The sequence below is a fragment of the Paenarthrobacter sp. JL.01a genome (genome assembly GCF_025452095.1).
Taxonomy (GTDB): domain Bacteria; phylum Actinomycetota; class Actinomycetes; order Actinomycetales; family Micrococcaceae; genus Arthrobacter.
This window is the reverse complement of record NZ_CP104877.1, coordinates 1074423-1189765: the sequence shown is the minus strand read 5'-3', so window position 1 is coordinate 1189765 and position 115343 is coordinate 1074423. Positions and strand designations below refer to the sequence as shown.

Annotated in this window: 105 protein-coding genes, 1 pseudogene and 1 riboswitch (2 of these 107 cut by a window edge); of the genes and pseudogenes, 42 read left to right on the top strand and 64 right to left on the bottom strand. The window is 63.6% G+C overall.

What is annotated here, in order from left to right:
• Positions 1 to 87: the 3' end of a hypothetical protein gene (locus tag N5P29_RS05805; protein ID WP_262277691.1), read on the top strand. 330 nt of this gene lie to the left of the window's left edge; 87 of the gene's 417 nt are visible here — the last part of the coding sequence; the start codon falls outside the window, past its left edge; the stop codon is at positions 85 to 87.
• 53 nt (positions 88 to 140) lie between these two features.
• Entirely contained in the window at positions 141 to 650 is a 510-nt protein-coding gene (locus N5P29_RS05800) for a GNAT family N-acetyltransferase (RefSeq protein ID WP_262277690.1), read from the top strand.
• An 8-nt stretch (positions 651 to 658) separates the two neighbouring features.
• Here N5P29_RS05800 and N5P29_RS05795 read toward each other — a convergent pair whose 3' ends face one another.
• Positions 659 to 1348 carry a hypothetical protein gene (locus N5P29_RS05795; protein ID WP_262277689.1) on the bottom strand — a complete coding sequence of 230 codons (690 nt, stop codon included), beginning with the start codon at positions 1346 to 1348 and terminating at the stop codon, positions 659 to 661.
• A 140-nt stretch (positions 1349 to 1488) separates the two neighbouring features.
• Between N5P29_RS05795 and N5P29_RS05790 the strand changes: the two genes are divergently transcribed.
• From N5P29_RS05790 to N5P29_RS05780, 3 genes are read left to right on the top strand one after another with little or no spacing between them, the layout of a single operon-like run.
• Positions 1489 to 2298 carry an SDR family oxidoreductase gene (locus tag N5P29_RS05790; RefSeq protein ID WP_262277688.1) on the top strand — a complete coding sequence of 270 codons (810 nt, stop codon included), beginning with the start codon at positions 1489 to 1491 and terminating at the stop codon, positions 2296 to 2298.
• A 35-nt stretch (positions 2299 to 2333) separates the two neighbouring features.
• The gene (locus N5P29_RS05785; protein ID WP_262277687.1) at positions 2334 to 2765 is read left to right on the top strand and encodes a VOC family protein; all 432 of its coding nucleotides are present in this window, start codon (positions 2334 to 2336) and stop codon (positions 2763 to 2765) included.
• Entirely contained in the window at positions 2762 to 3247 is a 486-nt protein-coding gene (locus N5P29_RS05780; protein WP_262277686.1) for a DinB family protein, read from the top strand. Before N5P29_RS05785 ends, N5P29_RS05780 begins: the two co-directional genes overlap by 4 nt.
• Positions 3248 to 3270: 23 nt before the next feature.
• Here N5P29_RS05780 and N5P29_RS05775 read toward each other — a convergent pair whose 3' ends face one another.
• Positions 3271 to 3711: a hypothetical protein gene (locus tag N5P29_RS05775; protein WP_262277685.1), complete on the bottom strand. Its 441-nt coding sequence runs from the start codon at positions 3709 to 3711 to the stop codon at positions 3271 to 3273.
• A 480-nt stretch (positions 3712 to 4191) separates the two neighbouring features.
• On the opposite strand from N5P29_RS05775, the gene N5P29_RS05770 reads away from it, so the two are divergent.
• Positions 4192 to 4944, top strand: coding sequence for an ArsR/SmtB family transcription factor (locus tag N5P29_RS05770; protein WP_262277684.1), 753 nt, complete (start codon positions 4192 to 4194; stop codon positions 4942 to 4944).
• 76 nt (positions 4945 to 5020) lie between these two features.
• On the opposite strand, the gene N5P29_RS05765 is transcribed toward N5P29_RS05770, so the two are convergent.
• Entirely contained in the window at positions 5021 to 6013 is a 993-nt protein-coding gene (locus N5P29_RS05765; protein ID WP_262277683.1) for a nucleoside hydrolase, read from the bottom strand.
• 76 nt (positions 6014 to 6089) lie between these two features.
• On the bottom strand, positions 6090 to 7535 hold the full coding sequence (locus N5P29_RS05760) for an MFS transporter (protein WP_262277682.1): 1446 nt from the start codon (positions 7533 to 7535) through the stop codon (positions 6090 to 6092).
• A gap of 135 nt (positions 7536 to 7670) precedes the next feature.
• On the opposite strand from N5P29_RS05760, the gene N5P29_RS05755 reads away from it, so the two are divergent.
• Entirely contained in the window at positions 7671 to 8444 is a 774-nt protein-coding gene (locus N5P29_RS05755) for a GntR family transcriptional regulator (RefSeq protein ID WP_262277681.1), read from the top strand.
• A gap of 37 nt (positions 8445 to 8481) precedes the next feature.
• On the top strand, positions 8482 to 9390 hold the full coding sequence (locus N5P29_RS05750; RefSeq protein WP_262277680.1) for a ribokinase: 909 nt from the start codon (positions 8482 to 8484) through the stop codon (positions 9388 to 9390).
• On the opposite strand, the gene N5P29_RS05745 is transcribed toward N5P29_RS05750, so the two are convergent.
• Both N5P29_RS05745 and N5P29_RS05740 read right to left on the bottom strand, forming a co-directional pair.
• Positions 9336 to 10397, bottom strand: coding sequence for an SDR family oxidoreductase (locus tag N5P29_RS05745; protein ID WP_262277679.1), 1062 nt, complete (start codon positions 10395 to 10397; stop codon positions 9336 to 9338). The genes N5P29_RS05750 and N5P29_RS05745 overlap by 55 nt on opposite strands.
• Positions 10394 to 10996: a TetR/AcrR family transcriptional regulator gene (locus N5P29_RS05740; protein WP_262277678.1), complete on the bottom strand. Its 603-nt coding sequence runs from the start codon at positions 10994 to 10996 to the stop codon at positions 10394 to 10396. Before N5P29_RS05740 ends, N5P29_RS05745 begins: the two co-directional genes overlap by 4 nt.
• Positions 10997 to 11079: 83 nt before the next feature.
• On the opposite strand from N5P29_RS05740, the gene N5P29_RS05735 reads away from it, so the two are divergent.
• Together N5P29_RS05735 and N5P29_RS05730 are read left to right on the top strand one after the other, a co-directional pair.
• Positions 11080 to 11346, top strand: a complete 267-nt coding sequence (locus N5P29_RS05735; protein ID WP_144662461.1) for a type II toxin-antitoxin system Phd/YefM family antitoxin — start codon at positions 11080 to 11082, stop codon at positions 11344 to 11346.
• A complete protein-coding gene (locus N5P29_RS05730; protein WP_262277677.1) occupies positions 11343 to 11753 on the top strand; it encodes a type II toxin-antitoxin system VapC family toxin in 411 nt (136 codons plus the stop codon). The genes N5P29_RS05735 and N5P29_RS05730 overlap by 4 nt, the downstream gene beginning before the upstream one ends.
• On the opposite strand, the gene N5P29_RS05725 is transcribed toward N5P29_RS05730, so the two are convergent.
• From N5P29_RS05725 to N5P29_RS05715, 3 genes are all read right to left on the bottom strand, one after another.
• Positions 11750 to 12034 (bottom strand): acylphosphatase, encoded by a 285-nt coding sequence (locus N5P29_RS05725; protein WP_262277676.1) that lies wholly within the window; start codon positions 12032 to 12034, stop codon positions 11750 to 11752. The two genes, N5P29_RS05730 and N5P29_RS05725, sit on opposite strands and share 4 nt — an antisense overlap.
• A 107-nt stretch (positions 12035 to 12141) precedes the next feature.
• Complete coding sequence (locus tag N5P29_RS05720; RefSeq protein ID WP_262277675.1) at positions 12142 to 13020, bottom strand: pullulanase X25 domain-containing protein; 879 nt, start codon at positions 13018 to 13020, stop codon at positions 12142 to 12144.
• A 145-nt stretch (positions 13021 to 13165) separates the two neighbouring features.
• The gene (locus N5P29_RS05715) at positions 13166 to 14197 is read right to left on the bottom strand and encodes an adenosine deaminase (protein ID WP_262277674.1); all 1032 of its coding nucleotides are present in this window, start codon (positions 14195 to 14197) and stop codon (positions 13166 to 13168) included.
• An 83-nt stretch (positions 14198 to 14280) separates the two neighbouring features.
• On the opposite strand from N5P29_RS05715, the gene N5P29_RS05710 reads away from it, so the two are divergent.
• The 3 genes from N5P29_RS05710 to N5P29_RS05700 are packed head-to-tail and all read left to right on the top strand — an operon-like array spanning position 14281 to position 16624.
• A complete protein-coding gene (locus N5P29_RS05710) occupies positions 14281 to 15195 on the top strand; it encodes an MSMEG_6728 family protein (RefSeq protein ID WP_262277673.1) in 915 nt (304 codons plus the stop codon).
• A 29-nt stretch (positions 15196 to 15224) separates the two neighbouring features.
• Positions 15225 to 15617, top strand: coding sequence for a DUF1622 domain-containing protein (locus N5P29_RS05705; protein WP_262277672.1), 393 nt, complete (start codon positions 15225 to 15227; stop codon positions 15615 to 15617).
• Positions 15614 to 16624 (top strand): alpha/beta hydrolase, encoded by a 1011-nt coding sequence (locus N5P29_RS05700; protein ID WP_262277671.1) that lies wholly within the window; start codon positions 15614 to 15616, stop codon positions 16622 to 16624. Before N5P29_RS05705 ends, N5P29_RS05700 begins: the two co-directional genes overlap by 4 nt.
• Positions 16625 to 16659: 35 nt before the next feature.
• Here the strand turns inward: N5P29_RS05700 and N5P29_RS05695 are convergent, their stop codons facing one another.
• The 3 genes from N5P29_RS05695 to N5P29_RS05685 form a co-directional block, all read right to left on the bottom strand.
• Positions 16660 to 19059 carry a Tex family protein gene (locus N5P29_RS05695; RefSeq protein WP_262277670.1) on the bottom strand — a complete coding sequence of 800 codons (2400 nt, stop codon included), beginning with the start codon at positions 19057 to 19059 and terminating at the stop codon, positions 16660 to 16662.
• 132 nt (positions 19060 to 19191) lie between these two features.
• The gene (locus N5P29_RS05690; RefSeq protein ID WP_262277669.1) at positions 19192 to 19623 is read right to left on the bottom strand and encodes a CBS domain-containing protein; all 432 of its coding nucleotides are present in this window, start codon (positions 19621 to 19623) and stop codon (positions 19192 to 19194) included.
• Positions 19624 to 19758: 135 nt separating this feature from the next.
• Positions 19759 to 20214: a nucleoside deaminase gene (locus tag N5P29_RS05685; RefSeq protein WP_262277668.1), complete on the bottom strand. Its 456-nt coding sequence runs from the start codon at positions 20212 to 20214 to the stop codon at positions 19759 to 19761.
• A 96-nt stretch (positions 20215 to 20310) separates the two neighbouring features.
• Here N5P29_RS05685 and N5P29_RS05680 point away from each other — a divergent pair, with 96 nt between their 5' ends.
• Positions 20311 to 23889 (top strand): TM0106 family RecB-like putative nuclease, encoded by a 3579-nt coding sequence (locus tag N5P29_RS05680; RefSeq protein WP_262277667.1) that lies wholly within the window; start codon positions 20311 to 20313, stop codon positions 23887 to 23889.
• A 37-nt stretch (positions 23890 to 23926) separates the two neighbouring features.
• Here the strand turns inward: N5P29_RS05680 and N5P29_RS05675 are convergent, their stop codons facing one another.
• The 13 genes from N5P29_RS05675 to N5P29_RS05615 form a co-directional block, all read right to left on the bottom strand.
• The gene (locus tag N5P29_RS05675) at positions 23927 to 24670 is read right to left on the bottom strand and encodes a triose-phosphate isomerase family protein (RefSeq protein ID WP_262278512.1); all 744 of its coding nucleotides are present in this window, start codon (positions 24668 to 24670) and stop codon (positions 23927 to 23929) included.
• Positions 24671 to 24714: 44 nt separating this feature from the next.
• Positions 24715 to 26064: an MFS transporter gene (locus N5P29_RS05670; RefSeq protein WP_262277666.1), complete on the bottom strand. Its 1350-nt coding sequence runs from the start codon at positions 26062 to 26064 to the stop codon at positions 24715 to 24717.
• 154 nt (positions 26065 to 26218) lie between these two features.
• On the bottom strand, positions 26219 to 26983 hold the full coding sequence (locus N5P29_RS05665; RefSeq protein ID WP_262277665.1) for an SDR family NAD(P)-dependent oxidoreductase: 765 nt from the start codon (positions 26981 to 26983) through the stop codon (positions 26219 to 26221).
• 12 nt (positions 26984 to 26995) lie between these two features.
• Positions 26996 to 27964: a 3-hydroxyacyl-CoA dehydrogenase family protein gene (locus N5P29_RS05660; protein ID WP_262277664.1), complete on the bottom strand. Its 969-nt coding sequence runs from the start codon at positions 27962 to 27964 to the stop codon at positions 26996 to 26998.
• A gap of 2 nt (positions 27965 to 27966) precedes the next feature.
• Positions 27967 to 28449 (bottom strand): ribose-5-phosphate isomerase, encoded by a 483-nt coding sequence (locus N5P29_RS05655; protein WP_144662477.1) that lies wholly within the window; start codon positions 28447 to 28449, stop codon positions 27967 to 27969.
• Entirely contained in the window at positions 28446 to 30200 is a 1755-nt protein-coding gene (gene dhaL / locus N5P29_RS05650) for a dihydroxyacetone kinase subunit DhaL (protein ID WP_262277663.1), read from the bottom strand. The genes N5P29_RS05655 and dhaL overlap by 4 nt, the downstream gene beginning before the upstream one ends.
• The gene (locus N5P29_RS05645) at positions 30197 to 31204 is read right to left on the bottom strand and encodes a sugar phosphate isomerase/epimerase family protein (RefSeq protein WP_262277662.1); all 1008 of its coding nucleotides are present in this window, start codon (positions 31202 to 31204) and stop codon (positions 30197 to 30199) included. The genes dhaL and N5P29_RS05645 overlap by 4 nt, the downstream gene beginning before the upstream one ends.
• 168 nt (positions 31205 to 31372) lie before the next feature.
• The gene (locus N5P29_RS05640) at positions 31373 to 32071 is read right to left on the bottom strand and encodes a GntR family transcriptional regulator (RefSeq protein WP_262277661.1); all 699 of its coding nucleotides are present in this window, start codon (positions 32069 to 32071) and stop codon (positions 31373 to 31375) included.
• Between the two features lie 135 nt (positions 32072 to 32206).
• On the bottom strand, positions 32207 to 33277 hold the full coding sequence (locus tag N5P29_RS05635) for an alkene reductase (RefSeq protein WP_262277660.1): 1071 nt from the start codon (positions 33275 to 33277) through the stop codon (positions 32207 to 32209).
• A gap of 79 nt (positions 33278 to 33356) precedes the next feature.
• The gene (locus tag N5P29_RS05630; RefSeq protein ID WP_262277659.1) at positions 33357 to 34031 is read right to left on the bottom strand and encodes an SRPBCC family protein; all 675 of its coding nucleotides are present in this window, start codon (positions 34029 to 34031) and stop codon (positions 33357 to 33359) included.
• A 55-nt stretch (positions 34032 to 34086) separates the two neighbouring features.
• Entirely contained in the window at positions 34087 to 34704 is a 618-nt protein-coding gene (locus tag N5P29_RS05625) for an SIS domain-containing protein (RefSeq protein ID WP_410007897.1), read from the bottom strand.
• A gap of 26 nt (positions 34705 to 34730) precedes the next feature.
• Complete coding sequence (locus N5P29_RS05620) at positions 34731 to 35234, bottom strand: hypothetical protein (RefSeq protein ID WP_262277657.1); 504 nt, start codon at positions 35232 to 35234, stop codon at positions 34731 to 34733.
• A 156-nt stretch (positions 35235 to 35390) separates the two neighbouring features.
• Positions 35391 to 35594, bottom strand: coding sequence for a hypothetical protein (locus tag N5P29_RS05615; protein ID WP_262277656.1), 204 nt, complete (start codon positions 35592 to 35594; stop codon positions 35391 to 35393).
• Positions 35595 to 35728: 134 nt separating this feature from the next.
• Between N5P29_RS05615 and N5P29_RS05610 the strand changes: the two are divergent.
• Positions 35729 to 36906 (top strand): annotated as a pseudogene (locus tag N5P29_RS05610) (zinc-dependent alcohol dehydrogenase).
• An 81-nt stretch (positions 36907 to 36987) separates the two neighbouring features.
• Positions 36988 to 37173: a CsbD family protein gene (locus N5P29_RS05605; RefSeq protein WP_018777112.1), complete on the top strand. Its 186-nt coding sequence runs from the start codon at positions 36988 to 36990 to the stop codon at positions 37171 to 37173.
• Between the two features lie 163 nt (positions 37174 to 37336).
• Here N5P29_RS05605 and N5P29_RS05600 read toward each other — a convergent pair whose 3' ends face one another.
• A complete protein-coding gene (locus N5P29_RS05600) occupies positions 37337 to 39064 on the bottom strand; it encodes a purine-cytosine permease family protein (RefSeq protein WP_262278511.1) in 1728 nt (575 codons plus the stop codon).
• 196 nt (positions 39065 to 39260) lie between these two features.
• Here N5P29_RS05600 and bioB point away from each other — a divergent pair, with 196 nt between their 5' ends.
• On the top strand, positions 39261 to 40283 hold the full coding sequence (bioB, locus tag N5P29_RS05595; protein WP_262277655.1) for a biotin synthase BioB: 1023 nt from the start codon (positions 39261 to 39263) through the stop codon (positions 40281 to 40283).
• 256 nt (positions 40284 to 40539) lie between these two features.
• The gene (locus N5P29_RS05590) at positions 40540 to 41019 is read left to right on the top strand and encodes a very short patch repair endonuclease (protein WP_262277654.1); all 480 of its coding nucleotides are present in this window, start codon (positions 40540 to 40542) and stop codon (positions 41017 to 41019) included.
• Here N5P29_RS05590 and N5P29_RS05585 read toward each other — a convergent pair.
• On the bottom strand, positions 40977 to 41150 hold the full coding sequence (locus tag N5P29_RS05585) for a hypothetical protein (RefSeq protein WP_262277653.1): 174 nt from the start codon (positions 41148 to 41150) through the stop codon (positions 40977 to 40979). The genes N5P29_RS05590 and N5P29_RS05585 overlap by 43 nt on opposite strands.
• A gap of 204 nt (positions 41151 to 41354) precedes the next feature.
• Between N5P29_RS05585 and N5P29_RS05580 the strand changes: the two genes are divergently transcribed.
• From N5P29_RS05580 to fdxA, 10 genes are all read left to right on the top strand, one after another.
• A complete protein-coding gene (locus tag N5P29_RS05580) occupies positions 41355 to 41735 on the top strand; it encodes an Hpt domain-containing protein (protein ID WP_262277652.1) in 381 nt (126 codons plus the stop codon).
• An 89-nt stretch (positions 41736 to 41824) separates the two neighbouring features.
• On the top strand, positions 41825 to 42424 hold the full coding sequence (locus N5P29_RS05575; RefSeq protein WP_262277651.1) for a helix-turn-helix domain-containing protein: 600 nt from the start codon (positions 41825 to 41827) through the stop codon (positions 42422 to 42424).
• 165 nt (positions 42425 to 42589) lie between these two features.
• Positions 42590 to 43921: an MFS transporter gene (locus tag N5P29_RS05570; protein WP_262277650.1), complete on the top strand. Its 1332-nt coding sequence runs from the start codon at positions 42590 to 42592 to the stop codon at positions 43919 to 43921.
• Between the two features lie 10 nt (positions 43922 to 43931).
• On the top strand, positions 43932 to 45296 hold the full coding sequence (locus N5P29_RS05565) for an FAD-dependent oxidoreductase (RefSeq protein WP_262277649.1): 1365 nt from the start codon (positions 43932 to 43934) through the stop codon (positions 45294 to 45296).
• Between the two features lie 5 nt (positions 45297 to 45301).
• Positions 45302 to 46543, top strand: a complete 1242-nt coding sequence (locus N5P29_RS05560; RefSeq protein WP_262277648.1) for a CaiB/BaiF CoA transferase family protein — start codon at positions 45302 to 45304, stop codon at positions 46541 to 46543.
• Positions 46540 to 47343, top strand: a complete 804-nt coding sequence (locus tag N5P29_RS05555) for an enoyl-CoA hydratase-related protein (RefSeq protein ID WP_262277647.1) — start codon at positions 46540 to 46542, stop codon at positions 47341 to 47343. Before N5P29_RS05560 ends, N5P29_RS05555 begins: the two co-directional genes overlap by 4 nt.
• A 54-nt stretch (positions 47344 to 47397) precedes the next feature.
• Entirely contained in the window at positions 47398 to 48339 is a 942-nt protein-coding gene (locus tag N5P29_RS05550) for a dihydrodipicolinate synthase family protein (protein ID WP_262277646.1), read from the top strand.
• Positions 48339 to 49166, top strand: a complete 828-nt coding sequence (locus N5P29_RS05545; protein WP_262277645.1) for an SDR family oxidoreductase — start codon at positions 48339 to 48341, stop codon at positions 49164 to 49166. Before N5P29_RS05550 ends, N5P29_RS05545 begins: the two co-directional genes overlap by 1 nt.
• Positions 49167 to 49183: 17 nt before the next feature.
• Entirely contained in the window at positions 49184 to 50650 is a 1467-nt protein-coding gene (locus tag N5P29_RS05540) for an aldehyde dehydrogenase family protein (RefSeq protein ID WP_262277644.1), read from the top strand.
• 6 nt (positions 50651 to 50656) lie between these two features.
• Positions 50657 to 50968: a ferredoxin gene (fdxA, locus tag N5P29_RS05535; protein ID WP_262277643.1), complete on the top strand. Its 312-nt coding sequence runs from the start codon at positions 50657 to 50659 to the stop codon at positions 50966 to 50968.
• A gap of 88 nt (positions 50969 to 51056) precedes the next feature.
• Here the strand turns inward: fdxA and N5P29_RS05530 are convergent, their stop codons facing one another.
• Together N5P29_RS05530 and N5P29_RS05525 are read right to left on the bottom strand one after the other, a co-directional pair.
• Entirely contained in the window at positions 51057 to 52343 is a 1287-nt protein-coding gene (locus tag N5P29_RS05530; protein WP_262277642.1) for a DDE-type integrase/transposase/recombinase, read from the bottom strand.
• Between the two features lie 152 nt (positions 52344 to 52495).
• On the bottom strand, positions 52496 to 53239 hold the full coding sequence (locus N5P29_RS05525; protein ID WP_262277641.1) for a response regulator transcription factor: 744 nt from the start codon (positions 53237 to 53239) through the stop codon (positions 52496 to 52498).
• 99 nt (positions 53240 to 53338) lie between these two features.
• Between N5P29_RS05525 and N5P29_RS05520 the strand changes: the two genes are divergently transcribed.
• The gene (locus tag N5P29_RS05520) at positions 53339 to 55009 is read left to right on the top strand and encodes a sensor histidine kinase (RefSeq protein WP_262277640.1); all 1671 of its coding nucleotides are present in this window, start codon (positions 53339 to 53341) and stop codon (positions 55007 to 55009) included.
• A gap of 2 nt (positions 55010 to 55011) precedes the next feature.
• Here N5P29_RS05520 and N5P29_RS05515 read toward each other — a convergent pair whose 3' ends face one another.
• From N5P29_RS05515 to N5P29_RS05460, 12 genes are all read right to left on the bottom strand, one after another.
• Positions 55012 to 55266, bottom strand: a complete 255-nt coding sequence (locus tag N5P29_RS05515; protein ID WP_144663263.1) for a PLDc N-terminal domain-containing protein — start codon at positions 55264 to 55266, stop codon at positions 55012 to 55014.
• 35 nt (positions 55267 to 55301) lie between these two features.
• Positions 55302 to 56510 carry a 5-methylcytosine restriction system specificity protein McrC gene (locus N5P29_RS05510; protein ID WP_262277639.1) on the bottom strand — a complete coding sequence of 403 codons (1209 nt, stop codon included), beginning with the start codon at positions 56508 to 56510 and terminating at the stop codon, positions 55302 to 55304.
• A 73-nt stretch (positions 56511 to 56583) separates the two neighbouring features.
• Positions 56584 to 58815 (bottom strand): McrB family protein, encoded by a 2232-nt coding sequence (locus tag N5P29_RS05505; RefSeq protein ID WP_262277638.1) that lies wholly within the window; start codon positions 58813 to 58815, stop codon positions 56584 to 56586.
• Between the two features lie 59 nt (positions 58816 to 58874).
• Complete coding sequence (locus tag N5P29_RS05500; RefSeq protein ID WP_262277637.1) at positions 58875 to 60812, bottom strand: DUF5107 domain-containing protein; 1938 nt, start codon at positions 60810 to 60812, stop codon at positions 58875 to 58877.
• A gap of 1 nt (position 60813) precedes the next feature.
• Complete coding sequence (locus N5P29_RS05495; RefSeq protein WP_262277636.1) at positions 60814 to 63780, bottom strand: glycoside hydrolase domain-containing protein; 2967 nt, start codon at positions 63778 to 63780, stop codon at positions 60814 to 60816.
• A 246-nt stretch (positions 63781 to 64026) separates the two neighbouring features.
• A complete protein-coding gene (locus tag N5P29_RS05490; protein WP_262277635.1) occupies positions 64027 to 64794 on the bottom strand; it encodes a copper homeostasis protein CutC in 768 nt (255 codons plus the stop codon).
• A gap of 25 nt (positions 64795 to 64819) precedes the next feature.
• A complete protein-coding gene (locus tag N5P29_RS05485) occupies positions 64820 to 65236 on the bottom strand; it encodes an acyl-CoA thioesterase (protein WP_262278510.1) in 417 nt (138 codons plus the stop codon).
• Between the two features lie 56 nt (positions 65237 to 65292).
• Positions 65293 to 67371: an ABC transporter ATP-binding protein gene (locus N5P29_RS05480; protein WP_315973377.1), complete on the bottom strand. Its 2079-nt coding sequence runs from the start codon at positions 67369 to 67371 to the stop codon at positions 65293 to 65295.
• Positions 67368 to 69101 carry an ABC transporter ATP-binding protein gene (locus N5P29_RS05475; RefSeq protein ID WP_262277634.1) on the bottom strand — a complete coding sequence of 578 codons (1734 nt, stop codon included), beginning with the start codon at positions 69099 to 69101 and terminating at the stop codon, positions 67368 to 67370. The genes N5P29_RS05480 and N5P29_RS05475 overlap by 4 nt, the downstream gene beginning before the upstream one ends.
• 245 nt (positions 69102 to 69346) lie before the next feature.
• Positions 69347 to 71341 carry an MDR family MFS transporter gene (locus N5P29_RS05470; RefSeq protein ID WP_410007912.1) on the bottom strand — a complete coding sequence of 665 codons (1995 nt, stop codon included), beginning with the start codon at positions 71339 to 71341 and terminating at the stop codon, positions 69347 to 69349.
• A 64-nt stretch (positions 71342 to 71405) separates the two neighbouring features.
• A complete protein-coding gene (locus N5P29_RS05465; protein WP_262277632.1) occupies positions 71406 to 71906 on the bottom strand; it encodes a MarR family winged helix-turn-helix transcriptional regulator in 501 nt (166 codons plus the stop codon).
• Between the two features lie 81 nt (positions 71907 to 71987).
• Complete coding sequence (locus N5P29_RS05460) at positions 71988 to 72893, bottom strand: LysR family transcriptional regulator (RefSeq protein WP_262277631.1); 906 nt, start codon at positions 72891 to 72893, stop codon at positions 71988 to 71990.
• Between the two features lie 93 nt (positions 72894 to 72986).
• Between N5P29_RS05460 and N5P29_RS05455 the strand changes: the two genes are divergently transcribed.
• Both N5P29_RS05455 and N5P29_RS05450 read left to right on the top strand, forming a co-directional pair.
• Positions 72987 to 74015 (top strand): MBL fold metallo-hydrolase, encoded by a 1029-nt coding sequence (locus N5P29_RS05455; protein ID WP_262277630.1) that lies wholly within the window; start codon positions 72987 to 72989, stop codon positions 74013 to 74015.
• Positions 74016 to 74044: 29 nt separating this feature from the next.
• Positions 74045 to 75373, top strand: a complete 1329-nt coding sequence (locus tag N5P29_RS05450; protein ID WP_262277629.1) for an MFS transporter — start codon at positions 74045 to 74047, stop codon at positions 75371 to 75373.
• Between the two features lie 49 nt (positions 75374 to 75422).
• On the opposite strand, the gene N5P29_RS05445 is transcribed toward N5P29_RS05450, so the two are convergent.
• Together N5P29_RS05445 and speB are read right to left on the bottom strand one after the other, a co-directional pair.
• Positions 75423 to 77126, bottom strand: a complete 1704-nt coding sequence (locus N5P29_RS05445) for a thiamine pyrophosphate-binding protein (RefSeq protein ID WP_262277628.1) — start codon at positions 77124 to 77126, stop codon at positions 75423 to 75425.
• Positions 77123 to 78178, bottom strand: coding sequence for an agmatinase (gene speB, locus N5P29_RS05440; protein ID WP_262277627.1), 1056 nt, complete (start codon positions 78176 to 78178; stop codon positions 77123 to 77125). The genes N5P29_RS05445 and speB overlap by 4 nt, the downstream gene beginning before the upstream one ends.
• Before the next feature lie 218 nt (positions 78179 to 78396).
• On the opposite strand from speB, the gene N5P29_RS05435 reads away from it, so the two are divergent.
• Entirely contained in the window at positions 78397 to 80370 is a 1974-nt protein-coding gene (locus N5P29_RS05435) for an APC family permease (RefSeq protein WP_262277626.1), read from the top strand.
• A 4-nt stretch (positions 80371 to 80374) separates the two neighbouring features.
• On the opposite strand, the gene N5P29_RS05430 is transcribed toward N5P29_RS05435, so the two are convergent.
• Positions 80375 to 80950: a helix-turn-helix domain-containing protein gene (locus tag N5P29_RS05430; protein ID WP_262277625.1), complete on the bottom strand. Its 576-nt coding sequence runs from the start codon at positions 80948 to 80950 to the stop codon at positions 80375 to 80377.
• 279 nt (positions 80951 to 81229) lie between these two features.
• Between N5P29_RS05430 and N5P29_RS05425 the strand changes: the two genes are divergently transcribed.
• Both N5P29_RS05425 and N5P29_RS05420 read left to right on the top strand, forming a co-directional pair.
• Positions 81230 to 82765, top strand: coding sequence for a sodium:solute symporter family protein (locus N5P29_RS05425; RefSeq protein ID WP_262277624.1), 1536 nt, complete (start codon positions 81230 to 81232; stop codon positions 82763 to 82765).
• Between the two features lie 121 nt (positions 82766 to 82886).
• Positions 82887 to 83006: riboswitch (SAM riboswitch) on the top strand.
• A gap of 16 nt (positions 83007 to 83022) precedes the next feature.
• Complete coding sequence (locus N5P29_RS05420; RefSeq protein WP_262277623.1) at positions 83023 to 83355, top strand: hypothetical protein; 333 nt, start codon at positions 83023 to 83025, stop codon at positions 83353 to 83355.
• On the opposite strand, the gene N5P29_RS05415 is transcribed toward N5P29_RS05420, so the two are convergent.
• The gene (locus N5P29_RS05415; protein WP_262277622.1) at positions 83352 to 83543 is read right to left on the bottom strand and encodes a hypothetical protein; all 192 of its coding nucleotides are present in this window, start codon (positions 83541 to 83543) and stop codon (positions 83352 to 83354) included. The genes N5P29_RS05420 and N5P29_RS05415 overlap by 4 nt on opposite strands.
• Before the next feature lie 264 nt (positions 83544 to 83807).
• Between N5P29_RS05415 and N5P29_RS05410 the strand changes: the two genes are divergently transcribed.
• The 3 genes from N5P29_RS05410 (at position 83808) to N5P29_RS05400 (ending at position 86996) form a co-directional block, all read left to right on the top strand.
• The gene (locus N5P29_RS05410; RefSeq protein ID WP_262278508.1) at positions 83808 to 84962 is read left to right on the top strand and encodes a VIT1/CCC1 transporter family protein; all 1155 of its coding nucleotides are present in this window, start codon (positions 83808 to 83810) and stop codon (positions 84960 to 84962) included.
• A gap of 86 nt (positions 84963 to 85048) precedes the next feature.
• A complete protein-coding gene (locus N5P29_RS05405; RefSeq protein ID WP_262277621.1) occupies positions 85049 to 85942 on the top strand; it encodes a matrixin family metalloprotease in 894 nt (297 codons plus the stop codon).
• Between the two features lie 118 nt (positions 85943 to 86060).
• The gene (locus N5P29_RS05400; protein WP_262277620.1) at positions 86061 to 86996 is read left to right on the top strand and encodes a matrixin family metalloprotease; all 936 of its coding nucleotides are present in this window, start codon (positions 86061 to 86063) and stop codon (positions 86994 to 86996) included.
• 24 nt (positions 86997 to 87020) lie between these two features.
• Here the strand turns inward: N5P29_RS05400 and N5P29_RS05395 are convergent, their stop codons facing one another.
• Complete coding sequence (locus N5P29_RS05395; protein WP_262277619.1) at positions 87021 to 88154, bottom strand: LOG family protein; 1134 nt, start codon at positions 88152 to 88154, stop codon at positions 87021 to 87023.
• Between the two features lie 285 nt (positions 88155 to 88439).
• Here N5P29_RS05395 and N5P29_RS05390 point away from each other — a divergent pair, with 285 nt between their 5' ends.
• Both N5P29_RS05390 and N5P29_RS05385 read left to right on the top strand, forming a co-directional pair.
• Positions 88440 to 91271, top strand: coding sequence for a chitobiase/beta-hexosaminidase C-terminal domain-containing protein (locus N5P29_RS05390; protein WP_262277618.1), 2832 nt, complete (start codon positions 88440 to 88442; stop codon positions 91269 to 91271).
• Between the two features lie 462 nt (positions 91272 to 91733).
• Positions 91734 to 93443, top strand: coding sequence for an HNH endonuclease signature motif containing protein (locus N5P29_RS05385; RefSeq protein WP_262277617.1), 1710 nt, complete (start codon positions 91734 to 91736; stop codon positions 93441 to 93443).
• A gap of 26 nt (positions 93444 to 93469) precedes the next feature.
• Here N5P29_RS05385 and N5P29_RS05380 read toward each other — a convergent pair whose 3' ends face one another.
• The 3 genes from N5P29_RS05380 to N5P29_RS05370 all read right to left on the bottom strand — a co-directional run bounded on the left by N5P29_RS05380 (position 93470) and on the right by N5P29_RS05370 (position 96779).
• Complete coding sequence (locus tag N5P29_RS05380) at positions 93470 to 94495, bottom strand: Gfo/Idh/MocA family oxidoreductase (protein ID WP_262277616.1); 1026 nt, start codon at positions 94493 to 94495, stop codon at positions 93470 to 93472.
• Positions 94496 to 94575: 80 nt separating this feature from the next.
• Positions 94576 to 95595 (bottom strand): sugar phosphate isomerase/epimerase family protein, encoded by a 1020-nt coding sequence (locus N5P29_RS05375; RefSeq protein ID WP_262277615.1) that lies wholly within the window; start codon positions 95593 to 95595, stop codon positions 94576 to 94578.
• Complete coding sequence (locus tag N5P29_RS05370) at positions 95592 to 96779, bottom strand: Gfo/Idh/MocA family protein (RefSeq protein ID WP_262277614.1); 1188 nt, start codon at positions 96777 to 96779, stop codon at positions 95592 to 95594. The genes N5P29_RS05375 and N5P29_RS05370 overlap by 4 nt, the downstream gene beginning before the upstream one ends.
• Before the next feature lie 157 nt (positions 96780 to 96936).
• On the opposite strand from N5P29_RS05370, the gene N5P29_RS05365 reads away from it, so the two are divergent.
• Positions 96937 to 97956, top strand: coding sequence for a LacI family DNA-binding transcriptional regulator (locus tag N5P29_RS05365; protein ID WP_262277613.1), 1020 nt, complete (start codon positions 96937 to 96939; stop codon positions 97954 to 97956).
• 69 nt (positions 97957 to 98025) lie between these two features.
• Here the strand turns inward: N5P29_RS05365 and N5P29_RS05360 are convergent, their stop codons facing one another.
• From N5P29_RS05360 to N5P29_RS05350, 3 genes are all read right to left on the bottom strand, one after another.
• A complete protein-coding gene (locus tag N5P29_RS05360; RefSeq protein WP_144662641.1) occupies positions 98026 to 98952 on the bottom strand; it encodes an ATP-binding cassette domain-containing protein in 927 nt (308 codons plus the stop codon).
• A gap of 12 nt (positions 98953 to 98964) precedes the next feature.
• Entirely contained in the window at positions 98965 to 100017 is a 1053-nt protein-coding gene (locus tag N5P29_RS05355; protein ID WP_144662642.1) for an ABC transporter permease, read from the bottom strand.
• A 64-nt stretch (positions 100018 to 100081) separates the two neighbouring features.
• Positions 100082 to 101077, bottom strand: coding sequence for a substrate-binding domain-containing protein (locus N5P29_RS05350; protein WP_262277612.1), 996 nt, complete (start codon positions 101075 to 101077; stop codon positions 100082 to 100084).
• 318 nt (positions 101078 to 101395) lie between these two features.
• Between N5P29_RS05350 and N5P29_RS05345 the strand changes: the two genes are divergently transcribed.
• Positions 101396 to 102136, top strand: a complete 741-nt coding sequence (locus N5P29_RS05345) for a GntR family transcriptional regulator (RefSeq protein ID WP_262277611.1) — start codon at positions 101396 to 101398, stop codon at positions 102134 to 102136.
• Positions 102137 to 102152: 16 nt separating this feature from the next.
• Positions 102153 to 103046, top strand: coding sequence for a 5-deoxy-glucuronate isomerase (iolB, locus tag N5P29_RS05340; RefSeq protein ID WP_262277610.1), 894 nt, complete (start codon positions 102153 to 102155; stop codon positions 103044 to 103046).
• Positions 103047 to 103114: 68 nt separating this feature from the next.
• On the opposite strand, the gene N5P29_RS05335 is transcribed toward iolB, so the two are convergent.
• The 12 genes from N5P29_RS05335 to pcrA all read right to left on the bottom strand — a co-directional run.
• Positions 103115 to 103984, bottom strand: a complete 870-nt coding sequence (locus tag N5P29_RS05335) for a sugar phosphate isomerase/epimerase family protein (RefSeq protein ID WP_262277609.1) — start codon at positions 103982 to 103984, stop codon at positions 103115 to 103117.
• A gap of 10 nt (positions 103985 to 103994) precedes the next feature.
• On the bottom strand, positions 103995 to 105008 hold the full coding sequence (locus N5P29_RS05330) for a Gfo/Idh/MocA family protein (protein WP_262277608.1): 1014 nt from the start codon (positions 105006 to 105008) through the stop codon (positions 103995 to 103997).
• Between the two features lie 35 nt (positions 105009 to 105043).
• Positions 105044 to 105961 carry a sugar phosphate isomerase/epimerase family protein gene (locus N5P29_RS05325; RefSeq protein ID WP_262277607.1) on the bottom strand — a complete coding sequence of 306 codons (918 nt, stop codon included), beginning with the start codon at positions 105959 to 105961 and terminating at the stop codon, positions 105044 to 105046.
• Between the two features lie 27 nt (positions 105962 to 105988).
• Positions 105989 to 107500 carry a CoA-acylating methylmalonate-semialdehyde dehydrogenase gene (locus tag N5P29_RS05320; protein WP_262277606.1) on the bottom strand — a complete coding sequence of 504 codons (1512 nt, stop codon included), beginning with the start codon at positions 107498 to 107500 and terminating at the stop codon, positions 105989 to 105991.
• Positions 107501 to 107545: 45 nt separating this feature from the next.
• Positions 107546 to 109471 carry a 3D-(3,5/4)-trihydroxycyclohexane-1,2-dione acylhydrolase (decyclizing) gene (iolD, locus tag N5P29_RS05315; RefSeq protein WP_262277605.1) on the bottom strand — a complete coding sequence of 642 codons (1926 nt, stop codon included), beginning with the start codon at positions 109469 to 109471 and terminating at the stop codon, positions 107546 to 107548.
• Positions 109472 to 109495: 24 nt separating this feature from the next.
• The gene (locus N5P29_RS05310) at positions 109496 to 110458 is read right to left on the bottom strand and encodes a Cgl0159 family (beta/alpha)8-fold protein (protein ID WP_262277604.1); all 963 of its coding nucleotides are present in this window, start codon (positions 110456 to 110458) and stop codon (positions 109496 to 109498) included.
• On the bottom strand, positions 110455 to 111474 hold the full coding sequence (gene iolC, locus N5P29_RS05305; protein WP_262277603.1) for a 5-dehydro-2-deoxygluconokinase: 1020 nt from the start codon (positions 111472 to 111474) through the stop codon (positions 110455 to 110457). The genes N5P29_RS05310 and iolC overlap by 4 nt, the downstream gene beginning before the upstream one ends.
• Before the next feature lie 156 nt (positions 111475 to 111630).
• The gene (locus tag N5P29_RS05300) at positions 111631 to 112035 is read right to left on the bottom strand and encodes a tautomerase family protein (protein WP_262277602.1); all 405 of its coding nucleotides are present in this window, start codon (positions 112033 to 112035) and stop codon (positions 111631 to 111633) included.
• A 211-nt stretch (positions 112036 to 112246) separates the two neighbouring features.
• Entirely contained in the window at positions 112247 to 113149 is a 903-nt protein-coding gene (sucD, locus tag N5P29_RS05295) for a succinate--CoA ligase subunit alpha (RefSeq protein ID WP_144662653.1), read from the bottom strand.
• An 11-nt stretch (positions 113150 to 113160) separates the two neighbouring features.
• Positions 113161 to 114330 carry an ADP-forming succinate--CoA ligase subunit beta gene (sucC, locus tag N5P29_RS05290; RefSeq protein WP_144662654.1) on the bottom strand — a complete coding sequence of 390 codons (1170 nt, stop codon included), beginning with the start codon at positions 114328 to 114330 and terminating at the stop codon, positions 113161 to 113163.
• Between the two features lie 264 nt (positions 114331 to 114594).
• Positions 114595 to 115284 (bottom strand): hypothetical protein, encoded by a 690-nt coding sequence (locus N5P29_RS05285; RefSeq protein WP_262277601.1) that lies wholly within the window; start codon positions 115282 to 115284, stop codon positions 114595 to 114597.
• Positions 115285 to 115307: 23 nt separating this feature from the next.
• Positions 115308 to 115343, bottom strand: the 3' portion of a protein-coding gene (gene pcrA, locus N5P29_RS05280) for a DNA helicase PcrA (RefSeq protein WP_262277600.1). It continues 2484 nt past the right edge of the window; only the last 36 of its 2520 coding nucleotides appear in the window; its start codon lies off the right edge, out of view; its stop codon occupies positions 115308 to 115310.

The following is a 115343-nucleotide window of genomic DNA, read 5'->3' as shown; positions in this document are numbered from 1 at the left end:
GGGCTTCCCAGCGGTGATCCCGACGACCTCCGGGCCGATCCGTCAGAGGGTGGCGGCGACCCCTCGACGAGCATGGGCCGGGGCTGATGGTCGCCGGCGGCGGGCCAATGGTCGGGAGCGCCACTCTGTAGGCTGTGGGGGTGCTCCCCCATCCGACCTCCCGATTGCTTTTTCGCGAGATGACGCCTGCGGATCTTGACGCCATGGCTTCGATGCTCGGCGACCCCAAGGTTATGACGTTCTACCCGGCACCCAAATCCCGCGACGAAGCAGCGGCTTGGATCGCCTGGAACCAGGGGAACTATGCCCGCCACGGATACGGGTTGTGGCTCGTCGAGACGCACGACGGCGAATTCGTGGGAGACTGCGGGCTAACGTGGCAGAACGTCAATGACCGGTTGGAGCTGGAGGTCGGATATCACGTACGCGTGGAGCTTCAGGGTCGCGGATATGCCACGGAAGCGGCTTTGGCCTGCCTGGAGTACGCCCGGGACGTGGTGGGCGTCAGCCTGCTAGTTGCGATCATCCACCCCGACAACATGGCTTCGCGGTGCGTAGCAGAGCATCTGGGGATGAGGCACCTGGAGGATGACCTTGAAGGTTCCACGGTGCGGACGGTGATGGGCGTGGAGTTAGGTTCGTCCATCTAGCGCACCTGTTATGCCAACCGGGCGTCCGTGTCGGGGTCTCTTCGTTCGTCCAGCATCCCCGCGATTTTGCCTTCCAATGCGGCAACCGTCGCCTCGGGCAGGACGATCAATCCATCGAGTTCCTTCCGGGCCCGCTTGTACGCCGTTTGACGTTCGGCCGGGGTGGCGGCTGTGTCCTCGGCGATGCGCAGCAGCTTCCGTGCCGTCGCCAGCCGTTGCCGCTCGGGGCCTGAGAAGTTCCCGTCCTTGATACGCCGGGCTTCCCGCTCGGCAACGTCGAATGCCAGTTCGTAGCTGTGGACTGCCGCGCGGTACTCGGCGAGCCGGGCCGGCGTCGAAATTTCTTCCGGCACTCCGGGACGCAAGCCGTCGGCTTCCTTCTTGGCGCGCAGGAAAGCGACGGTCAGTGGCTCACGAACGTCTGTCATGAGGGGGAAATCGATGAGGTTCCCGACGTCGAGCTCGTAGTCCAGCCACCTGTGATTCACGGAATCGTGCGCGGCCATCAGGGAAACCACCTCAGCCTGGTTCGCTTCCTCGTGAACGGCCAACTGGTTTCGCAGCTTCAACAGTTCCACCTTGCGGCGATGCCGCTCTTCGCTGGCTTTGGACCATGACCTGGCCCATCCGCCGGCCATCCCGCCGATGGGAAAGATGAGCCACCAGTAACTGCCAAGGAAGTCGAAGAGGGGTTCCACTGCTCCATCCTCCCACCGCCGCTGACTACCCCTCAACAGTCCCATTTCAAGGAGCGCCACCCGCCAGCGGCCTAACGGCATTGGGCACCGCAGAAGCATTAGACTTTCTTGCCCTAACGCCTATAAAACATTAGTTCCACTTGTTGAGTGGATATGCTCCTTCCAACCCTCAACACCCTATGGAAGGACACACCTTGCCGACTACGAATGGCCACAACGACGTGGCATCCACCCCGGGCCCGAATGTCGTGGTGGCAGGATCCACGAGCGCCGCCGGGCAGGCGGTTGTCGCCGCGCTTCTCGCTGCAGGCGCCCGCGTTGCCGCCGTCGACCTCGACGCCGCCCGCCTGGAAGAGCTCGCCCGGAACCACGACGGCGTCCTCCCCTACACGTGCAACCTGGCGAACCTTGAGTCGGTGGAGAAGCTGGCGGCCGCAGTTCGAAGCGACCTGGGACCAGTGGACGGCCTCATCCACCTGGTCGGCGGTTGGCGCGGAGGCGACGGAATCACGGGTCAGAAGGATGACGATTGGGACGTCCTGCACACCAGCATCATGACCACGCTCCGGAACACCTCCCGCGTCTTCTACCCGGATTTGGAGGCATCACCGCGGGGTCGCTTGGCTATTGTTTCCGCCACGGCAGCAGCGAACCCGACCGCCGGTGGTGCGAGCTACTCGGCCATCAAGGCTGCCTCCGAAGCTTGGGTCCTCGGCGTCGCGGACGGCTTCAAAGCAGCACAGTCAGACCACAAGACTGAGCCCAAGGAACAGACCTCGGCCGCGGTGGTTTTCGTTGTGAAAGCCCTCTTGGACGACGCCATGAAGGAGGCCGCCCCGCACCGCAAGTTCCCCGGCTACACGCACGTCAAGGAACTTGCCGAACACATCGCCGCGCTCTTCGACGCCCAGGCTTCCCACCTGAACGGTACCCGTCAGCACCTTGCCTAAGTCCCGGCGTCGTACCCGGTCGCTAGCATGTCCGTATGGACCAGCGACTGCACTTCATCACGTTCGCCACGCCTGATCTCGACCGGGCCCGAGCCTTTTACAAGGACGGGCTCGGTTGGGACCCGCTAATGGACGTGCCCGGCGAAATCCTCTTCTTCCAGGTTGCGCCGGGTTTGATGCTCGGCCTGTTCGACGCCGAAAAGTTCGACCAGGATCTGGCCAGCGGCAGGCAAACCGTTGGTGTCAGCGGCGTGACACTCTCGCACAACGTCGGCAGCGCAGCAGAGGTTTCCAACACTATCGACGCACTTGTGGTTGCCGGCGCCACGCTGGTCAAACCCGCACAGCCAGGCGCTTTCGGCGGCATCTTCCACGGGCACGTCAAGGATCCCAACGGCATCGTCTGGGAGATCGCGCACAACCCGGGCTGGCAGATCGACGAGGACGGTACGGTGGTTTTCGCATGAGCGCCTCCACGCAGGACGTCACCCACGAGGACATCCGGACGCAATTCGAGGCGTTCCTGGATGAGCACCGCCGGGCCTTGGAAGCATGTTTGGACGGACTCACCGAAGAACAAGCACGACGGCGGCTGGTCCCCTCGCGTACGACGCTTCTGGGCCTCGTGAAGCACGCGACTTTCGTGGAAAAAGTGTGGTTCGATGAAGCCATAACCTGCAGGTCTCGGGCCGAGATTGGCATCCCGGCCACACCGGATGAGTCCTTCATCCTCGGTGACTACGACACGATCGCCAGCATCCGAGCGGACTACTCGGCCGCCTGCGAAGCTTCGCGGAAGGCTACGTCCGGCCTTGAGCTGGACGATCTTCTCCACGGCAACCGCCGCGGACCGCTGCCCCTTCGCTGGGTCTATCTGCACATGCTGCGTGAACTGGCCCAGCATTGCGGGCACGCGGATATCTTGCGGGAACAGATCACAGAAGATTGAGGGGGCTGCCACGTTTTGACGACCTAGGAACCCTTCACCGCTGCGATGAAGTCTTCCAGGGTACCCTCAAACTTTGTTCCCTCAGCGTCGAAAGGTGTGACCCTTCCGTTGATGACTTCAAAGCGCCCTGACGGTCCACCGATTACATAAAATAGGCCAGGCTCCGGCTCTTTGAGGAACAGGACGGCATTTTCAGAAATCTTGAACAACGGGTCGTCTGAGATCTGATGAAGAACCCCGTCAACAGACCCGCCAGTCTGTCGCACGGTTATGCGGGTTCCCTCTTTCAGGGTGCCCGCGGGATCATTGATTACTTCGTCAACGGTGAACTCAAAATCCGTGATAGGGACAGTTTTGATTTTGGATTCGTCTATGATTCGCGTGAAGCTTCCCTCGACAGCCAGTGCGCTGTGCGCTTTTAGATCAGTCAAATTGTCGTAACTCTCCGCCCAACTGGCGTCCATGCCTACGGTATTGGCGGAGCTACTGGAATTAGCCGCATCGGGCGAACCTGCGCATCCCGAGAGACCCGCGGTAGTTACCAGGGCGATTATCGTTGAAGCCACATGTGGAGCGCAGTCGCGAGCGTTCTGCACCCAGTTGAATCTTGGCCTGCGAATCCAAGGCTCCCTGCTCATAGCTCCCCCTCAGTTGCCCAGAGGACCCCCATTGCACCCCCTGCTCTTTCTGTGGGCCCGCCCGCTGGAACGTGACGCAGATCTCTTCAGGAGCGACGAGTGTGGTTGGTTGGTTGGGCACACCGGCAACACGGGAAATTGCGACAGCTCCTGCACCCGAACTCGTGGGAAGACTGCCAACACCCCCGCAAAAAACCAGCGATCTCGCTGCTTTCCAGCGATTTGGCGGAACTCCGCGGAGCCTCCTCGCGGAGCAACCACCGAAATCCGTTGACACGTGACCAAACAGTCACCTATTCTGAAGCCATGGACGCCGTGTTCAAGGCTCTGGCAGACCCCACTCGCAGGGAACTCCTGGATGAGTTGTTCCTTAAGGACGGCCAGTCAGCCACCGCCCTCGGAGCCAGGTTCGAGATGACCCGTTTCGGCATCGCAAAGCACCTCAAGCTGCTGGAAGATGCAGGACTGGTGGTGGTCCGGCGTCGTGGGCGTGAAAAGCTGCACTTCCTGAACCCGGTCCCCATCCGCCTCATCCACGACCGTTGGGTGAGCAAATACGCAGAACCATGGACCGCTGCCCTCAGCGACCTCAAATCCAGATTGGAAAGTCCCATGGAAAAGATCTTCGAAATTTACATCAAGACCACGCCGGAACTGCTCTGGGAAGCCATCACCAACAGCGAGATCCGGAGCAAGTACCAGTTCGGCAACACGTTGACCTCCGACTGGACGCCGGGCAGCCGCTTCGAAATGCGCAACCCCAAGGCGGACGCTCTGCTGGGCGAGGGCGAGAACATCGAGGTCGATCCCCCACGCCGGCTGGTCCAGACCATGACCGCTTTGTGGGGCGAGGACGTGAAGGCCGAAGGGACGTCCCGGATCACATGGGAGATCGAGCCGGTGGGAGATTCCTGCCATCTCACCGTGACCCACGACCAGCTCCGTGAAGGCGCCAACGACCAGCTCTACGGCGGTTGGCCCATGATCCTCTCGGGCTTGAAGACCTGGCTCGAAACCGGCGAGAAGCTCACGACGCCGGGCTCACTTATGTACGCCTAACCCAAGTAGGGGACAGATAACGTCGCTCCCGAGTGCCAGAGCAACGTTATCTGTCCCCTAGTTGGGTGGGGGAGGGTTAGGCGACGGGCGCGGCCATCTGGTCTTCGCTAAGCCACCCCGCCTGCATGGTACCCAGCAGGTGCGGCGCAAATTCTTCCCCAATGGAGAGCACGACCCGGCACCGCGCGCCACGCTGATCCGGGAAGCCAACGTACTGACCACGGAGGTCGCATACCGTCTGGCCGCGGCCCGGGCCATCAGTGGTGTCCACCTTCACGCGAACCTTCGGGGCCACATCCAGCTCCACTCCCCTGACGGCAATGGCTGCCGCGAGGGGGTCGTGCATCGCCGAGCATGCACGGCCAAAGATATCCACGTAGAAGCCGAAGTAGTACCCCAGCATTTCGCCCAGCGCCTGTGAAACGGGGTGCTCGTTTGCCAGCAGTTCCTGGCGGTGGGATTCCTCCAGGACGTTGGTCATGGTGACATCGAGCGGCACCAGGGTGATATCCCAGTCGGCCGCGAGGACCTCCGCCGCGGCCTCGGGATCATTGGCAATGTTGGCCTCCGCAACGGGTGTGATGTTCCCGGGCGCCAGCGCCGCCCCGCCCATGATGGTCACCTCGGCGATGAGTTCCGGCAGCTTCGGTTCCAGCCGCAAGGCCTGGGCGATGTTGGTCAGCGGGCCGATGGCCACCAAACGCAGCTCGCCGGCATGCTGATGTGCCAGCTGGACAAGGAGTTCCGCGGCTGTGGCTTCCAAGGGTTCACGGTCGGATGGAGCCAGGTCGACGCCGCCGATCCCGTTGTCGCCGTGAACATGCGGGGCACCGCCGTGGAAAGCGCCCACCTGGGGATCGTGGGCGCCCACTGCGACGGGGATGTCCGGATGCCCGGCCAACTTCAGCAGGTCCAGGGTGTTCCGGGCACCCCCGGCCGCGCTGACGTTGCCACTCACGGTGCCGATGCCCACGAGTTCGGCCCTCGGGGAGGCCAGGAGGTAGGCAAGGGCAAGGGCGTCATCGATGCCGGTATCGCAGTCGAGGAAGAAGGGGGCAGGCTGTGTCATGGTCTCTCGTTTCAGGTGGAGCGGCGGTGAGGGTAAGGGTGAGGTGCGCGCGAAACCGGCGGACCGGCGTCGTGCTTTAGATCTTTTCGCCCTTCGGCGCGGCGATGAACAGGCTCACGATGAACGCGACGGCGGTGATCGACACCGAAATCCAGAGGGCAGCGGAGTACCCGGCTGCGGTCCCCTGGCCGGCGAACGGCGCAACCACCACGACGCCGAGACTCGCCCCGATGCCGAAGGAGGCACCGTTGATTCCCGGCAGGGCGGCGGGTGCTTCCTTGGGCGAGAGCAGCACGGACAGTCCGTTAATGGCGGTAAGGAAGAAGCCGTTGTAGAAGATGCCCAGTGCGGCAATGGCGATGAGCACCGCGATCTGGTTGTTGGCGAACAAAGCCGCGACCATGGCACAGGCAAGGCTGCTGGCGGTACCGACACGTACGGTCTTGATCCAGCCGCGGCGGTCGGCGATCCAACCTGCCAACGGAGCGGCGAAGACTCCGATCAGCGCGGCCGGCGTAAGGAACAGCAGCGCCGCCACCGAGGCCGGCAGGCCGAAACCGTTCACCTTGTCCTGGCTGAGGAGCACCACGGTGAAGTTTATGATGGCGAAGATTCCGGCGAGGGTCAGCACGGTGGTCGCGATGACCGGCCAAACCTGGCGGGAGCGGAGGTGGTGCACGGCTACCAAGGGAGTTTCGCGCTTCTTTTCGATGAGCCAGAAAGCAGTGAAGGATGCGATGCTGCCGGCGAGCAGACCGAGGGCCGACGGTGAGGTCCAGCCGGCGGAGGATCCCGTGGACACGAAGTAGGTAACGAAGACCAGGAACACGGACAGCGAACCCGCTCCCCACCAGTCCATGCGGCCCGGAGCCGCCGCCGACTTACCGCCCGGCACCACTTTGATGACGCAGACGACGGCGATCGCGGCCAGTACCAGCACGGCGACGAAGATCGACTGGAATCCCAAGGCCTCGGCCATGAGTCCGCCGAAGTAGCCATCCACGCCGCCGACGCCTCCATTGATGGCTGCGATGATCCCGATGGACGTACCGAAGAGCCGCGCCGGAAGGTACTCATTCAGCACAATGTAGGACAGCGCAAAGATGGCACTGGAGACACCCTGCATGAAGCGGCCGGTGACCAGCAGTGGCAGCGTCGGGGCGAAAATGCAGAGCACTGTTCCGGCTCCCATGATCACCAATACCAGGAGCAGCGCATTGCGGCGCCCGATGAAGTCGCTCCAGCGGCCGATCACAGGCCCTGAGATGGCGCCGGCCAGGAAGAACATCGACTGCACCTGGGCGACGGCTTCCGGGGTTTCACCAAAGAAGGAACCGATGTGCGGGAGTGCAGGCGTGATCATGCTGGCGTTGAGCTGGAATGCCAGCACAGCCAGCACCAGCGTCGAGATGAGCGTGGCTGCGGCCTTGCCATGGATCCGGCCTTCATCCGTAGTGGTGCTGGTGTCTTCCGGGGATGGGGCCTGCGGGCCTGCAGTTTGCTGGCCGGTGGGGATGTTCACATCAAACTCCTTTGTCCGGGGGCGCAGGGCGGCGCCACGAGATGTGAGTTGTTATACAAGCATGTATTACGAGCTTGTGCAACCTGTCACACTCTTCGGGTACAGTGTCGGTAACCCATTCCAAGTGAGGCACCCTTGACCGACAACGCCGTCCAGTTCCTGTCCCGACCTATCGCAACCCAGCCGGGTCAGCCCCTTCGCGTCGCCGCGTACTCCCGCATCGCCGAAGCCATCAGGACCAAGATCCTGCCGCCGGGTTCCCTGCTCCCCACGGAGACCGAACTCGGCACCATGATGGACGTCAGCCGCACCGTGATCCGGGAAGCGCTGATGCTGCTGGAAGAAGACGGGCTCACCCGGGCACGCCGGGGTGTTGGCAGGTTCGTGGCCGATTCGCTCCCCCGCATTGGCATTGAACACATCCGGCCCTTCGACCAGCTCCTCGGTGGTCCCGACCAGGACATCCAGGTCAAACGCGTCGCCGCCATCAAGCAACCGGCCTCCGAATTCGTGGCGCCGGGTATCGGCGTCGAACCCGACAAGGACGTGTGGTTCTGGGAAAGCGTGCTCATTCGCGACGGCGAACCCGTGGCACACCTGCAGGAAAACGTCGCCCAGGACATCCCCGAGGCGTCAGCCCTTCAAGAAGCCGCCGAAGCACCCACCCTTTCGGCAGCTACGCTCCTTGAGGTTCTCAGCGGACTGCCGGGCTCGCCCTTGGGTCCGGGTGAGTGCGAAATCAGCCTCAGCACCGCTGGCCCCAGCCGCGCCAAGCTGCTCGGATTGCGTCCGTCCGATCCCGTTCTGGTCCTCACCCAGTACGTCCGGCGGAAGGGCTCACCGTTCTACCTGGCTAAATGCCTCGTTGCCGCCAAGGCCGGACACCTCTCCGTCATCCAGTCCTCCTGAAGCTCACCCCCAGCTGACCCACCACAAAGGATTTCCCATGAGCAACACCGTTCATTCTGCCGCGCCCGCTTCGCCGTCGAGCCTCACGGTCGTGGGCAGCATCAACCTCGACATCACGGCCACAGCCAGCCGCCTCCCCTCCCCCGGTGAAACGGTGGGTGGCGCCGTCCTCCGCCAGCAGCCCGGCGGCAAAGGCGCCAACCAAGCCGTTGCCGCGGCCCGACTCGCGGGCAGCTCGCGCATGGTGGGGGCCGTAGGCCAGGACGACGCCGGGCGGTCACTTCTGGACGCAATGGCCGCCGCCGGCGTCGACATCAGCAGCGTCGCACGGGTGGACGAGGCAACCGGGACGGCGCTGGTACTGGTGGACAGCGACGGCGAAAACCAGATCGTGGTGTGCCCGGGTGCCAACGCCGCGGTGTCGCTGGACGGTGTCACGTTCGAGGAGCACGAGGCCGTTCTGTGCCAGCTGGAGGTGGACCAGCACGTGGTGCTGGAAGCAGCACGGGCCAGCAAGGGCTTCTTCGCGCTGAACGCAGCCCCCGCCGCGCCGATCATTCCGGAACTGCTGGAACGCTGCGACCTGGTGATCGTGAACGAGACGGAATACGAACTCATCCCGGCACTGAAGAGCGCTCCGCTGGTGGCCGTGACGTACGGTGGCGAGGGTTCGGCGATCTTCGTGGACGGCGAACGGGTGGCAGAAGCCCCCGCAGTCCGCGTCACGGACATCGCCAACACCATTGGGGCCGGCGATGCCTTCTGCGCAGCCTTGGTACTGGCCTTGCAAGGTGGACTTGAGCGCGTACACGCCCTGGCTGTAGCGAACGCCGTTGGCGCAGATGCGGTCCGCGACTCTTCGTCCCAGCCGGCACTTCGGGCACTTGAGCACTACATCGAGGCGACGCGGCCTTCCCTCGCGGCGGGTTCGGCCGCCACCAGGTAGTCGGCCCAGCGTTTCAGGGCAACTTCCACCGGCGGGTGGTGCAATCCGGACGCCTCCGCCAAGGCGAGCGCCGCCGTCGTCGGATAGCGGTCCTCAGACAAGAACGTCAACGTTTCCGGATCTGCTCCGGTGAGTTTGGCGGGCAGTTTCCTCAGCAGGCCGCTGGGGATCCTCAGCCGCGGAACCTTGACGTTGAGGTGCTGCCCGAGCATTGCCAGAAGCTGTGGAAGCGGCGGCGTGGCCTCATCGAGCACCCAGTACGAGGCGTTTTCGGCCTCGGGCCTGGTGGGAATCAGCGCCATAAAGGAGGCCAAATAGTCGGCGGTGACCACCGGGAGGAACGTGCGGTCGTTTCCGGGCAGCGCCGGCAGCTGCCCATGGAAAAGGTCCAAGACGGTGGTGGCGAGGCCCACTACCTGCCCGGATTCGCCGTTGACGGAGTCCCCAATGACCGTAGCCGGGTTGACCATGGTGAACGGTATGCCCAGGGACGCCGCTGTAGCTTGCACGACGGCGTCGGCTTCCACTTTCGACCCCTCATACGCGCCTAAACGATGGTAGAGCTTGGCGCGACGGGATTCGCTCCACGGCACCCCGGACGGGTCCTGGCCACCCACCCGGTAACCCGAAAGGTGCACCAGCCTGGTCAACGCCGGAAGTTTCGCGGCGAAGCGGACCACACCCTCTGCACTGCTGACGTTCGCGGCGTAGGCCGTTTCGGCGGTCATGCCAAAGGCGAACGCCCCTGCGAGGTTGTGGACTTCGGTCACCGTACTGAAGACGCTCGACGCCGGATCCTGGCCCAGGTTTTCGCGGCTGAAGTCAACCAGGACGTGCGTCAGGCTTCCGTCCGCGCCGTGTTCCGCCAGCCAATCGGCCAACGTTTGGAAGGAACGCTCGGTTCGCACGGCAGCCGTCACGGTCACGTCCTGCATCAGGAGTTCACGGACCAGCCATTTTCCAATATGGCCAGTGGCTCCGAATACCAAAGCATGGCGGGAGCTCATGCGCTTGCCTCCTTGTGGATCGCATTCATCAGCACTTTGAGCGTGCTGGCGGCAGCGTCCAACGGCTGGGTTGATTTGTGGGCACGGGACAGAATGAGGGAGCCCTCCACCAGGCTGATCATGGACGTCGCCAGAGGATGCGCTTGATCCGTTCCAAGCCTAAACGTTGAAAGATAGCTGGACACTGCGTTGATCCAGGCGTCATAGACCTGGCTGCAGGCCTCCCGAAGTGATTCGTTCTCCGAGGCCGCGTCCAAGGCAACGGATGAGACCGGACACCCGGCCTGATAGTCGCTGCTCTCGAGGATGCCCTTGAGTTCACCAACGAGCGTGTCCACGACATCTTCCGGCGATGAGGATGACGCGGTTGCCTCACCGACCAGTTGGCCGAATTGTTCGCCGGCCAATTCAACAGCAGCAATTCCGAGTTGGGTTTTTCCTTCGGGGAAATGGAAGTACAAGGAGCCTTTCGGAGCCCCGGATTGCGACAACACGGTGTTCAGCCCGGTCCCGTGGTAGCCGTTCAGCTGGATGAGGGCGAGCATGGACTCAACCAAACGCTGCCGGGTCGCGAGTCCTTTGGGGTAGGAGGAAGGCATATGAACAAAATAGACCAGTCTATATATTTCTGTCAAAAGTCCGCCGCCAACCTTCAGTGCTACGATTGCTACGGAGGTCCGACATGACAACTATTCCGCACCGCGAGCTGCGCAATCAGAGCAGCAAGATCCTTGAACGCGTCAGAAATGGCGAGGTCATCGACGTCACGAACAATGGCGAGGTTGCAGCTACGCTCATTCCGCCCTCCGCGTCCCCGTTTGAACGTCTGCTGCAGGCCGGTAGCGTTCGCCCGGCGTCAGGCTCACCCGTGGACTTCCGGTTCCTGCCCCGCGTCGAAAGCGATATGACCACTGCCGCGATACTGGCCGACCTCCGCGGCGATCGGTGATCGTCTACGCGGACACCTCCGCCATCTTGAAGCTCGTTGTGCAGGAGCAGGAATCCGAGACCCTGGCCGCGCACCTCTACGATGCGACAGTTTCCGGAGGACACCTCGTTGCCTCAATGCTTTTGTACACCGAACTTCACTGCGCAGCACGCCGCCGCAAGCTTCCCTTTGACCTGGTCAACGATGTCCTTGCGGGCATCAACCTGCTGGATGTCACGCGCTCGGATCTGATGTATGCCTCCGCGCTGCCCCGGCAACTCCGCAGTGCCGACGCCATCCATCTGGCGACCGCCATCAGACTCCAGGCGGACTCCCTGGTGGCCTACGATGAAGAGCTGCTCCTGGCTGCGAAGGAATCCGGACTCATGACAGTCTCACCCGGGGCCCGAAGTCTCGCCGGGGCCTAGCCGACGATCCGGAATCCTGTGAAGCCTCCGGCACCTTCGGAGATGTCGATGTCAACGTTTTCGACGCGACCCGGTGCCTGGGAAGACTGAAGCCACCTAGCCATGCGGTCAACGTCGCCTGCGGATCCCTCGGCCACCAGCTCCACCGAGCCATCAGTGTTGTTGCGGACGGTGCCCGCCAAGCCCAATTCGTCGGCCTTCCGGGCCGTCCAATAGCGGAATCCCACCCCTTGGACGACGCCAGTGACACGTGCAGTGAGTCGCTTCCCCGCAGAGTTCATGGACTAACCTTAACCAACGCTGCCCTTGCCCGTCCCCTCCCCCGCATAACGGAGTAAGTGACGAACAAGGGCAGCGCTGCGCCACGTAAAAAGTGGGGCCAACGAAATCAGCTCACCACGATGTCCCGCGTGGCGTGGCTGTACGTGATGGTGACGGGTCCGCCGTCGTGGTTCAACTCGTGGTTCGCACCGTCACGGGCGCCAAACGCGCCATAGTTCTCGTCCCACGAGCGGTTCAGCGCGATCTTGTAGGTGTAGAAACCGGCCGGCAGTTCGGCGGTGAGTGTCCACACCTGCGCCAAGGGGCTGAAGGTCATCTGCGCCTCGTCATACTGCGGTGCCCAATCCTCGGGAGCGCCGAGGATTTTGTTGAAGTCACCGGCAATCGCGACGGTGTCCGGCTGCGGCACGGTCTCGACGGCGGTGGTTGCCGCTGCCTTGGCGGGAGCCTTCCGGCTGGCAGGCTTCTTCGTGGCGGCAGCGGCCTTCGGAGCCGATACCTTGGCTGCGGCTGCCTTGGGCTCCGCCACCTCGCTGGCCGCGACCTTCGGCGCCGTTTCCTTCTTCGCGGCGGCACGCCTGGGAGCGGCTACGCGCTTGGCCTTGGCCTTCGCGGGCGGGGCAGTCGGAACCGGAACGTCGGCAGGTACCGGTGTTCCGGCGTCGAGCGCTGCGGCGAAAGCTGCAACATCCGCGAACGCGACGGTCGCGCGAAGGCCGTCTTCGGGGATGGTCCAGCCCGAACGTCCCTTGACCAGCCAGCCTGCCTTGACCAGCTTGGCCGAGGCAGTGGTGAGGGTCTTGTGGCCGCGCGGGATGCCGCCGCTGAGCAGCTCGGCCTCGTGGTCGTTGAAAGGAACGCGTACAGTCGCTTCGGCCAGCACTTCGCCGGCGTTCAGCGTTGTCCCGGACCATACGCCCTCTGCGAGGATGTCCAGGACGGCCTTCAGACGAAGGTTGGTGTTCTCGGCGGTGTTCGCGCCCATGCTTCTCCTTCTACGGGGGATATTCCCTTGCAGTTTGCCAATGAATTGTTAATTCCCGCGACTGCAGCAGGTAAACACCGTGTGTCGTGACTGAGTGTGACATCACAAGCGGCGCAAGTGATGTACGGGTATCGGCTGCAGCGGTTCAGGCGCCCGTCACCGATGTTTTGACCCATTCGGTCACCTCGTCCAGGAGCTCTGCTTTTCGTGCGTCCGAAGCAAAGGACGAGCGGATGGAGTTGGCCGCGAGCGTAGCCTGCTCGGGCACCGAGAACTTCAGGACCTCCACGAGGCGCTCATAGTTATCGTCCACATACCCTCCAAAGTAGGCGGGGTCGTCGGAATTGACGCAGACGTTCAGGCCAATGGCCAGCATCTCCGGCAGCGGGTGGTCCTCCAGCTTGTCCACGGCGCGCAGCCGGACGTTGGACAACGGGCATACAGTCAGCGGCACCTGCTCGGCGACCAGCCGCTGCACCACGTCGGTGTCCTCCATGCACCGGATGCCGTGATCGATCCGCTCAACGTGCAGCAGATCCAGCGCCTCCGTGATGTAAGACGCGGGCCCTTCCTCGCCGGCGTGGGCGATCCTTCGAAGCCCGGCCTCGCCGGCACGCTGGTACAGGCGCTCGAATTTCGACGGCGGGTTGCCCACCTCGGCTGAGTCCAGGCCGATGCCCGCGATGGGAGCATGCATGGCAAGGAGCTGTTCCAGCACCTCAAGGGCAGACTCCTCGGACATGTCCCGCAGGAACGCGGCAATCAGGAGGGTGGAGACACCAAAGTCCTCCTCAGAGGTTGCCAGGGCGTTGGCCACTCCGTTGACGCAGGTCTCCAAGGCCACACCCCGCGAAATGTGGGCTTGGGGATCCATCATGATCTCCGCGTGCCTGACTCCCCCGGCGGCTGCCCTCTCCAGATAGGCACGGGTCATGTCGGTGAAATCCTGCTCGGTCTGCAGGACAGCCATGTTGGCGTAGTAGAGGTCCAGGAAAGATTGCAGATCCGAGAATTCGTACTTCCCGCGCAGTTCTTCAATATCTTCGTATGGCAGTTCAATGCCGTTGCGTTCGGCCAGGGCAAAGATCAGCTCTGGCTGGAGTGTCCCTTCAATGTGCAGGTGCAGTTCGGCAACCGGGGGTGCCGTGGTGGTTGTTTTCTCGCCAATAGTTTCCACCCGATAACTCTAGGCCCGAACACGGGCACGTGTCCCGGAGCACTCAACTTGGTTCTCACGCCCGGCACCCTCAGACTGAAAGGATGCAGACTTTCCTCCCCTTTGCCGATTTCCGTGAGAGCGCCGCGGCACTCGACACTTCAAGGCTCGGCAAACAGCGCGTCGAAGCCCTCCAGGTCCTCCGCGCGTTGGTGATCCCGGAGTATGGTTGGCAGTCCCACCCGGCCGTCCGTATGTGGATGGGGCACGTTCCGGCCCTCACCCTCTACGGCTTGGCCATGGCCGACGAATGGATGGAACGGGGCCACCCGGACAACACGCGCAGCAACATCGCGGAGTTCGCTCCGCAGGCGGCCCACCCGGACTACGCCTCCAGGATCATCATGCCGCCGTGGTTGGGACACGAGGACCTGCACATCAGCCACCGTTCCAAGCTGATCGGCAAGGATCCCAAGCACTACGCACAACTCTTCCCGGGCACCGAGGAGAAGCTGGAATACGTGTGGCCCGAGCCCAACCACGAATTCCACCCGGAGGATCCCGAAGAGGACCGCCTGTTCATCCTGCGCTCCGCCGTTGGGGACCTTCGGCCCGAAGAGCTGACCACCGTGAGCATGCCACCACACGGCAAGGCACGTTCGGCTGCTCCTTCGGCCGATGAGGAATACCAGTTCGTTTACGCCGAGGAGAAGTCGCGGCGGCAGGTGGGCGGAGCCAAGAAGCGTCCCGTCAAACCGCAGGAAAAGAAGCCCACCCGCAAGCGCCAGGCACAGGAGAAGGCGTTCAGCACCCTCCCGGGCAAGACGGAGATCGCGGTCCCGTTCGACGGCGGCAGCACCTTCGCCGTCGGGTTGATCCATGGCCGTCCCATCACGGTCGATGGCCGGTTCGCCCGCAACTTCGAGGTCACCAACGTCATCAAGCGCTCTGATTTCGACTATCCCGCGCTGCTGCAGGATCCCCGGGTGTTCTTCCCGGTCCCCGCACCGGCGCTGTAGCGGAGCGTTCCACCAACACAGGGAGGGCCATGGATTTCCAGCACATCATCGAGGCCGTTGGCAGGTACATGGACGCTGCGGGCGTGGCCGTCATGGTGATTGGAGCGCTGGTCTCCATTCCCATGGCCCTCCGTGGCTACCAACCCGAACGCGCCCGGGGACTGGAACCGTTCACGCCGTACCGTGCCTACCGACAATTGCTGGGACGCTCCATCTTGCTGGGTTTGGAGCTCCTGGTGGCTGCCGACATCATTCGCACCGTCGCCGTAACGCCCACCTTCGAGAGCGTTGGCGTCCTGGCGATCATCGTGCTCATCCGGACCTTCCTCAGCTTTTCGCTGGAGCTGGAGATCACCGGGCGCTGGCCCTGGCAGAAGGAAAAAGCCTCCAGCACCAGTGAACCGCTACGATCGGATCCATGACGCAGCCGTGGGTACCGGACATTCTTGGCGAGGGTTTCGAGCAACAGACTTTGGAGCTCGACGGCGGCGCTGTCGCCACCTTGGTGAGATACCTTGGCACCGGCCCGGAATGGCCCATCGCCTCTGAAGGCCTTGGCCTGGACGCCGACGTCCTGTACGTTCACGGCTGGTCCGACTACTTCTTTCAACGCCACCTCGCCGAGTTCTGGCACCGGGCAGGCGCACGGTTCCACGCCCTGGACCTGCACAACTATGGCCGCAGCCTCAGGCCGGGCCTGGTCCCGGGCTTCGTGACCAACCTCGCCGAATACGACGCCGATATCGCCGCAGCTTTGGAGGCCATGAGCCGCTCCGGGACCCAGGACCGGCCGCTCATCCTCCTCGGCCACTCCACCGGCGGCCTCACCCTGAGCCTGTGGGCTTCCCGTCACCCCGGGGTGGCATCCGCACTGATCCTCAACAGCCCGTGGTTGGAGTTCCAAGCCACCGAACTCGGACGCCGAGCCATTGCACCGCTGGTGGGATTGCACGCCAAGCTCCATCCCTTGGCACCGCTGCCTCCCGTGGATCCGGGTATCTACACGCGGGCAGTCTCGGCGGCCCTGGACGGTGAATGGGACTACAACCTCGATTGGCGTCCCGATCGCGGATTCCCACTCACGCCCGCCTTCCTGGACGCAGTATTCCGCGGACAGGCCACGGTCGCCGCAGGCCTGGGCATCGACGTGCCAGTGCTTGTGATGCTTTCGGACAAGAGCTACCTGCAGCCGAAGTGGTCCGCCGATGCCCTCACCGCAGACGTAGCCCTCAATGTGGACGCTGTGGCACACCGATCGTTGTCCCTGGCGGACACCGTCACAGTGAGCCGGCTGCCCAACGCCTTCCACGACATCTTCCTGTCCCCGGAACCCATCAGGAAGGAAGCGTTCGAGCGGATAGGACGTTGGCTGCCCAGAAGCAACGCGGGGTCACTTATGGCCCAAAATCCACCCCTGGATGGGCCATAAGTGACCCCGCGTTGCTTCTAGTACGGCGGGGTTCCCTACTTGCCGAGCCCGGCCCGGCGCAGGGCTTCGGCCATGGCTGTGTTGGCCGGAGCGGCCGGCGACTGCTGCGGCTTACCTTGGCGGGGCCCACCCTGTCGCGGGTTGCCCTGCTGCGGCCGTCCTTGGTTTCCGCGGCGATCCCCCTCACGCGGACCAGCCGAACTACGGCCGCCTGAGGTGCGGCCGCCCGCGGTGCCGGGTTCGTCGTCGAGCCTCAACGTCAGCGAGATGCGCTTACGTTCGGGATCGGCTTCCAGCACCTTGACCCGCACCACCTGGCCGGACTTCACGATTTCCCGGGGGTCGGAGACGAACTTGTTGGACAGTGCCGAGACGTGCACGAGGCCGTCCTGGTGCACCCCGACGTCGACAAAGGCACCGAACGCGGCCACGTTGGTGACTGTGCCCTCCAGGATCATCCCGGGCTTGAGGTCGGAGATTTTTTCGATGCCTTCCGAGAACGATGCCGCCTTGAACGCGGGCCGCGGATCGCGTCCGGGCTTCTCCAGCTCGGACATGATGTCCTTGACAGTCGGGAGGCCGAACGTACCGTCAACGAATGCCTGCGGGTCCAGGGCAGTGGCCGGTCCACCACCGGCGGCCACAAGGATCTTGCGGGCCACGGAGTAGGCCTCGGGGTGAACGCTGGAGGCGTCCAGCGGCTCCGCTCCGCCGGTGATCCGAAGGAAGCCGGCGCACTGCTCGAACGCTTTGGCCCCCAGGCGCGGCACCTTCTTCAGATCGCTGCGTTTGGCAAAGGGACCGTTTTCATTCCGGTAGGCCACGATGTTCTCGCTGAGCAGCGGCCCGACGCCTGCCACGCGGCTCAACAACGCAGGCGAGGCCGTGTTCACGTCCACACCCACCGCGTTGACACAGTCCTCCACCACGGCATCCAGGGAACGGTCGAGCTTCGCAGCCGTGACATCGTGCTGGTACTGCCCGACGCCGATGGACTTGGGTTCGATCTTCACCAACTCGGCCAAGGGGTCCTGCAGCCGGCGGGCAATCGACACGGCACCGCGGAGGGACACGTCCATGCCCGGGAGTTCGGATGCCGCGAGCGCTGAGGCGGAGTAGACGGATGCTCCGGCCTCGGACACCACAAGTTTCTGGATTCCCTTCGATCCAGACGCTTCCAGGGATTTGATGAGTTCGGTGGCCAGTTTGTCCGTTTCACGGGACGCCGTTCCGTTGCCAATGGCCACGAGTTCAATGTTGTGCTGCTTGGCGAGCCGTCCAAGCGTGGCCAACGCTTCATCCCACTTCTTCGCCGGAGCGTGCGGGTAGATGGTGTCGGTGGCGACTACCTTGCCAGTCCCGTCCACCACAGCGACCTTGACGCCGGTGCGCAGACCCGGATCCAGGCCGAGCGTTGCGCGGTTGCCCGCCGGCGCCGCGAGGAGGACGTCACGAAGGTTGGCGGCGAAAACACGCACGGCCTCATCTTCGGCATCGGCAAACATGCGGCCACGAAGGTCCGTGGTGAGACGGTCCAGAATACGCCCGCGCCAGGCGAGCTGCGCTGTCTGCGTCAGCCAAGAGTCGGCCGGGCGCCCCTGGTTCGAAACCCCAAGGCACTTGGCCACAGCGTTCTCGTACTTGCCACGGGCGGCGGCCAGGGCGTCGTCGTCGGCCGGGTCTGCCTCGGCGAGGTCGAGCTCCAGGACGCCGTCCTTTTCGCCGCGCAGCAGGGCAAGGACGCGGTGCGAAGGCATGCCGGACGGCACCTGCGTGAACTCGAAGTAGTCCTTGAACTTCTGGCCCTCGGCTTCCATGCCCTTCTTGACCCGGGACACCATGCGCCCTTGCTTCCACAGACGTTCGCGCAGGTCCTCGGCGAGGTCGGCATCCTGGCCCACGCGCTCCACCAGGATGGCACGGGCGCCGGCGAGCGCTGTGACTGCGTCGTCAATGGAGTGCTCTGCATTCAGGTACTTCGCGGCTTCGGTGGCCGGGTCCAGCTGCGGGTTGGCGAGAAGGACATCTGCCAGCGGCTCCAGTCCGGCTTCGCGGGCGATCTGGGCCTTGGTGCGACGCTTCGATTTGAAGGGCAGGTAGATGTCTTCCAGCCTGGCCTTGGTATCGGCCCCGACGACGGCGGCTTCCAGTTCGGGGGTCAGCTTTCCTTGGGCGGCAATCGCCTCGAGGACGGCCTTCCGCCGCTCTTCGAGCTCGCGAAGGTAGCGGAGCCGTTCTTCAAGGTCGCGGAGCTGGGTGTCATCGAGCGTCCCGGTGGCTTCCTTGCGGTAGCGGGCGATGAAGGGGACGGTGGATCCGGCGTCGAGCAGTTCCACCGCCGCCTTGACCTGCCAGGCTTTGACGCCTAGTTCTTCGGCGATCTGTGCGTGGATGGCGGAATCAGCTGACTGGTGTTGGAGATGTGAAGTCACCATGACAGTTTGCCTCACCGGGCCGACAGTTTCAGGTCGGGGCATGTTTGGGCGGCTGCGTTGGTGCGGAGGAACGGGCCGCGAGGCGTTCCTCCACGGAGCGCTTCGCGGCGGCTGGATGTTGGCGACTGGATCCTAGTGGGCCATGTGCTCCTTGGCGGAGATGTGCTCCACCATTTCACCGACGCGTTGCTCGGTGTAGTTGCGGGCAATATCCCCCTGGCTGATGATGCCCACCATGGCGTGGTTGCTGATGACCGGAAGCCGGCGGACCTGGTGTTCTTCCATCATCCGTATGGCCTCGTCCACGTTGGCATCTGCGTCGATCCAGTACGGCTTGCCCTGGGCGAGTTCCCTGGCCAGGACCTCTCGGGCATCCTTTCCTTCGGCAATACACTTGACCACAATGTCTCGGTCGGTGATGACGCCAGTCAGTTTGCCGTCGTTGCCGCAGATGGGAAGTGAACCACAGTCCATATCCCGCATCATGCGGGCGGCCACTTCAAGAGTCTGGTCCTCGACGACGCACTTGGCATCGGTCGTCATGAATTCACGTACGACACTCATGGGTCCTCCTTCATCGATTGGGTTCATCGACGCGGGAGCTGCGGGGTCCTCGGAAATGCTGCGGATGGGGGTCCTTCGGCACCGGCGCCGATGATGCCAGATTACGCCGGGCAGGTAGCGGTGAACAGACGGAATTCAGTCCTCGGCAATGTCCTCGGCCCACAGTTCAGGGTGCTCTTGCTGGAAGGTGCGCATCATGTCCACGCAACGTTGATCGCCCAGGACAATCACCTCAACGCCGCGGGCACGCAGGAGGTCGAACTCACCGGGGAAGGTCTCGGCCTCCCCCACCACCACGCGGGGGATCTTGAACTGGATGATGGTTCCCGTGCACATCGCACAAGGTGCCAGGGTGGTGTACAACGTGGTGTCGCGGTAGCTCTTCTGCCGTCCCGCGGCACGCAGCGCGGACATTTCGCCGTGGGCTATCGGGTCGCCATGCTGGACGCGCTCGTTGTGTCCGCTTGCGATGACTTTTCCGTCGCGGGCCAAGGCTGCCCCGATGGGGATTCCGCCCTCGCTGAGGCTTTTTTGTGCGGCTTGGTAGGCGGCTTCAAAGGCTGCGTCCGTGGCATGGGTCGATTCAGTCATGGGGGCAGTCTAAAGCTGCGGCACGCGAAATTGTCGGGGCCCGCTGATAGCTTGGCTAACAAGGGTATTCACAGCAAAGAAGGCAGGTGGCCCTCGGTGTTCTTTCTCGATCCGGAGTTGGCTGGCGCCCCGCAGGACCTGGTCTTCTCTGCCAGCGATCTCGTTATCGCCGCTACGTGTGAATACCAGTTGCTGCGGAAACTTGATGAAAAGCTTGGCCGCACACCACGGCCTGACTTCCCCACTGATGCCATGCTGGAACGCACTGCCGAGCTTGGAGATGTCCACGAGCACAAGGTCCTGGACGAGTTCGTGGCTGAGTTTGGGCCATGGGACCCGGCTACAGGCAAAGGCGTTTACGACGTCGAACCCGCCTCCGCAATGGACCGCGCCACCCTGAGGGCCAAGCATGCGGAATCCATCAACGCCCTGGTTGCCGGAGCGGATGTGGTGTTCCAGGCCGCCTTCTTTGATGGCACCTTCCATGGTCGCTCGGATTTCCTGGTAAAGAAGCCTGGCGGCCAGTATGCGGTCTTCGATACCAAGCTGGCCCGGCATGCCAAGGTTACGGCGCTCCTTCAGCTTGCCGCTTACGGGGACCAACTCCTGAAGGCCGGCATCACACCGGATCCCACAGTCACCCTGGTGCTGGGGAACCGGGTACACAGTGACCACCCTCTCTCCCAGATCTTGCCGGTGTTCAAGGAACGTCGCGAGCGGTTCCTGGATCTGGCCGCGACCCACATGGCGGAGTCCGGAGCTGCGGAGTGGGGAGATCCCCGCTTCACAGCCTGTGGCCGTTGTGATTACTGCGCGGAGCAGGTCCTTCTGCACCGGGACCTGCTCATGGTGGCAGGCATGCGGATAAGCCGGCGCAAAAAGCTAATGGAAGCCGGAGTCACCACCATCGACCAACTGGCCGCCATGCCGGCCGAGGGCGACCACACCCAGCTTCGACTGCGCGAACAAGCCCGACTTCAGACCGGCGTCGGATCCCCTGATGGCACGGTCAGCTATACGGATAAGGCAGGCGAGTCCAATTCCGTCAGTTACAACGTCCTGGCCGACAACACGCTGGGCAGGCTTCCCGAACCTGACCCTGGCGACATCTTCTTCGACTTCGAGGGCGATCCCCTGTGGCAGGACCCGGTCACGGGAAAATGGGGCTTGGAATACCTGTTCGGCGTCATGGAGAACCCCGTTGAACCAGGGGCGTCACCTGTATTCCGTCCTTTCTGGGCGCACTCCCGGGCTGAAGAAGGCAAGGCCTTCGTCGACTTTCTGGACTACGTCGCCAAGCGCCGTGCACAGTACCCCGGCATGCACATCTACCACTACGCGGCGTATGAGAAGACCGCCCTGCGGAACCTGTCCCTGACGCACGTGATGGGCGAAACCGCCGTCGATGACCTCCTCAAGCAAGGCGTCCTGGTGGATCTCTATGACACCGTTCGGCACAGTATCCGGGTCTCTTCGAACTCCTACAGCATCAAGAAGCTGGAACCCCTTTACATGGGACAGCACTTGCGTTCCGGTGACGTGACCGACGCCGGTGCCTCCGTGGTTGCCTACGCCGACTACTGCACGGCCCGGGACAGTGGCAAGGCCGCCCTGGCCACCGGGATTCTCGAGAGCATCCGGGACTACAACGAGTATGACTGCCTCTCCACGCTGGAGTTGCGCAACTGGTTGCTGGCCCGGGCCGCTGAACGCTCCATCGTGCCGGGTTCGTTACATGAAGAAGCCAACGACCGCGGGGACGGCGACCCGGACAAGGATGCGGCCGGTTACGAGGCTGCCCCCGAGGAGACAGCCCTATTCGAGTACTTGGCGCAGCTTTCCGAAGACGAACGCTCCAGCCTTGACGCACGGGCCATTGGAATTGTCGCCGCAGGGGTGGGCTACCACCGGCGCGAGGACAAGCAACACTGGTGGGGGCACTTCGACCGTCTCGAGAAACCCACTTCGCAGTGGGATGACGCCAGGGACATTTTCGTTGTGGACCACGCGGAACTGCTGCAGGATTGGGCCAAACCCACACCCCGCAGCAACCCGGTCCGGATGGTCAAACTGCTCGGACGGTCGGGAGACGGCGCGGGTCTGGACCCGGGCAAGACGTACTTCAGAATGTACGCTCCCCCGCTTCCGGAGGCGTTGCTGGCCAAGGAATCGTCGGTGCTTGGCCGTGCCGGCTGGGGCAATACGAAAGTCAGCGACGTTGGCGAAGACGGGGACTTTGAATTCGTCACGATCGCCGAAGGCCTGCGCAAAGATTCCACCGAGTTCACCCAACTGCCGATGGCACTGACCCCGGACAGCCCGATTCCCACGAACGGCCAACGGGCAGCGTTGGCGGCACTGGCCACGCGGCTCCGGTCTTCCCTTCCGGAGTGGCCGAAGGACCCTGCCCTGGACCTGGTCCGCCGGCAAGCGCCCAGGCTGCGCGCTCTTTCTGCGCTTCCTGCCGTAGAACCCGGACCGGACGGATATGTGGACGCCATTACGGCGGCCGTCAAAGACCTTGACCACTCCTACCTTGCGGTTCAGGGGCCTCCGGGCAGCGGAAAGACCCATGTCGGGGCGCACGTGTTGGCCCGGCTCGTGGCTGATGGCTGGAAAGTCGGTGTGGTGGCGCAATCCCATGCCGTGGTGGAACACATGCTGTGTGCCGCTGTCGAGAAAGCCGGCGTGGACCCTCAGCGGGTCGCCAAGGAGGTCAAGCACAACGATCCCGTCCCATGGGGCGGGTGCGGTAAGGCCGACGTCACCGAAGCCCTGTCCATGCCCGGTGGCGCATTAATCGGCGGCACCGCCTGGGCCATGGTGGGCAAGGAGGTTCCTGCAGGCTCGCTGGACCTGCTCGTCATCGACGAGGCCGGCCAGTTCTCGCTGGCCAACACCATGGCCGTGTCGCGCGCGGCCAAGCGACTCCTGCTGCTTGGCGATCCCCAGCAACTGCCGCAGGTCACCCAGGGAACCCATCCCGAACCGGTTGACGAGTCGGCGCTGGGCTGGTTGTCCGACGGGCACAACACCCTGCCGGATGACCTCGGCTATTTCCTGGCGTTGTCCTGGCGGATGCACCCGGAGCTTTGTGGTGCCGTCTCGGAGCTGTCGTACGATTCCCGGTTGGAGGCTACTCCTGCCGCGTCAGAGCGTCACTTGGACGGCGCCGACCCCGGAATTTCGTGTATCTATGTCCGCCACACCGGGAACTCCACGAGCTCACCCGAGGAAGCCGCGGAAGTGGTGCGTCAGGTACAGGCGCACCTGGGTCTTACGTGGCAGGACCCATCCCAATCACCGGACAGCCGTCCCCTTGAGGAAAGCGATGTCCTGGTGGTGGCGCCCTACAACGCGCAGGTCCAGCTCATCAAGCATTTGCTGCACGCGGCCGGGCTGAACAAAGTCCGTGTCGGCACCGTGGACAAGTTCCAAGGCCAGGAAGCTCCCGTGGTGATTGTTTCCATGGCTGCCTCCGCTGCCGGCGAGGTCCCCCGCGGCATGGAGTTCCTGCTCTCCCGCAACCGCATCAACGTGGCGGTGTCGCGCGGCCAGTGGCGTGCCGTCGTCGTCCGTTCGCCTGAGCTGACCAACTACCTCCCGACGCATCCGGAGGGACTGGAAAACCTGGGCGGATTCGTAGCCCTATGCCAACACGCCTCACCCAACTAGGGGACAGTTAGTGCTCCACTGACCCCTCATAGCGACGTTATCTGTCCCCAGGTTGGGCTGCTTGGTTGGGGAGGGCGAGGGCTTCGTCCAGGACCCGGCCGAAGTTCGCGGCGTCATGGGCGAAGCGGCCCAGGAAAAGCCCCGAGACACCGCTGAGCTGCGGCAGGAGTCCAGGCTTTGCGGAACCACCGTAGATCACCGGCAGGGCCGCCAGCCCGTGCTGGCCCAGAGCTGCACGCAGCGCTCCAACGACTGTCGAGACATAGTCAGCCGAGGCCGGTTCGGGGGCACCGATCGCCCACACTGGTTCATAGGCCATGACAAGACGGGCGGCCAAGGACCAGTCGCCAGACACCGCAGCGCTGATCTGATCCAGGACGATCTGCGCAGCGGCGTCGGGCCCGGCCGGCTCGTCCTCCCCGACGCACAACAGCGGTGTCAGGCCGGATTCGACGGCGGCACCAACCTTGCGCGCGATCATCGCGTCGGTCTCGTCGAACCACCGACGCCGCTCGGCATGGCCGATTTCCACCAGCCCCACGCCCAGTTCGGCGAGCATCGACGGCGCCACCTCGCCGGTCCAGGGACCGTCGGCCCATCCGCAGTCCTGCGCCCCGAGTACCACCGGTGACAACGCCACGAGGTCTGCCGCGGCAGGAAGAACAGGGAACGAAGGGATGACAAACGGGACCACCCGCCCGGCCGCGAGGGCCGGACGGGCGTCCACTTCTTTCACCAGTTGCTCCAGCCACGCCAAGGATTGCGCGTAGCCCATGTACATCTTGGTGCTGACCCCCACATACAGGGCGTCAGTGTTCAACAACGTCACTTGCCCAACAGCTCATCGGCTTTGTTGGTGAACGCGCGTGTTCCGAACATCATGATGGCGGCGAGGAACGGCAGGACACCCAGGGCGTACACACCCATGGTTCCCGTGTCCGAGGCCGTGATCTCGTTTACCCAGGTGCGCAGGATCGGAGCGACGAAGCCACCCAGGTTACCCAGGGAGTTGATGAGGCCGATACCGGCAGCTGCGGCCGTACCGGTCAGGAACGCCGTCGGGTAGGACCAGGCAATGGGACCGATCGCGAGGAAGCTGCACACGGCCAGAGTGATGAAGATGATGCCGAGGGTCGGCTGGTGGTTGGCCCCGGCCCAAGCCGAACCGAAGATGCAGAGCCCGGTGGAGACGAACAACGCCGTACCCCAGCGACGCCTGCGGAGGATCGTGTTGGCTGCCTTTCCGATGAAGAAGCAGGCAAAGATACCGAAGAACCACGGGATGGCGGTCAGGAGTCCGACGGCGAGCCCAACCTTTTGGCCGGTCAGCTGGGACACCTGCTGCGGAAGGTAGAACGTCACACCGTACACGGCGATCTGCAGGCAGAAGTAGATGATGGTGAAGTACCAGACTTTGCCGTTTTTCATCGACGCGAGGACGCCGCGGGGACCGGATTCTTCCTTTACGGTGTCTTCCAGGGCCATGACGTCGGTCAGTGCCACCTTTTCTTCCTTGCTCAGGAACTTCGCGTCCTGCGGGCTGTTGATCAGGAAGAAGAAGGACGCGATACCGGCCAGGACGGCGAGCAAGCCTTCGACGAAGAACATGACCTGCCAACCGGCAACGCCCGGAACCTGGTCGCCGATGTTGATGAGCCACCCGGAGAGCGGTGCGCCGATCATCTGCGAGAACGGCTGGGCCAGGTAGAAGATGGCGAACATCTTCACGCGGACCTTGTTGGGGAACCAAGCGGCAAGGAACATGATGACGCCGGGGAAAAGCCCCGCCTCGGTGACACCCAGCAGGAAGCGGAGGATGATGAACGATGTTTCGCCTTGGACGAAGGCGAAACAGGCCGACACGATGCCCCAGGTGACAGCGATGCGGGCAAGCCACATCTTCGCGCCGAATTTGGTGAGCAGCAGGTTGCTGGGGATCTCGAACAGTGCATAGCCGATGAAGAAAATACCGGCACCGAGCGCGTAGGCTCCGGCGGTAATGCCCTTGTCCACCCCAAGGGCAGCTTCGGCAAAACCAACGTTGGTGCGGTCAAGGAAGGCCACCACGTACAGGATGACCAGCATGGGCATCAAGCGGAATGAAGCCTTGGATATTGCCGACTTCAAAACCGGCGAATCCAGCAACTCCTTGGTGGAAGTTGAGGCGACGGACATTGAAACTCCTCTTTGAGTAGTCAGTTGGGGGGAGATAACCGAAGCGGGTTATCAGCGCGGGAAGAGAATGAGCACCAGGCCCACGGCGCAGGCGAGGACGCCCACGGCAAGGTAGATCTTCCGTTCACGGGTCCAGGTCTTCATCGACGAAGGCCTAGTGCATGTAAAGCCCGCCATCCACATTCAGCGTCTGGCCGGAGATGTATCCGGAGTCCTCGCTGATGAGGAAGGCGATGGCTGCGGCGATGTCACGGGTGGAGCCGACTCGGTTCACCACGAGGTCCTTGACCAGTTCGTCCTTGCGCTCTTCGCTCAAGGTTCCACCCATGATGTCGGTGTCGATGGGGCCCGGGGAGATCGCGTTGACGGTGATGTCGTACTCCCCCAGCTCACGGGCGGTCGCGCGGGTGAGGCCAATGACGCCTGCCTTGGCAACCGAGTACGGGGTCTTCGAGAAGGTACCACCGCCGCGCTGTGCCGAAACCGATGAGATGTTGACGATGCGGCCAAGGCGGTTCTTCACCATGGACTCAGCTACGCGCCGGGTGGCGTAGTGGACACCGTTGAGGTTGATGTTCAGGACCCGGTCCCATTCGGCAGGTTCGAGCTCCAGATACCCGATGGGCGAGCTGACACCGGCCACGTTGGCCAGGGCCACGATCTGCGGCAGCTCGTTTTCCAGCTCATCAATTGCTGCGCGGACCTCGGCTTCGCTGGCTACGTTGGCACCCACGCCGTGCGCCTGGACTCCGTATTCTGCGGCGATTTCCTTGGCAGCGGCCTTGCACGCGGCGTCATCGAGGTCGATGATGCCGATGTTCCAGCCCTGAGCGGCCAAGTAGTTGACGGTCGCGCGGCCGATGCCACGTTCGGAAACAGCTCCGGTAACGATTGCCGTCCGTGATGCGGGGAAAGTCATGTGTTTCTCCTGTTAGTTGATGGGTGCCGGGCCGAGCTCTTCAATGAGCTTCTGCATGGCGACGTAGGCCTTGTTGCGGTAGGCGATGAGTTCGGGTGTCCGTTCGGCAGGAACGTTGAGGAAGCCCGCACCGGTCTTGGTGCCGAGCTTGCCGGCCTCCACCAGGTCGGACAGGATCTTCGGCGTCGCAAAACGCTCCGGGAAGCCGGTCTGCAGCGACTTGTAGCAGAAGTTGTAGACGTCCAGGCCAGCCATGTCGGCGATGGCGAACGGCCCGAAGAAGGGCAGGCGGAAGCCGAACGTCGTACGGACCAGGGTGTCGACGTCGTCCGCTGTTGCGATGCCCTGCTCCACCAGCTGCGCCGCTTCGTGGAACAGCGCGTACTGCAGGCGGTTCAGCACGAAACCGGTGACGTCCTTGACAACGGCGGTCTGCTTGCCGGCTGCGTGGACCAGGTCACAGGAGGCGGAGACCGTGGCGGCCGAAGTGCCCGCGTGCGGGATGACCTCGACGCCGGGAATGAACGGCGACGGGTTGGAAAAGTGCACGCCCAGGAAGCGCTCCGGATTGGTGACGGCCTCGGCCAGGGCGGCAATGGAGATAGTGGACGTGTTGGAACCGATCAGGGCATCCGGGCTGGCTGCCGCACTGATCCTGGCAAGGGTCTGGTGCTTGATTTCCAAGACCTCGGGAACGCATTCTTCGATGAAATCAGCGTCAGCAACGGCTTCCTCGATGTCCTTGGCGGCCCACAGGTTCTGCTTCAGGATCTCCGTGGAACCCTCAGGGAAGAGGCCGTCGGCAATGAACTGCTCCGACTCTTCCAGCAAACGCTCGTAGTTCTTCTGCGCTACCTCGGCGGAAACGTCGGCCAGGGCAACCCGGGCGCCACCGAGTGCCAGGACCTGGGCGATGCCGCCACCCATGTAGCCGGAGCCAACGACGGCGATCTTCCGGGATCGGTTTTCAGGTGTAGTCATGATCAGACCGCCTTTGTGTAGTCGGGTTCGTAAGAGCAGATGGCGTCCACCTTCGCGGCGGAGGCGGAATTCTCGTCGAAGCGGTGTCCGAGCCATTCGCCCACGAGTTTTTTGGCCAGTTCCAGTCCAATAACGCGCTGGCCGAGGGTCAGGACCTGGGCGTTGTTGCTCAGGACTGAACGTTCCACGGAATAGGAATCGTGGGCTGTGACGGCACGGATGCCGGGGACCTTGTTGGCCGCGATGGCGACGCCCAGGCCCGTGCCACAGATCAGCAGCGCCCGGTCGGCTTCGCCTTCGGCCACCTTCCGGGCGGCATCGACGGCGACGTGCGGGTAGGCGGTGGAATCGTCCGGTCCCACGCCGACATCGGTCACGGATGCGACTCGCGGATCAGCTTCCAACAGTGCCAGGAGGGCGTTCTTGTACTCCACGCCGGCTTCGTCATTGCCGACGACGATGCGCCAGCCTTGGGTGTTGCTCATTCTGATGCTCCGATTCCGGCCGGTGCAACGGTTGTTGCAGCGGCAAGTTGTGAATCGATGAATTGGGAGATCCGTGCGGCGATCAGGCCAAAGGACACTGCACCGGGATCCGGGTGGCCGAGGCTCTTCTCGGCGAGGGGGCGCGCACGGCCCTTCAGTGGCCGGAGTTCCGCGGTTTTCGCGGCAGCGGACTCGGCCGCCGCGGCCGCAACTGCCAGCGCCCTGTCAACGGGTGCACCGCCGTCGAGCTCTGCCAGGAAGGCGTCGCGGAACGGAAGGAGCGCGTCCACCATGGTTTTGTCGCCCGGCTCGGCTTTGCCGAGTTCGGTGATGGCACCGGCGAAGGCTTTCACCGCCGCGGCAGCATCCTGCGCGCTGTACGACTCCCGGTTGCCGAGCGCCTGCCCTGCCGCGATGACGGCCGAACCCCACAAAGCGCCGGAGGTGCCGCCGGCACGTTCGCTCCAGGCCTCGCCGGCACTGGCCAGCACGCGTGCCACCGACGAACCGCTCGCGGCATCCCCCGCAGCAGCGGCTGCATCGACGCCACGGCGCATACCGATACCGTGGTCGCCGTCTCCGGCGATCGCGTCCAACTTGCCCAGTTCCTCTTCATGCTCGACGACGACGTCCCTCACCTGCGCGAGGATCGCCGCGGCCTGCTCCCCAAGTTCGGCAGCGGCACGGGTGGGCTGCTCCACGGTGGAGGCTTCGGCGTCGTCGGTCAATGCAGCGGTGCGGGCAGCGCGGGGTGCCATGCTTCCCTTGCGGAAAGCGGGAGTGTCGGCGGGCGCGGACCAGTACTGTTCAAGTTCTTCGTCCAACCACAGCAACGTCAGGGACAGACCGGACATGTCCAGGCTGGTCACCAGTTCCCCGCACTCGGGCTCGACGACCGTCAGCCCGGCAGCTGCCAGGAGCTTCTCGATCTTGCCGAACAGCAGGAAGAGTTCGTCGTACTTGACGGTGCCAAGCCCGTTGACGATGGCCACCACGCGGTCTCCTGCGTCCTCGGGCTTGTCAGCCAGCAGCTTCGACACCAGGAGCTCTGCGAGTTCGGAGGCCGTCGGCATGGGGTGCTCCGAGATCCCGGGTTCGCCGTGAATGCCCAAGCCGAGGGACATCTGCCCCGCGGGAACGTGGAACAGCGGGTCCTTGGCGCCGGGCAACGTGCAGCCGTCAAAGGCCACCCCGAGGGAGCGCGTGCGGTAGTTGGTCTTGATGGCCAAACGCTCGACGCCGTCAAGGTCCAGTCCCGCTTCTGCGGCGGCTCCTGCGATCTTGAAGACGGTCAGGTCACCGGCAATGCCGCGGCGCTTTTCCAACTGCTCGATGGGAGCGCTGGCAATGTCATCCGTAACGGTGACCGTGCGGGTCTCGATGCCCTCGGCGTTGAGCCGAAGCTGCGCCTGACCGAAGTGCAGGACGTCGCCGGCGTAGTTACCGTAGCTCAGCAGCACACCGCCGCCGGCGTTGGCCGCCTTCGCCACGCGGTACACCTGTCCTGCCGCGGGAGAGGCAAACATGTTCCCGCACGCCGAGCCTGCAGCCAGGCCTGGGCCAACGAGACCGGCAAAGGCCGGGTAATGTCCGGAGCCTCCACCTACCACCAGCGCTACTTGGCCGGCAGGGACCTCGGTGGAGCGCACCACACCGCCATCCACTCTGGCTACGTATCCGCGGTTGGCAGCGACGAAACCATCCAGCGCTTCGTCGGCAAAGTCGGCGGCGTCATCGAAAATCCGGGTCATTTCGCGGCTCCCGCCAACGCCGCAGCCGGCTGCTGGCGGCCCTGCGCCACCTGGCTGGTGCCCAGCGCGTAGCCCTCGGTCCTGGGGAGAACATGGCGGCGGAGGTATTCCTGGTTGCTGGCGGTGACGCTGAGGCCGTCGCCACCGTAGTGCTCGGTGCAGAGGATGCCCTGGAAGCCCACGGAGAGCGCAAACTTGAAGGCCTCGCGGTAGTTGATGAGTCCGCTTTCCATGGGGGCGGGCATGGTGATGTAGCTGTCGCGGGCTACGTCTTCGTCGCGGATGTAGTTCTTCATGTGCCAGTAGTTGGAGTACGGCAGGGTCTTGGCTACCATTTCGCGCCAGTCTTCGATGGGCCGGTGAAGGCGGATCAGGTTGCCGAGGTCCGGGTTCAGGCCAACGTTGTCCAGGCCGATGTCCTGTACCAGTTGAACGGAGGAGTCGGAGGTGCCGAGGTAGGTGTCCTCGTACATCTCAAGGGACAGCAGGATGCCGGCCTCGGCCGCGTGCTTGCCCAGTTCGCGGATGCGGGAGACAGCGTTGCCCCACGCTTCCTTGTCCCCCACGGGGTCCTTGTAACCCTCTACGGTCCAGAACCACAACTGTTTCTGCTGCTCCGGAGTTATGGCCTGGTGGAGACCGATCGAGACTACTTCGCAGCCAAGCTCTGCTGCGGCGTCAATGGTCCGGTGGCTGTAGGCGAGGTTGCCTTCCCAGTCATGTTCGTGGATGACGCTGCGGCGGATGGCTGAAATGACCGGCGTTCCGATGCCTACGTGCTCGGCGGTCTGCTTGAACTCGGCGAGGCGATCCTTGCTGAGGTCTCCCGGGCGCACCCAGCTGTCGGTGAGGTCCGCGTTGGCGAAACCTGCGTCCTTGACCTCCTGGAGGACGTCGGCCCACACGGAAGCATCGGCGTCGTTGATGTCCTTGCCGGTGGCGTCGGTGCCGGGGAACTGCAGGAGGGCCGCGGTGATGGGCCAATTCTCGGCGGTATACGCCATGATGATCACTCCTTCGTGGAATCCTGTTTCCTATAGGATTTACGAACGCGAAGGAACTGTCAAGCCTTTTCGGAAACTTCCTGCATCCTATATGTCTTACATATGTTCGTGAAGAGGGTCACAAAAAAGGCCCGCCGGTGTGTCCGGCGGGCCTTGCTTGGCAGATGACTATTCCTCGGGCGCGTCTGCCATCGCCCGTCCACGAACGTTCTCCACGTGGTTGATCATGGTCTGTGCGGCTTTCTCCGGATCGCCGCTCAACATGGCGTCCAACACGGCCTGGTGTTCGGAGATCGCCTGCTCGGCATCGGTGATGCCCACTCCCCCGAACAGGCGGAAGCGCTGGACCTGCCCGCCCAAGGTGTTGTACGCCGCGAGCAGGAACTGATTGTTCGCCTGGGCGGCTATGAGCTGGTGAAACCGTTCGTCCGCTTCAAGGTAGCTGCGGTATTCGGCAAAGGTTCCACCCCTCGGAGCGGTCTTCAAGTCCTCCACAGCCTGCTTCAGCGCGTCGAGGCCCTCCGGCGTCATCCGCGAGCACGCCAAACGGGCATTCACGGGCTCAATGGAGAGCCGCGCCTCCATGAGCTCGGCAAAGTCCTCGCGGGTGAAAACCGGTGCTACCCGGTATCCCTTGAGCGCGACACGACGAACCATGCCAGTATGCTCCAGCCGTGCCAGCGCCTCCCGCACGGGTGTCGGCGAGACATCCAGTTCCCGCGCCATGCCATCAATGCTGACCGCGGCCCCAGGCTCGAGCCGGCCGTCCATCAGCCATTCGAGCAACGCTTCATAAACGTGGTCCGCCAGAACTTGGCGACTGACAGGAAAGCCGGGGCGGGCGACTGCCGGCGAAGGTTCAGACATGCCACAAATCCTATAGGAACGCGAGCCGTCGGCCTGTAAGTAGACGACGTCACATTCCGCCCGCGTGCGGGAGCATAAAAGCACGACGTCGGCACCCAGGTGGGTGCCGACGTCGTGCTTTTGCTGCTTTTGGTTTTAGTTGGCGTAGAACGGGTAGTCCGTGTATCCCTCGGCGCCGTCAGCGTAGAACGTGGCCGGGTTGGGTTCGTTCAGCGGCAGGCTTTCACGCCAGCGACGCGCCAGGTCCGGATTGGCGATGGCCGGGCGGCCAACCACTACGGCGTCCGCGAGGCCTTCTTCGATGATGGCGAAGGCTTCGTCACGGGTAGTGATCTCGCTGAAGCCGGTGTTCACCAGGAACGTTCCGTTGAAACGTTCGCGGAGGTCCTGGACCAGCGCACCCTTGGGCTCGTGGTGCAGGATGCTCAGGTACGCCAGGTTGAGCGGTGCAATGGTGTCCACCAGGACCTCGTACGTGGCCCGGACATCAGCGGCATCCGTTTCAGCGATTCCCTGGACGTTGTGCTCCGGGGAAATGCGGATGCCCACGCGGTTGGCACCCAAGGCTTCGACTACCGCGTTGACCGTCTCGATGACGAACCGTGCACGGTTTTCCGGGGAACCGCCGTAACTGTCGGTGCGGACGTTGGAGTTCGGTGCAAGGAATTCGTGGAGGAGGTAACCGTTGGCGGAGTGGAGTTCAACGCCGTCGAATCCCGCCGCAATCGCGTTCTTGGAGGCGGTGACGATTTCCTGGATCACTCCCGGCAGTTCGTCAGTGCGGAGTTCGCGGGGCACCGGGTAGGGCTGCTTGCCGTTCGGGGTGCGGACCTCACCGTCGATGGCGACGGCGCTGGGTCCGACGATCTCGTGGCCACCGGTGATGTCGGCGTGCGACACGCGTCCGCCGTGCATGATCTGGGCGAACATGCGGCCACCCTCGGCGTGGACTGCGTCAGTGACCTTCTTCCAGCCAGCGACCTGCTCCTCTGTGACGAGTCCGGGCTGGCCAGGGTAGGACTGACCGGCACGGGCAGGGTAGGTTCCTTCGCTCACGATCAGGCCCAGGGAGGCGCGCTGGCGGTAGTGCTCAGCGATCAGATCGTTCGGAACACCATCCTGACCTGCGCGCAGGCGGGTCAACGGGGCCATCACCAATCGGTTGGAAAGCTCCAGCTCGCCAAGGGCCAAGGGGGAAAACAGCATGCGCGGTTCCTTTCAGGATGAATCAGGTTCACCATGCGTAACTGTGCCGCGTCTGCAACTATTCCGGGTGAGGTGCAGATCACATGGCGCGTCCTTCTGCGGCTTGCCGGTCAAGCACAGCGCCGACTCTTTCGAAGTAGCTGTCCCAGAAGCCACTACCCAGGTCCGTCTCTATGGCCCTGCCCCCGGGCACCTCATAGTCAGTCTCGATGGTCAGCCGGGATCCGCGGCCAGTCTCCTCCAGGCGGTACCTGGTCTCCGTGTCCGTGCCTCCCGCAGGAAGAAGCGACCGGGTGACAGCCAGCTGCTCCGGGATCTCCTGGAGCACTTCGATAGCGCCGATTTGGCCGTTGCGATGGAAGAAGCACTGGAGCTCGCCGGGACCGTCCGCAACAGCAGGGATGGACACAGCATGGTAGATCCCATCTACGAATGAGAGCGACGATTCGGCCGGACGTATCAGGGCCCAAACACTGGACGGCGAGTGGGCGAAGTCCGCGGAGGCTTTGATGGTCATCGTTGTGAACTGCGGGACCTTGCTTTGGGCGGTGCGAAGCCTGCGTTCTGCCGCCTTCGCTGCCCGGCCCACCATCAACCCGTAGATGAACGTCAGCAGCAGCCCGCCCACCACCAGGGCGAGGACCGCGATGCCCCGGTTATCGTGGCGTTGCAGCAGGGAGGCGCCGAGGATACCCAGGGACACCAGGCCTGCGAGCGCGAGCACCGCAATGTAGCCAATAACCGTAGTCTTCACAGGGAAAGCCTGCCACGGCGATGCGCCTGCCATGGGCAGGCACATCACCGTGGCGCTACTTGGTCAGATCCCTCATGGACTCGTCGAAGCATTCACACAGGGCAAGAACTGCCACCAGGTGTGCTTCCTCCGCGTGCGGCGGGTCCGTGTTGATGTTGATTGCCTCATTGACGGATTGGGCCAGGTGCTTGGACTCCCGTCCGGTCAGCGCCCACACTTTGGCGCCCGCGGATTTGGCTGCGGCTGCAGCGTCGCGGAGGTCATCCGTGATTCCCTTGGCAGCCAGGAGCACCACGATGTCCCCCTTTTTGACAGTTGAGGGAATCTGGCTGCTAATGGTCTCCCCGGCATCCTTGTTGGCTACGATGGCCGTAAATGAGCCGGGGCTGCCACCGTGATCGTGGGCCGAATCGTGGGCAGTGAGTTCGGAGGCAAAGCGTTGCGCTTCGTGGGCGGAGCCGTCGCTCCCGGCGGCGAACACCCGGCCGCCACGAAGCGTGGCCCTGGCCAGTTCCTCGCCCCATTCGGCAGGCCTCGACGATTCCCGACGCAGGGCCGCTACGGCTGGCCCAATCTCGCCAAGGTGACCCAGGACAACGTCCACCGCATGTCGGTTGATCTTCGAGTCGGTCGCACGGATTGACTGACCAGTCCGCCTCACCACGATACTCACTTCCTTACCTCGCTTCGTCGTTGAAACTACAGGTTCCTGTCACCCTCGCGCGTGGAGCCGTCACGCCTGCTGCGGTCGCGTGTCAGCCGCTCACCCTCAGCCACGTTGACGCGGTCGGCGTCACTGGCGTGGCCGCCGTCGTGGTCCGCCTTGCCGTGGCCCGCATGGTTGCCCCGACCGTCGTCGGCGGCCCGGTCCGGCGTGGCGTTCGGGTCAAGCTTGTCGGCGTGGCGGAGGTGCTCCTCAACGCGTCCATGCGCTTCTTCGGCCTTCTCGGAGTGCCGCTCGGCTTCCTTACGGAGCCGACTGGCCTCAGCTTCGGCCTGGAGGGCGTTTGCTTCGGCCTGGGCGGCCTCGGCCTTCGCCTGGTGTGCGCCGATGGCTTCCTCCTGCGCCTTCTCGCGCAGCTCCCCTGCCCTGCGGCGATTGACCTCGGCCTTCTTACGGCGGCCAACAACCACCGCGATAATCACGGCCGCAATGACCACTACGGCCACGACGATGATCAATACCAGTTGTCCTGTATCCACGAGGCTTACCTCCCTGGTGAGCGGACTTCCGTGGGCGCCGCTCGCAGCCCGCGCTGTGCTTGGTGTCCGAGGTGTACCCCAATCGGGTCATTCCAAAACGATTCCGGTCCCGCCTCTTCTTGTATGGTAGCTAGTTATCAGGTTACTTACTAGTTTCTAGCTGCCCGTCTCTTCGGGGTGTTCACGGGCGCGCTTTTCCTCCGGAGTCCCAGCGGACTCATCAGGGATGAACGTTGGGTCCAGTTCCGTGGTGAAGTCGCCGGTTCCTGTGTCACCTTTGTCATGCTCGACGTCGTCAGTCGCCCCAGGTCCGGACGGTTCGGAAGGTGCCCGGTCAGCTTTGTTCGATTCTTTGCTCATGGCCTCAATCTAGGCACGGCCCGGCATCGTGTCGAGGGTCGGCGCCCTTGTCTGCGGACATGATCTCTGCTTCGCTGGAAAGGTCTCCAGAAGAGCGGGACCGGCCCCGGCATCAACAGCAGGGAGATCCACACGTGAAAGCAGTGACATGGCAAGGCCGGCGGGCGCTCAGCGTCGACGACGTACCCGACCCCTCCATACAGGAACCCACGGACGCGATTGTCCGCATCACGTCCACCGCCATCTGCGGCTCGGACCTTCACCTGTATGAGGTGCTGGGTCCCTACATGCACAAGGGCGACGTCATTGGACATGAGCCCATGGGGATCGTCGAAGAAGTGGGCCCGGGAGTGCACCGGCTCAAAAAGGGCGACCGGGTGGTTGTCCCCTTCAACATCGCTTGCGGTCACTGCTACATGTGCAACCGAGGCCTGCAGTCCCAATGCGAAACCACCCAGGTCAAGGCCAAGGGATCGGGGGCAGCGCTGTTTGGCTATTCGGAACTGTATGGCTCCGTACCGGGAGGCCAGGCCCAGTACCTGCGGGTGCCGTTCGCGGATTACGGCCCCGTGAAAATCGACTCGGATGCGCCCGACGAACGCTACCTCTTCCTCTCCGACATCCTCCCCACCGCGTGGCAGGCCGTGGAGTACGCCCATGTTCCTGAGGGTGGGACCCTCGCAGTGCTGGGTTTGGGACCTGTTGGCCAGTTTGCCACGAGGATCGGCCTCCACAAGGGCTTCCGGGTCATCGGAGTCGATCCGGTCCCCGAACGCCGGGCAATGGCAGAGTCCCACGGCGTGGAGACCATGGACTACAGTTCCGACGTCGCCAGCCAGATCCGGGAAGAAACGCTCGGACGGGGCCCGGACTCCGTGGTGGACGCCGTCGGCATGGAAGCACACGGTTCGCCGGTGGCTTCCTTCCGGCACCGGGCCGTCTCCCTCCTTCCGGACAAGCCGGCGCAGGTGGCCATGGAGACCATGAGCGTGGACCGGCTGGCGGCTCTCCATACTGCCGTGGACACAGTGCGCCGCGGCGGCACCCTGTCACTGAGCGGCGTTTACGGCGGCCAGGCCGATCCCATGCCGCTGATGACAATGTTCGACAAGCAAATCCAGCTCCGCATGGGTCAATGCAATGTGCGCAGCTGGATCGACGACCTGCTCCCCCTGTGGTGGAGGACGACGCCGATCCGCTGGGAGTCATGCATCTGGTCACCCATACCGGGAGCCTGGACGAGGCGCCGGCACTCTACGAGGAGTTCCAGAAGAAGCAGGATGGTTGCATCAAGGTGGTCCTCAAACCCTGAGCAGCGCACATTCAGGAAGTACCCAGAATTGCTCGATAGCCTAGCAATTGTCAGCGTTGGTACTACATCGAAGGAGATCCCATGGGACTCGGAGACAAGATCAGCAACAAGGCACAGGAAGTCACGGGCAAGGCCAAGGAAGCCTTGGGTGACGCTACGAACAACGAGAAACTGCAGGCCGAAGGTGTAGCTGACCAGGCAGCCGCCAAGACCAAGCAGGCAGGCGAGAACGTCAAGGACGCCGCGAAGGACGCCTTCGACAAGTAAGCCCTCAGCACTAACGAACACAGCGCAACGCCCCGGTTCCCTCCAAGGGAACCGGGGCGTTCTGCGTGCACCCAACTATGCGTGCACCCAACCAGGGGACAGCTCCTGTCCCAATGAACCGTCAGTAGGACATGTGCTGTCCCCTAGTTGGGCGGACGGGGGGCTACTTCTGCGCCGGGAGCACCAGCGCGCCCGACTTGTCCGTGGACAAAGCGAGGGACGAGATGTACTGGGGTTCGCCGTCGGGCCCGTCCTGGGCCGACCGAAGCATGTCGGGACGTTCGAACTCAATGCCCGTCACGTGGCACAGGAGCTTCGCGTCGCTGGGGTTTCCGTCGGCGTCGAACATCGGCAAGTCAATGCCGTCGTCCGTGCGTCGCAGGTAGTAGCGGCCGCGGGTGGCAACAGCCAGGAGCGGCGGCAGAACCAGTGCCAGGCCCACAGCGAAGATGGGCGAATACGGCTGGACCGAGGCACCGAAGGCCCCGAAGAACACTGCGATGGAGACCCCTGCCGAGACCAGCATGGACACGAAGCCCACAGGGTTCACGGCGTAGAGCATGCCACGGCGGAACTCGGGAACCTTGGGCGAGATCTTCAGCAAGTACTTGTTGATCGCGATGTCCGAAGCCACCGTGACAACCCACGCCATGGCGCAGTTGGCATAGAAACCAAGGATGGTGTTCAGGAATTCAAACATGTTGGACTCCATGAGGATCAGTGCGATCACCAGGTTGACCACCACGAACACCATCCGGCCCGGGTAGCTCTTGGTAATACGGGTGAAGGAGTTGGTCCAGGCCAGCGAACCGGAGTAGGCATTGGTGACGTTGATCTTGATCTGCGAGATGACCACCAGCACCACGGCAAGGGTCATGGCCAACCAGGCCGGCATCATTTCTTCGTAGACGCCCAGGAACTGGTGGACGGGTTCATTTGCGTGGACTGCGGCTGCGGGATCGAGCTTGGCGATGAGGTAGATGGCAATGAACAGGCCAATGATCTGCTTGATGGCACCGAAGATCACCCAGCCCGGCCCGGCGAGGATCACTGCACGCCACCAGGCGCCCCGGTTCTCAGCGGTCTTGGGCGGCATGAAGCGGAGGTAGTCGATCTGCTCTGCGATCTGGGCCATGAGTGACAGGCAGACACCGGCGGCCAGCATCACCGAGGCCAGGTTCGGGCCGCCGTCGCCCGAGGCACCGGTGAAGGCGAAGAAGGCATCGATGCTTTCGGGGTGGGACAACAGCAGGTAACCCACCGGGACCACCATCAGCAACAGCCACAGCGGAGTCGTCCACACCTGCAGGGTGGCCAGCGTCTTCATGCCATAGATCACCAGCGGAATGATGATGATCGTGGAGACCGCATAGCCGATCCACTGCGGGATGCCCAGGCCCAGTTGCAGGCCCTGGGCCATGATGGAGCCCTCGAGTGCGAAGAAGATGAACGTGAATGTGGCAAAGATGATGTTGGTGACCACCGAGCCGTAGTAGCCGAAGCCCGACCCACGGGTGATGAGGTCAAGGTCGATATTGTAGCGGGCAGCGTAGTAAGCCAGCGGGAAGCCTGTTGCGAAAATGATCACCGCGGCCACCATGATGCCGAAGATCGCATTCACCGTTCCGTAGGAGATCCCGATGTTTGCACCGATGGAGAAGTCGGCCAGGTAGGCGATGCCACCCAGGGCACTTGTCGCCACCACGCCGGCACTCCACTTACGGTAGGAACGCGGGGCGAACCGGAGCGTGTAGTCCTCCAGGCTCTCCTTCGCTGCAGTCAATGCGTCGGCGTTGCCTGCCGCTGGTACAGCTGAGGTGCCGGGTACGACGGCGGTGCTTGCCGCCGTCGTCGGCTCCAGTATTGCGGTACTCGTCTTGTCGTCGCTCATGCGTGGGTCGCTTTCATCCGGGGAGGGTGCTTCGACCACGACGCTAGTCACGCAGCGCGTCAATTCAGTCACGGCCATGTTTCGCAGCTGTAACTTCTGCATCACCCGCACCGTGCTTTCGGTACCAAAAAGCCGGATCGCCCTTTGTACGCAACCCACAAAACGGTCCCTCACCTGCGCCGATACCGTCGAGGACATGACCCGCGCACCCCATGAAACTGCCCCGTTTGCCATCCTCGAAACCGCCCGTAAACAGGTGTTGGAACGCGGTGAAGGACTGAATGAGTCCCAGCTGCTGGAGGTTCTACGGCTCCCGGACGACGCCATTCCCGCCGCCCTCGACCTCGCGCACGAGGTCCGGTTGAAGCACTGCGGCGAGGACGTGGAGGTGGAAGGCATCATCTCCATCAAGACCGGCGGCTGTCCCGAAGACTGCCATTTCTGCAGCCAATCCGGACTGTTCGACTCCCCTGTTCGCGGCGTGTGGCTGGACATCCCGGAACTGGTCAAAGCGGCCAAGGAGACCGCTGCAACCGGGGCCACGGAGTTCTGCATCGTCGCCGCCGTCCGTGGCCCCGACATCAAGCTGATGAACCAGATCAAATTCGCGATCGAGCGCATCAACGAGGAAGTGGACATCAATATCGCCTGCTCCTTGGGCATGCTCACCCAGCGCCAGGTGGACCAGCTCGCCTCGTGGGGCGTTCACCGGTACAACCACAACCTGGAAACAGCCCGCAGCTACTTCCCCGAGGTGGTCACGACCCACAGCTACGAGGAACGGCTGGAGACCTGCGCCATGGTCAAGGCCGCCGGCATGGAACTGTGCTGCGGTGCCCTGATCGGCATGGGAGAGTCGGTGAAGCAGCGGGCCGAGCTGGCCGCGCAGCTCGCCGCCCTTGACCCGCACGAAGTTCCGCTGAACTTCCTCAATCCCCGGCCGGGAACCCCCTTGGAGAACCAGGGGATCATGGACGGCAAGGACGCCCTTCGCGCCATCGCGGCGTTCCGCTTGGCCATGCCACGGACCGTCCTGCGTTACGCCGGCGGACGAGAACTGACACTCGGCGACCTGGGCACCCGCGAGGGCCTGCTCGGCGGAATCAACGCCGTGATCGTCGGCAACTACCTCACCACTTTGGGCCGCCCCGCCAACGCCGACCTCAACCTCCTGGTGGAGCTGAACATGCCCATCAAGGAACTCCAGAAGACGCTGTGAAAGCCGCCTATTGCGGCCACTGCGGAGGTGAGGGCCCGACGTCGGACGCTCATCAAAACTGCCGTCAGCAGTTGGTGATGGAGCCACCGCGCTATTGCCCGCAGTGCAGGAGGCGGATGAAGGTCCAGGTCACGCCGTTGGGGTGGACGGCCGAGTGTTCGCGCCACCCCCTCGCGAGTTTTCGTACAGATAATGCTCCTAAAAGCGCTCCATAAGGGCATTATCTGTACGAAAACTCCTTGGGTAGGGTGGTCTCATGGGCGAGAGCCGGGACCTGCTGACGCCGGAACAGCGCAGCCGCAACATGTCCAGAATCCGGGGCAAGAACACCAAACCGGAACTGCTGGTCCGCAGGCTGCTGCACGCAAAGGGCTACAGGTATCGCCTGCATGGACAGTCGGGCGGGACGAAGCTCCCCGGCCGCCCCGACCTTGTGTTCGCAGGCCGCCGAAAGGTCATCTTCGTCAACGGGTGCTTCTGGCACTTCCATGACTGCAAGGTAGGCCAGCATGCCCCGGCGGCGAATGCCGATTTCTGGGAGGCCAAGCGCACCAGGACCCGGGAACGGGACGCCCAACAGCGCGGGCAACTTGCTGCTGCCGGTTGGGACGTGTTGACCGTTTGGGAGTGCGAACTGAAGGACGTGTCCGTCCTGGAAAGCCGGTTGAGCACTTTCCTCGACTCCGGTATCCGTCAGGGCTTGGACGTGGTGGAGGGAGCTGACTCGACGGGATGATCGGAGCCCGCGCTGTGCGATCCCTGTTCCCACAGGGCGTAGGCCGCAGTCCCTCCGATACCCAGCAGGACGGTCATGCAGAAGACGATGATCACCATCAGCCCCGGCGACGGGCGGGCACCACTGTCCATGCTGTTTCCCTCTCCCTGATCCGCGGCTGGAGGTCCTCCAAGAACCACGCTTAGTGCTGTTCCTGCTACTTTCCGGTCCGGGAATCAAGACTGCCTCTGAGTCCGCTCAAGATTTCATCAAGCTTTGGATTAATGGCACGTGGGCAGTTCGACGCGTCCTACTGTTGAATCGTGAATCTATTGTTCCGAGGCGGGAGGGATTTGGTGTCTGAGTATGACGAGTGCACAGACGCCCTGGTGGATCACACCGTCCTGACCGATTTGAAGGCCGAGCTCGGCGGGGACCCCGCCATCATCGACGCCTTCGTCCGCAACTACGTTTCGTTGTTGCCCTGGCGGGTATCCCGCTTGCATCGGGCACTGGACAACCTGGACATCGAGGACGCCATGGACGCCGTCCTCAGCCTGAAAACGTCCAGCCACATGGTGGGCGCGATCTGCATGAACCGTCTGGCCACGGAGCTGGAAATCAGCATCCGCCTGCTCCCCAACGGCGATCACTTGCTTGAGCTCAGGCCGAAGGTCACCACCATTGACCAGTGCGTCTTCGGGACGATCCGCGAACTGGAATCACCGATCGGGTAAATTTCTTCACCTTAATGAAGAAAACCATTGACTCGCTAAAAATCTTCACTATAGTTGTGTGAGTTAGCTCACCAACGAAGGATGCGGCAATGACAACCGAGACTCCTGCTCCCCCGGCCACCAGCGAACTGCTGGCGACGGTAGGAAACAAGGTGCGCACCATGCGCAAGGCGAAGGGCATGACCCTGGCCCAGCTCTCGGACATCACCGGCCTCAGCCAGGCCATTGTCAGCCAGATCGAACGCGGCATGGCCAACCCTTCCTTCACCACGTTGGCACAGTTGGCGCACGGCCTGGACATCCCCGTAGGGAGGTTCTTCATCGGCCAGGACGAATCAAAGTCTCCCGTAGTCCGCAAGTCAGAGCGGCGAAACCTTGTGAACGTCACCCGTGAATCGGTGGGATCGGCAGTCCACGAACTGCTGACCCCCAACCGGGACGGAAGCATCGAAGCGCAGTGGATCAGTACGCCCCAAGGGCATGACACCAGCGCAACCCCTTTTACCCACAGCGGTGAAGAGTTCTGCTACATCATCTCGGGCCGTAAGGACGTCTTTTTGGACGGCGTCTGCTACAGCCTCGAAGAGGGCGACTCCATCACCTACTCCTCAGAGATCCCCCACTGGTACAAGAACAGCTACGAAGAGGTATGCGTAGCCATCTGGGTCAACGCACCACACGCGTGGTAACGCAGCTGCCCTCAGGCGGCCTGGGCGTTTTCCCTTAACTGTCCGGACACGATCATCGTGGCCGCTGACACTCCTTGCCACTTTCGCATCAGGCGCTTCCTTCAACAGGCGTCCCTGCGTCATACCCTTTCACGCCTTCCACGGCGTCAGCGTAAGGAAACTTCCATGCTCGACACACGAACGACGGACAGCGAAGTCCCGTCACCAGGAACCCAACCAGCCTCCGCACAGAGGAACACCAAGTTCGCCCCCGAAGTCCGCAAAGGCCTTCTCGGCCTGGGCCTGGGAAACGCCCTTGAGTGGTACGACTGGATGGTCTTCGGCCTCCTGTCAGCTTTCATCGGCCCCAACTTCTTTCCCAATACCGACCCCCTGTCCGCGACGCTCAACGCCTTGGCTGTGTTCGCCGTTGGATTCGCTTTCCGGCCGCTGGGCGGCATCCTGCTGGGAACCCTTGCTGACCGCATTGGCCGGCGCCGCGTGATGTTGCTGTCCATCATGCTCATGGCCGGAACAACCCTGGTCATCGCCGTCACGCCCAGCTACGCCACCATCGGCCCGGCTGCAGGCATCATCCTCCTGGTGTGCCGTGTCCTCCAGGGCATCTCCACCGGCATCGAAGCTCCACTTTCCACCTCCCACGCCGTAGAGCTGGCGCCCGAAGGCCGTGAAGGCTACGTGGCCGGCATCATGTCCTTCTACGTGAACATCGGCATCCTTATGGCCTCCCTCGTCAGCTTCCTCTGCAGCCTGGTGATCGGCGGCGCAGCCATGGGCGAGTGGGGCTGGCGCGTTCCGTTCATCATCGGCGCACTCTTTGGCTTTGTGGTCCTCTACCTGCGGCGCTCCCTCCCGGAGACCCTCAAGGAAGAGGAAATGGCCACGAACACTCCCCGCGCCGTATGGAAGGGTGTAGGCAAGCACTGGCTCTCCGTCCTCGCGATCGTGTTCGTTGTGGGCGCGGCACAGGCCTACAACTACGCTTGGAACGTCGGACTCCCCAGCGCAGCTCGCAGCGGGTTCAAGGAAGACCCCACCGCCGTCTTCGCCCTCACCACTGTCCTCGGCGTCATCCTGGTCGTCGGCAGCTGGGTCATCGGCAAGCTCGCAGACGGCAAGGCAATGTCCCGCTGGTTCCTCGTGACCCGCATCCTTGCGATCCCGTCCGTGTTCCTCATGCTGCTCTACGTACAGCCGGGCATCGGCGGCTTCGCGGCGGTCCTCCTGGGCGGCTCGATTGTCCTGGTGCTCAACATGACCCTCTACAACGTGGTCAGCTCCTCCCTGATGCCCAAGAACATCCGCGGCACCGGCGTCGCCCTCGGGTACGGCATCGGCGTGGCCCTCTTCGGCGGCACCGCCTCCTACCTCCTGGTCTGGTTCCAATCAATGAACCTCACCTGGATCTTCCCGGTCTACGTGGCCGTCCTGTCCATCCTCAGCATCGTTTTCTACCTCGCCGCCCGCCGCTCCAACGGCATCCACGTCGGCAAGTAAGGACCTCACCATGAACTCCCTCGAACTCTCCAGCACGACGGCGGACCTCACCGCCCCGGTTATCTCCCGTTCCGATGTACTCGTCGTAGGCGGTGGCCCCGCAGGTGTGGCCGCTGCCGTCACCGCAGCCCGCTCCGGCGCGAAAGTCACTCTGCTCGAACGCTACTCATCATTGGGTGGACTCGCCTCCGGCGGCATGGTCCTGGTGCTCGATGACATGATCAACGGCCAGGAAATCACAGTCACCGGCATTGTCTCCGAATACGTGGAACGCCTCCAGAAGCTCGGCCTGGCCATCGTTCCCCCCGCCGATCACCGCAAGACCTCCGAGGAACTGTGGAACAAGTGGGGACGCTACGGCACCTTCGATTTCCACTCCCACACCAACCCGAAGCCCATCTGCTACGCCGCCGCCTTCGACCCCGATGGCTGGAAGCGCGTGTCCAACGACCTCGTCCGAGAAGCCGGAGTGGACCTCCGCCTCCACTCGTGGTTCTCCCGCCCCATCGTGGACAACGGCGTGATCAAGGGCGTCATCTGCGAAACGAAGCTTGGCCCGCAGGCCTTCCTGGCCGACGTCGTCATCGACACCACGGGCGATATCGACGTCGCTTCGCGTGCCGGCGCCAGCTACGCAAAGGACAACTACCTCACCACGCTCGTCTTCCGCCTCGGCAACGTGGACACCAACGCAGCCGAAGCCTTCGAACAGGCCAACCCCAAGGAAGCCCGAGCCATCAACCGCAAGATCAAGCGCATCCTCGGCGGCGCTTGGGAATTGTGGTGGCTCAAGACGCCCATTGAAGGCGTCGTGTGGTGCAACGCCCCGCACATGACCGGCTTCGACGGCGTGGATCCGGCAGACATGACCGCGGCCGAGTTCGCCGCCCGCGACCGGATCTCCGAGGCCGTGGATTACGTCCGGGCCAACCTCCCCGGCTTCGAAAAGGCGTACATGCTGGATGTCGCCTCCCAGATGGGCGTCCGCCAGACCCGCCTCCTGCAGGGCGAGTACATCATGACCAAGGACGACGTCACCCAACGCCGCCACTTTGCCGACACCGTGGCCCGCGGCCGCGACTACTACTACCCCTACCGCTCGCTCCTGCCCAAGGAAGTCGACCAGCTCCTGGTGGCCGGCCGCCACTACTCCGCCACCCCCGAAGCCCAGAAGATGTCGCGCGAAATTCCGCCCTGCATGGCCATGGGCCAGGCTGTCGGTGTGGCAGCAGCCCTCGCCGTCGAGAGCAACATCCTGGTCCGCGATGTCGCGGCAGCGGACATCCAATTGGGCATGCGCCGGCACGGCGCGGACCCCGGCGATGTCCCGTCGTCGAACGCCACCGTCGACTCCGAAGCTGTGGTGCCGGCATGAGCCTCATGACTGCAGAAAATACGGAAAGCACGACGGCGGCCCTCGCCGCCGCGGCTCCCGCACCAACGCCCCTCCCGCTGGAGGGAATCAAGATCGTGGACTTCACCCAGGTGTTCATGGGTCCGTCCTGCACCCAGCTGCTGGGCGACTACGGCGCGGACATCATCAAGGTGGAACGTCCTGGCGCCGGTGATATCTCGCGCAATTCCTTCCCCGACCAGGACGGCCAGGACAACCCGATCTTCCTCTCCATCAACCGGAACAAGCGCAGCGTCTCCGTGGACACCCGCACCGATGAAGGCCGCGAGGTGCTGCACCGGCTCATGGCCGACGCCGACGTGGTGGTCAGCAACTTCCGCTCCGGCGTCATGGAACGCATGGGCTTCGGCTATGAGGACCTGAAGGCGGAGAACCCCGGCATCATCTGGGCCTCCGGCACGGGGTTCGGACCCGTTGGACCCTACTCGCACAAGGGCGGACAGGACGCCATTGCCCAGGCCTACTCCGGCGTGATGTGGCGCCGCGAGTCCGAGGACACCAAACCCGCCATCTACCCCACTACCTTGTGCGACTACATCACCGGCATGCACCTCATGCAGGGAATCCTCCTGGCCCTGCGTACCCGGGACAGCTCTGGAGTGGGGCAAAAAGTGGAAGTGACCATGTATGACTCCATGCTGCATCTCCAAATGCAGGAAGCGTGCATGCAGCTCAACCGCGGCTACGAGGTCAACTGGGGCGCCATGCCGCTCAGCGGGGTCTTCGAAACCACCGACGGCGCCGTGTGCATGGTGGGCGGCTTTACGCCCGATCCCCTGGCCCGGATTTCCGATGCCCTGGACCTCGATGAGGACCTCACCGAACGGCCGGGCTTCGCAACTCTGGAGCAGCAGTTCAAGAACAAGCCCGCGCTTCAGGCCATCTTCCGTGAACACTTCGCCACCAACACCACTGAGTACTGGACGGCGAAACTGGAAGAACAAGGAGTGCTGAACGCCCCCGTCCACACCCTGGAACAGGCGCTCGCAGACGCCCAGACTGAAGCGAACGGCATGATCGTCGAAGCCGAACACCCCTCGGTGGGAACGGTGAAGATGCTGAATGCCCCCATCCGCCTCTCGGCAACCCCACCGTCGATCCGCCGCGCCGCTCCCCGCCTGGGTGAGCATAATGTGGAGGTCCTGCTCGAGAACGGCTTCGATAAGGAAACCATCGAACGCCTGCAGCAGCTGGGGGTCCTCCGGTGAGCGTTGTCGCAGAACGGGTAGACGAGGTCACCCTGGACATCACCGACGGCGTGGCGACAGTGACCATCGACCGCCAGCACGTCCTGAACGCAGTGGACGGCACCACCCACGCCCGGCTCAACGAGGTCTGGTCACAGCTCGAAAGTGACCCGACTGTGCGGGTCGTCGTGGTCACCGGCGCCGGCCCTCGCGCCTTCTGCGTCGGCGCCGACATGTCAGCCGACGCCGTGGACAAGACCGGCCTGGAATACTGGGCCGGACTGGATCCCAACGGCTTCGGCGGCCTGAGCCTGCGCACCACCCTCGATGTTCCGGTGATCGCCCGAGTGAACGGCTATGCCCTGGGCGGCGGCATGGAAATCGTCCTAGGCGCTGACATCGTGGTGGCCGCTTCCAACGCCAAGTTCGGTTTGACCGAGCCCCGCGTTGGGCGGTTGGCGCTCGACGGCGGCATCCACCAGTTGGTGCGCAGGGTCCCGTACACGCAGGCCATGGGAATGCTGCTCACCGGGCGCAAAGCCGATGCCGCAGAGATGCAATCCATGGGACTGGTCAATGAGGTAGTGCCGGCCGAGGAGCTGGACGCCGCCGTCCAGAGGTGGGTGGACCAGATCCTGGCATGCGCACCCACCTCCGTGCGCGCCGTGAAGCAGATGGTCACGCAGACCGCGCACCTCACGGCCAAGGAAGCCCGCGGCCTCAGGCTTCCGGCACTGATGGCGGCACTGGACAGCGAGGACTCCGCAGAAGGGGTCAGGGCGTTCCAGGAAAAGCGCCCACCCGTGTGGCCGGGACGCTAAACCGTCCCCGGCACCAGCCATCCCAATCAGTAGTCCGCATTGAAAGGAACCACCATGCCTGTCCCTTCTGCGCCCAAAAACCGTGAATCCCTGTCGTCAGGTGTCTGGGGCGTCGTGGCCACCCCCTTCCAGGGCAGCACACTCGACGTTGACCTCGACAGCCTCGCCGAACTCGTGGAGCACTACGAGAGCATCGGGGCAACCGGCCTCACGGTACTTGGCGTGTTCGGCGAAGCAGCCGCCCTCACTCCGCAGGAACGCCGGGACGTCCTGGAAACCGTGGTCGAGTCCACTGCCCTCCCCTTGGTAGTGGGTGTGACCGCGCTCGCCACGCGGCCAGCCATCGAAGAGGTCATGGCAGCGCAGGTAGTTGCCGGACCACGCCTGGCGGCGGTCATGGTGCAAGCCAACTCCGCCGGGGCAGAAGCGGTGATCGCCCACCTCGACGCCATCCATCGGGCAACCGGGGCCAAGGTGGTCCTCCAGGACTACCCGCTGGCCAGCGGCGTCTCCATCTCCACGGCAACCTTGACTTCAGTGGTGAATGCCTGTGCATACGTCATCGCCGTCAAAGCCGAGGCCCCGCCGACCAGCGTGGCCATCGCCGACCTGAGTGCCGCCGTCGGGGTTTCCATCTTCGGCGGCCTGGGCGGCCAAGGCCTCCTGGACGAACTCATGGCAGGCGCCTCCGGCGCGATGACCGGCTTCTCCTACCCCGAAGCCCTCATAGCGTGCGTCCGGGCATGGCAGGACGGCGGATACGAAGCCGCCGAACGCGAACTTCAGCCCTACCTGCCGCTCATCAACTTCGAACAGCAAGCCAAGGTAGCCCTCGCCATCCGTAAGGAATGCCTCCGCGAGCGCGGACTCATAAAGGACTCCGGGGTCCGGGCACCGGCTGCACTGTTCCCCGAAGCCCTGCGGGGCTCCATGGCAGTCCACTTGAAGGAAGCGGCGTCTGCGTTGGATGCCCGTGCAACGGCAGGGAGTTTCTGATGGACCTCGGAATTGCAGGAAAGACAGCACTCGTAGCCGCATCCACCGGCGGGCTCGGGCTTGCCGTGGCCAGGGCGCTCGCTGCCGAGGGTGTCCGGGTGGCGGTGGTCGGGCGTCGTCGGGACCGCGCCAAGGAGATTGTTGCCGAACTTCAGGCAGCCTACGGGACGGGAACGTTGGGCATCGGATCGTTGGGGACCAGCGGCTTTGACTCGGTCGCCATCGAAGCGGACCTTGGCACCCTGGAGGGCATCGAGTCCGCAGTGGACCAAACTGTCGCCAACCTCGGGCCGATCGACATCCTGGTCCTCAACGGGCCCGGACCGAAGCCGGGGGCAGCGGCAACCCTGACGTCCGAGGACCTGGCCGCTGCGTTCGAGCTCCTGGTCAAGCCGCACCATGCCCTGGTATCGCGGGTGCTGCCCGGCATGCGGGAACGCCGCTGGGGCCGCATCCTGGCGATCGGGTCCAGCGGGGTAACCGCGCCCCTGCCCAACCTGGCCGTTTCCAACACCGGACGCGCCGCCTTGGCCGGCTACCTCAAGACCCTCGCTGCCGAGGTCGCATTGGACGAGGTCACCGTGAACCTGCTCCTCCCCGGTCGGATCGCCACCGACCGCGTCACACAGCTGGACCAGGCCGCAGCCAAGCGCCGTGGCACCACATTGGAGGACATCCAGCTCGAATCCCGCAAGACCATCCCCGCCCGCCGGTATGGAGAACCCGCCGAGTTCGGCGCCGCCGCCGCCTTCCTGTGCAGCGCGCCGGCGTCGTACATCACCGGAGTCGCACTGAGGTGCGACGGCGGCCTGATCCGAAGCCTCTAACCCCTTAAGGACCAACCATGACTTCCACAACTTTGGACACCAACATCACTACCCTCACCGCCCAACACCTCATCAATGGCCAATGGCTCGGGTCAGCGGACACGGAACGGATGAACCCGGCGCGGCCCGGCGAGTTGGCCGCCCTCTCCCCCAGCGGCACCGCCGAGGACGTGGATGCCGCCATCACGGCTGCCGCTGCTGCCCAGCCGGGCTGGGCCGCTCTGCCTGCCCCGTCCCGCGGGGGCATCCTCATTGCCGCAGGGAATCTGTTGATCGAACGTCAGGCGGCCATCGCCGAGGACCTGGTTCGCGAGGAAGGCAAGACCCTGGCAGAAGCGAAGGGCGAAGTGAAACGTGCCTCGGACGTCCTGCGCTTCTTCGGCTCCCTCGGCTGGGCAGCCACCGGCGAAGTCCTGCCCAGCGGACTCCCGGACACCACCATCACCACCCGCCGCGAGGCACTGGGCGTTGTTGGCCTGATTACCCCGTGGAACTTCCCTATCGCCATTCCCGCCTGGAAGAGCGCCCCGGCCCTGATCAGCGGCAACACCGTGATCATCAAGCCGGCCGAGCTCACCCCTTTGTCCGCAACCCACCTTGCCCGGGCATTGCAGGACGCCGGCCTCCCCGCAGGCGTGTTCAACGTGGTCCATGGCAAGGGCCGTGTTGTGGGTGACGCCCTGGCGCGCGATCCCCGTATCGCCGGGCTGTCCTTCACCGGTTCCACCAAGGTGGGCCTGGGTTTGCAGGAGATCCTGAACGCCCGGCGGGCCCGGGTGCAGCTGGAAATGGGCGGCAAGAACGGCGTGCTGGTGCTGGACGACGCCGATCCCGGCAAAGCCGCGCAAGTAGTGGCCGCCGGAGCGTTCGGGCTGACTGGCCAGGCCTGCACGGCAACCTCCCGGGTGTACGTGACCCCAGGGATCCGTGCGGCGTTCCTTGAAGCGCTGGTGGCCGAAGCGGCCGCATACAGTACCGGCGACGGGCTCTCGGAGGGCACCCGGATGGGCGCAGTGGTGAGCAGGCAACAATTCGAGCAGGACCAGGCAGCGGTGCGTACCGCCGTCGAACGCGGCGCCACCCTCCTGCACGGAAGCTACGACGGCGATCCCTCCGGCGCGCTGTTCTTTCCGGCTGCGGTGCTCACTGACCTGCCCTTTGACGACGCAGCAGTGACGGAGGAGATCTTCGGTCCCGTAGTGGCTGTGCTCGAGGTACCCGACTACGAAGCGGGCCTGGCCGCCATCAACGACTCCCGCTACGGACTCACAGCAGGCATCTGCACGGACTCACTTGCGCTGGCAACCGACTTCGCCGCCCGGGCGCAAGCCGGCGTGGTCAAGGTCAACCGTCCAACCGCCGGGCTGGATCTCAACGTACCGTTCGGCGGGGTCAAGGACTCCTCCACCAACACGTTCCGCGAACAAGGACGGTCCGCCCTGGACTTCTTCACGTGGGGCAAAACCGTCTACACCGGCGTGTAGTCGGATATGAGTTACGTGATCGCGCAGCCCTGCGTGGATGTGAAAGACAAGGCCTGCATCGACGAGTGCCCTGTCGATTGCATCTACGAGGGCGCGCGTTCCCTCTACATCCACCCCTCCGAATGCGTGGACTGCGGGGCATGTGATCCCGTGTGCCCTGTGGAAGCAATCTACTTCTCAGAAGACGTCCCCGACGAATGGGCAGACTATGTCAGGGCCAACGCGGAGTTCTTCGACGACGGCCCCGGGCGCTCGCTGCCGGAGACGGACCACCCGGTCATCCAGGGGGAACCCACCCGCGTCCCCGTACCCAACTAAATGACAGCAAACGTTCCACTGAGGTGCTGTCATGTCTCAGGACCTTGTAGACAGTTCATGTCTCAGGACTTCGTAGACAGTTGGTGTCTCATGACTGTGTAGACAGTTCGTCCTGGTGTGTGGGGTTCCGGGGTTTGAGTTGTGGGTAGGTGGTTCTTTTCTTGCGGGCGCCTCGGGGGTCGGCGGCGACTCCCGAGGGTTTACCGTTGCCGACGTACCGGGTTCCTTGCGGTGGCCGGGGGTGGGTGATGATCTCGGTGCCTTGTGCTCCGAAGAACATGATGTCGGCGTCGTCGTAGAGGACGTGCACGGTGGTGCCGATGTGTTCTTTGCCTAGCTTGAAATGGGTTCCGAGGATCGTCACGGATCCGTTTCGGTTCACTGTTCGTTGCGCGCTCTGCCGTTCCCGGCAGGGTGAAACGGGTGCAGGGGTGAGCGGTGGGGGTGTTTTGGGTGTGGCGTTCCATGCTTCGATTGGTGTCATTCCTGCTGGCAGGCCCTGATGTTCGCGTTCGTTGTTGTAATACAGGTCGAAGGCGTCCACTTGGGCCTGAAGTGCGGTCATGGTGGACGCCGGTGGCTGCCGGTGCAGGTATCGGTGCAAGGTCTGATGGAAGCGTTCGTTCTTGCCTTGGGTGGTGGGTTTGTAGGGTTTGCCCGTGATCGGTTCGACACCCAGGGCTTTGAGGAACTCCACCAGAGCCCCGGAGCGCCCGCGACGGGTGGGATTCAGTGCCGTGCCGTTGTCAGAGAGGAATCTCTGTGGCGTTCCGTGGCGGTCGATCGCCTGCGTGACGACGGCGATAGCGGCAGCACTGGTTTCCCCGGTCGCGACCAAGGACGCCAGGGCCAGACGCGAATGGTCATCTATGAGTTGGAAGATCGCCACTTTCTTACCGCCGGCGAGCTGCCACTCGGTCGAGTCGATCTGCCAGCACGCGTTCGGTTGCGGATAGACGAAGCGTTTGTACGCGCTCCGTGGCTTCTTCCGAGGCTCGGGCACGACCATTCCGGCCCGGACAAAGATCCTGGCCACGGTGGCTCGCGACGGCGGCTTCAGACCCATCCTGGAGAGCTTGGCGATGACGGAGAGCGGGCCGTGATCGAGGCCCCTGTCCTGGAGGTCTGCTCGAGTATCGAGCAGCAGCTCGATCATGGCCGGCTCCGTGACAGTGGGCATGGTCTTCGGGACCGTGGGTTTCTTCTCCAGCGCTTTCACTGGCCCGACCTCCGAAGCGGCCGCCCGGACCCGGTAAAACCAGGCCCGGGAGACATTGTGCTTCCTGCAGAACGCTGTAACCGCGCCCCTGGGCGAATCCTCGGACCACGTTGCCACAGCATGCCGGATCTTGATGTCGGGCTGGGATTTACTCATGGACAGCAGCAAACCCGCCCGACAAATGTCCACGATGTCCTGAGACAGAGTGTCTACGAAGTCATGAGACAGAACTGTCCATTAAGTCATGAGACTCCACAGTTCCACTGAGGTGCCAGTGGAACGTTTGCTGTTACCCAGTTGGGTGGGAGTTAGTTGTTGCTTGCGGCCGGCGCGAGCCTGTAGCCGACGCCGCGGACAGTTTCCAGCCAGCGCGGGTTTTGGATGCTGTCGCCGAGCTTCTTGCGCAGGTTGCCCATGTGCACCTCAACGGCGCGTTCGTCCGCATCACTGACGTAACTGCCGACGTCGTACGGTTCGTTGCGCAAGCGACGGGCGAGGTCGGCCTTGGTCCGCACGATCCGCCCGGTTTCCAACAGCGCCAGCAGGAGGTCGAACTCCGTACGCGTGAGCTTCAGCTCGCTGCCGTTCAGGGTGGCGGTGCGGGAACCGGCGGAAACGGCCAGGCCGTTGTGCACCAGCTCGGGATCAGCTGGTTCCGGCGCGCTCTTGACGTCCGACGACGACCGCGGCCTCCGCATCATTGCCTCCACGCGGGCGCGCAACTCGCGCGGCCGGAACGGCTTGGTGAGGTAATCGTCGCCACCGGCTTCCAAGCCCATGAGCGTATCGAGTTCCTCGGCACGGGCCGTGAGCATGATGATGTACGCGTCCGAGGACTTGCGGATCTGCCGTGCGACCTCGAAGCCGTCAATGTCGGGAAGGCCAAGGTCCAGGGTGATAACGTCCGGATTCAATTCGCGGGCAGAGGTCACGCCTGCCGTACCCGTAGACGCTGTGTGGACGTCAAACCCTGCCTGGGAAAGTACAACCCGCACCAATTCGCGAATATCCTGGTCATCTTCAATAACCAGCCCCACACGTACTTCACTCATCGCTGCCCCTCAGCCCCTTCGATAACCTCAGAAGTATATCCGTTATGGTTAGGCTGATCTCATGAACCGAATTTCTTCCGCACACGTGGTGGTTGTGCCATGACCCAACCCTCAGCGTGGGATATTGGTGAAAAGAAGAAATTGCTGGTTTTTCAGCGCTCGTTCCATGAACATACCCTGCGGATGCGGGTTGTCCTCAGCCAATTGCCGTTATCGGTGTGTGTCTGTATCTCGGCCATTCTGGTGTGGCTGTTTTTCCCCGCCACCCTTGAGAACCCGCTGTTCCTGGTCTTCCTGCTAAGCCAGGCCCTCCTGTTGGCCCTGTGCATCGCGATTCCTTGGCACAGGTTGCCTTTTGCCAGCTTCCTCGCCATCCCGATCCTGGACATGGTGTCCATCGGATTCGGCCGCGAAGGAGGACAGGAAGCGCTCACGGGCCTCAGTGTGCTGGTGGTGTTGCCTGTCATCTGGTTGTGTGCTTCCGGGCTGTACCCGCGACTGGCAATAGCACTGTCCTTTTTGGGTCCGCTCGGTATTGTCTGGATCCCGGTGTTCGTACATGACCAGGTCAGCGAGCAGGCCCTCACAAAACCCCTTCTCTTCCCGATCCTGATCCTGGGCATCGGTGTCTCAGTGAGCGTCCTGACGTTGAGCATGGTCCGTCAGCAGCGCGCCCTGGAGCAAAAAGATGAGGCATTGAAGGAAGCCCTGGACATCAGCACCAAGCAGGAACGCTTGCTGAACACGGTCATGGAGGCCCTGCCCCTGGGCGTGGTGGCGGTCGACGGCGACGGGCACGACATCCTCATGAACCGCCGCCAGCGCCAGAGCCACGCTTTGGCCACCCCTTCGGACAACGCGGATCCCAATGAGTCGGAGCTGTTGGTCTTCGACACGGACAGGACAACGCCCCTGCCTCCGGATCGGCGGCCGGTACGGCGGGCTGTCCTGGGCGAACGCTTCACCGACCAATTGGTGTGGCTTGGCACCGGCCCCGAGCAGCGGGCCTTTACCACCAGCGCCCGCCCCATGCTCGACGACGACGGCAAGTTCGCCGGCTCCGTGGTGGTTTTCAGCGACGTCACCGACCTCGTGAACGCGCTGGCAGCCAAAGACGAGTTCGTTGCCAACGTCTCCCACGAGTTCCGCACTCCGCTGACGTCCATCCTGGGCTACGTCGAACTGATCCTGGACGACGCCAACACTTTGGACAGCCATTCCCGCAAACAGCTCGACATCGTCAAGCGGAATGCGGAGCGGCTGCTCACCCTGGTGTCCGACCTGTTGGCTGTGCGGTCAGGCCAAATCGTCATTCAACGGCACACGGCAGACGTTGCGGAACTCGTTCGAGGCAGCGTCACCTCTGCCGAACCGCGGGCAGCAAAAGCCGGCATCAAGCTCTCGATGGACCTTCCCGACGCCCTCGAAGCCCGCGTGGACTCTTCCCGGCTGGCCCAGGTGCTGGACAACCTGGTCTCCAATGCCATCAAATACTCCCCCGACGGCGGCGATGTTGAAGTCGCCGCCTGGGAGGACGACGACTTTATCTTCTGCCGGGTCAGCGACACTGGCATGGGCATGAGCGAAGAAGAACAGGCTGAGGCCTTCACCAAATTCTTCCGCGCCGGGAGCGTGCGCAAGAGTGCCATACCCGGAGTCGGGTTGGGCCTGCCCATCAGCAAAGCCATCGTCGAGGCCCACGGCGGAACCATCACCCTGGAAAGCGTGCCGGGACAGGGAACCACCTTCACCGTGAAGATGCCCGCGTAACCCTACCGCGTGGCGGGTGTCCCGCCTACCAGCCCGGATTCGCGACGCCGGCCGAACAGGAAGTAGCTGACCGGGCCAAAGAAGTTGATGAACGACGCCGCACGCCACAGCGCCTTCTTGCCCCGGATTTGTGAATCGGGAGTCCGGCCGAGGCTGCGCTGGGCGGCAACCAGCAACGCCAGGTTGACTGCGCCACTGAGCACCACGGATACGCGCTGCCCCTTGCTCATATCCCGCCACGACTTCTTGCCGGCCATAGTGCCTCCTATCGGCGAACGGTGTACTTCTCAGGCTAGTCCGACGCCGACCGTCCCGCCACAGCCTGGCGGACGACCTCGCCCCAGGACTGTTCCGCGAGGTCAGCCACGGCGGCCAGGATTTCCGACGGCGGCCGGGACAGGTCCAGCGGGTACTCGACGATATCGATGTCGGTGTTCAGGATGCGCCGCAGTTTCACTTCCCCGGCTCCTGCATAAACCAGCCAGGCCGTGGGAACCCGCAGGGCCGTGCAGTAGGCCAACAACTGGTAGTGGTCCGCGCTGAGGGAGGCTCCGGCGTCGGACGCTGCCTTGTATTTGGAGTCGTAGACCACCACGGGACGGCCACCGAGGAAATGGACGGCATCGGGCCGGACGGTCAAACGGTCGGAATCGCGGACGGCTTCGTTGAGGAGTGCGCCGTACTGGAGGCGCATCTCCCCCGGATAAGCGCTCATGGCGCTCCGGAGGGCAGTCCCCACGAACTCTTCGAACACCTGCGCCATGTCCACCACGAACGATGCCGTGCGCTGTTTGCCTTGGCCTGCCTCCGCGGAGCCGTTGCGCAGGATGACTTCAGCCAGGCGAAGCGCGGCGTGGAAGCGAAGATTCATGCGGCTGGCCCGCCACGGCGGCAGCGGCGCACCGGGCTGGAGGCGGGTGACGGCGTCGAGCTTTCCCTTGAGCTGCCGCAGGCGGCTCAAGACGTCGGGCCGGACCCCCGGAACCTGTCCCATGCGTTCCAAGGCGGCTCGGAGGATGCGGTTTTCGGCGATGTCCTCGGTAAATTCGTCGTAGGAGACCTCCAGCGGCACCAACATTCCGGGGCGCCGGGAGATCTGGTCCGAGATGCGGATCCGGCCCTTAACGGTCCGCAACGATTCCTCCACGTTGAGGTAACCCTGGAGGACTCCACGGCTGAGGGCCTTGTCCGCCAGCTGGGCCAGGGATTCGGCGAGCGCGCTCCACAGGTCCGGGTGCTCCACGGCTTCCACGGAGTGGTCCCGGAAGCCTTGCTCGCCGGCATAGCTGAGCAGGAACAGCAGACGGTTCAGGCCCAGCCGGTCCTTGGGCCGGACCTCCAATTGGATGGTGGCCGTCCGCACGGAGCCCACCTTGCCGGCCGGCTCGATGCGGTACAGCCCCATGCCCATGGGCGAGGCTTTGGCCAGCCCACTGGTGTTGACGAACGCAGCGGATTCGGGATCAAGCTTCTCCACCACCCCACCGGAGAGCTCGTCCATGACGATATGCCGGGGCCCGGTGATGGGTTTCCTGGCACTGGCCGGTGCCCTTGCCGGCCTTGGGGGGATGGCGCTAGCGGTCGCCAAGACGTCCCAGCAACTGGTCCAGGCCGAAGCGCTCTTCCAGCTGGGCTCGGTTCAGTTGCCCGTGGTAGTGCTCCTCCAGCAGCGGCATGAGTTCGTACTTCCAGATACGGCGCAGGCCGGTGGGGTTCTGTGCCGCGTTCTTCATGAAGTACGACGGTCCGATCATGAGGTCCCGGTCCCAGTCGTCGATTGCATCGTTGAGGGCGTCCAGCAGGTCCGCGTTCAGCGTGTCCAAGCCGCGGGCTTCCAGGAACCGGCGCAGCGAACCGCGCACCGGTTCAACTTTCGGGTGCAACTCGATGAACGCGAAGCGGCGCCGGATGGCCGCGTCCATCATGGCGATGGAGCGGTCAGCGGTGTTCATGGTGCCAATGATGTACAGGTTGTCCGGCAGGCTGAAGGGCTCATTCGGGCTGTACTGCAGGTAGATGCGGTCATCCCGGTACTCCAGCAGGAAGTACAGCTCACCGAAGACCTTGGCCAGGTTGGCGCGGTTCATTTCGTCGATGATCAGGAAGTACGGCTTGTGGGCGTTCTCCGGCTTGGCCGCTTCCTCCGCGAGCCGTCGCAGCGGTCCGGCCACGAGCTTGAAGGAGACCTGGCCGTCGTCGGTCTTGTCGGGCCGGTACCCCTCAAAGAAGTCCTCGTAGGCGTACGAAGGATGGAACTGGACAAGCTTCACGCGTTCGTCCGTGTGGTCGCCGGCAAGCTCTGCAGCCAAGTGCTTGGCGAGGTAGGTCTTGCCTGTACCCGGAGGGCCGTAGAGCACCAGCTGGCGGTTCTCTTCCAGCAGTTCCGCGATCTCCTGAAGCGGCTCCAGGTCCATGTGCAGCGAAGCCGCGAATTCTTCCGTGAGGGGACGGAACCCCTGCTGGACGACCTCGACGGCGACCGTCGGCGGCGCTTCGTCCTCACCGTCGGTTTCTGCCTCAACGGGGAGTAGTTCCTGAAGAGCTTGGATGACCCTGGTGACGTCCACCAGGATGCCTGGGGTGGACAGCTGCCGCTGGGCGTGGCGGGGCAGTTCGGGAATGGCGTAGCTGTCATCGAACCAGCGGACCTTGCGGCGGATGCGCCGGTTGTCCTCGTCGTGCTCGGGCTCGCCAAGGACTACTCCCACACGTACCCGGCCAGCGTGCTGGTACAGCGTGAGGTCACCCGGTTTCATGACTGTGAGGAAGGCGAACACGGCCGTTTTGGTGTCTTCACGTTCCACATAGCCGAGGTGTTTATAGTCCTCGTCCACGGCGTGCTGCACTACCCCGGCGGTGACTCCGGCCGTCAGAGTACGGAGGTGCTGGACATCAAGGGTGGCCTTTTCCTCGGCAACCCAGGAGGCGAGCAGTTCCGCGTTGTCGTGGTGGGTGCGCAGCAGCCATGACCGGCGCCCCGGATCCCCCACCTTGCGCCATTGGCTGACCAACTGGCGGGCATACCAGTCGATCCGCTGCCCGGCTTGCTCGTCCAGGTGCAGGCGGATGCGGTGAATGTCGGCCGTGATGTCCTCGTCCGTGTCACCCTTGGCGCCACCGACCAACGAGGCAAAGGCGTCCCGGATTTCGCGGCGTTCCACATCGGCCACCACCGGCTCGAAGTAGCTCGGCCATACCAAGTACTCAATGCTCCGGCGCAGGGCCGGCTGGTCTTCCGGTGTTGCGGCTGCGAGTTCATGAAAGGCGTGCGGGTCGCTCAGCGCCCGGTTGATGGTCTCCGTGCTCTGGCTGTCCACGTGGGCAACAAAGCGGCACAGCCACTTCAGGTGGTCCCAGATGGTCCAGTTGAACTCTGCTGTGCGGTCACGGATCACACCGTGGTCCGTCATGCCCTGGTACAGCTCTTCCGGGAGCTCAACGGGCGGTTCAACCCAGGACGCTGCCTCGGCCACGCGGGCGCGTTTGACCCTGAGCGACTTGACCTCGTGGGCCAGCGGCAACGACTGCAGGAACAGCAATTCCACGGCCAGCAGTTTCGCTTCCCGTGAGGCACCTTCGAGGTTTTGCCGCAGGTTGGTCATCATAGGCGCCTTGGAATCCTCAACGCCGCGCTCGAGCCTTTCCAGCAGCTCGGCAGCAGCATCCGCAGTCCAGGTCAGTGTCCGGCCGTCCAGCGCCGAGGGTTTGCCGTGAAGCGCCGGACCGAGCACATACCAAGCTGCGTCCTCGATCTCTTTGGAGACTCCGGGGGCGCGGTCAATGGCAGGTTTCAAGGAGGGAATCACCCTGCCAACTTACCTTGTTTGGTTTAGCCAAGCATCTGGATATCCACAAGCTTTCCGTGCTAGTGCATCCCGAATTGGTAGGCCGCAGGCACCGGCTCCTCCGGGCACACTTCCTGCCAGAGTGCCGCGATGGCATCCTCTCCCTCACGGAGATCGGGAACCTCGACGCCCTCACGCAGGATCGCTGCGGCCTCGGCTCCGTGCCCGCCCCTGGCGAGCGCCAGCGCCCTAAGGAACCGCAAGCGTCCGACGGCGGGTCCCCCGCTGGGTGCCGACTCCACCAGGTCCAGCGCCATGACGGGGTCGCCGTGCCGGATGCTCAGCGTCACCGCTTCCAGCAGCAAGGCAGTGGCAGTCGAATCGGTTTCGACACCCGTCCGAAGTTCGGCAAGGCCTTCCTCATCCTTCCCCGCCGCCAGCAAGGCCAAGCCCAGTCCGCGTTGCGCCAAAGCCCGGGTCCGACGCCGGACGCCCTTGGCCTCCAGGACCTTCAGATAACCTTCCTTTGCACCTGCCAGGTCCTGCCTGGCATGCCGCATGGTGGCCAGGTGGAAGAGCGCCTCAGGACTGTCCTGTGCTGCGAGCAACTCCTCCCAGTCGACTCCCGCAACGTAACCGGGGGCGCCGTCGAACGTTTGTCCCTTCAGCAGCCCAAGCCAAGGTTCCTGATCAGCTGTGATGCTTTCGTCCACGAACGGTGTTCCGCTCTCATCCACCCACTTTCGGCCAAGGCGTCGGCGCCGGGTCCGTTCCACGACGCCCCATCCGCTTCCTTGCAACAGCATTTTCGACGGCGGCACGTCGGCGTTGCTGATCGCTGCAGGGAGCATGGCCTCAAGTTCGTCATGCGGCAGGAGGTCCTCCAAGCGCTCCCCGGCGTGGGTAACCGCAGCGTCCCAGTCCGTCCCGTGCGAGGCGCCGGCGTCCAAATGTCCGTTGCCATACGCCTCCACCCACGCCCACTGCGCGCCCGCAGGCATCAGCAAATGCTCAAACTGGGTCTGCGCCAAACCGGCCTGGATTTCCGCATAAGGACCTGCGCCGGGGCTCAGCCATTCCTGCCAGCGTTTGCCGCCTTGGCCCTGGCCCCACACGAAGAGCTTCTTTCCCCGCAGGAGCCCTGTGGACAACATGGTCAGTCCGTCGCCGTCGTCGTCCGCTGCCACCACCCAACGCCGTTCGGAGGGGTCGATGTCGAAGAAGAAGTCCGCCGCGTGCGGGTTGTTGACCAGCCACGTGCCGTCACGGCCCTCATGGGTGGTGGGACGGACGCGGGTGATGTCCGTAGCGTAGTCGCTGCCGTACGCTTCGTGGGCCGGCGCGATCACACGGGTTTGGTCCGTTTCCGGGATGGCGGCATTGCTCCACCAGTACATCGGTACATCGTGGTCGTTCGGGTTCCGGATCCGGACCGCAGCGAACACCACGGGAGAATCCGCGGGCAGCCAGATGTCCACCTGGAACACCACCTCACGGAGCCGCTCGTACTCCCACATGCGCAGGACGTGTTTGCCATCCGGAGTGTGCACGATCGCCGCGTGCAGGGGGTCGCAACTGGTGGGCGAGTGTCCCCGGGTGCCGATATTCCACTCCAAACCGCCGGCGAACCAGGCCTTTCGCAGTGCGATGTTGGCCAGCTGCGGGGCATCGTGGGTGTGCAGGAGCTGCTTGCCGGTCGCCTTGTCGAAGATCTCCCAGATACGGCCACCCAGCGACGGCAGGACCGTCACCTTGAGCTTGCTGTTTTCAAGCACGACGGCGGGCACCTCCCTGGGTGCGGCGTCGCGGCTGTAGCCGTCCTGCATGAGGTACGGGTACACGTTCGGCACGACTCCATAGCGGGTCGAGGCCTGGAGTGCCTCCGGCACGCCGTCTCCCACGGTGTAGGGCTGGTCGAGTTCGGCTGCGACAACGGGAAGCGGGTTCAGCGGACCGAGTTCGGCCATGGTCAGGGCGATGGTGGTGACGGTAAGGGTGGAGGTTGCGGTGCTTGGCACGTCAGAATCCGATCGTCAAGAGGACGCCGCGCTGCGGCTCGATGGTCATTGTTTCGGCGGGCCCATGGCTCGCTGCGGATTGGAAGCCACGGATCGCCGGGGCCTCGATGGGCAGGGACGCGAGGTGGGCCGATCCGGCGTCGAAATTCAAGCTCACGTGCACAGTCTCCTCGGCCCAGGAAGCCAACGCCACCACTGCCTTGTCCCCGGAAATCCACGTGGTGGCCAGGACATCGGGATGGTTGCTCCTCACCGGCGCCTGGGGATCCCAGAAGCCATGCATCTGCGCTTGCTCGAGCCCATGCTGTGCCCAGAACTCCCACAAGGCACGGTTGTCCACGGCCGGTGCCCTGCCCGTCATGCCGAACACCATGCCGCGCCAGGGATTGCCGCCGCCTTCGAGCATCTCGCCCATGAGGCCGAACGGGATCCCGGACAGTTCCACCAGCCAATAGTCCGGGCCTGTGCCGTGGTAGTCGAAGTACTCCCCCAGCCACAGCCGGTCCACATAGGGCAACTGCTCCATGTACAGGTTTGCCGAAGAAGCGTACCCGTCGTGGGCCGTGAATTGGTTGGCGGAATGGAGGTCTATTTCCGGCCCCTCGGCCCCCCGGTCCAGGCAGGCTCTCTCCAGGACTTTGCGGACCCGCAGCATGGCATGGCGGTCATAGGCAATGTCATCCAGGTAGATGCCGTCAATGCCGTCCTCCCCCTTGGCAAGTTCAGCCAGGCTGCGCACGTAGAAGTTCTCCCAGCGGGACTCGCCCGTGGTGACCACGGCGATGTCGTCCACATTGGGGGCGAACCACGCCGAGACGTAGCCGCTGCCTGCGTGCTCCTGCAGCCACATGTGGCCCTTGCCTGGCCCGTCGCTGAAAATCTCATGGTCCAGCTGCAGCAATGGAAGCAGTTCGGGGCTGTGGAAGGTGAGTTCACGCACTGTGTTGTAGACCTTGGCTTTGAGCCCGTGCTCGTGGCATTTAGCGATGTACGCCCGGAGCGTGTCCCCCGTCAACAGGGGGTCGTTGATGTACGGAGCGGGGGCCGTGGCGTGGTGGATGTTCACCACAGTGGCTCCGGCTGCTTTGATGTGCGAAGGCTCGGCAGGCTCATGGAAATAGCGCTTGGACAGGTGCTTGCCGGGTTCGATCACCTTGAACGGCGTCAGCAGGAGCCTGAAATCGAAATGGAGCGGCTGGGCGGGCTGCAGGGTCCGGGCGCCACTGTAGGCGCGCACCGTCACCTTACTCTCGCCGGTCCGCAGGCCCACACCACCACGAACCACTCCTTCCCCTGCCTGGCGGTTGGCCCACGACACCGGCTCCACCAGTGGTTTCTCCTTGTAGAAGTTGGTGTTGAGCGGGCGTTCGTAGTGCTCGTCCCGCAGTGCCAGCTGGACTCCGGCGTTCACCCCGCCCAGCCATAGTGCGTCCTGATTCCTGTCCGCAACGTCCCAGGTCCAGTCGATGCTTTCGGGTCGCCGGCCACCGGCGATGCCCAGGCCCATGGCGAACGGCACTGTTGCCTCATGAAACCCAAGCTGCAGGCCGACGTCGTGCACTTCCACAGGCGCGTCCGACGTCAGTTGCAGCGAGAACTGCACCGCGCCGTCGGCGTCGAGGACGCCTGTCAGTTCCAGGCGTGATGCAGACTGGCTGCCGTGGTGGCCTGTCCACCGGCACCGCCAACTGACCCTTGCCGGCCCCTCCACGGTGAAAGTAAGCGGCGAATAGTCCCAGTGGAGGTCCCCCACGTCGAACCTCATAGGGATGTCAAAAAGCTCGACGCCGGGACCATCCGTTGCGGTGTTCGTTCCCGTGAAGGTGGACGTCACCTGAGCCGGAAGGCCTGAGCCGGACAACTGCAGGGTCCTGCCGAGGATTCCCAAAGTCCTGTTCGGCTCATCCAACGTGATGGCCGTGAAGGGTGCCACGAGCTCCGCGTCCTGGGCCACGCTGGAATCCAGCCACGCCAGCCGCCGCAAGAAGCGCGGATCCCCGAAGCCCCCCGCGAGGATTTCCGGGCCGCTGTCCGGTGCCACGTCCAGGGAGACCTTGACCAGCTGCTGGTGCTCCTGGGTGGAGGCGCTTGCTGCGGTGACTGCTACCGTCGCTGAGAGCGTGGTTCCCGCGGCGTCTGCAGGTACCGGAAGAACGACATACAGTGCCTGCACTGTATGTGCCGCGACCGCCAACACGCTCCTTCTGGACCACGGCCGGCCATGGCGGTCCACGCCGTCGGTAGTGATGCAGTGCCCTTCCATGCCCGACACCTCCACTCTGATGTCATCGATGTCTTCCTGCGCATAGAGACCGAGTTGGACGACGTAGTCCTCCCCCGCCTGCGCGGACCCGTGGAAGTTGGACGACGGGCCGTTGATCACCCAGTGGGCCGGAAGCTCCGAACGCATGGAAATCGGGTTCAGACGGTCTTCTTGAAACAGCAGGAAGGGCTCCCCGGCATGGTCCAGGTGCAGCTGCTCCAATTCCCCGGCACGGGCGGTGAAGTTCATGGGCGCGAAGGAGTCGCGGCGGCTCGCGGCCTCGTATCGAAGGACCGTGGCCCGGGGCAGTTCAGCAGTCCCAGTCTGCGCCCACACCGAAGGTCCGACGGCGGCCGCCCAGGCCGGGTCTGCGGCCGGACGTCGCGGGAGGTACTGCGCCTGGGGATAGTGGGGCTTGCCCAGCATGGCGTAAGGCAGGTAGTAGACGAAGTAGATGCCGGGGCCGTCCACGGCTTCGAACACCAGTGTCCCGGACTCCCTGCCGGCCTCTTCGACCACCACGTTGCGAACCCGTGATCCGGTGGCCTCCGAGACAACGATGATCTCGACGGACGCGGGATCGGCGTCCTGCCGTCGCCACGGCAGGACCACGCGGTGGGCGGCAGTCCTGTGGAGGGTCCTGGTGGGATGAACCTGGACCACGAACCGGTGGTTCCCATAAAGGAATTTATCCCAAGTTGCCACAGCGCATTCCAGCTCCGGATGGCCCCCAGCAATGACGTTGGTTCGAGAGGTGGTTGGCGGGGAAACGAGGGCCGGTGAAACCGGCGAGGGCAGCGGCATCGCTGGGACTCCTGAAGGTTGCAGTGGGGCGTTCCACCGAGTTGGTGAATCCTTCAATCATTGGCCCAGGTGTGCCCCCTGTAAAGAGTCATTACGATGCGCACTCACTGCCATTTTCGGCTCCCAGCCTGGACAACCGGGACACTGTCAGCTCTCTTGGCCGGCGCGGTTCACGGCATTCAGCTTCGCCTTGGCTTCGCGCACAATCTCCCGGTCGGTGACGGTGTAGGCCGTGGGATCGCTGCCGTCCTGGGTGCCCAGGGAAATCGTTCCTTGGCTGAGCGTGGAGATCGTCTTTTTGGCCGACAAGTGGACCGCGGACAACCCGGCGGCATGCATGGCCGGGATGTCCGCCAAGGACAGTCCCCCACCAGCCATGATCTCCAGATCCCCTCCAGCACGTTCCACCATGCCGGCAAGCGTTGCTAGGCCCGCACCTGCCGTTGGTGCATGACCGGAGGTGAGGACCCGCGTGAAGCCCAGTTCCAGGAGTCGATCCAGCGCAGCCAGAGGGTCCCGGGATTGGTCGATCGCACGGTGGAAGGTCACTTCCGCGTCGGGGTTTGATTCACGGGCAGTCTCCAGCAGCCTACGAACCGTACGAACGTCCACATCGCCCGATGGCGTCAATGCTCCAACCACCACACCGTGGGCGCCCTGGGACAGCAAGTGCCGGATTTCGTGGACCATGGTGTCGACATCCGATGCCGAGTACAGGAAGTCACCGGGCCTGCACCGGACCAGCGGATAAATCTCCAACCGCCCGTCCGCGTGCTCCAAGCCCGCTTCGAGCAGTCCCTGGCTTGGCGTGACGCCGCCGAGTTCCAGGCTGCTGCAGAGCTCCACCCGGTCCGCACCTTCCGAGGCCGCGACGCCGACTCCGGCAGCACTGACCACAGCAATTTCGAGTTTCATGCTGAAACTCTACGTGGAGGGACCGTCAGGCCTGATACCTTTCCAGCTTTTCCTTTTGCCCTGGCGTGAGCCTCAGGACGCGTCCTGAGGCCTCGGCGACGAACGCCAGGTGGGTTGTGGCCTTGACGCAGTCTTCCCGGGTCACTGGATCCTTGATGACGTAGTGGAGGTCGAAACTGGCACCCTTGATGGCACCCACCCAGATCTCCACGACCGCGGGGATGTTGCGGTATTCCAGAGTCCGCACATAGCGGACCTTGTGCTCCACCACGAGGGTCATGGTGCCCTCCTCAACATCGTTGAAGAGGGCAGCCGGAGGCTCCACACCGGGAAGCCCCGCGCCGCGCGGCGGTCCGAATGCGGCGATGCGGGCCTCCTCAAGCATTCGGACAATCTGGACGTTGTTGATATGTCCGTAAGCGTCCATGTCACCCCAGCGCATGGGCACGAGGACCTCAATGCGCCGGGGTTCCACCGACTCGTTCAGTAATTCCGTACTCAGCTGTGCACCGCCGTCGAGTCATCCACCGCAGACTCTTCCTCCCCAGCGAACTGGGACATGTACAAGCGGTAGTAAGCGCCTTCCAGGGCGAGCAGCTGGGTGTGGTTGCCCTGCTCCACGATCTGGCCGTTCTCCATCACAAGGATGGTATCGGCATCGCGGATGGTGGAAAGACGGTGGGCAATCACGAAGCTGGTGCGATCAGTACGGAGCGCAGCCATGGCTTTCTGCAGCAGGAGCTCCGTACGTGTATCCACCGAGCTTGTGGCCTCGTCCAGGATCAGCAAGGAGGGATCGGACACGAACGCCCGGGCGATGGTGATGAGCTGCTTCTCACCGGCGCTGACGTTGTTGCCTTCTTCATCGATGATCGTCTGGTAGCCGTCCGGAATGGCACGCACGAAGCGGTCCACATACGTAGCCTTCGCCGCTTCCATGATCTGTTCTTCGGTGGCGTCCAGCTTGCCGTACTTGATGTTGTCGTAGATGGTGCCGCCGAACAGCCACGCATCCTGCAACACCATGCCCACCTTGGACCGAAGCTCGGAACGGGTAAGGTCCTTGATGTCCACACCGTCGAGCGTGATCCGGCCGGAATTGAGCTCGTAGAAGCGCATCACGAGGTTCACCAGGGTGGTCTTGCCGGCACCGGTCGGGCCAACGATGGCCACGGTGTGGCCGGGTTCGGCGCTGAACGACAAGTCCTCGATCAGTGGCTTGTCCTCCACGTAGCTGAACGAGACATGCTCAAACTCCACATGGCCGTCGGTCTTGGCCGGAAGATGCCGAGTACCGGTTTCCTCGACCTCTTCCTCGGCGTCCAGGAACTCGAACACACGCTCTGCCGAGGCAACACCGGACTGCAGCATGTTGGCCATGCCGGCAATCTGGCCCAGGGGCTGGGTGAATTCGCGGGAGTACTGGATGAAGGCCGTGGCATCGCCCAGGCTCATGGAGCCGGAGGCAACGCGAAGACCACCGACGACGGCGATTCCCACGTAGGACAGGTAGGAAACGAAGTTCATGGCCGGGAAGATGATGCCGGAAACAAACTGCGCGCCGAAGGAGGCCTTGTAGAGTTCCTCGTTCTTCTCATCGAATCGCGTCAGCATGTCGGCATCGCGGCCGAAGACCTTGACGAGGTCGTGTCCGGAGAAGGATTCCTCGATCTGCCCGTTGAGGGCTCCCGTGTTCTTCCACTGTGCCGTGAACAACTTTTGGCTGCGCGCACCGATGACGCCGGCAAGGACACCGGACAGTGGCAGCGCGATCAATGCGATCAGGGCGAGCTCCCACGACACGATAAACATCATGACGGTGATGCCCAGGACCGTGAGGACGGAACTGACCAGTTGCGCGAATGCCTGCTGGAGGCCCTGCTGGACGTTGTCGACATCGTTGGTCACACGGGACAGGATGTCGCCGCGCTGGCGGGTGTCGAAGTAGTTCAGTGGGAGCCGGTTGAGTTTGGCCTGCACGTCATTGCGGAGCTTCTTGATGACCCGCATGACGATCTTGTTGAGCAACCAACCCTGTGCCCACAGGAAAATGTTGGCCACGAAGTACATGAGGAGCACTACGGAAATCAGGAACGTCAGCTTGGAGAAGTTGATCCCGTTGGTGAGTTCCATCCGGGACACCATGTCGGCGAAGTTTCCCTGGCCTTGCTGGCGCATGAGCTCGACAAACTGCTCCTGGGAAACACCCGGTGGAAGCTGCTTGCCCATGACCCCACCGAAGATGACGTCCATGGCGCTGCCCAAAACCTTGGGGGCGATCACGTTGAGGACCACCGAAACGATCACGAGCCCGATCACGATGAACACGCCAACCCGTTCAGGCTTCAACAGGCCCATGAGCCGTTTGGCAGAAGGCCAGAATTCCTTGGCTTTCTTGGCCGGAACGTCCCCGAACATACCGCCATCGGCTTCGGAGGGAACGTACTCTTCCTCAACGAAGTCGTCGTCATCCAACGCTTCGGTGGCGACCTCTGCCGCAGCGGTTGCCTTGGCGTCCTTGGCGGCTTGGGCCTTGGCAGCCCAGCCACGCTTCTTTTGCTGGTCCTGCCCGCTCATGCCACTTCCTCCACGCTCAGCTGGGATTCGACGATTTCCTGGTACGTGGGTGAGGTTTCCAATAGTTCGTCATGCGTTCCCCTGTCGACAATGCGACCGTTGTCCAGAACCAGGATTTCGTCGGCGTCGGCAATGGTGGAGACGCGCTGGGCCACGATGATGACCGTGGCGTCCTTGGTCTTGGCCTTCAGGGCCTTTCGGAGCCTGGCGTCGGTGGCGACATCCAGTGCTGAGAACGAGTCATCAAACAGGTAGACGTTAGGCTTGGTCACCAGGGCCCTGGCGATGGACAGTCTCTGGCGTTGTCCGCCGGAGACGTTGGTACCGCCCTGGGCGATCCTCCGGTTCAGGCCGGAGGACTTCTCTTCCACAAAGCCCTTCGCCTGGGCTGTTTCGAGCGCGTCCCAGAGTTCCTCGTCCGTGGCATCGGGCTTGCCGAAGCGCAGGTTGTGCTCAATGGTCCCGGAGAACAGGTACGGCTTCTGCGGCACGGCAGAGACACGGCTGGTGATTTCCGAGGCATCCATTTCGGTGACCGGTACGCCGTCGAGCAGTACGTCACCGGAAGCGACATCGTAGAGCCGCGGAAGCAGCGAGACCAAGGTGGTCTTTCCGGCACCGGTGGAACCGATGATGGCGAGGGTCTTCCCCGGCTCGGCAGTAAAGGAGATGTTGCTCAACACAGGCGCCTCGGCACCCGGGTACTTGAAGGTGACATCGCGGAACTCCACGTGTCCCTTCTTTTGTGCCGGCACCACCGGAGATGAGGGGTTGTGGATGGAGGGTTCGACGTCCAGGACCTCGCCGATGCGGTCCGCGCACACAGAGGCACGGGGAATCATCATGGCCATGAACGTTCCCATCATCACTGCCATGAGGATCTGGAGGAGATACTGCAGGAAGGCCGTCAGGGAGCCGACCTGCATATCGCCCGAATCGACACGCTGGCCGCCAAACCAGAGCACCGCCGCGGTGGACAGGTGCAGGATCATGCCGATGGCGGGGAACATCAGGACGAACAGATTGCCGATCTTCACCGATACGGCTGTGAGGTCCTGGTTGGCGTCGCCGAAACGCTTCGCCTCATGCGGTTCACGAACGAAGGCGCGAACCACCCGGATGCCGATGATCTGCTCGCGGAGTACGCCGTTGATGGCGTCGATCTTGGCTTGCATGGAACGGAACAAGGGCATCAGCCTGACCACAAGGTAGCCCACCACGGCCACGAGCAATGGAACAGAAACCCAGACGAGCCAGGAAAGGCTGAGGTCCTCACGAAGTGCCATGATGATGCCGCCAACACACATGATGGGTGTGGAAACCATGAAGTTCAGGCCCATGAGCACCAGCATCTGAACTTGCTGGACATCGTTGGTGCCGCGGGTGATCAGCGTGGGGGCGCCAAAGCGGTTGACGTCCTGGGCCGAAAAGCTGCTGACCTGGCGGAACACGCTGCGGCGCAGGTCGCGGCCGATGGCCATGGCGACGCGGGCGCCGAAGTAGACGGCGATGATGGCGGCGAGCACCTGTCCAAAGGCAACTCCGAGCATGAGCACACCGGTTTGCCAGATGAAATCGGTGTCGCCGCGGGAAACTCCCTCATCAATGATTTTGGCGTTGAGGCTGGGGAGGTAGAGCGTGGCGATGGTGGACGCCAGCTGAAAAATCAGCACGGCCACAATCTGCGGCAAATACGGCTTTGAGTAGCGCCGTATCAGGGTGACAAGCATGCCCACGGGTCCTTAGAAAGAGTGCGTTAACGTGACGTAAGAAAGTTTTGCAGCAGGGGCTGACAGTATTAGCCTCCCCACTCTACGAAATCCTTTGCCACCGTGAAACAACTTCGGGAAAAGATCATCCCAGCGGATTAGTTGCCGTGTCGCGGCTGCTCCCCCGGGGGTAAAACACCGCCTGGACACGGGAGGGCGCCGGCTGGATTCCCAGCCGGCGCCCTCCCTGACAGGCCTGCAGGGCTTTAGCCTGCGTGCTTGCCGTGTTCCTGGCGGGCTTCCGCCCCCTGCAGGAGAAGCAACGCCATCCGTTCCTGTTGCCTGCGTTCGCGCTTGAGTTCCTTGCGGAGGGCAGCCAGCTCCTCCGCCGTAGCGGCCTGTTGCTGCGCGATGCTCTGCTGCTCGCGCAACCGGGCCTGCAGTTCCACGTTGGCCCGGCTGAGCTGCAACTGCTGTTCGGCCAGGACGTACTGGGTACGGGAGAGTTGCTCCTGCACTTCCTTCACGTCGGCCGTGGCGTTCGGCCTTTCCTGGGTCAGGATCCGGGCAAACTCAAGGTCCAGATCCGATCCCGTGTCCTCCTGGCGCACGGTACGGTCCGCGCCGGAAAGGGGACGTCCGGCACCGGGGCGGCTTGCGCCGTCGTCGTTCTTCACGGAGTCACCGGAAACGGCGTCCAGAGAACTGGTATCCAGGGACATTCCGGCCTCACCGGAGGCCGTCGCCACGAGTTCCTTCTCCGGAGCTGCGTCAACGGTGCGGCGCAACGGGCGTTCCTTGATGAACAGCACTGCCAGCAGGGCGACGACGCTGATGATGGCCGAGATCAGGAAGATCTGGGCAGTGGCGTCACCATAGGCCGCACGCATGATGTCGGCGATGGGTGCGGGCATGTCCGCCAGGTCCATGCTCGCGCCGGAGCCGCCGCCCTGGACAGGAATGCCGGCCGCAGCCAGTCCTTCGACGGCCAGGTCCTTCACATGGTTGGACATGACGGCACCAAGAACCGAGACGCCGATTGCGCCACCCACGGAGCGGAAGAACGCCACAGAAGCACTGGCGGTTCCGATGTCCTTGGCCTGTACGGTGTTCTGCACGGCCAGCACCAGGTTCTGCATCAACATACCCAGGCCCAGGCCGAATACGCCGGTGTAGATCGCCACGATCCACAGTTCAGTGGTGTGGTCCATGGTCCCGGCGAATGCAAGGCCGCCAATCAGGAGAACCGAACCTGCGATCAGGAACCTCTTCCACTTGCCGAAGCGGCTGATCAGGACACCCGAGGCCACGGAACCCACGAGGTTGCCGGCGATCATGGGGAGGGTCAGCAGGCCGGCCTCGGTCGGCGTGGCGCCACGGGCCACCTGGAAGTACTGGCCCAGGAAGGTGGACGAGCCGAACATCGCGATGCCGACAGCGACCGAAGCGATGATGGCCAACGCGGTGGTGCGCTCGGAGATGATCTTGAGCGGAATGATCGGCTGGGCAACCTTGGTCTCCACGAACACCAGGAGGGCCAGGAGGGCTACGCCGCCACCGACCATGAGGGCGGACTGCCAGGACACCCAGTCGTAGTATTCCGGGTTGCCGGCGAACGAGACCCAGATCAGGAGCAGGCTCACGCCCGAGGTCAGCAGGATGGATCCGAGCCAGTCGATCTTGGCCGGACGCTTGATGTGCTGGATCTTCAAGGTGATCTGGAGCAGGATCAGTGCGATCACTGCAAGGGGCACGCAGACGAAGAACGTCCACCGCCAGCCGAGTGGGCTGTCCACGATGAAGCCACCCAGCAACGGTCCACCCGCGGTGCCGACTGCCATGACGGCACCCATGTAGCCGGAGTACTTGCCGCGGTCGCGCGGCGGGATCATGGAACCGATGATTGCCTGGGCCAGGGCCGTGAGGCCACCCATGGCGATGCCCTGGATCACGCGTGCGGTCAGCAGCAGGGGGATGGTCTCGGACAGGCCGGCCATGACCGACCCGGCCACGAAGATGATGATGCTCAGCTGGACCAGGAGCTTCTTGTCGAAGAGGTCAGCGAGCTTGCCCCAGATGGGGGTGGTGGCAGCGTTCGCCAAAAGCGCGGCCGTAATGACCCAGGCGAAGTCGGTCTGCGTGCCCTTGAGTTCGGACATGATGGTGGGCAGCGCGTTGGCAACGATCGTGCTGCTCAGGATTGCCGTGAAGAAGGCCGCGAGGAGGCCGGTCAGGGCTTCCATGATCTGACGGTGGGTCATGGGCGCGGCCGCCTTCGCTGCGGCGTCCACCGCCTGTCCTGGAACTGCGCTGTGTGTTGCTGGTTTAGCCATTCCGGGCTCCTAAGCTGTTTTGGTCTGTTGTGGGGGAGCCGGCCGCCGTTGCCCGGATGGAGTCCTTCAAGGACTCGGTGAGTTTGTTGATGACCTGGGAGGCCTCGAGGGCGTCAGCCTCGCTCCAATCCGCCAGGTAATCGCGCAGTCTCACGCTGCGTTGTTCTTCGAATTCGTGCAGTTTCGCTGCGCCCCGTTCCGTCAGGGCCAGCAGTTGCGCCCTGCCGTCGGCCGGGTCCGGCCGCCTGGCAACGAAGCCGAGCTCCTCGAGCTCGGCGATGTGGCGGCTGAGGACCGGCGCACTCACCCCGAGCCGTGCGGCCAGGTGGGTGGCGCGGGTCTCCCCCTCGCCGATGAAACGCATGACACCCTGCACCGCCATTCCGACGTCGGGAACGCGGGCCATGTGGGCGGTCACCACGCAGCGCAGAGTCCGCTGGAGGTCGAAAATCTGATGCACAAGATCGGTTGCTGTGGCAGAACCGACAGACATGTAAAACACCCCTTTTGTTTGCCTAAAGCAACTATACCCCAGATTGATTGCTTTGGGAAACTAAAAGAGTGCAGGCGAGGATCACTGCTCCTGCCGCGTCAACTCCCGGGCAGCGGCGATAACCTCTTCCACGCGACGCGGGCGACTGACGCCCGGAGGGACCACCGCCACGAGTTCGTTCACAGGCAGGGCGTCCTCGATGGGAACCAGCGCAACCCGGGCACCGGCGTACAAGGACTCAATCCCCGGCCACACATTCGTCACTGAATATGCCCGCCCGCTCGCCACAATTCCCCGGATGGTTTGAGCCACGACGCTTCGCCAGCGCACCTTTGGTTCGATGCCCGCCGAATGGAACATGGCAATGACGCGCTCCGCGCTGGGCGGGACGTCGAACAGAACCACATCTTCGTGCGCGAGGTCAGCAAAACGCAGGGCCTCCCTCCGCGCAAACGGATGGTCCTCGGCAAGCATGAACTGCGGTCGGGATGCTGCCACCTTGAGGATTTCGACGCCGGGAATCGCCTGGAGTGAATAGATGAAGGCGACGTCCAGCTCGCCTTCGGCCACAGCACGTTGCAGCTCTTCCGCATTCCCCTCCACGAAGTCGACCTCAACCTCCGGCCACTTCGCTGCGAAGACCCGGATGAGTTCGGGAATCAATCGTGGAGAAATCGCGATCATGCAGCCGATCACCACCCGGCCACGCATGTCCTGATGGGATCCTTGGAGGGCGCCTTGGAGATCAGCCGCCTCACGAAGGATGCGCCGGGCCCGCACTCCGAGTTCCACCCCTGCCGGCGTTGGTTCCACGCGTTTGGCGCGCGTGCGGATCAGCAGGTCGAGGCCCAGGTTCTTCTCCAGCTGCGCGATGGCCATGGACGCAGCGGCCTGGGAAATGTTGCTCTCGCTCGCGGCCTTGGTGAGGGAGCCGTGGTCCAGGACCGCCACGAAGTACTCCAGCTGCCGAAGCGTAAACTCACCCATCAGTTCTCCTTATGAACTTCTTTGAATTGATTGATTATACAAGTGACGTGTTCCAGACCACACTGGAGAAAAGCCCCTCAACCAAGGAGAACCATGACGCCGTCGTCATCGCTGAAGCCGCACATCATCACCCTCGGAACCGCTGGTGGTCCGCGCTGGTGGGCGGCGGCCGACTCCGGCGAGCGCACCGGCATTGCCACGGCCGTGGTGGTGGGAGAAGCGTTCTACCTCGTCGACTTCGGCCAGGGAGCAGGGCGCAGGCTCAGCCAGTCCGGCCTGGAACTCAAGGACCTGCGGGCCCTTTTCATCACCCACTTGCACTCGGACCACGTGTACGACCTCGCCGGATTGGGCATCTTCGGCCTCTATGCACTGACCCACCGCACGGAGAATCCCGTGAAGATCATTGGACCGGGCAACCGCGGTGAGCTTCCCGCAGTGTCGCCACGCGCCGTCGTCGCTCCCCAACCGCTGGCGCCGGAGAATCCGACACCGGGCACCCGCCAAATGTTCGAACAACTCATGAAGGCCCACGCCACCGACCTCAACGACCGCATCCTGGACAGCCTCCGCCCGAGCCCCTTGGACATCTTCCATGCCGAAGACATCGAAGTTCCCGCCGAAAGCGGATACCACCCCAACAACAACCCGACGCCGAATATGGAACCGTTCGAGGTGTACCGGGACGAACTGGTCACTGTCACGGCAATCCTGGTGGAGCATCCGCCCGTAGCTCCCGCGTTCGCCTTCCGCTTCGACACCGCAGAGGGCTCCGTTACGATTTCCGGCGACACCGCCTACACGCAAAACATGATCACCCTGGCCCAGGACACGGATCTGCTGCTCCATGAGGCCATCGACTTCGCTTGGGTGGAATCCCTGTACGCGGACAAGACCGACGAATCCAGCCGGGCTTCCCGCGATCACCACTACAAGTCGCACACCAGCGTCCGCGACGCCGCCAAGCTCGCCGAAGTTGCCGGCGTCGGGCAACTGGCCCTGCACCACTTGGTTCCCGGTTCAGCGTCCGCGTCCGTCTGGCACGAAGCCGGCGAGCACTTCTCCGGGACGTTCACCATCCCCAACGACCTCGACACCATTCCGTTCGCCCGTCAGCGCTGACGAGCCAGAACCCCTACCTGAGGAAGAACATGAGTTCAGCACCCACAGCTCCGGACACCGGCGCTGCCACCACTGCGGAAACGTCCCTGAACACCAAGGACATGCGCCGCATCCTCGCCTCCAGCTTCATAGGCAGCGCCATTGAGTACTACGACTTTGTCCTCTACGCCACGGCGGCAAGCCTGGTGTTCAACAAGGTCTTCTTCGCCAACCTCGGCCCCGGCTTCGACTTGTTCGCGTCCTTTGTCACGCTCGCCGTGGGATACATCGCCCGGCCCGTGGGCGGCTTGATTTTCGGCCACTTCGGCGACCGCCTGGGCCGCAAGCAAATGCTGGTTCTCTCCATGCTGATCATGGGCCTTGGCACCACGGCCATCGGCCTGCTCCCGACCACAGCCCAGATCGGCATGGCAGCTCCCCTGGCACTGGTGATCCTCCGCCTGGTGCAGGGCGTGGCTGTTGGTGGTGAGTGGGGTGGTGCTGCTCTCATGGCCATCGAGCACGCCCCGAAGAAACACCGTGGGTTCGCGGCTGCCTTCGCGAACGCCGGCGGCCCGGCCGGCGCTATCCTCGGGACGCTCGCGCTGTCCTTGTTCGCCGCGATCTCCGGCAAGGACTTCCTGGTGTGGGGTTGGCGTGTGCCCTTCCTGCTCAGCGCGCTGCTCATTGTGGTGGGCATGGTCATCCGTTTGAAGGTCGCTGAAACGCCTGCCTTCCAGCGGCTGGAAGCGGCTGGTGAAAAACGCCGGGTGCCGTTGCTCGATGTCCTGAAGAACAACCCCCGCGCTGTGGTCCTGGGGCTGCTGGCCACCACGTCGTTCTATGTCTGCCAGTCGATGACCACCGTCTGGGGCGTTTCCGTGGCAGTCGAGAGCGGCGCGGACAAGAACGGTGTGCTCAACATCAAAGCCGTCGCGGCGCTGTTGACGCTGGTGATCTGCTTCTACTCGGCCCGCCTCAGCGACCGGATCGGCCGCCGTCGTGTCCTCATCGGAGCCTCCGTCCTTGGCGCCGTGCTGGTCTACCCCATCCTGATGCTGATGAGCAACGGGGAGCTGTGGGGCTTCGCGGCAGCCATCATCCTGGGCAACGGCCTGGTGCAGGGCTTCCTCTATGGCCCGATTGCCGCCTACGTCGCCGAGCAGTTCCCCACCCGTAACCGCTACACGGGCGCATCGCTGGCCTATCAAGGGGCTTCGATGATCGGCGCAGGCTTCACGCCCATGATCGTGGCCGGGCTCAGCCTGGCAGCCGGTGGTGGCATCTGGCTGATTGCCCTCTTCTGGATCGCCGCGATGCTGGCGTCGGCCGTCGCAGTCAAGGCAACCCCGGAAGGCACCAAGCGCGACCTCGACTAAACGCAGGATGCCCCCCGCACAAAACACTGTGCGGGGGCTTCCTTGTGTCCTAGTTGCCCAGGTGCGTGGGGCCGAACATCTTCAGCAGGGTTTCAACCACGACGACGTTGGGTCCGTCAGCTTCGAAGGACGCCTTGAGCGCGACCCCCACGTTCTCCGGGGACACCCGGCGGGCCGGTACGCCGAAGGACTCGGCCAGTTTGACGAAGTCAGGGCGGGCGAGTTCGGTGGCCGTGGCCTGGCCGAAGGCACCAACCATGTATTCGCGCAGGATGCCGTAGCCGCCGTCGTCCACGATCAGCCAGGTGACCGGAACGTTGTGCTGCTTGGCCGTGGCGAGCTCCGAGATGGAGTACATGGAGGAACCGTCACCGGAAACAGCCAGCACACGGCTCGGCTTCCCGGTTGTTTCCAGGCCTACGGCACCGCCGATCGCGGCCGGGAAACCGTAGCCCAGGCCGCCTGCGCCCTGGGCGGAGTGGAACTGGCCCTCGCGGGCGTCCCAGCAGCTCCAACCCCAGTACGCGGAGATGGTCATGTCCCAGAACGTCTGCATGTCAGCCGGTACAGCCTCACGGATGTCCGACATGAACTTCAGTTCCTTGGCCAGGTCCTGCGATTCCAGGCGTGCCTTGACCTTGGCCAGCGATTCCTTGACGACTTCCTCCGGGCTGCTGCCGTGCCAGTCGCGTTGGGTGGCGGTGGCAGCGCCGGCGGCACTGAGGGCTTCATCCAGCGCAGCCAAGGCCTGCCCGGCATCGGCACGGATGCCCAGGCCGGGTCGGTTGGACTCCAGGACCCGGGGTTCGGCGTCGATCTGGATGATCCGGCCTCGGGGCTCGAACGTGAAGTAGTTCGAGGTCACTTCACCCAAGGACGAGCCGATCACGATCAGCACGTCCGCGTCCTCCAGGACGTCGGTCATGTACCGGTCCTCGATCCAGGACTGCAAGGACAGCTCGTGGTTCCACGGGAACGCACCGTTGCCGCCGGGCGTGCAGATCACCGGGGCGCGCAGCTGCTCGGCGATGGAGAGCAGCGACTTCTCGGCCCGGCCACGGCGTGTACCGCCACCGGCGATGATCGCGGGACGTTCCGCCGTCGAGAGCCACTTCACCGCTTCACGGACCAGTTCAACCCGGGGCGGGTTGTCGAAAGCCTCAGCCAGGGCGTCTTCGACCGGCGGGACCATGATCGGATCCAGCAGCACATTCTGCGGGATTTCGATCCAGACCGGACCCTGCGGCGAGGAAATCGCCTCGGTCCAGGCGTCCTGGATGGCCGAGGGGATACCTGAAGCGTGCTGGATCAGGCGCTGGCTCTTGGTGACGTTCGCCGCCGAGGCCTTCTGGTCATCGAGCTGGTGCAGCATGCCTTTGCGGCGTGCGCCCAGGCCGTCCAGCGGGATCTGGCTGGCCACAACCACCATCGGAACACCCGTGGCGTAGGCCTCCTGGAGACCAGCCAGGGACGTCAGCGCGCCGGGACCGGTGGAGAGGAACAGCACTCCGACCTCGCCCGTGGCACGGGAGTACCCGTCAGCGGCGAACGCCGAGTTGTTCTCCACACGGGAGGACACGAAGTGCAGGTTCCCGCGGCCCATGGCGTCAAACAAGCCAAGAGCGTGCTGGCCCGGGATACCGAAAACCGTCTTCGCACCGAGCGCTTCAAGGGTCTCGACGACGAGGTCCCCGCCGTTGCGCTGGTTGGTGCCCTTGGTGGGCGCTGCTGTACCCGGGTCGAAGTCGATCATCGCCGGGTAGCTTTCGCGAGTTCTTCCATGCGAGCGCCCAGGGCCTGCTGCGCATAGCCGTTCGGCGCGCCGTGGCGGTCACCCTCAACGGCGTTGTCTGCCATGAGGGTCACCAGCTCGTAGGCCACGTGGCTGCCTGCGACGCCGGTGATTTCAGCGTGGTCATAGGCCGGGGCGACCTCCACGACGTCGGCGCCAACGAGGTTCATGCCGCGGAAGCCACGGATGATTTCGAGGAGCTCACGGCTGGAAATGCCGCCGGCTTCGGGTGTACCGGTGCCGGGTGCGTGCGCCGGGTCAAGGACGTCGATGTCCACCGAGATGTACAGCGGGCGGTTGCCGATGCGGTCGCGGATCTTGGCCACCGTCTCAAGGACGCCCTGGTAGTAGACGTCGGCGGAAGTGACGATGCCGAAGCCGAAGCGGTGGTCGTCGTCGAGGTCCTTCTTGCCGTACAGCGGACCGCGGGTTCCGACGTGGCTGATGGCCTCGGTGTCCAGGATGCCTTCCTCGACAGCACGGCGGAACGGAGTGCCGTGGGTGTATTCGGCACCGAAGTAGGTGTCCCAGGTGTCCAGGTGCGCGTCGAAGTGCAGCATGGCGATGGGCTCGCCGGCGCGCTCTGCGGCTGCGCGGAGCAGCGGGAGGGCGATGGTGTGGTCACCACCAAGGGTCACGAGCTTGCTGCCGTTGGCGGTCAGGTCCAGCGCGTTCTGCTGGATGGTCTCGATGGCCTCGTTGATGTTGAACGGGTTCACGGCCATGTCGCCGGCGTCGGCAACCTGGATGTTCTCGAACGGGCTGACGTCCCAGGCCGGGTTGTACGGACGGAGCAGGCGGCTCGCTTCACGCACGTGGTTGGCGCCGAAGCGGGCACCGGGGCGGTAGGAAACACCGGAGTCGAAAGGCACGCCGACGACGGTGACGTCGGCCTTTGATACCTGGTCCAGACGGGGAAGCCGGGCGTAGGTGGCGGCGCCGGCGTAGCGCGGAATGCGGGATGAATCGATGGGGCCGAGGTTGCCGTTGGCCTCAATACGGAGCTCTTCCAAAGTTGCGCCACTCCTTAGGTTGGTGGGTTTGAAACGGGGACTGTGACACCCATCATACACTCAAAGTTGCCTAATATGCATCACTTGTTTACATCTCACCGAGGGGGTGAGACGCCGCTCACAGCGGGCGTAAAGATTCCATAAAAACCGGTGTTCCGGCGTCAGGCGCCACCATACGCTCCTTGCGGAAGCAGCACCGTGCTGCGCGAAAGGACACCGTGACCACCCTGTCGAGGCCTCCGGCCGATCCGGCCAACCGGCCCAAGAATTCCTTCAAGCTCAAGCCCTGGCTGCTGGAGGGAATGCCGGACACCTCGGGCAAGCGGCAAGGCCCCCACGGCCAGCCCTCGGAGTCGCACAAACCGCAGGCATGGTGGAAGGTCATGTGCCTTACGGGCCTGGACTACTTCTCCACGTTGGGCTACCAGCCGGCCATCGCGGCACTGGCGGCAGGGCTGCTCTCCCCCTTGGCCACGCTGCTCCTTGTCACGGCCACACTTGCCGGCGCGCTGCCCGTTTACCGCCGTGTGGCCAGGGAAAGCCCACGCGGTGAAGGTTCCATCTCCATGCTGGAGCGGCTGCTCCCCCGCTGGGGCGGCAAACTCTTTGTCCTCGCCCTGCTGGGCTTCGCGGCGACTGACTTCATGATCACCATCACGCTCTCAGCAGCCGACGCCACGGCCCACCTCATCGAGAACCCGTTTGCGCCCGAGTTCCTTGAAGGCCAGAACGTAGTCATCACCCTGGCCCTCATCGCGGGCCTTGGCATCGTCTTCCTCCGAGGCTTCAAAGAGGCCATCAACGTTGCCGTCGTCCTGGTAGGCGCCTTCCTGCTGTTGAACCTGGTGGTGATCGCCGTCTCCATCGGCCACGTGTTCACCGAGACCCGGGTCATCACGGACTGGTGGACGGCACTGACCACATCCCACGGCGACCCCATCATGATGATCGCCCTGGCATTGCTGGTGTTCCCCCGCCTGGCTCTTGGCCTGTCCGGCTTTGAAACCGGCGTAGCTGTCATGCCGCAGATCAAGGGCCACCCCACAGACACAGAGGCGAACCCGGCCGGCCGCATCAAGGGCGCCCACAAGCTCCTGACCACCGCCGCGATCATCATGAGCTCGTTCCTCATCACCTCCAGCTTCACCACGGTCATGCTGATTCCGGCCGCGGAATTCGAGCCCGGCGGTAAGGCCGATGGCCGCGCTTTGGCCTACCTTGCCCACAAATTCCTCGGCGATGGCTTCGGGACCATCTACGACATCAGCACCATTGCGATCCTCTGGTTCGCAGGCGCCTCCGCCATGGCCGGGTTGCTGAACCTTGTCCCAAGGTACCTGCCCCGCTACGGCATGGCGCCCGCCTGGTCACGGGCTCTTCGCCCGCTGGTCCTCGTTTTCACGGTGATCGCATTCATTGTCACCATCATTTTCCAGGCCGACGTCAACGCCCAGGGCGGCGCCTATGCCACTGGCGTACTGGTCCTGATCACCTCAGCCTCCATTGCAGTGACACTCTCCGCACGCCGAAAGAAGCAGCGCGGGCAGGTCATCGGCTTCGGCATCATCTCGCTGGTATTCATCTACACCACCGTGGTCAACTCCATCGAGCGGCCCGACGGCCTGAAGATTGCCGCACTCTTCATCCTGGCGATCCTGGTGGTCAGTTTCGTCTCCCGCATGCGACGCGCCTTCGAACTGCGGGCCACGCACATCAAGATGGACCACAAGGCCTTGGAATTCACGGCCAACAACTCCGACGGCCCTGTCCGGATCATCGCCCACGAACCCAAGCGCTTCAGCGCCGACAGGTACAGGGAGAAGCTGCAGCATGCCCAGCAGGCCAACCACCTCCCGGTGGACTGCGACGCCGTCTTCATCGAGATCATCGTGGACGACAGCTCCGACTTCGAACAGGAGCTCCAGGTAGTGGGCAAGGAACGGCACGGATTCAAGATCCTGGAAGTCCACAGCAACAATGTGCCCAACACGCTGGCCGCGGTGCTCCTGCACATCCGCGACGTCACCGGCTTCATGCCGCACATCTACTTCCGCTGGACCGAGGGCAACCCCATCTCCAACCTGAGCAGGTTCCTGTTCTTCGGCGAAGGTGAGATTGCCCCGGTGACCCGTGAGGTACTCCGGGAAGCCGAGCCGGATATCACCCGCCGCCCCTGGGTCCACGTGGGCTAAGGGACTACCGGCTCGCTGCCGGCACCAGCACCCAGAGCACTTCCACGGTCTCATCCGTGGGGTTGATCCAGGTGTGGGGCTCGCGGCCGGGGAAGGAGAGGGTGTCCCCCTCTTCGAGCTCGTACTCCTCGTTGGTCAGGATCAGCTTGATGCGGCCCTTGACCACGTGGAGCACGTCAACATCGCAGTCCACTGCGTAAAGCTCGTTCTCACCCCGGCCCCGGGGCTCGATGGTGGCCTGCAGGATCTGCAGGCGCCGCTCCGAGCGGGCAGTCAACAACCGCTCCACAATGCCTTGGCCACCCAAGGAAATCCTGGGGCCGTCGTCGCGACGTGTCAGATGGGTCTCCGGCGCGGCGAAAAGGTCGCCAACGGAGACCGAGAGCACTTGGCACAGAGTCACCAAGGAAGCCACCGACGGAGATGTCAGGTCGCGCTCCACGCGACTCAGGAAGCCCTTGGTCAGACCGGTCGCGTCAGCCACCTGCTCAATGGTGAGGCGTTGTGCTTGCCGGGCTGCGCGGATTCTGGAACCGATGGCAACGGGAACATTGCTCGGTTCAACGGGTAGAGCCTTCATTCACGAACCTTTCAGGCCTGTCATGTGGCCCTGTCATTGGAGCAATAGTAGCCGGGAGGCACGTAAACAAGGCCACTGCGGACGTAACCATGTTCAAAGGATCTTGACTGTTACTCCGATCACAACATATCCTCATAGGCAACAAGTGTTGTCTGTGAGGCACACAACACGTTCCCCAGCTTCAAACACAATCTCCAACCGTCAGCACGGAGACTTCGACGCCCTGCAGGAGTATCGTCGAAAACCCCAACCTCCGTGCATCAGCTCCAAGGACCGTTCATGGAATCTTCGGCTATTAACATCGCAATCGTGGTGGTGTACCTGCTCGCCATGCTGGCGTTCGGCTGGTGGGGCAAGTCCCGCACCAAGAACAACAGCGACTTCCTGGTGGCCGGCCGCCGCCTGGGCCCCTTCCTTTACACCGGCACCATGGCCGCGGTTGTCCTCGGTGGCGCATCCACCGTTGGCGGCGTGGGCCTCGGTTACAAGTTCGGCATCTCCGGCATGTGGCTCGTGGTCGCCATCGGCTCCGGCGTCCTGCTCCTTAGCCTCCTGTTCGCCGGCACCATCCAGCGGTTGAAGATCTACACGGTCTCCCAAATGCTGAGCCTGCGCTACGGCAGCAAAGCCACGCAGACCTCCGGCATCGTGATGCTCGCCTACACCCTCATGTTGTGCGCCACCTCCACCGGCGCCTACGCCACCATCTTCGTGGTGCTCTTCGGCTGGGAACGCTGGCTGGCAATCGCCGTCGGCGGCGCCATCGTGCTGGTCTACTCCACCATCGGTGGCATGTGGTCCATCACCCTGGCCGACCAGGTGCAGTTCCTCATCAAGACCGTCGGCATCTTCTTCCTTATGCTTCCGTTCGCCTTGAACGCTGCCGGTGGAATGGACGGCATCCGTTCACGCCTGGAGGACAGCTTCTTCCAGATCGATGGCATCGGTACCCAAACGATCATCACGTACTTCGTCGTTTACACACTGGGCCTCCTGATCGGCCAGGACATCTGGCAGCGCGTCTTCACTGCCAAGACCGCGAAAGTTGCCCGCTGGGGCGGCGCCACCGCAGGCGTCTACTGCATCCTCTACGGCATCGCCGGCGCATTGATCGGTCTGGCAGCCCGCGTTGCACTGCCCAACATCGACGTAGCCAACCTCGGCAAGGACGTCGTCTACGCAGAGGTCGCTACCCATATCCTGCCCGTCGGCATCGGTGGCCTGGTCATGGCAGCAGCTGTCGCGGCCATGATGTCCACCGCCTCCGGCGCCCTGATCGCCGCCGCAACGGTGGCTCGCGCCGACGTCGTGCCTTTCGTCGCCAGCTGGTTCGGCAAGACCATCAACACCGATGACACCGAGAACCCCGAGCACGACGTCAAGGCAAACCGCTACTGGGTCCTGGGCCTCGGCGTGCTGGCAGTGCTGATTTCCATGGCCGCGCAGGATGTTGTGGTCGCCCTGACCATCGCCTACGACATTCTGGTCGGCGGCCTCCTGGTTGCCATCCTCGGTGGCCTGGTGTGGAAGCGCGGCACCGGTATCGCAGCTGCGTGGTCCATGGCGGTCGGTTCCGTGCTGACCTTGGCATTGCTCATCATGTACGCAGTTGGCGTCATCCCCAGCGAAGACGGCGTCTACGCGAACGAGCCCATCTACTGGGGCCTTGGCGCCTCGCTGGTGGTCTACGTCGTGGTCTCCCTGCTGACCCCGCCCACGGACGCAGCTGTCCGCGAGGCCTGGGACAAGCGCGTCGCCGGAGCCATCCCGGAGGAACTGTCGCCGGAAGTACACCCGGTAGGCAGCAACAGCTAAGCAGGCAATATCCGACGGCGGTGCCGCCCCTTCGCGGGGCAGCGCCGCCGTTTTGCGTTCCCGCCCCAAAGAGCGCAGGGCGGGCCTCACAACGGGGGGAGGTGCGGTAGGGTTGTCCCAGCTTCAAGAGATGTGGCGCCAAGCTCCGACTGGCCATGCACCAACCCCATGTTCACGGGTGGTTCGGATGAGGAAGCGGCCCGACCCGGACCTGAGACAACCGAGCGGGCAAGAGCACTCTCCACAGGAGCAGCCCCGTGCCGTATCACGAGCCGAGCCACAGCCAGCCGAGCCACAACGAGCCGATCCACGGCGAACTGAGCCACGCCCGCAGCGCCCCCGCCGCAACCGCAACCGTCAAGGTGATCCCCGCCGTCGACCTTTACCTTGGCACGGTGACCATACCGACCCGGAACCGGACCCTCTGTTTCCTGTGTACACAAACGGCGCAGATCGCCGAGGCGCTGGCGCGGGCGGTCCGGCCCTCCACGTGGTGTGGGGCTTCGGGAACGCTGACGGTCACCGTAGCCGCGGCAGGCCAGCGGGAGGGCCGGCCATGTACCTTCATTCTCAGCCGGGAAACCGCCTAAATCTCCTCGTCCTCCTCGCGGAAGTCCTCGGTCTCGTCAATCGGAACCACCCGCTCGTCGTCCTCGGGGGCGTCCACTTCCTCCACCCACGGCTCGTCTACTTCCTGGTCTTCGGCGTAGTCGTAAGCCGGGTCCGACTCGATGGTTGTTCGTTCCGGATAGTTGGAATGTGATTCGGTGGTGTTCATGCTGCTACCTCCGTCCCGTGGGCTGCCTGCAGGAGCCCGGTGGCCAATTGCGCGTTGATAAAAAACCCGCCCCTGTCCTTCCATCTGAGCACCAGGGCAAGCATGGGTCAAGGCCCGGAAAAGGGATCGCGCAACGCCCCGAATTACGGTGCACCGAACATTCCAACTAAGGAATACCGGCCAAAAATCCCCGCCGATAAGCGGTAGTGTGGGGCGTGCAATGGGGCCGCAACTACCCCACCAAGCACAGGAGATAAAGTGCAGATGCACCAGGAATCCCAGAGTTCGTCGAGCCCCGCTCCGGACCCCACCCCCGAATCACCGGAAACCCAAGGCACCGCCACACCGTCGGCGTCGGACATCCGGCGCTGGCGGCAATACCTGGCCGATGAGCGGGCGGAAGCCGCCGTTTACCGCGAACTTGCCCAGCGGCGTGACGGCGAAGAACGCCAGATCCTGCTGGCCCTGGCCGAGGCCGAGGGCCGGCATGAGGCCCACTGGCTCAAACTCCTCGGAGACCAGGCCGGGATGCCCAAAGCGGCGTCGGCCCGCAGCCAGTTCCTGGGTTTCCTGGCCCGGAACTTTGGATCCGTGTTCGTCCTTGCCCTGGCACAGCGTGCAGAGGGCCGCTCCCCGTACGGCACCGAGCCCGCGGCGACGCCGGCGATGGTGGCCGACGAGCAGATCCATGAGGAAGTCGTCCGCGGCTTGGCCACCCGGGGCCGCAACAGGCTTTCGGGCACCTTCCGCGCTGCGGTCTTCGGCGCCAACGATGGCCTGGTGAGCAACCTCTCGCTGGTGATGGGCATGGCCGCCACCGGGGTGTCCAGCTCAGTGGTGCTCATGAGCGGCGTGGCCGGACTCCTGGCAGGCGCCCTGTCCATGGGCGCCGGCGAATACGTTTCCGTCCGCTCTCAACGCGAACTGCTCAACGCCACGCTCCCCACCCAGGCGACGCTCACCGCAGCCCCGTCGTTGGACATCGACCACAACGAACTGGTCCTGGTCTACCTGGCACGTGGCATGACCCGGGAGGCCGCCGAACACCGGGCAGCCGAGCGCATGGGACTGTTCAGCTGCGACTGCGATCCCAGCCTTTCGCTCCAACCCGAAAAACCGGTCACCGACGAGCACGAATCCGTGGGTTCGGCCTGGGGCGCGGCGATGTCCAGCTTCTGCTTCTTCGCCTCCGGCGCCATCGTGCCCATCCTTCCGTTCATCTTCGGCATGACGGGCATGGCCGCCCTCCTGGTGGCCGGTGTCCTGGTGGGAGTCGCGCTGTTGGCCACTGGCGCCGTCGTCGGATTGCTGTCCGGAACGTCACCACTCAGCCGCGGCCTGCGGCAGCTGGCCATCGGGCTCGGAGCAGCAGCTGCCACCTACGGCCTCGGATTGCTGTTCGGCGCCGCGATCGTTTGAGTTTGGACGGCTCCGCCGCCAGACCGTAATGTTGGTTCGTCCTCCGCGCTGCCCCGCGTGACCAAGGGCATGAGGAATGGAGAACCGTGGACGCGGAGCGGGAAACAACGCATGTGCCAAGGCACCGGCGCACGGGTACAGCAGGGCGTGTTCTCCGCGTCCTGCTGATGGCCGTGGTTGCCGCGCTGGCAGCGGTCCTGGTCACTGGATTCCTGAACGGCGATCCCCGCATCACCGCACTGTTCCCCGGCGTCAACGTCCCGGGCAGCCCCCAGATCGGGAAGCCCCAGCCCACCGCGGCGCGCGTCCCGGATGCGCCGCCGCCCGGGCTTGAGGAAGCGGACGCCCCGCTGGCCTCGCCAACAGCGCCCGGTACGACGAACGATTCGTACAAGTTCCTGGCGACCAACGACGACGGCACCCCCGTTGGCTACTCGCCGTGCCGGCCGCTGCACTACGTGGTGAACAACGCCACCGCACCCCAGGGAACCGACGCACTGCTTGCCACGGCGATCGCCAACATCTCCGCGGCCTCGGGCATCCAGTTCGTCAGTGATGGAACTACCGATGAACTGCCCGCAGACAAGCGCGAGCCCTACCAGCCAAACCGCTACGGCGACCGGTGGGCTCCCCTGCTGATTTCCTGGACCACTCCCGAGGCAGCGCCTGCGCTGGAAGGCAAGGTCATCGGCACCGGCGGCAGCACCATGTATTCCCTGGACAAGGGTCCCAAGAGTTGGGTCACAGGGAGCCTGGAACTCGACACCCCGCAGATCGCCGATTTGCTCTCGGAGCAGGGGGGCGCGGACTACGTCCTGGCCGTCATGCAGCACGAACTGGGACACGTCATGGGCCTGGACCACGTGGACGATCCAATCCAGCTCATGTACCCGGAAATCGGCGCACCGGACGGCCTGGCAGCTGGGGACCTGAACGGTCTCCACCTCCTGGCCTCCGCGCCCTGCCGCAAGGACATCTAGCCGACCTCCTGCGGGAACACGACGCCATGGACTCCGGACCGTGCTGGACCTATGCTGACGGATACGGCCGACGGCGGCGCCCCACCGCTCGTCCGCGGCCTCCACGTCAGGGGGTTCCATGGAACCTTATGGGTCGTCCAAGTGGCCGGACCCGGATCCTCCCCGGCCCCGTTTCCTTCCGCCGTCGCCAGGTCCGCGCGAACCACCGGAACCCCGCCCGCCCATCAAGCACAGCAGCGTCGCCGTCATCTTGTTCCTGCTCGGAATTCTGGGGCTCGTCTGCGCCGGTGCTTTTTTCGGCGGTGAACTGCAGCAGTTTCTGTACGGGTCATCACAAACGCAAAGCCAGCCGGCCCGCCCCGGCTTCGCGCCATTTGGACAACGCGATGATCCCTTGCCTGGCCGGGAAGAAGCGGATGCACCCCTTGGGGCGCCCCCGCCAGTGCTCCAGGCCAGCAGCTCGTACAAGTTCCTGGCCGTCAAGGCGGACGGAACACCGCTGGCCTATTCACCCTGCAGGCCCATCCATTATGTGGTGAACTCGGACCTCGCACCTGCTTCGTGGCAGGACTTGGTGGAAGAGGCCGTCCAGCAGGCCAGCAATGCCACCGGCTTGAAGTTCATCTACGACGGGCCCAGCTCCGAGATCCCCTCCCCCAACCGTTCCGGCTACCAGCCTGCCAGGTATGGCGATCGTTGGGCGCCGGTGCTCATCGCGTGGAGCACACCGGAACAGGTACCGCGCCTGACCGGGCAGACCGTGGGCCTGGGCGGGAGTTCCTCCATCGGCCTGAGCAACGGATACAAGGCGTACGTGACAGGGACGGTGTCATTGGATGCCCCGCAGTTCGCAGGCATCGTGGACACCCCGGACGGGGACGAGATCGGCGTCGCTGTCATCATGCACGAACTGGGGCATCTGGTGGGGCTGGACCACGTGGACGATCCCCGCCAGCTCATGTACGGCCAGGCATCCTGGGTCCGGCACTATGCAGCCGGCGACCTGACCGGGTTGGCCAAGCTCGGTGCAGGACCGTGCAGCAAGGACTTCTAGGCCGGGGTGATTACAGCCGGGCGCTCATCCCGCCAGGACCGCGAGTGCCTCGTCCACCGTATCCACCAGGAAGATCCGCTCCGCCATGGGTTTGCCCGCCGCAAGGCTTTGCAGCATGGGCCAGGCCGGGAAGGTCCGCTCCCAGTGTTCACGTCCCACAAGGACCATGGGCGTGATGGTTTCGGGCGCTCCGTAGTAGTTCTCGCAGGCGTCCTGGAAAATTTCCTGCACAGTCCCTGCGGCCCCGGGCAGGAACACGATCCCGCCGTTGCAAAGTTCAAGGAGGATCGCCTCCCGGATGGCATTGGCGAAGTATTTTGCGATGTGGGTGGCGAACAGGTTGGGTGGCTCGTGCCCATAGAACCAGGTGGGGATGCCCAGCGTCGGGGTACCGTCGGGATAACGTTCGACGACGGCCGCCGCCTGCCGCGCCCAAGCCGTCACCGAGGGCCTGAACCCCGGAACCTCGGCGAGCGATCCGACGGCGGCCTCCAGTTCGGCGTCGGGCCTTGCACTGAAGTACGCGCCCATATTTGCCGCCTCCATGGCTCCCGGACCTCCGCCGGTGGCGACGGCGAAGCCGGCCCTCGCGAGCAAACTGCCCAGCCGGGCGGCGTCGGCAAATTCCTTGGAACCGCGCTGGGCAGCATGGCCGCCCATGACCCCCACGATCCTGCTCCCGGCGAAAGCGCCCTGGTCAAGTGCCTCGTCCAAGGCGTCGCCGATGGCGTGGTCGTGCAGGGCTGCGGCGAGCGTCGCGTCGAGGCTCTGCCGCTGGCCAGGCAGGATGCTCCACTGGTAGACCTGCGCGTCGGTGGTGGCCTCGTACTCGGTTTCCGGGATGTCCGGATAGAGCTCCGCCGGGGTGTAAAGGCTTCCACGGTAGGGGTCGAAAGGGATGCCCTGCAGCTTGGGGAAAATCAGCGCACCGCGCCTTCGCAGGCTGTCCTCCACACCGGTGTCGAAGGTGCAGCCAAGGAAGATCGCACCCTGGGGGTCCATGGCTTTCAACTGGCGGGAGTAGCCCCGAAGGTCCAACGATTGTGCATGCCAGCCATGCATTGAGACGGCCCCGGCGCGAACCAATCGATCGAAGTGAACCATGCTCTCGACGTCGAGAGTTCTGGGACTGGGGTTCAACGCTGCGGTGCGGTTCATGGTTTCAGCGTAATGGCCGCGCACACCCGTCTGCCGGGATCCGACGAATGGTCCGGCCTGGACCCTAGCCATGGAGTTACCCCAAGGAGTACAGTAACCATCACTGCTTCACTTCCATTTGTTGGAGGAACCGCAGTACCCAACTGAATGGCGTCAGGGGGGGCGTCGTAAATTTGCCGGCTGGGGGGCCCAACATCTGCTCGAGGAGCAATGGTTGTGGACCGTCCAAAATACGCTCGGCGTCGTCATCAATTCCCCCTGTTTCGTACTCGGAAAATCCTTGGCTTGCTGCTGGGCTCAACCGTTGCCTTCTCCGCATTGACGGTGGGTATCGCTGCGCCTGCTTCAGCGGCGGTTCCGCCTTGTCCTGGCACCGGCGGTGCCATGCAAGTGGTGGCCCACACGGACGACGACCTGATTTTCATCAGTCCTGATTTCATGCGGGACATCCAGGCCAAACGGTGCGTACAGACCGTTTACACCACAGCCGGCGAAGCCGGCGAGGGCCCAAGTTATTGGAACAGCCTTGAAGCCGGAATCCGGGCGAGCTATTCGAAAATGGCCGGCGTCGCTGACGCCTGGACTACCTCGGACGCCGGCATTCCCGGGCGGCCCCTTACGCTTCAGACATTGAATGCGGCACCCAACATTTCCGTTGTCTTCATGCGGCTTCCGGACGGCTTCCCCGACGGGACAGGGAGCAGCCGCTACGGCGGCCAGAGCATCCTGAAGCTGTGGGACGGCAGGCTTAGCTCCATCCGCCCGGTTGATGGGGCCGCAGCGTTCACCAAGAGCCAGTTCCAAACGACCTTGAACCAGCTGGTGGCCAATTACCGGCCCACCACCTTCCGCACCCAGGACTGGACCGGCAGCTACCAGAACCCCTATGACCACAGCGACCACTGGGCCACGGCAAAGTTTGCCCAACTGGCCAGCCGGGCCTACACCGGTCCCCACACGGCCTCGGCCTACGACGCCTATGTGATCGACGAGTACGCCCAAAATGTCACCGGCGCTGATCTGACCAACAAGGTCAATACCTTTGTACGCTTCGCGGACTTCGACAAGTACCTCTGCGACACACCCTGCCCCGCACCTCCTTACAGCGACTGGCTCAAGCGGCAATACATCACTGCCATCGAATGGACCGGCAACGCCGCCAAATCAGCAGGAACCACGGTGAGCGCGTCCTCCCAGAAAGCTTCGGCACAGAGCCCGGAAAAGGCCCGCGATGGCTACGCCTGGGGCACCCCCATGGACGCTGGCCGGGAATGGGTGACCAACGGGGGCAAAGCCGGCAGCTGGATCCAGTACAACTTCTCCCCCGCCCGGACCATCAACGCAGTAACGCTGTTCGACCGGCCGGTCCTCAGCGACCAGGTCACCGGCGGCAACCTGGCCTTCCCGGACGGAAGCACGGTGCCTGTGGGAGCCCTGCCCAACAACGGCTCCGGACTCACCGTGAACTTCCCGGCCCGTACGGTCACCTCGGTCCGCTTCAACATCAGCTCCGTGAGCGCCTCCACCACCAATGTGGGCCTGTCCGAGTTCGAGGCCCACATCACTGCCGATGTCATCGCGCCGGAAGTAACAGCGACCCCCGCAGGCGGAACGTATGACATCGGACAGAAGGTCACACTGGCAGCGAACGAACCCGCCACGATCTACTACACGCTGGATGGAAGCACGCCCACCACGGCAAGCGCCAAGTACGCCACCCCGATCACGGTGAATGGTCCGCTGACGCTGAAGTACTTCGCTGTGGATACTGCGAACAACCCCTCCGCCGTGGTCACCCAGACCTACTCCACCGGCCCTGACGTCACCAAGCCAGTGGTGACGGCCAACCCGACAAGCGGTCCATACGCTCCGGGCACCACCATCACGTTGACATCCAATGAGGCAAACTCCGTCATCAAGTACACCAAGGACGGCAGTGATCCCCTGGCAGCAGGCGTGGTGTACTCCGCACCCATTGTGTTCCCGGGCCCGGATCCGATGACCCTCAAGTTCTTCGCCACGGATCCTGCCGGCAACGTATCGGACGTCGTCACACAGACCTATACCGTCCCGCCGGACACCAGGGCACCTGTGGTGACGGCCAGTCCGACCAGCCGGGCACTGGCCAGCGGGGCGACCATCACCCTCTCCGCCGATGAGCCGGGCGCCAGCATCTACTACACCACCGACGGCAGCACCCCGACTGCCACGGTATCTGCAACGAACATCTTGTACTCCACCCCGATTGTCATGGGGACGACGCAACTGAACCTGAAGTACATCGGAGTGGATACGGCAGGGAACGCCTCGCCCGTTGGAACCCAGACGTACACGGTTCCCGCAGCCGGTCCGCCGTCGTCCCATGACTTCAACAGTGACGGCAAGGCAGATGTCCTGTCCTCCGACAGTGCCGGCAACCTGTTCCTCTACCCAGGTGACGGCGCAGGCGGACTCGGCCCACGGCAGACAGCGCTCGCGGCGCCGGCATGGTCAACGATCACTGACATCATCACCCCCGGCGACTTCAACAAGGACGGCAAACCGGATCTGCTGGCCCGCGGCGGAGATGTGCTGTGGTTCTACCCGGGCGACGGCGCCGGCAGCTTCGGGCCACGGGTCCAGGTGAGCATCGGGTGGACCACCATGAGCCAGCTGTTCTCCCCCGGCGACTTCAGCGGCGACGGCATACCGGATGTCATCGCCCGGAGGAGCAGCGGGGATCTGCGACTCTACGAGGGCACAGGGAGCGGTGGTCTTCGTACACCAACCACCATCGGAACCGGCTGGAATGTTATGAATGCAATTCTGAGCACGGGGGACTTTAATGGAGATGGTACGACGGATGTGCTGGCCAGGCGCGCGGATACAGGCGCCCTCTGGCTCTACCCGGGCGACGGAACCCGCGGATGGCTCCCCTGGAAGCAGATCTCCGCGGGCTGGGACAACCGAACATTGATCGCAGGGCCCCGGGACCTCGACGGCGATGGCAAGAACGACGTGATCGGCCGGATCGGCGACACCCTGTGGCTCTACCCAGGCAGCGGCAGCGGGACCCTGAGCAACGTCCCACCCACCAGCCTCGGTACCGGTTGGCAAGCCATGGCATTGATCGGCTAGCCAACCCCAAAAACCTGGCGCGGGTCGGAGTTTTCCCCCAGACTCTTCGGCCCGCGTCAGCTATGTGCGGACGCTTTGTGCGCGGGCTTGTTGGGGGCGCGTGTGGTTGCGCGACGGGTTCTTGTGCGACGGAGTCCTGTGCGACGGAGTCCGGAAGCGCGTTCGACGGCGGTACCCGGCTCCGTGCTCTTGGCTCACGCCGGTGTGGGGCTGGGATGGGGCTGAGTGCTGGGTTGGTATCTTGGGCGGCGGTTCGAGGGTGCCGGAGCAGGCCGCGGCTGGGCATGCGGCGCTCCAACGTTGTCCACATAGGGTGGTTTGTCCACATACGGCGGTTGTGGGCTTATGGGGTTTCTTCGGGGGTGACAGGCTTGATTCATGGATGGGATGGGGCGGCTTGTTGCACCCGGGACGGTGTTTCCCGGTCGCGGAGAAACGCCCTTGGTGGGGCTTGATGAAGCTATGAGGGCCTCCCCTGTGCTGGGCCCGCCCACCGATGGCTCCGCGGGATCCCTGTCCGCAGATCTTCCAGACGGTGCCCGCATTCTGCCCCGGCTTGGTGACACGGATGGGAGCAGCGTGGCCCGCGGCGGGTCTGCCCCAGAGGTGGGCGCTTTCCTTGATGATGCGGTGGAGGCGTTGGCCGGTTTGCGGGGTGCTGCTGCGGCGGAGGCGCTGTTGTTCGGGTTCGTGGAGGCGGCGGATTTCGCGGGCAGGGTCGAGGACCTGGCCCGGACACTTGAGTACGTCCAGATCATCGCGGCCCAAGCCGTGGAACGGACCCGGAATGAGGCGCGGTTGCAGGTGCAGGGATCGGGCGCGCCGGAGTGGCGGACAGGGTGGACCGAGCCTGCAGCGAATGGGGGCGCGACTGGTGCTGGGGCGGGCACAGGCGCTGATAGTGCCGGCGCTAGTGCGGGCAGTGTCCTTGATGACGGGTACCGGAACCCGGCGGAGTTCCTGCGGGCACGGTTGCGGATCGGGATCGGCGAAGCCCGCCGCCGGTTATCACTGGCCGCAGATGCCCTGCCCGGGGAGGGAACAACCGGCCAACAAGTCCCGGCCCGGCGCGAACACCTCGCCCAAGCCCTCGCAACAGCCCAAATACCCTCCCGGTCCGCCACGATCATCGCCACCGCCCTGGAGAAGATCCAACACCTCACCGACCAGGACACCATCACCCGGATGGAACACGCCCTGACCCGCACCGCCACCCAGTCCGACCCCGACTTCGTCACCACCATGACCCGACGCTGGACCGATCGCATCGACCAAGACGGTCCCGAACCCTCCGAAGAAGCCCTCCGCCACACCCAAGGCGCGTTCCTGCGCCGCCGACGCCGCTACGGACTCCACCACCTCGAAATCTTCGCCACCGCCGAACAATACGAAACCCTCACCACCGCCATGAACACCGCCACCAACCCCCGACTCACCACCACCACCGCGAACACCACAAAACCAGACACCAACACCAGCACCAGCACCAGCACCGGCACCGCAGACCCAGACACTGCCCCCGAAGCCAACCACGGTCCGGTACTGGACCGGCGCTCCCGCGCCCAAAAACTCCTCGACGGACTCGTCGGAGCCTGCGCCGTGGCCATGACCACCGGAAAACTACCCACCAACGGCGGACTCCGACCCCAACTCACCGTCACCATCGACCACCGCGACCTCCTCAACACCATCACCCGCTACAACCACACCAACCCCGGCATCAGCACCGGGACAGCGACGTTCACCGGCCGCCTGCACCCAAACACCATCCGCAAAATCGCCTGCGACGCCGACATCATCCCCGTCCTGCTCGGCACCGACTCCCAAATCCTCGACATCGGCCGCGCCACCCGCCTCTTCCCACCCCACATCCGCAAAGCCATCACCGCCCGCGACCAAGGCTGCGCCTTCCCCGACTGCACCCTCCCAGCCCCCTGGTGCGAAGCCCACCACATCACCTACTGGTCACACGGCGGCACCACAGGAACAGAAAACGGCACCCTCCTCTGCTCCCACCACCACCACCTCATCCACAAAGAGCAATGGCACATCGACATGAAAACCGGCACACCCCGGTTCATCCCCCCACCCCACATCGACCCCCACCAAACACCCCGCCGCAACCACCACCACACAGTGTTTACCGGACAGTCTCCACCGCTCAGAACATAAGCAAGAGCATAGGGAGCACGGAGCGACTAGGCAGAGACCCTGACCGGCAAACCTGTTTCCAGGGACTCCTGTGCTGCATCGGCTACCTTGGATGCGGCCACTGCGTCCTCGGGAGTGCAAGGGTTTTTTCGTTGCCCAAGCACGAGTTCCACGAACGCCGCCATCTCGGACCGGTATGCCTGATCGAAGCGCTCAGCGAAGGTGGCATGCGCCGTTCCGGAGGGAAACACCACTCCCGACTCAGCAGAACGCATGGCCATCTGCTGGTCCATGCCCACCAGGACCGAGCGTTCGGAACCCTGGAGTTCCAGCCGGACATCGTGCCCGGCCCCGTTGTATCGGCTGGCTGAGACCGTGCCTACCGTGCCGTCGTCGAACGTCACAACCGCCAAAGCGGTATCAACGTCGCCCACCTCGCCGATCGCCGGGTCGCCATTATTGGAACCTTTGGAGTAGACCTCAACGATTTCCTTGCCGGTGAGCCAGCGGAGGATGTCGAAGTCGTGGACGGAACAGTCGCGGAACAGACCACCCGAGGTAGCTAGGAATTCGACCGGGGGCGGGGTCATGTCGCAGGTGACGGCCCTGACCGAGTGGATCCACCCGAGTTCTCCGGCTTCGTAGGCGCGTTTGGCCTCAAGGTAGCCCGCATCGAAGCGGCGCTGATGCCCGATCTGCACTACTCCGTTCTTTTCGCGGATATAATCCAGGACCGGAAGCGATTCCGCCACGTTCACGGCTACTGGCTTTTCGCAGAACACGGGGATACCGGCATCCACTCCAGCCCTGATGAGGTCGGGATGCGTTGCTGTACCTGTAGCTATAACCAGGCCGTCCACCCCGGAGGCGATCAGTTCCTCCACCGAGCCCACGAATTCAGCACCGACGCTGTCCGCGACGGAGCGCGCGTGCTTCTCCGCAACGTCCGTCAGCTTCAGCCGCACCTGCACTCCGTCCTGTGCCATTGTGTCGTTGAGCGCGCTGATGTTGTTGGCGTGCATCACGCCGATCCGGCCCACGCCCACCAGGCCGAGGGTCACTACGTTCGTCATTTCTGTCTCCGTCACTGCAGCAGAAGTTGTTTTCTTGGGAAAATTCCTGATGCGACACTAAAGCTTGTCAGTTTGTCCTGTCAAACATTCGCACCCAACGTCGTCTCGAGAGCCGCGTCCGCCTCGCGCAATACCTTCGCCGCAACCTCAAGACCCTCGATCCGGCCAAGGGATACATCCTCGTGTTCGATGTTGACCAGCATGTCCGGATCCACGTCGTGAAGCGCGCGGAGGAACTCGGCCCAGTAGGAGGTGTCGTGGCCGCGCCCCAGGGCAACAAAGTCCCAGGCTGAGTTCTTCGGCCATTCGTTGGCCCATTCGTCTCCGCCAAGGTTGGTCCGGTCCTCCTCGGGTGACAACCGCCTGAAGCTGTTGTCCAGGACCCCATACAAAGCAGCGTTGCCCGTGTTCACGCGAACGTCCTTCGCGGCAGCCTGGAACACCAGCGACCCAAGTTCCCGGACCACAGCCACCGGGTCCATTTGCTGCCAGAACAGGTGCGAGGCATCCAGCTCCACGCCCACATGCGTGGCGCCCGTGAGTTCGATGAGCCTGTAGACATCGGCCGTGTTGAACACGATGTTCTGCGGGTGCAACTCCAGGGCCACTTTTACCCCGTGATCGGCGGCCAGCCGGTCAATTTCCTTCCAGAATTCCGCCGCCACGCCCCACTGAAAGTCCAGTACGTCCAGTGCCGCAGAGTTCCAGGCGTTGACTACCCAGTTCACCACCGTGGCACCGGGTTCGCCGCCGGGCAGTCCAGACATGGTCACGACGCGATCCTGCCCCAGCCTGCGGGCCAGTCGGATGGAGCGGCGGATGTCTTCGGCATGCCTCTCACCGATCTCCCGACGCGGATGCAGGGGGTTTCCATTGCAGTTCAAGCCGGCGATAGAGACCCCAGTGCCTTCGAAGAGGCCCAGGTAATCGTCCCTGGCAGCATCCGACACCAGGATGTCGTCCATAGTGGGCACATGCACCGCCGGAAGGAACCCTCCGGTATTGATTTCGATTCCAGTCAGCCCCAGGTCAGCAATGACCTTCAAGGCCTCCGGCAAGGACCGGTCATGCAGGATGGCGTTGTAGACACCGAGTTTCATAGTGTGATCTTCTTTCCGTTGTTAAGGGCGGACTCGGCAACAGCACCGAGGAGTTCCATGTTGCGAACGCCCTCGTCGAAGGTTGCACAGCGAGGCAGTGACTCCGCTTCGGGCAGCCCTGCGACTTCTTCGAGGAACGCCCGGGCCTGGTAGCCGAAGGCATCGTTCTGACCGAAACCCACTTCCGGGGCGTCCATGGCAAGGCCTCCCGAAATGTAAGGGTGCCCTGGGCCCAGAATGACTTGCCGGTAGCCGTTCTGCAGGCCCGCTTCGTCGTTCAGGAACAACTGGATCTCAGAAGGGCGGCGCTGGTCGAATTTGGCGCCGCCGTTCTCGCAGAACACCTCGAACTGCAGGCTGTTCGCATGCCCTGCGGCAACACGTGAGACCTCAAAGCTGCCCGCTCCGCTGGCGAACCCGGCATTGAAGGCCGCGTAGTCATCATTTTCCACGGCTTCAAAGGTGTCGGACACGGCCACGTGGTCGTGTCCCATCACGGCACTCAGTGGCAGCGGGCGCTTGTCGATCGAGGTGACCAGACGACCTCCACTGACGGATTGGATGTCGCCGCACAGGAATTCGGAGATATAGGTCAGATGGCTTCCGACATCGGCGAGCGCACCGGAGCCCGGCCCACCCTTGTAGCGCCAGCTCATGGGAGCGGCGGGGCTGACGCCATAGTCCGTCCAATAGCGGCCGCTGAAGTGCAGGACGTTACCCAGGGTTCCATTGCGGATGAGATCCCGGATGTAGGCAATGCCAGGGGTCCGTCGGAACGTGAATCCGATACGGGCCAAGGTCCCCCGGGCTTCGGCGGACCGGGCAGCATCAGCCATGGCCTGCGCGTCGGCGATGGTGTCACTGAGCGGCTTCTCACACAGAACATGCTTGCCGGCAGCCAACAGCCCTTCAACCACTTCGCGGTGGAGTGAGTTGGCGATGACCACGCTGACCACGTCGATGTCGTCAGCCTCCGCAATGGCCTGCCAGGAGGTGTCGCTGCGTTCGTATCCGAAGCGCCGAGCGGCCAGGGAGCCGAATTCGGCATTGACATCCGCGATCGACACGAGGCGCAATGGGGGCAGTACGGGGCTGTAGAGGGCAGAGGCCGCACGGTAGGCGGCAGCGTGGGCCTTGCCGGCCATGCCTGCGCCGATGACGGCGACGCCGAGGCTTTCAGCCATTGATTTCTCCTTTGAAATGTCGCCGCAGCGTGAGCACTGTCGGCAATTTTGTAGCGCTACAATTGTGCGCTTGGATCGATCGTAGCCATGTCCATATGTCCTGTCAATGTTCCAGAGGTTATCCTCGAAAGCAGGAACGAAAGGCAACGAAGATCCCTTGAAAAGCCCCGAAACGCACAACAGCCCCCTGGGCAAGAGGCCCACCCTCTACGACGTCGCCTCACACGCCGGTGTCTCGCCGTCGTTGGTTTCCCTCTACCTCAAGGCCCCCGAAAGGATCAGCGAAAAGCGCCGGGGAGCCGTACAAAAAGCGATCTCCGACCTCGGCTACCGCCCCAGCCGCGCCGCAACCACTCTTGCCAGCAGCCGCACCAAAAGCATCGGCCTGGTCATCGACGACTACCGGAACCCGTGGTTCGTCGACCTCCTGCGCGGCATGGAATCGATCTTGTCCGACCTCGGCTACCAGGTGATGCTCGCCGACTCCCGCCCTGGCGAGAACCGCATCAAGGAAGCCACCGACGGGCTACTGGCCATGCACGTGGACGCTTTGACGCTCGCCGCCGAGCCCAGCGATGCCATGCTGTCCGGAATCCGGGTGCCCACGGCGGTGGCCGGGTGGCGCAACGGCGTTCCGGATGGCGCGGACCTGATCACCAACGACGACGACGGCGGGGGCACCCTGGCCGCGAACCACCTGTTGGAGTTGGGTCATCTCCGCATCGGTCACCTCTCAGGTTCCGACGGCGCCTCCGCACACCGCCGGGCCGGTTTCCTGCGCGCGGTGGAGACGGCCGGCGTCGAACCTGTGATCAGCCAGTCACCTGGCACGTCGGAAGAGGACGGCTATCAGGCAGCCATCCGACTCCTGGACAGCCACCCGGAGACAACCGCGATCTTCGCAGCCAACGACACCATGGCGGTCGGCGCGTTCGCCGCGCTCAAGGCGCGCGGTCTCTCAGCTCCGAACGATGTATCGGTGATCGGCTACGACAACTCGCCCCTGGCGAAGTCGCGTTATCTGGACCTCACCTCAATAGACAATCGAAGCGACCTCGTGGGCGTGGCTACCGCCCGCAGGCTGCTGGCAAGGATCGAGGATCCCGCCCTCCAACCCGAGCAGACGCTGATCGAACCTGCATTGGTGCTGCGCGGAACCACATCCATTCGAGGCTGAAAACCTGGGCTGGATACGGCTCTGCCCGGAGCCACTGAGGGGCTCCGGGCAGAGATCCGCGAAGAAAGCCTAGTGGCGCTTTGAGCTTGCCTCCGGGGCAGCCTCTGCGACGTCCGCGACCTCGGCTTTGACTTCCTCCAATGCAGCCGAGTGTCCGCCCAGCTGCTCCAGTTCATGGGCCAACTCGGCCAGCTCCGCACCGCCGGCCATCTGCGCCGTCAGCTCATCGAGGCTGATGTCCTTCTTGTCGTAGTAACCGATCGATTTGCCGCGCTTGAGCAGCAGGAACCGGTCACCGACGGGATAGGCGTGGTGCGGGTTGTGGGTAATGAAGATGACGCCCAGGCCCCGGTCGCGCGCCTGCAGGATGTAGCGAAGGACGACGCCGGACTGCTTGACTCCCAGCGCGGCCGTCGGTTCGTCGAGGATCAGGACCTTGGCGCCGAAGTACACTGCACGGGCGATGGCGACGCACTGGCGTTCACCGCCGGAGAGCTGGCCGATGGGCTGCTCCACATCGCGCAGGTCGATGCCCATGTCAGCAAGTTCCTTCTTGGTGATGTCCTTCATCTTCTGGACATCCATGCTCTTGAACGGGCCGAAACCGCTGGTTAACTCCGAACCGAGGAAGAAGTTCCGCCAGATGGGCATCAACGGGACCACGGCGAGGTCCTGGTAAACGGTGGCAATACCGGCGTCGAGGGCGTCCCTGGGTGAGTTGAACTTCCTGGCATCCCCCATCACGTTCAACGTGCCCTCATCGTGCTGGTGGAGTCCGGCGATGATCTTGATCAGGGTGGACTTGCCGGCACCGTTATCGCCAAGGACACAGGTGACTCGGCCATTGTCCACGGCCATGGTCACGTCCCGCAGCGCGATGATGTTGCCGTAGTGCTTACCTACACCATCGAGTGAGAGCAGATGCACTGGTGTGTGCGTCAAGGGGTCCTTCTCGTCTTTCAGCAGGGTCTGCTGGTCGATCTGTTGTGCGTTCATGGTTCCGGCCCCTTACTTCAGCTCTGCCCGGCGTTTGACGATGAGGTTGACGATGGTTGCCAGCAGGAGCATCAAGCCCAGGAAGAACTTGAACCAGTCCGGGTTCCATTGTGCGTACACAATGCCCTTGTTGGCCATGCCGAAGATGAAGGCGCCGATAGCGCCGCCTACTGCTGAGCCGTAGCCGCCGGTCAGGAGGCAGCCACCGATGACCGCCGCAATGATGTAAAGGAACTCGTTGCCAACACCTTCACCGGACTGCACGGCATCGAAGGCGAAGAGATTGTGCATGCCCAGGATCCAGCCGCAGAAACCCACAGCCATGAACAGGCCGATCTTGGTTTTGGTGACCGGGACACCTACTGCGCGGGCAGCGTTGGCATCGCCGCCCACGGCGAAGATCCAGTTGCCGACGCGGGTGCGCAGCAGCACCCAGGAAGCAACCAGGACCAGGACAATCCAGAAGAACACCGTGATCTTCACTTCCACGCCGCCAATGCTGATGGAGGAGGCGAAAACCGCACGCGCCGATTCGAAGCCATCAAGCTTGGAGATGGACGGGGAAGAGACACTGCCACCGATGAGTCGGGTCAATGCCAGGTTGAGACCGGTCAGCATCAGGAAGGTCGCCAGCGTGACAATAAAGCTGGGGAGCTTGGTCTTGACCAGGATCCAGCCGTTGATGAAACCAATGCCCAGCGAGACCACCAGGGCCAAAGCAACGCCCACCCATGCGTTCAGAGAGAAGTTCCAGCTGAAGAGCGAGGCCGTCAGCGCGGACGAGATCACGGCTACGCCGGTGGAGAGGTCGAACTCGCCGCCGATCATCAGCAGCGAAACACCGACCGCCATGATGCCGATGGTCGAGGAGCCGTACAGGACGGTAGCCAGCGCATTTGGTTGGGTGAACGTCTGCGAGACGGAGGCGAAGAAGATGAACAGGACCACTGCACCTACGAGGGCACCGACCTCGGGCCTGGCGAGGAATTTTTGGAAGGGGTTGCGTCGGCCTACCCGTTCATCACCAGGCGATGTCGCCGGCGGCAGGGTTGCTGTGTTTGCCATGGGAGTGACTCCTTGTTGTCCAGGCTGCGCGGCGGCCATCCGCCGCGCAGCCTGATGCCGGGATCTAGCGAACGCCCTGCTGGGCGAACTTGAGGACGTCGGTAGCGTTGGACTTGTCCACGATGGTGGGACCGGTCAGGACGGGCTGGCCGCCGCCGATCTTGAAGCCTCCGCGCTTTGCCTGCCACAGGGAATCAACGGACATGTAGCCCTGGAGCCACGGCTGCTGATCGACGGTGAAGATCACCGCTCCGTCCACGATCTTCTGCGCGAGGTCGGCGTTGAGGTCGAAGCTGGCTACCTTGGCGGAGCTTCCGGCATCGGAAACCGACTTGAGCAAGGTCAGCGTGATCGGAGCACCGAGTCCGATGATCACGTCGGCGTCCTTGGCCGCCTGGAGCTTGGCAGTTGCCGTGGACTGCACCGCGGTCATGTCCTTGCCGTCAACGTAGAGGATCTCAGTGGCGGGAACCTTGGCCTTCACGCCGGCGCAACGGGCTTCCAGGCCCACGTGACCCTGCTGTTGGATGACGCACACGGGGTGCTTGTAGCCTTCGGCCGCAAGCCGGGTACCAACGGCTTCGCCAGCGAGTTGTTCGTTGGAACCGAAGTGGGTGAAGGCGCCGAGCTGGGCCGAGACTGATTCACCGGCGTTGAGGCTCACTACGGGAATGCCTGCATCGGTGGCCTTCTTCAGGACATCCTTCAACGCATCCGGAGTAGCCAGGGTCAGTGCGATGCCATCCACCTTCTGGTCAATGGCCTGCTGGACCAGCTGCGCCTGTCGACCGGCCTCGGGATCACTGGTGTAAAGGAGCTCCACGTTGTCCTTGGCGGATGCTTCCTCCGCACCCTTGCGGACGATGTCCCAGAACGTGTCTCCTGCAGCAGCATGCGTAATCAGGGCAACTTTGATGCGGTCGGTGCTGGCCACTTGGCCTGCAGCTGCTCCCCCGCCGGCATCCGCCGGCTTGCCGCCCTGGCTCGAGCAGGCGCTCAGTGCCACCAAGGGAACCACTGCAGCGACGACCGCCGCTTTGCGCCATGAGAATTTTGCCACCGTTATCTCCTTTGATTTCAGGTTGAGGGGTCCGGAGACTCGTATCCGGATCTCCCCACTACTCAGATCATGGTGACTGACCTCACACTTTGTCAATAGTTTGTCCTGACATTAGGATGTTTTTACGTACTCCCCTCGTGTAGATGTCCAGAGGGGAGCTGCCCGGAACCCCATCCTTGACGGCCGCGACCCGGCTGCTATTATCAGAAAAAGGCAGTATGTCCTATCAAGCGAACATGAGCGGACATAGCCTTCCATCCGGCAGAGGAGCCGCATCCTGCTTCCTCGCCGGCTTCAGCAGGCGTCCAGGAGGAACCAGTGACGAACCAACTCAGTCTCAGCATCGATCGTTCGTCCCCTGTACCCCTTTACCACCAGGTAGTACAGGGCATCGAGGCCGCCATCCACAGCGGTGTGCTGGAACCCGGCAGCCGTTTGGATAACGAAATTGACCTCGCAGCGCAGCTCAATCTGTCCCGGCCAACCATGCGCAAAGCAATGGACGAGCTGGTCCGGGCGGGACTGCTGGTCCGCAAACGCGGCGTGGGAACGCAGGTTGTGGCAAGCCAGGTCCGCCGCCCGCTGGAACTCTCCAGCCTCTACGACGACCTCAGCAACAACGGCAAAAAGCCCACTACCGAGGTCCTCAGCTTCTCCCACGTCGAAGCCGACGCCGCAACGCTCGCCGCCCTCCAACTGCCTGCCGGGTCCAAGGTCTACCACTTCACGCGACTGCGCAAGGTGGGCGGGAAGCCCTTGGCCCTCATGGAAAACTGGGTCCGGGACGACATCACCAGCATGGATGAATCCCAGCTCGCCAGCGAAGGCCTCTACGCCATCCTTCGCCGCGGCGGCGTCAACTTCCGGCTCGCTTCCCAACGCATCGGCGCCATGATCGCCAACGACTACCAGGCGCCCCTCCTCGAGGCCGAGGTCGGCTCCGCCCTGGTCACTATGGAACGCACCGCGGTTGATGACACCGGACGCATGGTCGAAACCGGACACCACGTCTACCGCGCTGACTCCTACAGCTTTGAAATGACACTCGTACAGCGCTAACGCAAGGACTTTACTTATGGCCAACTGGGTTTACCCGCTGGGAACCGCCAACGACGGTAAGTGGGATATCTCCCTCGGCACCTCCGATTCGAGCCTCGCCGTCGAAGGCTGGGCCCACACAGGACTGAAGGCCGCGACGCTCGCGCCGGGTGCCGCCGTCGAACTTCCTGCCGCTGCGGAGGAGCGCATCGTGGTGCCGCTGAGCGGCTCCTTTACAGTGACGGTCGACGGCGGGACGTACAGTTTGGCCGGTCGGCAGTCCGTTTTCCACGGGCCAAGCGACGTCCTCTACACCGGCATCGACAAGGCCGTCACCATCAGCTCCGACGACGGCGGCAGAGTCGCCGTCGCGACTGCGCCCGCCAAAGCTTCGTACCCCACCAGGCTGGTCACCGCCGCAGAAACGCCCGTGGAACTGCGCGGCGCGGGCAACTGCTCCCGTCAGGTCCATAACTTCGGCACACCCGCCGCACTGGAAGCCGACCGTTTCATCGTCTGCGAAGTGATCACTCCGGCCGGCAACTGGTCCTCCTACCCTCCCCATAAGCACGACGAGGAGAAGGACGGCGAAACCAGCCTGGAGGAGATCTACTACTTCGAAACCCGTGTGGCTCCCGGCTCCCCGGCCCCGGAGGAAACCGACGCGATCGGCTACGCCCGCGTCTACGCCTCAGATGAACGACCCATCGACGTCTCCGCCGAGGTCCGGACCGGAGACGTGGTGCTGGTCCCCTACGGCTGGCACGGCCCCGCCATGGCAGCCCCCGGCTACGACCTCTACTACCTCAACGTCATGGCCGGTCCAGGCCGGGTGCGCGACTGGCTCATCAGCGACGACCCCCACCATGGCTGGATCCGCCAGACGTGGGAGGGCCAGGACGTAGACCCGAGGCTCCCCTTCACGGCCTGAGTTTTTGTACAGATAATGCCCCTAAGACGAGGTCTTAGGGGCATTATCTGTACACAAACTCAAGGGATTTAGGCTTGGGCGATGTAGTCCGTCATCGTCTTGAGCTGGTAGCGCGAGACTTCCTCGGCGTTCTCGTCTTCTGCAAAGACCGACGAGACCATCACGGTGTTCGCCTTGTCCAGGAACCCGATCTCCTTGAGGCCACCGAAGAACTCGGTCCAGTTGACGTCGCCATCGCCGATCTTCAGGTGCTGGTGGACGCGCACCGCGTTACCGGGCGGGTTGGTGATGTAGCGCAGGCCGTGCGAGGCATGGTGGTTCATGGTATCCGAGACATGCACCAGGCGCAGCTTGTCTCCGGCGGCACGCATGATCTCCAGCGGCTTGTTGCCCATATGGAAGGTATGCGAGGCAACGTAGACCATGCCAATGTTCGGAGAGTTCACGCCACGGATCACCCGCAGGGCAGCCAGACCGTCTTCCACGAAGTCATCCGGATGCGGGTCGATCAGCACATCCAGACCCTCCCGCTCAATGATGGGCAGGAGTTCCTCCATGGAACGGTAGAACGCCCGCTCGGACTCCTCGGCCTTCTCCGGACGGCCGCTGAACTCGGTGTTCATCGTCTGCACACCCAGGTCCACGGCAATCTGGATGGCACGCTTCCAATAACGCACCGCGGCCTCCCGGGCGTCCTCATCCGGCCCCGACCAGCGCAGGACAGGCAACACAGAAGCGATCTCGACGCCGGCGTCCTTGCACGCGGCCTTCAGCTTGCCCACCAGCTCATCGTCGGCCTTGGGGTGGTTGAAGAACGGAATGAGGTCAGCGTGCGGGGTCATCTGCAGGTACTTGTAACCGAGGTCGGCCGCGACCCGGGGAAACTCCAGCAGGCTGTGACTGTGGTGGAACGGAGTGGGATCAAGTGCGATTTTCATGCCGATGCCCCTACTTGTAGAGATCCGGTTTGGTGTTCAACTGGACCTTGACCTTCTCACCGGATTTCTGCGCCTCGACGCCGGCCTCGCAGCACGCTGCTGTGGCGTAACCGTCCCAGGCGGTCGGGCCGCCGATTTCGCCGCGAAGTGCCGCATCCACCCAGGCCTGCACCTCGACGTCGTACGCTGCACCAAAACGGTCCTCGAAACCGGGGGTGACGGTGCCGCCCCACTTGCCCGCGGTCTGGATGTAGGGGCCCGAGTCACCGCCGATGCTCACGATGCCGTCCTCGAAGGACGCCTGCGTGGCCACCTGGTAGCCGAACTTGGCATTGACGTAGATTTCGACGTCGGCAAGCACACCGGACTCGGTTTCGAGCAGGACGTGCTGGGGGTCGTGCTGGCCGTTGGGGGCATTGCGGGTGGCCTTGCCCAGGCGTACCTGCACCGAGGTGATCTCCTCACCCGTGAAGTAGCGGATGGCATCGAACTCGTGGACCACGGAGTCGTTGATCAGCATCTCGTTGGTGAAGCCCTCAGGTGTGCTGGGGTTGCGGTGCTGGTGGTGCAGCATCAACAGCTCCCCCAATTCGCTGTTGCGGATGATGGAACCCAAAGCTGAGTACTCGGCATCGAAGCGGCGCATGAAGCCGACCTGGATGCGCTTGTGGCCCAAAGCCTGCTCAGCCTGGACCACCTTCCAGGCGCTCTCGGCGTCCGGCGTCAGCGGTTTCTCGCACAGAATTGGAAAGTCCTTTTCCAGCGCCTTGTAGAGGATTTCCTCATGGAGGAAGCCGGGGGTTGCAATCAGGACGGCGTTTACGTCGCCGTTGTTGAGCGCCTCGTCGGCACTTGCCAGCGCCACGGCGCCGTCAATACCTTCGACGGCGGCCTGCGCGCGGGCAAGATCGACATCGACGACGGCGGCTACTTCAGCGCCGTGGATGCGCGTGCTGAGACGCTTGATGTGGTCGGCACCCATGCGGCCTGCGCCGATGACGGCAACGCGGAGAGTCTTGGTCACTGTATCTATCCTTCGAAAAAGTCGGGGTGGTCTGGCTACTGGACCCGCGTACGCGAGCCGCAGGAAAGCAAGTAGTTGCGGGTGCGCTTGGCAATGGGCATCGGCACGTCGAACGCTACCGGGTACATGTCCTGCTCCACGATGCCGAAAATGGGCCGGCTAAGCCCTTCCACGGCTTCGATGACCGCGCGCAGATCCGGAAGACCGTTCGGCGGCTCGGTCATGACACCGGCCAGGTTGGCGGCGGCCCACGTCATGTTCTTCTCGTTGACTTCAGCCAGGACCTCGGGATTGATCTGCTTCAGGTGCAGGTAGCCGATGCGGTCCGGGTAGTTCTTGATGAGTTCCAAGCTGGAAGCCCCGCAGTACTCGGCGTGGCCCGTGTCCAAGCAAAGGTTCAGGTACTCGGGGTCCGTGGCCGCGAGGAGGGTCTCGATGTCCTTCTGGGCACCGACGTGGGAATCGGCGTGGGAGTGGAACTGCTGGTGCAGGCCGAAGTCCTCCAAGAGGACCTTGCCCATGCGGTTGTGGCCGGCGAAGAGGTCCGCCCACTGCTCATCGCTGAGCTCCCCGTTTTCCACGGCCTCGCCGGTGACGTCGTCGCGCCACATGGCCGGAATGACCACGATGTGCTCGCCGCCCATTGCCGCCGTGAGTTCCGCTACCTTGCGGGCGGGCTCCCAGGCTTCGTCGTACTGCGTGGCGCCGCGGTGGAATGCGGTGAAGACTGTCCCGGCGGTGACCTTGAGATCGCGCTGCTTGAGTTCTTCCGCCAGGCGGGTGGGGTCGTTCGGGAGGTAGCCGTAGGGGCCGAGCTCGATCCATTTGTAGCCGGACTCGGCAACTTCGTCCAGGAACCGCTCCCACGGTGTCTGCTTGGGGTCGTCCGCGAACCACACGCCCCAGGAATCGGGTGCGGTGCCAATGATGAGCTTGTTCTCGACATCAGTCATGACAGCGTTGTCTTTCTCTGCAGCGGTTCAGTTGGAGGGGAAGTTGTAGGAGGCGCCGGAGGCGTGGTGGGTTTCGGGCCAGCGGGAGGTGATGACCTTGCCGCGGGTGTAGAAGGAAACGCCTTCGGGGCCGTAGATGTGCTTGTCGCCGAAGAGGGAGGCCTTCCAGCCACCGAAAGAGTGGTAGGCCACCGGGACCGGGAGGGGCACGTTGATGCCGATCATGCCCACGGTCACCGAGCGCTGGAATTTCCGTGCCGCAGCGCCGGAGGAGGTGAAGATCGCGGTGCCGTTGCCGTAGGGGTTGGAGTTGATCAGCGCGATGCCCTCTTCCAGGGTGTCGACGCGGACCACTACCAGGACTGGGCCGAAGATCTCCTCCTGGTAGGCGGTCATTTCGGTTTTGACGTGGTCGATCACGGTGGGGCCTACCCAGAAGCCTTCTTCGTGGCCCGGGACGACGAGGTCACGGCCGTCCACCACCATGGCAGCACCCGCGGCTTCTGCTTCGGTGACGATCTTGACGATGCGTTCCTTCGAGGCCGGGGTGATCACCGGGCCCATCTCGGCGCCGGGTTCGGTGCCGTTGTTGACCTTCACGGCCAGGGCACGTTCTTCGACCTTCTTGACCAGCAAGCCAGCAGCGTCCCCGACGGCGACAGCAACAGAAATTGCCATGCACCGCTCACCGGCGGAGCCGAACGCTGCGGCGGCGAGGTGGTCGGCGGCGTTGTCCAGGTCGGCATCGGGAAGCACGATCGCGTGGTTCTTCGCCCCGCCCAACGCCTGGACACGCTTGCCGTGCTTGGTGGCGGTCTCGTGGACGTACTGGGCAATCGGGGTGGAGCCAACAAAGCTGATGCCGTCCACATCCGGGTGGGTCAGAAGGCCGTCGACGGTTTCCTTGCCGCCGTGAAGGACCTGGAACACGCCATCGGGCAGACCCGCTTCCTGCCAGAGCTTTGCCAGCAGCAGCGACGGGGACGGGTCCCGCTCCGAGGGCTTGAGGATGAACGCGTTACCGGTGGCAATGGCCATCGGGGCCATCCACAACGGCACCATCACCGGGAAGTTGAACGGCGTAATACCGGCCACCACACCGAGCGGTTCCCGGAAGGAGAAGACATCGATGCCGGTGGAAACCTGGTCCGAGTAGTCACCCTTGAGCAAGGACGGAATGCCGCAGGCGAACTCGATGACTTCCAAGCCACGGCCGATCTCGCCCTTGGCATCGGAGAGGACCTTGCCGTGCTCGGCGGTGATCAGCTCGGCGAGTTCATCGACGTGCGCTGCGACTAGTTCGCGGAACTTGAACAACACCGCAGTGCGCTTGGCCAGGGAGATGTCGCCCCAGGAATCAGCGGCCTTGCGGGCAGCGGCGACCGTGGTGTTCAAGTCGTTCCCGTTGGCCAGGCGCAGCTCGGCAGTGACCTGCCCGGTGGCCGGGTTGTACACCGGCTGGGTGCGGTCACCTTCACCGGCGGACTCAGCGCCGTTGATGAAGTGGTTGATGGTGGTCAAAGTGGTCGTCGTCGACATCTGCGGACTTCCTCGTCTTAGTGCTCTTGTGGCGGGGTTTTGGGTTCAGCCGAGCAGCTTGCGCTGGCGGCTCTTGTGGTCTGTGTACGTCTTGTAGGCCTGCTGCGTGGATTCCAGTTCCGACACGGCTGAGACGGGAACGTCCCACCAGGACTCGGAGGACGGTGCGTCCAGCAGGGGGTCGGACTCGACGTGGATCACGATCGGGCCGGTTTCCGGGGCGGCTTTGGCTTCCTTGATCGCAGCACCGAGGGACTCGATGACGTTCCCGCCCGGTTCGATCCGGATAACCTTTGCGCCCAGTGATTCGGCGTTGGTGGCGAGGTCGATAGGCAGGTGCTCACCGGCGTCGAAACTGTGCTGTTCCTTGTCCAGGACGCGGTACTGCGTTCCGAAGCGCTGCGAACCGAGGGATTCCGAAAGCGAGCCAATGGAGGCGTAACCGTGGTTTTGGATCAGGACCACGATCAGTTTGATGCGTTCGGCGACGGCGGTGACCAGTTCGGTGTGCATCATCAGGTAGGAGCCGTCCCCCACCATGACCACCACGTCCCTGTCCACGCCCCCAGCGGCGGCTTCGGCCAGCGCTGCACGCTTTACACCCAGGCCGCCTGGGATTTCGTAGCCCATGCAGGAGTAGGCATACTCCACGTGGTAACCGAAGGGGTCCCGAACACGCCACATCTTGTGCAGGTCCCCCGGGAGCGAACCTGCCGCGCAGATGACGACGTCGTGGTCGTCCATCGCTTTGTTTGTGGCGCCGATGATCTCGTTTTGCGCCGGCAACGGCGTGAAGCGGGTTTCGAAGGCCTCGTCCACGATCGCGTTCCAGCGCTTCTTCTCCGCCGCGATTTTCTCTCCGAGGTCCGCGCCGACCCGATAGCCGCCCAAAGCCTGGTTCAGCTTCACCAAGGCCTTGCGGGCATCAGCGACGATCGGCAGGGTGGTGCCGTGCTTGTACGCGTCGATTGCCGCAACGTTGATGTTCACGAACTTCACGTCCGGGTTCTGGAACGCGGTCCGGGACGCAGTGGTGAAGTCTTCGTAGCGGGTGCCGATGCCGATGATCAGGTCCGCCTCGGCAGCGATGGCGTTGGCCGCCGTCGTGCCGGTTGAACCAATGGCACCGAGGGAGAACTGGTGGTCCCACGGAAGGACGCCGACGCCCGCCTGGGTGTTGCCTACCGGGATGCCGGTAAGCTCTGCAAACTTTGCCAGTTCCTCGTTGGCGTAGGCATAAAGCACACCGCCGCCGGCGATGATCAGCGGGCGCTTCGCGGCGCGGATTGCCTCGACGGCACGGCGGATGTCCTCATCCTCGGCTTCGGGGCGTCGGATCCGCCACTCGCGCTCGGCCAGGAACTCTTCGGGCACCTCGAATGCCTCGGCCTGGACGTCCTGCGGCAGCGAGATGGTCACGGCACCGGTCTCGGCCGGGTCCGTCAGTACGCGCAGGCCGTGGTGGAAAGCCGAGAACAGCTGCTCCGGCCGTGAGACGCGGTCGAAGAACTTCGAGAGCGGACGGAACGCGTCGTTGACCGTGATGTCGTAGGCATACGGGAGCTCCAGCTGCTGCAACACGGGGTCGGCGGCGCGCGTAGCGAAGGTATCCGAAGGCAGCAGCAGGACGGGAAGGCGGTTGGTGGTGGCCAAGGCCGCGCCCGTCAACAGGTTCGAGGAGCCCGGACCGATCGATGTACTGATAGCAAACGTCTGGCGGCGGCGCGTGTGCCGGGCGTACCCCACGGCCTGATGCACCTGGGCCTGCTCATTACGTCCCTGGTAGTACGGCATGATGGTCGGGTCCGCGGCTTGGGACTGCTTCAATGCCTGGCCCACTCCGGCCACATTGCCGTGTCCGAAAATACCGAACGTTCCCGGAATCAAGCGCTCACGGTAATCAACACCGGCAACAGAGTCCACGGTGTACTGCTTGGACAAGAACTCGACCACGGCCTGCGCCACGGTCATCCGACGGGTTGCTCCCACTGGTCTCTACTCCGATACTTTCACGGGAATACGGTTTGACGAGCTGAGCCCGGAAGCATCAGCCGCCCCGGGCGAAGTGTTGTTCAGCAGCGAGGCGGCCGTCGCTACGGCACCGGCGACATCGCCGTCGTGCGGGTACAGCAGGGTGCGCCCCACCGTGAGGCCCTGGACGCCGGGGAGGGCGAGGGCCGCCTGCCAGGAAGCGAACACTTCGTCCTGGCTGCCGTCCGGGTCGCCGCCGAGCAGCACGGTGGGCAGGGTGGTGGAGGCCATGACGCGCTCCATCTCGGCAACTACCGGCAGTTTCATCCAGGTGTAGGCACTGGTGGATCCCAGGCCCTCGGCAATGCCGACGGACTTGATGACGGCGTCGGCGCGGAGGTCGTTACGGACCTTGCCGTGCGAATCACGGACCGAAAGGAAGGGTTCAACCATGGCGATGAGCTTCCGTTCGGCCAGCGAATCGATGGCCTTCGCTGTGGCCTCAAGGGTGGCAACGGTGTCCGGGTCGCCCAGGCAGATACGGGTCAGCATTTTGCCGCCGTCAGCGCCCAGTGCCTCGAGCGCGGCTGCGGTGTGGCCGGTGAAGCGGTCGTCGAACTCGTTGACCAGGCCGGCGAGGCCGCCGCGGTTCATGGAACCGAAAACCAGTTTGCCCTCAAGGGCGCCGAGGAGCAGGAGGTCGTCCATGATGTCCGGCGAGGCCAGGATGCCGTCAACGGCGGGGTTGGCCAAGGCGATTTGCAGGCGGTCCAAGAGGTCGCGGCGATCGGCCATCGCCATCGGCTCGGAGCCAACGGCAAGAGCCCCACGGGCCGGATGGTCGGCGGCGACTATGAAGTTCTGCACCCCATGCTTTAAGCCGGGATGACGACGGCGGGTGGCAGCTGCGCGGGCCACGGCCTCCGGGTCCTCAAGCCGGATACGGCTCAAGTGTTCATAGCGGCGGGGGTCATCGTTGAGGCTCAACGCACTGCTCCTTCTGCAATGGGGGCTTCTGCGGGGGTTCCGCCCGGGACCGGACGTCCGCGTTCGGCCAGCAGCGAGGTGACCTCCTCCGGCGTCGGCATCGCATCCGCGCAAGAGAGACGGGAGGCGACGATGGCGCCGGAAGCGTTCGCGTAATCCAGGACTTCGGACAGCGGCCAACCGGAGAGCAGGCCGTGGCAAAAGGCACCCCCGAAGGAGTCACCGGCGCCCAGTCCGTTGACGGTTTCCACCGGTACCGGCGCCGAAACCACACGTTCCGTGCGGGTCTTGGCCATGACGCCTTCCGCGCCGAGTTTCACCACGGCGATTTCGACGCCGGCGGCCAGCAGGCGGTCTGCCTGCTCGTCAGGCGTCCCCTCCCCTACGGCCACGGCGCATTCCTTGTCATTGCCGATCGCTACCGTGACGTGCGGGAGGATCTTGGCCACCTCTGCACGGGCCTCTTCTTCGGAGGTCCAGAACATGGGCCGGTAGTCCAGGTCGAGAATGGTGAACTGGCCATTCTTGAGCCCGGTCCGGGGGCGGGCCTGGTGCGCCGCGATATGTGCACTGCGGCTCGGCTCCTGGCACAGGCCTGTGACGGTGGACCAGAAGATGCCGGCCTCCCGGATGGCATCCAGGTCCAGTTCTTCGGCCTTGATCTGCAGGTCAGGCGCGGTGGGAAAGCGGCCGTAGAAGTACAGCGGGAATTCGTCCGTGGCGGGCTTGATCGCGCAGAACGTCACCGCAGTCGGGTACTGGGCTACCGGCGAGACGAAAGAGTCGTCAACGTTGAACTTGTGCAGTTCGCGGTGCAGGTACTTTCCGAAGGCGTCGTCGCCGGTACGGGTGATGACGCCGGTACGGCGGCCATGGCGGGCGGCAGCAACGGCAACGTTGGAAGGCGAACCTCCGAGGTACTTGCCGAAGGACGTCACGTCCTCCAGGTCCACTCCGATGTCGTTCGGGTAGATATCAACGCTGATGCGCCCGATCGTGAGCAGTTCGTGGGTCACGGTGATCGTTGACCTTTCTCTTGTGAACTCTTTGAGCGCTGGGCCCCAATGCCTTGCCACCCCTCAGTGAGCGGGGCCACATGACTACTTTGCACCAGATCGCATGTCCTGTCAAAGGTTTGTACTGACATATTTACAACATGACACAACCCGGCTTTATTTGCGCGGAACAGCCAGCTCGCCGGTGACATACTGGCTGCGGCCGAAACCAAATGACCAGTCGCCCGCAGTGTTCTCCACGTAGCCCACGAAGACATCCTCGCCGGCCACGCCCACCCCGGCGAGGCTCGTTGCAATGGCTTCGAAAAGCGAACTCTTGGCCATCTGGCTACGACCCTCCTGGGTGAAGATCTGGATCATCACCACCCCGTATGTCCGCTCGAATCCAAGCCCGGCATCCTGCGCAACGATCTGCCCCCAGGGATGCTCGGTGAGGATATGGAAGTAGTCGCGCTCGGGAATTCCATACTCGGCGACAATCGCGTCATGGATGGCGCGGCTGACGGCGGTCAGCTCTTCGGGTGAACGGCCTTGGTTGACGTCGATTCGAACAAGCGGCATTGCAGAACCTTTCTTGGAAGTTTGTCCTAACATACTAACAAAGTTGTCTGATTCTGGATACAGCAGAAGCACGACGGCGGCCCGCCACCTTCCGTTGGAAAGGTGACGGGCCGCCGTCGTACTCGTCGTTAAACAGCAACGCGGGGTCACTTTTGGCCCATTCCGGGGGGTGGAATGGGCCGTAAGTGACCCCGCGTTGCTTGATGGAGCTTTAGAGCGCTGCGTAAACCTCGCGCAGCAGCGTGGCGGTCTCGGACGGCGTCTTGCCGACCTTCACGCCTGCAGCCTCAAGGGCTTCCTTCTTTGCCTGTGCGGTACCAGCGGAACCGGAGACGATGGCGCCGGCGTGGCCCATGGTCTTGCCTTCGGGAGCCGTGAAGCCTGCCACGTAGCCAACAACCGGCTTGGTGACGTTGGCCTTGATGAAGTCGGCTGCACGCTCTTCAGCGTCGCCACCGATTTCACCGATCATGACGATGGCCTTGGTCTCCGGGTCGGCTTCGAACGCGGCCAGGGCGTCGATGTGCGTGGTGCCGATGATGGGGTCGCCACCGATGCCGATCGCGGTGGAGAAACCGAGGTCGCGGAGTTCGTACATCATCTGGTAGGTCAAGGTACCGGACTTGGACACGAGGCCGATGGGACCCTTGCCCGTGATGTTTGCCGGGGTGATGCCAACCAGGGCTTCGCCCGGGGTGATGATGCCGGGGCAGTTCGGTCCGATGATGCGGGTGATCTGCTTGCCGTCAGCGTCCACCTTGGACTGGGCCAGTGCCCAGAATTCGGCGGAGTCCTGAACCGGAACACCTTCGGTGATGACCACTACGAGGCCGATGCCGGCTTCGATGGCTTCGACGACGGCGTCCTTGGTGAATGCCGGCGGAACGAAGACGATGGAAACGTCTGCGCCGGTTTCAGCGATGGCTTCCTTGACGGTGCCGAAGACGTTGATTTCCTTGTCGCCGTGCAGGACCGTGGTGCCGGCCTTGCGGGCGTTCACGCCACCAACAATGTTGGTGCCGGCCTTGAGCATCAGCGCGGTGTGCTTGGTGCCCTCGCCGCCAGTGATGCCCTGAACGATGACCTTGGAGTCTTTGTTGAGGTAGATAGACATTCTCGCGTCCCTTACTTAGCTGCGTTGGCGAGCTCGGCGGCCTTGTCGGCGCCCTCGTCCATGGTGGCGGCCAGGGTAACCAGCGGGTGGTTGGCCTCGGTCAGGATGCGGCGGCCTTCCTCGACATTGTTGCCGTCGAGGCGAACTACCAGCGGCTTGTTCGCAGAGGAACCAAGCTCGGCAAGTGCACCCACGATGCCCTTCGCCACGGCGTCACATGCGGTGATGCCACCGAAGACGTTGACGAAGACGCTCTTGACCTGGGAGTCGCCCAGGATGACGTCCAGGCCGTTGGCCATGACCTCGGCGGAAGCTCCACCACCGATGTCGAGGAAGTTGGCGGGCTTCACGTTGCCGTGGTTTTCGCCAGCGTAAGCAACGACGTCAAGCGTGGACATCACAAGACCGGCGCCATTGCCGATGATGCCAACTTCGCCGTCCAGCTTGACGTAGTTGAGGTCCTGCGCCTTTGCCTTGGCCTCGAGCGGGTCAGCTGCGTCCTTGTCCTCCAGCTCACCGTGGTGAACGTGGCGGAAGTCAGCGTTCTCGTCCAGGGAAACCTTGCCGTCAAGGGCAACAATGTCACCGGCACCGGTACGGACCAGCGGGTTGACCTCAACGAGCGTGGCGTCTTCCTTCTTGAAGACGTCCCAGAGCTTCAGAATGACGTCGGCGACTTTGCCGCGCAGTTCTTCAGCGAAGCCTGCAGCTTCAACGATCTCGTCGGCCTTGGCCTGGTCGATGCCCACGGCGGGGTCGATGGCGATCTTGGCCAGGGCCTCAGGGCGCTCCACAGCCAACTGCTCGATTTCCATGCCACCTTCAACCGAGCACATGGCCAGGTAGTTGCGGTTCGCACGGTCGAGGAGGACCGAGAAGTAGAATTCTTCAGCAATATCGGCACCCTGGGCGATCATCACCTTGTTGACGGTGTGGCCCTTGATGTCCATGCCCAGGATGTTGGTTGCGTGCTCAAGCGCCTCATCAGCGGACTTGGCAACCTTCACGCCGCCAGCCTTGCCGCGGCCACCGACCTTAACCTGTGCCTTGACGACAGTAACGCCACCGATCTTCTCGGCAGCTGCCTTCGCTTCTTCAGGAGTGTGCGCCACGATGCCGGCGAGCACGGGTACACCGTGCGCTTCGAACATATCGCGCGCCTGATATTCAAACAGGTCCACGGTTTAGTGTCCTTCTACGTCGAAGTAGTTTTATGTTCAGCCGGGAACCGCGATGACCGCGATAGCCAGCTGCGGAAAGTACGCGGTAACAACCAGGATTGAAGCCGGTCACATTGCGTAAGGTCCTCTCGGAACTTTAGCCCTTTGAGGAGTCCCGCCAGCTACACACTACCTGTTAAGTGAGTAACCTTACACTTCTATCGCATGTAGAAAAACCGCAGGATGACGCGGATTTTGGCTTCATCAACGGCCCTTTCCGGGCGATCAGAAGCCTTCCTTCAGGCTGCCCCGGACTGTCTTGCCGCCGTCGGAAACCAGCTGGTAGCCCTTGCGGCTGACGAAGAATGCCACGCCCCCTGAGACGTTTCCGCAGGCAACGCCGCCGTTGTACGCCGAGCACCGCAGGCCGTTGCGCTCAATGTTCTGCCCGTCGGCCAGCTCGCGGAGCTTGGAGATGGGGCCGGTGCGGCTGCCCTTGGGCCCGAACTCCGACTCCATTTGTGTTACGCCGGAACGACACGAGCCGTACACGGCCTTGTCCGGAGTCAGGAGCGCCGTACCGCCGAGGTAGCCCAGCCCCGTCCCGGCGCAGTCGTCCGCCATGTCATCAGGCTCAGGCTTGGCGTACGCTGCGAGCTCGCAATGGACAACCGGCACAATCGCGAATTTGTTGTTGGCAGCGTCCGAATAGGAGTTGGCCTCGTAGGGCAGGTTGAGGTGGCCGCCCCGTGAGGACGTCATGGCACACACGATGTTCCGGTCCGCGGCGACGAACGCGGTAACGTCCTCGCCGGCGGACAGCGAGGTCTGCTCAGAGACCGGAACCTGCTGCAGTTGCTCCAGGGGCGGCAACGGGGCAGGCGGAACGTAGTCGGGGTCCTTGGTGGCGAAGGAGCAACCCGACACCACAACCAGGATCAAAGCGGCCAGGAGCCCCCACACTGTGCGTCGCATGCCACCAATTATGCCGTGCTGCGTCACGCATCCAGTTTTGTCAGCGGCGCGTAGCGCAA

Coding starts and splice junctions, on each gene's coding strand:
- N5P29_RS05455 (WP_262277630.1), top strand. CDS start 72,987: ATGACGCCGTCGTCATCGCTGAAGCCGCACATCATCACCCTCGGAACC.
- N5P29_RS05695 (WP_262277670.1), bottom strand. CDS start 19,059: ATGGTGACTTCACATCTCCAACACCAGTCAGCTGATTCCGCCATCCAC.
- N5P29_RS05710 (WP_262277673.1), top strand. CDS start 14,281: ATGCAGACTTTCCTCCCCTTTGCCGATTTCCGTGAGAGCGCCGCGGCA.
- N5P29_RS05570 (WP_262277650.1), top strand. CDS start 42,590: ATGCTCGACACACGAACGACGGACAGCGAAGTCCCGTCACCAGGAACC.
- N5P29_RS05400 (WP_262277620.1), top strand. CDS start 86,061: ATGGAACCTTATGGGTCGTCCAAGTGGCCGGACCCGGATCCTCCCCGG.
- N5P29_RS05565 (WP_262277649.1), top strand. CDS start 43,932: ATGAACTCCCTCGAACTCTCCAGCACGACGGCGGACCTCACCGCCCCG.
- N5P29_RS05490 (WP_262277635.1), bottom strand. CDS start 64,794: ATGAAACTCGAAATTGCTGTGGTCAGTGCTGCCGGAGTCGGCGTCGCG.
- N5P29_RS05375 (WP_262277615.1), bottom strand. CDS start 95,595: ATGAAACTCGGTGTCTACAACGCCATCCTGCATGACCGGTCCTTGCCG.
- N5P29_RS05765 (WP_262277683.1), bottom strand. CDS start 6,013: ATGACACAGCCTGCCCCCTTCTTCCTCGACTGCGATACCGGCATCGAT.
- N5P29_RS05720 (WP_262277675.1), bottom strand. CDS start 13,020: ATGGGCGCGAACACCGCCGAGAACACCAACCTTCGTCTGAAGGCCGTC.
- N5P29_RS05560 (WP_262277648.1), top strand. CDS start 45,302: ATGACTGCAGAAAATACGGAAAGCACGACGGCGGCCCTCGCCGCCGCG.
- N5P29_RS05540 (WP_262277644.1), top strand. CDS start 49,184: ATGACTTCCACAACTTTGGACACCAACATCACTACCCTCACCGCCCAA.
- N5P29_RS05480 (WP_315973377.1), bottom strand. CDS start 67,371: ATGAGCGGGCAGGACCAGCAAAAGAAGCGTGGCTGGGCTGCCAAGGCC.
- N5P29_RS05545 (WP_262277645.1), top strand. CDS start 48,339: ATGGACCTCGGAATTGCAGGAAAGACAGCACTCGTAGCCGCATCCACC.
- N5P29_RS05370 (WP_262277614.1), bottom strand. CDS start 96,779: ATGGCTGAAAGCCTCGGCGTCGCCGTCATCGGCGCAGGCATGGCCGGC.
- N5P29_RS05385 (WP_262277617.1), top strand. CDS start 91,734: ATGAGGGCCTCCCCTGTGCTGGGCCCGCCCACCGATGGCTCCGCGGGA.
- N5P29_RS05395 (WP_262277619.1), bottom strand. CDS start 88,154: ATGAACCGCACCGCAGCGTTGAACCCCAGTCCCAGAACTCTCGACGTC.
- N5P29_RS05450 (WP_262277629.1), top strand. CDS start 74,045: ATGAGTTCAGCACCCACAGCTCCGGACACCGGCGCTGCCACCACTGCG.
- sucD (WP_144662653.1), bottom strand. CDS start 113,149: ATGTCTATCTACCTCAACAAAGACTCCAAGGTCATCGTTCAGGGCATC.
- N5P29_RS05675 (WP_262278512.1), bottom strand. CDS start 24,670: ATGTACATGGGCTACGCGCAATCCTTGGCGTGGCTGGAGCAACTGGTG.
- N5P29_RS05300 (WP_262277602.1), bottom strand. CDS start 112,035: ATGCCGCTTGTTCGAATCGACGTCAACCAAGGCCGTTCACCCGAAGAG.
- N5P29_RS05485 (WP_262278510.1), bottom strand. CDS start 65,236: ATGCGCTGGGGTGACATGGACGCTTACGGACATATCAACAACGTCCAG.
- N5P29_RS05725 (WP_262277676.1), bottom strand. CDS start 12,034: ATGAACTCTGCGGGGAAGCGACTCACTGCACGTGTCACTGGCGTCGTC.
- N5P29_RS05740 (WP_262277678.1), bottom strand. CDS start 10,996: ATGCCTTCCTCCTACCCCAAAGGACTCGCGACCCGGCAGCGTTTGGTT.
- N5P29_RS05430 (WP_262277625.1), bottom strand. CDS start 80,950: ATGAAGGCTCTACCCGTTGAACCGAGCAATGTTCCCGTTGCCATCGGT.
- N5P29_RS05780 (WP_262277686.1), top strand. CDS start 2,762: ATGAGCGCCTCCACGCAGGACGTCACCCACGAGGACATCCGGACGCAA.
- N5P29_RS05470 (WP_410007912.1), bottom strand. CDS start 71,341: ATGACCCACCGTCAGATCATGGAAGCCCTGACCGGCCTCCTCGCGGCC.
- iolD (WP_262277605.1), bottom strand. CDS start 109,471: ATGACCGTGGCGCAGGCCGTGGTCGAGTTCTTGTCCAAGCAGTACACC.
- N5P29_RS05460 (WP_262277631.1), bottom strand. CDS start 72,893: ATGGGTGAGTTTACGCTTCGGCAGCTGGAGTACTTCGTGGCGGTCCTG.
- N5P29_RS05750 (WP_262277680.1), top strand. CDS start 8,482: ATGAGCAACACCGTTCATTCTGCCGCGCCCGCTTCGCCGTCGAGCCTC.
- N5P29_RS05690 (WP_262277669.1), bottom strand. CDS start 19,623: ATGAGTGTCGTACGTGAATTCATGACGACCGATGCCAAGTGCGTCGTC.
- N5P29_RS05380 (WP_262277616.1), bottom strand. CDS start 94,495: ATGACGAACGTAGTGACCCTCGGCCTGGTGGGCGTGGGCCGGATCGGC.
- N5P29_RS05745 (WP_262277679.1), bottom strand. CDS start 10,397: ATGAGCTCCCGCCATGCTTTGGTATTCGGAGCCACTGGCCATATTGGA.
- N5P29_RS05660 (WP_262277664.1), bottom strand. CDS start 27,964: ATGACTACACCTGAAAACCGATCCCGGAAGATCGCCGTCGTTGGCTCC.
- dhaL (WP_262277663.1), bottom strand. CDS start 30,200: ATGACCCGGATTTTCGATGACGCCGCCGACTTTGCCGACGAAGCGCTG.
- N5P29_RS05770 (WP_262277684.1), top strand. CDS start 4,192: ATGGACGCCGTGTTCAAGGCTCTGGCAGACCCCACTCGCAGGGAACTC.
- N5P29_RS05700 (WP_262277671.1), top strand. CDS start 15,614: ATGACGCAGCCGTGGGTACCGGACATTCTTGGCGAGGGTTTCGAGCAA.
- bioB (WP_262277655.1), top strand. CDS start 39,261: ATGACCCGCGCACCCCATGAAACTGCCCCGTTTGCCATCCTCGAAACC.
- N5P29_RS05665 (WP_262277665.1), bottom strand. CDS start 26,983: ATGACTTTCCCCGCATCACGGACGGCAATCGTTACCGGAGCTGTTTCC.
- N5P29_RS05525 (WP_262277641.1), bottom strand. CDS start 53,239: ATGAGTGAAGTACGTGTGGGGCTGGTTATTGAAGATGACCAGGATATT.
- N5P29_RS05285 (WP_262277601.1), bottom strand. CDS start 115,284: ATGCGACGCACAGTGTGGGGGCTCCTGGCCGCTTTGATCCTGGTTGTG.
- N5P29_RS05600 (WP_262278511.1), bottom strand. CDS start 39,064: ATGAGCGACGACAAGACGAGTACCGCAATACTGGAGCCGACGACGGCG.
- N5P29_RS05655 (WP_144662477.1), bottom strand. CDS start 28,449: ATGAGCAACACCCAAGGCTGGCGCATCGTCGTCGGCAATGACGAAGCC.
- N5P29_RS05705 (WP_262277672.1), top strand. CDS start 15,225: ATGGATTTCCAGCACATCATCGAGGCCGTTGGCAGGTACATGGACGCT.
- N5P29_RS05735 (WP_144662461.1), top strand. CDS start 11,080: ATGACAACTATTCCGCACCGCGAGCTGCGCAATCAGAGCAGCAAGATC.
- N5P29_RS05575 (WP_262277651.1), top strand. CDS start 41,825: ATGACAACCGAGACTCCTGCTCCCCCGGCCACCAGCGAACTGCTGGCG.
- N5P29_RS05615 (WP_262277656.1), bottom strand. CDS start 35,594: ATGAGCAAAGAATCGAACAAAGCTGACCGGGCACCTTCCGAACCGTCC.
- N5P29_RS05530 (WP_262277642.1), bottom strand. CDS start 52,343: ATGAGTAAATCCCAGCCCGACATCAAGATCCGGCATGCTGTGGCAACG.
- N5P29_RS05640 (WP_262277661.1), bottom strand. CDS start 32,071: ATGTCTGAACCTTCGCCGGCAGTCGCCCGCCCCGGCTTTCCTGTCAGT.
- N5P29_RS05465 (WP_262277632.1), bottom strand. CDS start 71,906: ATGTCTGTCGGTTCTGCCACAGCAACCGATCTTGTGCATCAGATTTTC.
- N5P29_RS05685 (WP_262277668.1), bottom strand. CDS start 20,214: ATGACTGAATCGACCCATGCCACGGACGCAGCCTTTGAAGCCGCCTAC.
- N5P29_RS05645 (WP_262277662.1), bottom strand. CDS start 31,204: ATGGCGTATACCGCCGAGAATTGGCCCATCACCGCGGCCCTCCTGCAG.
- N5P29_RS05635 (WP_262277660.1), bottom strand. CDS start 33,277: ATGCTGTTTTCCCCCTTGGCCCTTGGCGAGCTGGAGCTTTCCAACCGA.
- N5P29_RS05410 (WP_262278508.1), top strand. CDS start 83,808: ATGCACCAGGAATCCCAGAGTTCGTCGAGCCCCGCTCCGGACCCCACC.
- N5P29_RS05585 (WP_262277653.1), bottom strand. CDS start 41,150: ATGGACAGTGGTGCCCGCCCGTCGCCGGGGCTGATGGTGATCATCGTC.
- N5P29_RS05445 (WP_262277628.1), bottom strand. CDS start 77,126: ATGATCGACTTCGACCCGGGTACAGCAGCGCCCACCAAGGGCACCAAC.
- N5P29_RS05320 (WP_262277606.1), bottom strand. CDS start 107,500: ATGTCGACGACGACCACTTTGACCACCATCAACCACTTCATCAACGGC.
- N5P29_RS05475 (WP_262277634.1), bottom strand. CDS start 69,101: ATGCTTGTCACCCTGATACGGCGCTACTCAAAGCCGTATTTGCCGCAG.
- N5P29_RS05355 (WP_144662642.1), bottom strand. CDS start 100,017: ATGGCAAACACAGCAACCCTGCCGCCGGCGACATCGCCTGGTGATGAA.
- N5P29_RS05550 (WP_262277646.1), top strand. CDS start 47,398: ATGCCTGTCCCTTCTGCGCCCAAAAACCGTGAATCCCTGTCGTCAGGT.
- N5P29_RS05510 (WP_262277639.1), bottom strand. CDS start 56,510: ATGGACGAGCTCTCCGGTGGGGTGGTGGAGAAGCTTGATCCCGAATCC.
- N5P29_RS05520 (WP_262277640.1), top strand. CDS start 53,339: ATGACCCAACCCTCAGCGTGGGATATTGGTGAAAAGAAGAAATTGCTG.
- N5P29_RS05325 (WP_262277607.1), bottom strand. CDS start 105,961: ATGACTGATGTCGAGAACAAGCTCATCATTGGCACCGCACCCGATTCC.
- N5P29_RS05785 (WP_262277687.1), top strand. CDS start 2,334: ATGGACCAGCGACTGCACTTCATCACGTTCGCCACGCCTGATCTCGAC.
- N5P29_RS05335 (WP_262277609.1), bottom strand. CDS start 103,984: ATGAAAATCGCACTTGATCCCACTCCGTTCCACCACAGTCACAGCCTG.
- N5P29_RS05775 (WP_262277685.1), bottom strand. CDS start 3,711: ATGGACGCCAGTTGGGCGGAGAGTTACGACAATTTGACTGATCTAAAA.
- N5P29_RS05360 (WP_144662641.1), bottom strand. CDS start 98,952: ATGAACGCACAACAGATCGACCAGCAGACCCTGCTGAAAGACGAGAAG.
- N5P29_RS05415 (WP_262277622.1), bottom strand. CDS start 83,543: ATGAACACCACCGAATCACATTCCAACTATCCGGAACGAACAACCATC.
- iolB (WP_262277610.1), top strand. CDS start 102,153: ATGGCCAACTGGGTTTACCCGCTGGGAACCGCCAACGACGGTAAGTGG.
- N5P29_RS05670 (WP_262277666.1), bottom strand. CDS start 26,064: ATGTCCGTCGCCTCAACTTCCACCAAGGAGTTGCTGGATTCGCCGGTT.
- N5P29_RS05605 (WP_018777112.1), top strand. CDS start 36,988: ATGGGACTCGGAGACAAGATCAGCAACAAGGCACAGGAAGTCACGGGC.
- N5P29_RS05590 (WP_262277654.1), top strand. CDS start 40,540: ATGGGCGAGAGCCGGGACCTGCTGACGCCGGAACAGCGCAGCCGCAAC.
- N5P29_RS05425 (WP_262277624.1), top strand. CDS start 81,230: ATGGAATCTTCGGCTATTAACATCGCAATCGTGGTGGTGTACCTGCTC.
- fdxA (WP_262277643.1), top strand. CDS start 50,657: ATGAGTTACGTGATCGCGCAGCCCTGCGTGGATGTGAAAGACAAGGCC.
- N5P29_RS05515 (WP_144663263.1), bottom strand. CDS start 55,266: ATGGCCGGCAAGAAGTCGTGGCGGGATATGAGCAAGGGGCAGCGCGTA.